General features: G+C 60.7%; 88 protein-coding genes, 1 tRNA gene and 2 pseudogenes (2 of these 91 running past the window's edge). 47 read left to right on the top strand and 44 right to left on the bottom strand.

All coding sequences use genetic code 11. The annotated features are described in order from the left end of the window. Positions 1–1,044, top strand: the 3' portion of a protein-coding gene (locus tag IPM06_04595) for an alpha/beta fold hydrolase (protein ID MBK8769694.1). 75 nt of this gene lie to the left of the window's left edge; the window shows 1,044 of its 1,119 coding nt (coding positions 76–1,119); the start codon falls outside the window, past its left edge; the stop codon is at positions 1,042–1,044. Here the strand turns inward: IPM06_04595 and IPM06_04590 are convergent. Together IPM06_04590 and IPM06_04585 are read right to left on the bottom strand one after the other, a co-directional pair. Continuing rightward, a complete protein-coding gene (locus IPM06_04590; protein ID MBK8769693.1) occupies positions 1,030–2,166 on the bottom strand; it encodes a class I SAM-dependent RNA methyltransferase in 1,137 nt (378 codons plus the stop codon). The genes IPM06_04595 and IPM06_04590 overlap by 15 nt on opposite strands. A gap of 21 nt (positions 2,167–2,187) precedes the next feature. Further along, positions 2,188–2,772 carry a DUF4126 domain-containing protein gene (locus IPM06_04585; protein ID MBK8769692.1) on the bottom strand — a complete coding sequence of 195 codons (585 nt, stop codon included), beginning with the start codon at positions 2,770–2,772 and terminating at the stop codon, positions 2,188–2,190. A gap of 175 nt (positions 2,773–2,947) precedes the next feature. Here IPM06_04585 and IPM06_04580 point away from each other — a divergent pair, with 175 nt between their 5' ends. The 3 genes from IPM06_04580 (at position 2,948) to IPM06_04570 (ending at position 5,587) form a co-directional block, all read left to right on the top strand. Continuing rightward, positions 2,948–4,168 (top strand): FAD-dependent oxidoreductase, encoded by a 1,221-nt coding sequence (locus IPM06_04580; protein ID MBK8769691.1) that lies wholly within the window; start codon positions 2,948–2,950, stop codon positions 4,166–4,168. A 34-nt stretch (positions 4,169–4,202) separates the two neighbouring features. Continuing rightward, positions 4,203–5,192: an inositol 2-dehydrogenase gene (gene iolG, locus IPM06_04575; protein ID MBK8769690.1), complete on the top strand. Its 990-nt coding sequence runs from the start codon at positions 4,203–4,205 to the stop codon at positions 5,190–5,192. Between the two features lie 318 nt (positions 5,193–5,510). After that, a tRNA-Met gene (locus IPM06_04570) sits at positions 5,511–5,587 on the top strand. Positions 5,588–6,058: 471 nt separating this feature from the next. Here the strand turns inward: IPM06_04570 and IPM06_04565 are convergent. The 6 genes from IPM06_04565 to IPM06_04540 form a co-directional block, all read right to left on the bottom strand. Further along, the gene (locus IPM06_04565) at positions 6,059–7,576 is read right to left on the bottom strand and encodes an SAVED domain-containing protein (GenBank protein ID MBK8769689.1); all 1,518 of its coding nucleotides are present in this window, start codon (positions 7,574–7,576) and stop codon (positions 6,059–6,061) included. Positions 7,577–7,588: 12 nt separating this feature from the next. After that, positions 7,589–8,491 carry a nucleotidyltransferase gene (locus IPM06_04560; GenBank protein MBK8769688.1) on the bottom strand — a complete coding sequence of 301 codons (903 nt, stop codon included), beginning with the start codon at positions 8,489–8,491 and terminating at the stop codon, positions 7,589–7,591. Beyond that, positions 8,491–8,988, bottom strand: coding sequence for an HORMA domain containing protein (locus IPM06_04555; GenBank protein ID MBK8769687.1), 498 nt, complete (start codon positions 8,986–8,988; stop codon positions 8,491–8,493). Before IPM06_04555 ends, IPM06_04560 begins: the two co-directional genes overlap by 1 nt. Then, on the bottom strand, positions 8,985–9,461 hold the full coding sequence (locus IPM06_04550; protein ID MBK8769686.1) for a hypothetical protein: 477 nt from the start codon (positions 9,459–9,461) through the stop codon (positions 8,985–8,987). Before IPM06_04550 ends, IPM06_04555 begins: the two co-directional genes overlap by 4 nt. Further along, complete coding sequence (locus tag IPM06_04545) at positions 9,461–10,375, bottom strand: ATP-binding protein (protein MBK8769685.1); 915 nt, start codon at positions 10,373–10,375, stop codon at positions 9,461–9,463. Before IPM06_04545 ends, IPM06_04550 begins: the two co-directional genes overlap by 1 nt. 70 nt (positions 10,376–10,445) lie before the next feature. Continuing rightward, entirely contained in the window at positions 10,446–10,685 is a 240-nt protein-coding gene (locus tag IPM06_04540) for a DUF2188 domain-containing protein (GenBank protein MBK8769684.1), read from the bottom strand. Between the two features lie 129 nt (positions 10,686–10,814). Here IPM06_04540 and IPM06_04535 point away from each other — a divergent pair, with 129 nt between their 5' ends. Together IPM06_04535 and IPM06_04530 are read left to right on the top strand one after the other, a co-directional pair. After that, the gene (locus tag IPM06_04535; protein ID MBK8769683.1) at positions 10,815–11,132 is read left to right on the top strand and encodes a helix-turn-helix transcriptional regulator; all 318 of its coding nucleotides are present in this window, start codon (positions 10,815–10,817) and stop codon (positions 11,130–11,132) included. Then, entirely contained in the window at positions 11,129–12,031 is a 903-nt protein-coding gene (locus tag IPM06_04530; protein ID MBK8769682.1) for an ImmA/IrrE family metallo-endopeptidase, read from the top strand. Before IPM06_04535 ends, IPM06_04530 begins: the two co-directional genes overlap by 4 nt. Positions 12,032–12,243: 212 nt before the next feature. On the opposite strand, the gene IPM06_04525 is transcribed toward IPM06_04530, so the two are convergent. Continuing rightward, entirely contained in the window at positions 12,244–12,438 is a 195-nt protein-coding gene (locus IPM06_04525; GenBank protein MBK8769681.1) for a helix-turn-helix transcriptional regulator, read from the bottom strand. Positions 12,439–12,567: 129 nt separating this feature from the next. On the opposite strand from IPM06_04525, the gene IPM06_04520 reads away from it, so the two are divergent. After that, positions 12,568–12,978: a hypothetical protein gene (locus IPM06_04520; GenBank protein ID MBK8769680.1), complete on the top strand. Its 411-nt coding sequence runs from the start codon at positions 12,568–12,570 to the stop codon at positions 12,976–12,978. On the opposite strand, the gene IPM06_04515 is transcribed toward IPM06_04520, so the two are convergent. The 13 genes from IPM06_04515 to IPM06_04455 form a co-directional block, all read right to left on the bottom strand. Then, positions 12,975–13,280, bottom strand: a complete 306-nt coding sequence (locus IPM06_04515; protein MBK8769679.1) for a DUF736 domain-containing protein — start codon at positions 13,278–13,280, stop codon at positions 12,975–12,977. The two genes, IPM06_04520 and IPM06_04515, sit on opposite strands and share 4 nt — an antisense overlap. After that, positions 13,277–13,573 (bottom strand): DUF2274 domain-containing protein, encoded by a 297-nt coding sequence (locus tag IPM06_04510; protein MBK8769678.1) that lies wholly within the window; start codon positions 13,571–13,573, stop codon positions 13,277–13,279. Before IPM06_04510 ends, IPM06_04515 begins: the two co-directional genes overlap by 4 nt. Before the next feature lie 3 nt (positions 13,574–13,576). Next, positions 13,577–14,806, bottom strand: coding sequence for a TrbI/VirB10 family protein (locus IPM06_04505; protein MBK8769677.1), 1,230 nt, complete (start codon positions 14,804–14,806; stop codon positions 13,577–13,579). Next, a complete protein-coding gene (gene trbG / locus IPM06_04500; GenBank protein ID MBK8769676.1) occupies positions 14,806–15,816 on the bottom strand; it encodes a P-type conjugative transfer protein TrbG in 1,011 nt (336 codons plus the stop codon). The genes IPM06_04505 and trbG overlap by 1 nt, the downstream gene beginning before the upstream one ends. Further along, positions 15,813–16,532 (bottom strand): conjugal transfer protein TrbF, encoded by a 720-nt coding sequence (locus IPM06_04495; GenBank protein MBK8769675.1) that lies wholly within the window; start codon positions 16,530–16,532, stop codon positions 15,813–15,815. Before IPM06_04495 ends, trbG begins: the two co-directional genes overlap by 4 nt. Before the next feature lie 19 nt (positions 16,533–16,551). Beyond that, positions 16,552–17,835: a P-type conjugative transfer protein TrbL gene (gene trbL / locus IPM06_04490; protein ID MBK8769674.1), complete on the bottom strand. Its 1,284-nt coding sequence runs from the start codon at positions 17,833–17,835 to the stop codon at positions 16,552–16,554. 93 nt (positions 17,836–17,928) lie between these two features. Next, positions 17,929–18,666, bottom strand: a complete 738-nt coding sequence (gene trbJ / locus IPM06_04485) for a P-type conjugative transfer protein TrbJ (GenBank protein MBK8769673.1) — start codon at positions 18,664–18,666, stop codon at positions 17,929–17,931. After that, positions 18,663–21,152: a conjugal transfer protein TrbE gene (locus IPM06_04480; protein ID MBK8769672.1), complete on the bottom strand. Its 2,490-nt coding sequence runs from the start codon at positions 21,150–21,152 to the stop codon at positions 18,663–18,665. Before IPM06_04480 ends, trbJ begins: the two co-directional genes overlap by 4 nt. Continuing rightward, positions 21,146–21,412, bottom strand: a complete 267-nt coding sequence (locus IPM06_04475) for a VirB3 family type IV secretion system protein (GenBank protein MBK8769671.1) — start codon at positions 21,410–21,412, stop codon at positions 21,146–21,148. Before IPM06_04475 ends, IPM06_04480 begins: the two co-directional genes overlap by 7 nt. A gap of 12 nt (positions 21,413–21,424) precedes the next feature. After that, a complete protein-coding gene (locus IPM06_04470) occupies positions 21,425–21,751 on the bottom strand; it encodes a TrbC/VIRB2 family protein (protein ID MBK8769670.1) in 327 nt (108 codons plus the stop codon). Next, positions 21,748–22,698 carry a P-type conjugative transfer ATPase TrbB gene (trbB, locus tag IPM06_04465; protein MBK8769669.1) on the bottom strand — a complete coding sequence of 317 codons (951 nt, stop codon included), beginning with the start codon at positions 22,696–22,698 and terminating at the stop codon, positions 21,748–21,750. The genes IPM06_04470 and trbB overlap by 4 nt, the downstream gene beginning before the upstream one ends. A 46-nt stretch (positions 22,699–22,744) precedes the next feature. Beyond that, on the bottom strand, positions 22,745–23,359 hold the full coding sequence (locus IPM06_04460; GenBank protein MBK8769668.1) for a hypothetical protein: 615 nt from the start codon (positions 23,357–23,359) through the stop codon (positions 22,745–22,747). 4 nt (positions 23,360–23,363) lie between these two features. Then, positions 23,364–25,385 (bottom strand): conjugal transfer protein TraG, encoded by a 2,022-nt coding sequence (locus tag IPM06_04455; GenBank protein ID MBK8769667.1) that lies wholly within the window; start codon positions 25,383–25,385, stop codon positions 23,364–23,366. Between the two features lie 170 nt (positions 25,386–25,555). Here IPM06_04455 and IPM06_04450 point away from each other — a divergent pair, with 170 nt between their 5' ends. Continuing rightward, positions 25,556–26,776 (top strand): DUF2235 domain-containing protein, encoded by a 1,221-nt coding sequence (locus tag IPM06_04450; GenBank protein ID MBK8769666.1) that lies wholly within the window; start codon positions 25,556–25,558, stop codon positions 26,774–26,776. Between the two features lie 145 nt (positions 26,777–26,921). On the opposite strand, the gene IPM06_04445 is transcribed toward IPM06_04450, so the two are convergent. Then, a complete protein-coding gene (locus tag IPM06_04445) occupies positions 26,922–27,827 on the bottom strand; it encodes a hypothetical protein (GenBank protein MBK8769665.1) in 906 nt (301 codons plus the stop codon). Positions 27,828–28,887: 1,060 nt separating this feature from the next. On the opposite strand from IPM06_04445, the gene IPM06_04440 reads away from it, so the two are divergent. The 7 genes from IPM06_04440 (at position 28,888) to IPM06_04410 (ending at position 35,450) form a co-directional block, all read left to right on the top strand. Beyond that, positions 28,888–29,145, top strand: a complete 258-nt coding sequence (locus IPM06_04440; GenBank protein MBK8769664.1) for a hypothetical protein — start codon at positions 28,888–28,890, stop codon at positions 29,143–29,145. Then, positions 29,129–29,554 (top strand): hypothetical protein, encoded by a 426-nt coding sequence (locus IPM06_04435; protein MBK8769663.1) that lies wholly within the window; start codon positions 29,129–29,131, stop codon positions 29,552–29,554. Before IPM06_04440 ends, IPM06_04435 begins: the two co-directional genes overlap by 17 nt. Next, on the top strand, positions 29,538–30,368 hold the full coding sequence (locus IPM06_04430) for a hypothetical protein (protein MBK8769662.1): 831 nt from the start codon (positions 29,538–29,540) through the stop codon (positions 30,366–30,368). Before IPM06_04435 ends, IPM06_04430 begins: the two co-directional genes overlap by 17 nt. After that, entirely contained in the window at positions 30,352–31,182 is an 831-nt protein-coding gene (locus tag IPM06_04425) for a hypothetical protein (GenBank protein ID MBK8769661.1), read from the top strand. Before IPM06_04430 ends, IPM06_04425 begins: the two co-directional genes overlap by 17 nt. Continuing rightward, on the top strand, positions 31,067–31,999 hold the full coding sequence (locus tag IPM06_04420; GenBank protein ID MBK8769660.1) for a hypothetical protein: 933 nt from the start codon (positions 31,067–31,069) through the stop codon (positions 31,997–31,999). Before IPM06_04425 ends, IPM06_04420 begins: the two co-directional genes overlap by 116 nt. A gap of 117 nt (positions 32,000–32,116) precedes the next feature. After that, positions 32,117–32,407, top strand: a complete 291-nt coding sequence (locus tag IPM06_04415) for a hypothetical protein (protein ID MBK8769659.1) — start codon at positions 32,117–32,119, stop codon at positions 32,405–32,407. After that, entirely contained in the window at positions 32,391–35,450 is a 3,060-nt protein-coding gene (locus tag IPM06_04410; protein MBK8769658.1) for a type I secretion C-terminal target domain-containing protein, read from the top strand. Before IPM06_04415 ends, IPM06_04410 begins: the two co-directional genes overlap by 17 nt. 16 nt (positions 35,451–35,466) lie before the next feature. Here the strand turns inward: IPM06_04410 and IPM06_04405 are convergent, their stop codons facing one another. Then, complete coding sequence (locus tag IPM06_04405; GenBank protein ID MBK8769657.1) at positions 35,467–36,411, bottom strand: transglutaminase-like cysteine peptidase; 945 nt, start codon at positions 36,409–36,411, stop codon at positions 35,467–35,469. A 25-nt stretch (positions 36,412–36,436) separates the two neighbouring features. Next, positions 36,437–37,771, bottom strand: a complete 1,335-nt coding sequence (locus IPM06_04400) for an HlyD family type I secretion periplasmic adaptor subunit (GenBank protein MBK8769656.1) — start codon at positions 37,769–37,771, stop codon at positions 36,437–36,439. A gap of 126 nt (positions 37,772–37,897) precedes the next feature. Between IPM06_04400 and IPM06_04395 the strand changes: the two genes are divergently transcribed. Further along, positions 37,898–38,443 (top strand): hypothetical protein, encoded by a 546-nt coding sequence (locus tag IPM06_04395; protein MBK8769655.1) that lies wholly within the window; start codon positions 37,898–37,900, stop codon positions 38,441–38,443. Positions 38,444–38,642: 199 nt separating this feature from the next. Here IPM06_04395 and IPM06_04390 read toward each other — a convergent pair whose 3' ends face one another. The 4 genes from IPM06_04390 to IPM06_04375 form a co-directional block, all read right to left on the bottom strand. Then, positions 38,643–39,953, bottom strand: a complete 1,311-nt coding sequence (locus tag IPM06_04390) for a DUF892 family protein (protein MBK8769654.1) — start codon at positions 39,951–39,953, stop codon at positions 38,643–38,645. Between the two features lie 64 nt (positions 39,954–40,017). Continuing rightward, a complete protein-coding gene (locus IPM06_04385; GenBank protein MBK8769653.1) occupies positions 40,018–41,667 on the bottom strand; it encodes a family 1 glycosylhydrolase in 1,650 nt (549 codons plus the stop codon). Continuing rightward, positions 41,667–44,012, bottom strand: a complete 2,346-nt coding sequence (gene glf, locus IPM06_04380; protein ID MBK8769652.1) for a UDP-galactopyranose mutase — start codon at positions 44,010–44,012, stop codon at positions 41,667–41,669. Before glf ends, IPM06_04385 begins: the two co-directional genes overlap by 1 nt. Before the next feature lie 192 nt (positions 44,013–44,204). Beyond that, complete coding sequence (locus IPM06_04375; GenBank protein ID MBK8769651.1) at positions 44,205–45,152, bottom strand: hypothetical protein; 948 nt, start codon at positions 45,150–45,152, stop codon at positions 44,205–44,207. A gap of 701 nt (positions 45,153–45,853) precedes the next feature. Here IPM06_04375 and IPM06_04370 point away from each other — a divergent pair. Both IPM06_04370 and IPM06_04365 read left to right on the top strand, forming a co-directional pair. Continuing rightward, positions 45,854–46,279: pseudogene (locus tag IPM06_04370) on the top strand (tyrosine-type recombinase/integrase). 28 nt (positions 46,280–46,307) lie between these two features. Next, the gene (locus tag IPM06_04365) at positions 46,308–46,631 is read left to right on the top strand and encodes a hypothetical protein (protein ID MBK8769650.1); all 324 of its coding nucleotides are present in this window, start codon (positions 46,308–46,310) and stop codon (positions 46,629–46,631) included. Positions 46,632–46,788: 157 nt separating this feature from the next. Here the strand turns inward: IPM06_04365 and IPM06_04360 are convergent, their stop codons facing one another. Together IPM06_04360 and IPM06_04355 are read right to left on the bottom strand one after the other, a co-directional pair. Further along, complete coding sequence (locus IPM06_04360) at positions 46,789–47,145, bottom strand: cupin domain-containing protein (protein MBK8769649.1); 357 nt, start codon at positions 47,143–47,145, stop codon at positions 46,789–46,791. 118 nt (positions 47,146–47,263) lie between these two features. After that, positions 47,264–48,343, bottom strand: coding sequence for an aldo/keto reductase (locus IPM06_04355; GenBank protein MBK8769648.1), 1,080 nt, complete (start codon positions 48,341–48,343; stop codon positions 47,264–47,266). Positions 48,344–48,751: 408 nt separating this feature from the next. On the opposite strand from IPM06_04355, the gene IPM06_04350 reads away from it, so the two are divergent. The 3 genes from IPM06_04350 to IPM06_04340 all read left to right on the top strand — a co-directional run bounded on the left by IPM06_04350 (position 48,752) and on the right by IPM06_04340 (position 51,913). Next, the gene (locus IPM06_04350; protein ID MBK8769647.1) at positions 48,752–49,828 is read left to right on the top strand and encodes a Gfo/Idh/MocA family oxidoreductase; all 1,077 of its coding nucleotides are present in this window, start codon (positions 48,752–48,754) and stop codon (positions 49,826–49,828) included. Positions 49,829–49,865: 37 nt separating this feature from the next. Next, positions 49,866–50,867, top strand: a complete 1,002-nt coding sequence (locus tag IPM06_04345) for a Gfo/Idh/MocA family oxidoreductase (GenBank protein ID MBK8769646.1) — start codon at positions 49,866–49,868, stop codon at positions 50,865–50,867. Between the two features lie 167 nt (positions 50,868–51,034). Then, positions 51,035–51,913: a TIM barrel protein gene (locus tag IPM06_04340; protein MBK8769645.1), complete on the top strand. Its 879-nt coding sequence runs from the start codon at positions 51,035–51,037 to the stop codon at positions 51,911–51,913. Between the two features lie 138 nt (positions 51,914–52,051). On the opposite strand, the gene IPM06_04335 is transcribed toward IPM06_04340, so the two are convergent. Together IPM06_04335 and IPM06_04330 are read right to left on the bottom strand one after the other, a co-directional pair. Continuing rightward, positions 52,052–53,023: a hydroxyacid dehydrogenase gene (locus tag IPM06_04335; protein ID MBK8769644.1), complete on the bottom strand. Its 972-nt coding sequence runs from the start codon at positions 53,021–53,023 to the stop codon at positions 52,052–52,054. Positions 53,024–53,025: 2 nt separating this feature from the next. Then, positions 53,026–54,462 (bottom strand): NAD-dependent succinate-semialdehyde dehydrogenase, encoded by a 1,437-nt coding sequence (locus tag IPM06_04330; GenBank protein MBK8769643.1) that lies wholly within the window; start codon positions 54,460–54,462, stop codon positions 53,026–53,028. A 73-nt stretch (positions 54,463–54,535) separates the two neighbouring features. Here IPM06_04330 and IPM06_04325 point away from each other — a divergent pair, with 73 nt between their 5' ends. The 3 genes from IPM06_04325 to IPM06_04315 all read left to right on the top strand — a co-directional run bounded on the left by IPM06_04325 (position 54,536) and on the right by IPM06_04315 (position 58,553). Next, entirely contained in the window at positions 54,536–55,483 is a 948-nt protein-coding gene (locus IPM06_04325) for a MurR/RpiR family transcriptional regulator (GenBank protein MBK8769642.1), read from the top strand. A gap of 79 nt (positions 55,484–55,562) precedes the next feature. Next, positions 55,563–57,413 carry a 3D-(3,5/4)-trihydroxycyclohexane-1,2-dione acylhydrolase (decyclizing) gene (gene iolD, locus IPM06_04320; protein MBK8769641.1) on the top strand — a complete coding sequence of 617 codons (1,851 nt, stop codon included), beginning with the start codon at positions 55,563–55,565 and terminating at the stop codon, positions 57,411–57,413. Positions 57,414–57,434: 21 nt separating this feature from the next. Continuing rightward, complete coding sequence (locus tag IPM06_04315; GenBank protein ID MBK8769640.1) at positions 57,435–58,553, top strand: Gfo/Idh/MocA family oxidoreductase; 1,119 nt, start codon at positions 57,435–57,437, stop codon at positions 58,551–58,553. 183 nt (positions 58,554–58,736) lie between these two features. Here IPM06_04315 and IPM06_04310 read toward each other — a convergent pair whose 3' ends face one another. Next, entirely contained in the window at positions 58,737–59,402 is a 666-nt protein-coding gene (locus tag IPM06_04310) for a class II aldolase/adducin family protein (GenBank protein MBK8769639.1), read from the bottom strand. A gap of 30 nt (positions 59,403–59,432) precedes the next feature. Next, complete coding sequence (locus IPM06_04305; protein MBK8769638.1) at positions 59,433–60,386, bottom strand: DeoR/GlpR transcriptional regulator; 954 nt, start codon at positions 60,384–60,386, stop codon at positions 59,433–59,435. Here IPM06_04305 and IPM06_04300 point away from each other — a divergent pair. From IPM06_04300 to IPM06_04285, 4 genes are read left to right on the top strand one after another with little or no spacing between them, the layout of a single operon-like run. Then, entirely contained in the window at positions 60,373–61,533 is a 1,161-nt protein-coding gene (locus tag IPM06_04300; protein ID MBK8769637.1) for an extracellular solute-binding protein, read from the top strand. The two genes, IPM06_04305 and IPM06_04300, sit on opposite strands and share 14 nt — an antisense overlap. A 21-nt stretch (positions 61,534–61,554) precedes the next feature. Next, complete coding sequence (locus tag IPM06_04295) at positions 61,555–62,688, top strand: ABC transporter ATP-binding protein (GenBank protein ID MBK8769636.1); 1,134 nt, start codon at positions 61,555–61,557, stop codon at positions 62,686–62,688. Positions 62,689–62,728: 40 nt separating this feature from the next. Further along, entirely contained in the window at positions 62,729–63,577 is an 849-nt protein-coding gene (locus IPM06_04290) for an ABC transporter permease (GenBank protein ID MBK8769635.1), read from the top strand. Next, positions 63,574–64,395: a hypothetical protein gene (locus IPM06_04285; GenBank protein ID MBK8769634.1), complete on the top strand. Its 822-nt coding sequence runs from the start codon at positions 63,574–63,576 to the stop codon at positions 64,393–64,395. The genes IPM06_04290 and IPM06_04285 overlap by 4 nt, the downstream gene beginning before the upstream one ends. Positions 64,396–64,401: 6 nt before the next feature. On the opposite strand, the gene IPM06_04280 is transcribed toward IPM06_04285, so the two are convergent. From IPM06_04280 to IPM06_04270, 3 genes are read right to left on the bottom strand one after another with little or no spacing between them, the layout of a single operon-like run. Further along, positions 64,402–65,862, bottom strand: a complete 1,461-nt coding sequence (locus IPM06_04280; GenBank protein ID MBK8769633.1) for a hypothetical protein — start codon at positions 65,860–65,862, stop codon at positions 64,402–64,404. A gap of 49 nt (positions 65,863–65,911) precedes the next feature. Then, positions 65,912–66,595 carry a hypothetical protein gene (locus IPM06_04275; protein MBK8769632.1) on the bottom strand — a complete coding sequence of 228 codons (684 nt, stop codon included), beginning with the start codon at positions 66,593–66,595 and terminating at the stop codon, positions 65,912–65,914. Positions 66,596–66,605: 10 nt separating this feature from the next. Next, on the bottom strand, positions 66,606–67,943 hold the full coding sequence (locus tag IPM06_04270; GenBank protein MBK8769631.1) for a sn-glycerol-1-phosphate dehydrogenase: 1,338 nt from the start codon (positions 67,941–67,943) through the stop codon (positions 66,606–66,608). 146 nt (positions 67,944–68,089) lie between these two features. Here IPM06_04270 and IPM06_04265 point away from each other — a divergent pair, with 146 nt between their 5' ends. From IPM06_04265 to IPM06_04230, 8 genes and pseudogenes are all read left to right on the top strand, one after another. Then, on the top strand, positions 68,090–68,881 hold the full coding sequence (locus IPM06_04265; GenBank protein MBK8769630.1) for a DeoR/GlpR transcriptional regulator: 792 nt from the start codon (positions 68,090–68,092) through the stop codon (positions 68,879–68,881). A 337-nt stretch (positions 68,882–69,218) separates the two neighbouring features. Then, positions 69,219–70,223, top strand: a complete 1,005-nt coding sequence (locus tag IPM06_04260) for an ABC transporter substrate-binding protein (protein ID MBK8769629.1) — start codon at positions 69,219–69,221, stop codon at positions 70,221–70,223. A 65-nt stretch (positions 70,224–70,288) separates the two neighbouring features. Next, positions 70,289–71,134, top strand: coding sequence for an ABC transporter permease subunit (locus IPM06_04255; GenBank protein MBK8769628.1), 846 nt, complete (start codon positions 70,289–70,291; stop codon positions 71,132–71,134). After that, positions 71,124–71,918: an ABC transporter permease subunit gene (locus tag IPM06_04250; protein MBK8769627.1), complete on the top strand. Its 795-nt coding sequence runs from the start codon at positions 71,124–71,126 to the stop codon at positions 71,916–71,918. The genes IPM06_04255 and IPM06_04250 overlap by 11 nt, the downstream gene beginning before the upstream one ends. Next, the gene (locus IPM06_04245) at positions 71,915–72,937 is read left to right on the top strand and encodes an ABC transporter ATP-binding protein (protein MBK8769626.1); all 1,023 of its coding nucleotides are present in this window, start codon (positions 71,915–71,917) and stop codon (positions 72,935–72,937) included. Before IPM06_04250 ends, IPM06_04245 begins: the two co-directional genes overlap by 4 nt. Then, entirely contained in the window at positions 72,934–74,493 is a 1,560-nt protein-coding gene (locus IPM06_04240) for an alkaline phosphatase family protein (protein MBK8769625.1), read from the top strand. The genes IPM06_04245 and IPM06_04240 overlap by 4 nt, the downstream gene beginning before the upstream one ends. A gap of 185 nt (positions 74,494–74,678) precedes the next feature. Next, positions 74,679–74,916, top strand: a pseudogene (locus IPM06_04235) (Rieske family ferredoxin). A gap of 2 nt (positions 74,917–74,918) precedes the next feature. Beyond that, complete coding sequence (locus IPM06_04230; protein MBK8769624.1) at positions 74,919–75,698, top strand: TIM barrel protein; 780 nt, start codon at positions 74,919–74,921, stop codon at positions 75,696–75,698. A gap of 21 nt (positions 75,699–75,719) precedes the next feature. Here the strand turns inward: IPM06_04230 and IPM06_04225 are convergent, their stop codons facing one another. The 3 genes from IPM06_04225 to IPM06_04215 all read right to left on the bottom strand — a co-directional run bounded on the left by IPM06_04225 (position 75,720) and on the right by IPM06_04215 (position 79,412). After that, entirely contained in the window at positions 75,720–76,511 is a 792-nt protein-coding gene (locus tag IPM06_04225; GenBank protein MBK8769623.1) for a TIM barrel protein, read from the bottom strand. Between the two features lie 128 nt (positions 76,512–76,639). Continuing rightward, positions 76,640–77,491, bottom strand: coding sequence for a YihY/virulence factor BrkB family protein (locus IPM06_04220; protein ID MBK8769622.1), 852 nt, complete (start codon positions 77,489–77,491; stop codon positions 76,640–76,642). A gap of 154 nt (positions 77,492–77,645) precedes the next feature. After that, positions 77,646–79,412 carry an AI-2E family transporter gene (locus IPM06_04215; GenBank protein MBK8769621.1) on the bottom strand — a complete coding sequence of 589 codons (1,767 nt, stop codon included), beginning with the start codon at positions 79,410–79,412 and terminating at the stop codon, positions 77,646–77,648. Between the two features lie 366 nt (positions 79,413–79,778). On the opposite strand from IPM06_04215, the gene IPM06_04210 reads away from it, so the two are divergent. From IPM06_04210 to IPM06_04190, 5 genes are all read left to right on the top strand, one after another. Continuing rightward, positions 79,779–80,657 (top strand): extensin family protein, encoded by an 879-nt coding sequence (locus IPM06_04210; protein MBK8769620.1) that lies wholly within the window; start codon positions 79,779–79,781, stop codon positions 80,655–80,657. A 79-nt stretch (positions 80,658–80,736) separates the two neighbouring features. Next, the gene (locus IPM06_04205; GenBank protein MBK8769619.1) at positions 80,737–82,323 is read left to right on the top strand and encodes a CHASE3 domain-containing protein; all 1,587 of its coding nucleotides are present in this window, start codon (positions 80,737–80,739) and stop codon (positions 82,321–82,323) included. Positions 82,324–82,352: 29 nt separating this feature from the next. Next, positions 82,353–82,763 (top strand): response regulator, encoded by a 411-nt coding sequence (locus IPM06_04200; GenBank protein ID MBK8769618.1) that lies wholly within the window; start codon positions 82,353–82,355, stop codon positions 82,761–82,763. Positions 82,764–82,770: 7 nt separating this feature from the next. Continuing rightward, entirely contained in the window at positions 82,771–83,817 is a 1,047-nt protein-coding gene (locus tag IPM06_04195) for a response regulator (GenBank protein ID MBK8769617.1), read from the top strand. A gap of 46 nt (positions 83,818–83,863) precedes the next feature. Further along, positions 83,864–84,967, top strand: coding sequence for a sugar ABC transporter substrate-binding protein (locus tag IPM06_04190; protein ID MBK8769616.1), 1,104 nt, complete (start codon positions 83,864–83,866; stop codon positions 84,965–84,967). 30 nt (positions 84,968–84,997) lie between these two features. Here the strand turns inward: IPM06_04190 and IPM06_04185 are convergent, their stop codons facing one another. After that, on the bottom strand, positions 84,998–85,642 hold the full coding sequence (locus IPM06_04185; protein ID MBK8769615.1) for a helix-turn-helix domain-containing protein: 645 nt from the start codon (positions 85,640–85,642) through the stop codon (positions 84,998–85,000). Between the two features lie 146 nt (positions 85,643–85,788). On the opposite strand from IPM06_04185, the gene IPM06_04180 reads away from it, so the two are divergent. The 5 genes from IPM06_04180 (at position 85,789) to IPM06_04160 (ending at position 92,106) form a co-directional block, all read left to right on the top strand. Beyond that, complete coding sequence (locus tag IPM06_04180) at positions 85,789–87,294, top strand: aldehyde dehydrogenase (GenBank protein MBK8769614.1); 1,506 nt, start codon at positions 85,789–85,791, stop codon at positions 87,292–87,294. Positions 87,295–87,332: 38 nt separating this feature from the next. Beyond that, positions 87,333–89,783 carry a GcvT family protein gene (locus IPM06_04175; protein ID MBK8769613.1) on the top strand — a complete coding sequence of 817 codons (2,451 nt, stop codon included), beginning with the start codon at positions 87,333–87,335 and terminating at the stop codon, positions 89,781–89,783. 50 nt (positions 89,784–89,833) lie between these two features. Beyond that, on the top strand, positions 89,834–89,992 hold the full coding sequence (locus IPM06_04170) for a hypothetical protein (protein MBK8769612.1): 159 nt from the start codon (positions 89,834–89,836) through the stop codon (positions 89,990–89,992). Continuing rightward, a complete protein-coding gene (locus IPM06_04165) occupies positions 89,989–91,398 on the top strand; it encodes a cytosine permease (protein ID MBK8769611.1) in 1,410 nt (469 codons plus the stop codon). Before IPM06_04170 ends, IPM06_04165 begins: the two co-directional genes overlap by 4 nt. 132 nt (positions 91,399–91,530) lie before the next feature. Further along, positions 91,531–92,106, top strand: coding sequence for a pyridoxamine 5'-phosphate oxidase family protein (locus tag IPM06_04160; GenBank protein MBK8769610.1), 576 nt, complete (start codon positions 91,531–91,533; stop codon positions 92,104–92,106). Between the two features lie 161 nt (positions 92,107–92,267). Here the strand turns inward: IPM06_04160 and IPM06_04155 are convergent, their stop codons facing one another. Next, positions 92,268–92,618, bottom strand: coding sequence for a hypothetical protein (locus IPM06_04155; GenBank protein ID MBK8769609.1), 351 nt, complete (start codon positions 92,616–92,618; stop codon positions 92,268–92,270). A 259-nt stretch (positions 92,619–92,877) separates the two neighbouring features. Between IPM06_04155 and IPM06_04150 the strand changes: the two genes are divergently transcribed. Continuing rightward, positions 92,878–94,656 (top strand): SLC13 family permease, encoded by a 1,779-nt coding sequence (locus IPM06_04150; protein ID MBK8769608.1) that lies wholly within the window; start codon positions 92,878–92,880, stop codon positions 94,654–94,656. 13 nt (positions 94,657–94,669) lie between these two features. Here IPM06_04150 and IPM06_04145 read toward each other — a convergent pair whose 3' ends face one another. Then, on the bottom strand, positions 94,670–95,948 hold the 3' portion of the coding sequence (locus IPM06_04145) for a sulfatase-like hydrolase/transferase (GenBank protein ID MBK8769607.1). It continues 398 nt past the right edge of the window; the window shows 1,279 of its 1,677 coding nt (coding positions 399–1,677); the start codon falls outside the window, past its right edge; it ends in the stop codon at positions 94,670–94,672.

The raw sequence follows: 95,948 nt of genomic DNA, 5'->3' as shown, positions 1-95,948 counted from the left end.
TTGCTGAAATCCGAGATTTTCACATTGCCTCCCCTCTACCGGGCCCGGGCGTGGCGTATCCTCTATAGCACGCGCGACTATGCGGGGCGGCCGCTGGTGAGTTCCGGCATGGTGGTGATTTCCACCGTGCCGCAGAAGCAGGCGGGGCCGCGCAAGATCGTGGCCTGGGCGCACCCGACGACGGGAACGCAGCGGGCCTGCGCGCCGACACTCACGCCGCTGCCGCACAAGACCATCCTCGGCGTCAATGAGTTCGTCAGTCTCGGCTATGCCGTGGTGGCGACGGATTATCCGGGTCTCGGTACGCCGGGTCCCACAGGCTACCTCGTCGGAAAGGGACAGGCCTATGCGCTGCTCGATGCGGTGAAAGCGATGCAGCAACTGCCCAACACCGGCACGGGCCGGGACGTGATGCTGTGGGGCTATTCTCAGGGTGGGCATGCGGCGCTGTTTGCTTCGCTTCTGGCTGAGCGGTACGCACCGGCCTTCAACATCAAGGGCGTGGCGACGATTGCACCGCCGACGGATTTGCGGCGGCTCCTCCTCGCCAATATCGGATCAGTCGAGGGCCGCGTGCTGGCGGCTTTCACGCTGCAGTCCTGGGCGGTGAAATACGGGCTGTCGCTTCGCACCATCGCCGATGGCAATTCGCTGTCGGCAGTGCTGGCCATCAATGGATTGTGCATCGACACGGTGTCAGGGCAGGTGGGCGTGCTGAAGGCACAGAAAAAACTCGGCAAGCAGTTCCTGCTCTATGATCCGGGGACGGTGAAGGGATGGAGTTCCGCACTCAGCGACAACAGCCTGACCGTGTTGAGTACCGGCACGCCCGCCCTCATCATCCAGGGCGACCGCGATGACATCGTGCGGCCGCAGGTGACGATCGATACCTTCCGCGCCAGTTGCCGCGCAGGCGCCAAGGTCAAATATGTATCGCTGGCCGGCCGCGGCCACACCACGGCGCCGCAGTTCGGCGTTGCCACCGCCGTCTCGTGGATTGCCGACCGCTTCGCAGGACTGCCCGCGCCGTCATCCTGCCGCTGACGGCGCTTCCGGAAGGGTGGCGGTCTTCCACAGGTGAACGCGCAAGCCGCCATGCAGGACGGTGATTGGCTTGCCGCGAAAGGGAAGACCGGTGGCACGCGCCAGTGTGGCGTCAGTTGTGAAAAGGCCGACACGCCAGCCGCCGAAGCGTTCGCGCAGCACGCGGCCCAGCGTTGCATAGAGATCGAGGAGCGGGGCCTTGTCGCCGATGCGCAATCCATAGGGTGGATTGATCATCACCAGTCCGGGCGGACCATCGGGGCGCATCACCTCGCTCACGGGCCTGCAGGTGAAGGATGTGACATCGGCCACGCCGGCGCGGGCGGCATTTTCGGCGGACGCACGGACGGCGCCGGCATCACGGTCGGAGCCGGTGAAGCGCGGGGGTTCACCGCTGTGAAGGAGCGGACTATCCTTCAATGACTGGAAGCGCGCGGCATCGAAAGTGGCGAGGTGCTCGAAGGCGAAGGCGCGATTGCGCCCGGGCTTCAATCCCAGTGCCCATTCCGCGGCCTCGATGACAAAGGTCCCCGAGCCGCACATGGGATCAAGCACGGGTTCGCGGCCTGCGTATCCGCATTCCCGCAACAGCAGTGCGGCCATGGTTTCGCGCAGCGGCGCCTTGGCCATGGCCTGCTTCGAGCCGCGTTTGTGCAGCAGCCCGCCCGACGTGTCGATGCTGATCGTGCACAGGTCCTTTTCGATCCGCGCCTTCACCACGATCACCGCATCTTCCGTGATGGGCGCGCCGCCTTCCTCCGCGATGGCGGTGGCGATGCGCTGGGCGGCGGCGCCGCTGTGATAGATCTTCGACTTGCGGCAGGTGGCCTCAACCGCGACGGGGACGCCGCGGCGCAAGACGGTCTTCCACGGAAAGGCGCGGGCGCGCTTGTCCAGTTGCGCGAGATGGGCGGCGTGGAAGCTGCCGATGCGGGCGAGCACACGGCTTGCCCCGCGCAGTTCCAGATTGGCGCGCCAGACATCAGGCCATGTGCCGGAAACGGTGACGCCGCCGGTTTCGCGCGAGACAGCGGAAAAGCCCGCGGCGCGGGCCTCTGCTTCAAGGGCCTGTTCGAGGCCGGGGATGGCCACAAGAAAGATGGGGAAGGGTTCGGCGGTCATCAGATGAATGGCATCCGGGCATCAGACCGGAGCGCTGGCCTTTCGCTTGCGGCGGCGCAGGATGATGCGCCAGGCGATGACGATGAAAACGAGGGCCGCGATGGCGGCCAGCACGGGAGCAAGCATCGCCAGCACCGTCATGACGATCGCACCGATGATTTCGCCCGTGGCCAGCACATGATTGCCCAATCCCCCCGTGAGGACGGTGGAGCCGCCACGCAGGATGGTGGTGGCGCCCTGGGTTGCCGCAGCAGCGCCGCCGCCCGCGATGATGGCGAGCGTCCATTTCATCATGGGCGGAAAGTCCGACATGACGGCGGCCGAAATGGCGATGCCGGCGCCCACCGCTGTCGGGCCTGCCAATCCATCCAGCAGGTTGTCGAGCACGGGAACATAATAGGCGATGATCTCGGTTACCGCCGCCACGGCGAACATCAGGAGTGCCGGCGTCGAGGCGACCCAGCTGAAATCCTGCGAGACGGGCAGATAGCCCGCCTTCACGGCGAGGCCCATCAGGAGCAGGGGCAGGAATACACGGAAGCCAGCCGCCGCCGCCAGCCCCACGCCGAGCGCCACGGGAAGCACATATGCCAGAAGATCGGTCATCGGCCCTTCATAGCAAAGCCTTTCCGAAGCCGGGAGAAGAAAGCCGCGCTTGACGAGCGTGTGGAATTTATGTTCTATAAGAATATTATCAAGAACAATAATTCCATCTCCCGTGGTCTGACCGGGTGAGGGAAGACGTTGAACTCGGTTTTGCTTTGGCTGATAGAACCCGCGCATGAACACCATTTCCAGAATCGTCATCATCGGTGCCGGCATGGCCGGCGCCCGGGCTGTCATCAATTTGCGCGCCAACAACTATGAGGGCGCCGTCACGCTGGTCGGCGATGAAGCGCTGATGCCCTACGACAGGCCACCCTTGTCCAAGGCTTCCATCCTCGCCGATGCCGACCCTGAACCGGTGTGGCTGCTGGACGAGGGCATCGCCCAATCCCTGAAGGCCGACGTCATCAAGGGTGTCGCTGCCACGGCGATCGACCGCGCGGCGAAGCAGGTGACGCTGAGCGACGGGCGCCGCCTTCCCTACGACAAGCTGCTCATCGCCACGGGGGCGAAGCCACGCCGCCTGCCCATTCCAGGCGGTGAGCACGCGCTACTGTTGCGGAACCAGGAAGACATGATCCTGCTGCGGCAGCGCTTCAGGCCGGGCAAGTCGGTTGTCATCATCGGTGGCGGATTCATCGGGCTGGAGCTTGCCTCGTCGGCGGCGAAGAAGGGGTGCAGCGTGACGCTGATCGAAGCGCAGCCGCGCATTCTGATGCGCGGCGTGCCGGAGCCTGTGGCCAGGATCGTTCACGACCGCCATGTGGCCGCGGGTGTGACCATGTTGACGGGAACGGGAATCGCGCATCTCACCGCCGATGCCGTGCATCTGGCAGATGGCCGCGTGCTGCCCGCCGACACGATCATCGCGGGCATCGGTGCGGCACCCGAGGTGACGCTGGCCAAGGAGGCGGGGCTTGTCATCGACAACGGCATCGCCTGCGATGCGCAGATGCAGACCTCCGATCCCGATATCTATGCGGCGGGTGATTGCGCGTCTTTCATTCACGGCAAGTACGGCAACCGCCGCATCCGCCTCGAGGCCTGGCGTTCGGCCCAGGACCAGGCGGCGACGGCGGCGGAAAACATGCTGGGTGGAGCCAAGCAGAATGTGGCTGTGCCATGGTTCTGGTCCGACCAGTATGAACTCGGCTTGCAGATTGCCGGCATGGCCGATGGCGCAACCGAGACCGTGGCGCGGCAGACCACACCCGACGCGCTGGTGCTATTTCACCTTGCGGCCGACGGCACGCTGCTGGGCGCAAGTGGCATTGGCCCCGGCAATGCCATTTCGCGCGACATCAAGATGGCCGAGATGATGATGGCCAAGGGCGTGAAGCCGCCCAAAGACGTGCTGGCGGATCCCGCGCAGCCCCTCAAATCGCTCATTCGCTAGTTCCAACCCACACAGAGAACGGAGACATTCAAAGATGATCAGATTTGGCGTGATCGGCGCAGGCCGCATCGGCAAGGTGCATTCGGCCACCATCGCCGCGAACCCCAAGGCCAAGCTGGCCTTCATCGCTGACGCGATGCCCAAGGCCGCCGAGGAGCTTGCCGCCAAGCACGGCGCCAAGGTTGCCAGCGTCGACGAGATCATGAAGTCGAAGGACGTGGATGCCGTGCTCATCGGTTCTCCCACCGGATTCCATGCCGAGCAGATCCAGGCCGCGTCCAGCGCCGGCAAGGCCATCATGTGCGAGAAGCCGGTGTCGCTGTCGGTCGAGATGATCCATCAGACGCTGAAGGTGGTGGAGAAGAACAAGTCCACGCTGATGATCGGCTTCAACCGCCGCTTCGATCCGAACTTCGCCGAACTTGAGCGCCGCATCCGCGCCGGTGCCGTGGGTGATGTGGAAATGGTGACAGTGATCAGCCGCGATCCTTCGCCGCCGCCCGCCGAATACGTGAAAGGTTCGGGCGGCTTGTTCCGCGATATGATGATCCACGACTTCGACATGGCGCGCTTCCTCATGGGCGAGGAGTTCGTCGTGGTGAACGCATTGGGCTCGGCTCTCGTCGACAAGGCGATCGGCGAGGCCGGCGATGTTGATACCGCAGCGGTGCAGATGCAGACCAAGTCCGGCCGCATCGCCGTCATCACCAACTCGCGCCGCGCCACCTATGGCTACGACCAGCGCATGGAAGTGCACGGCTCGAAGGGCATGCTCTCGGCACGCAACATCCACAACACCACGGTGGAACTGCACAACGGGCAGGGCACGCAGGCCGACCCGATCCAGAACTTCTTCCTGGAGCGCTACGTCCAGGCCTACGCCAACGAACTCAACACCTTCATCGGCGCAGTGGAAAGCGGCAACCGCGATCCGCGCCCCAGCGGCTTCGATGGCCTGCAGGCGCAGATCCTCGCGGATGCGGCCACGGAAAGCTGGAAGACGGGCAAGCCCGTCAAGGTGTAAGCGGCGCGCTTCACGCCACGCGCAAAATCAATGGGGAGCTTCCGTTGCCGGAGGCTCCCCATCACAAACTGGCGACCCGGGTACGCAGTACCTTATCCCGGATCCTCCGGACACTTCCCCGCTCAGGGTTACGCATGTCGTGGAGCCAGAGTAATCCGGCGCGGGTTTCGAAAGGGTTTCCAAAACAAAGTTTTGTATGAACAAGTGGTTATGGCCCTGTGCGGAAGCGGCTCAACCCGGCAAAAATAGTCTGACAAAGGGGTTGCTTTGGGCCCGCCAGACGCATAGATACGCCTCACCGCGCGTAAGCGTCTTTGACGCGGGATGGAGCAGCCCGGTAGCTCGTCAGGCTCATAACCTGAAGGTCGTCAGTTCAAATCTGGCTCCCGCAACCAAATAAAAGCCCGCTGTCTCAATGAGATAGCGGGCTTTCCTTTTTCCGGCATCAACGCAGAAAGCCGCTCTGGGTTACACCTGGGTTACAAGCGAAAAAGAAATTGCGGGAAGTTTCGACTTTGGTCTCGGGTTTAGCGCCAAAAGCTCACGTTCAGGCCTTTCGTGACGCATTTGCGTACACATTCATTGCTGCGAAAGTGAGCGCGGTACGAACTCCCAGGAAATGCTTGACGCAACGATTGTTGGCCTCGTCGCGCTGTCTCGTATTGCGGTTGGTAATGGCGTTATCTTCAATGCCGCGAAGTGGCAACAACTGAGCGACTAACGCATTTCCACCTCGCTAGAATCTACGAACGCCCTAATCGCTGTGCTCGACCTCCCATTCCCGCGCGTTGCTGAGGGTGAGGATGGCGGCACGCAACTGCCAAAAATTATGCCCCTCTCTCTTGGCGGCCCATCACCTTCTTCCTTCAATCGACGATGAAAGACGGATGGTAAGACTTGTTGCCGCCCCGGTCAAAATCGAATTCATAGACAATGCAGGGCGCAATGCTCTGGTGATGCTGCCCAAGATAGAAGAGAAGCGTGTTGGGCACCGCCGCGAAGATATGAACCACGGTATCGGGATCAGCCTCTTTCTCCTGTCGCAGCACGGTGGCGATCTGCTCGGCAAGCGCCGCGGCATGCGCACCTCCCGTAACCTTCTGGTGGCCCGTCCCATCCGGCAGTGAGAAGCTCTGGAGCCTGCCGGCCTCCGGGACGGCGCGCGCCACATACTGGCGGAGCTGCGCCTCTGTGGGCTGCGCGACGCTGATCGCAACGGCGATCGCGGAGCCGGCGTCGATCTCATGCCGGGCGACCGTAAACGTCGCCCCGGCGCTGCCATCATCAGGCCGCCAGACGCGCGCGCCGACGCGGCCCTTCTGCACAAGCTCAACGGCGACGGCGGACTTAACGTCGAGGACAGCCCCCGAAAGAAACGCAATGGAAGCATGCGCGTCCAGGATCAGACGCAAACGCGGCGACTTGCGCGCCGCCTCGCGCAGGAACGCCTCGACACGCGGACGAATGTCACGCTGCCATTCGCGCCCCTCCTGAAGGTAGCGCTGCCGGAAATCATCGGTGAGCAGGAGCGTGTTTTCAGACGAGGCGCCCGCTATGTCGGCAGCTGGCCCCAGGAAGCTCCGGATCGCGACCGGCAGAAAATCTTCCGCCTCCACGCGTTTGGCGATCAGACCTTCCTCACGGCAGATGCGCAGCAAAGTCTCGCGGGTCAGGGTATTGAGCTGCCGTATCTTCAGCTGGCGAGCCAGCTCGTCATAGCGGAAATCGGAATTGCTGGCGTTGAACGCCATGACGCCGACAACCTGCGCCTTGAAGTTGATCTGCGACCGCAGCTCATCGAGGGTGCGATGCCCCTCGATGATGCGAAAGCCGCCGAGTACGGCGCGCAGTTCATCATCGCTTCCCAGTCCCAGATGTTCGCGCCAGAGCCGACGGACCTTGCCCATGCGGCTGCGGTCGGTCGTTGTCCCGTCGAACAGCTTCTCCAGCATCAGCGTACGATCATTGCCGGAGACGAGATCGGCCAGCGGATCGCCGTCCTTGATGCGGTATGTGGTGACGAACGAGAAGTGGGCCGTCTGGTCAGCGGGCACCTTCGCCCGCGCGTCCTTCAGCCTCTGCAGGATCGATACGGTCTGCGCGCCGATAAACTCGGGCCTGACGAAATCCTCATAGCCGAACCGCCCGCCTGTCTCGGTGTGCCACTTGATCTGATGGTACTCCGCGTGGACGCGGTCAGGTCCGGAACGCGCGACCGGCGGATCATAGCGCACGACAACATCATCGAACGCTTTCGGGCCGTTCGCCTCGAACGTCACCTCGACGACGCAGGACGTGTTGTCGAGAAGATTGAGCGCGTTCTCCCAGAACACGCGAGACTGATAGTTGTCGCCGTGCCAGCGCGCCGTGACGGCGTCAGCCATGAGAGTCCTCCGTCATGACAGCGGGAACTTCTTCCCGAACAAGGCGCGCCACGCAGCGAGGGCCTCGCCGTTGCGGCCCTGACGGGCGTGATTGATGGCAACAGACGCCTCGCGGCTCGCCGCCATCAGCAGGTCGCAGGCGCGCTGCTTGCGGGCGTTGTCCATGCCGTCGCTGATAGGCGGCCCGAGCCCCGCCGGGTCCGGCCACGTGTCGAAGATGCGGTCGGCAAGCGTGGCGAACAGGGCCTGTAGTTCGTAGTCAAACCGGCCCTGCCATCCGCCGTGAAGGCATTCAAGCGCCATGACCTCGATCAGGAAGGACGGCTTCACCGGCTTGTCAGCGCCGTGTTTGGGGTTGTTGTTCCAGTATTTGACCATGCGGACGAGGCCCTTCCACTCATTGGAGAAGGCCTGATGGGCGGCAGTCGCCTTGTCGGCATGGATCTTCGGGTTGGTCTTGATCCACTTGCCGGTGTCGGTGTCCGGAATCTCATAGTCGTCGCCGGCGGCGAAGGCCGGAACGACATCGACGCTGAGGACGCGGTAGTCGGTGTTGTCGTCGGCGTCGACTACGACGCCGAAATCGACATTCACCGATCGGCTCTGCTTGCGCACCGCGTCCTTGCCGTACTTCTCAACAAGCGCGTCGTAAAAATCCTTGATGACCACGGACGGCGCCTTGTTGCGGTAGTGGCGCTCCGACTCTTTCAGGACGAAGAAGATGTCGATGTCCTTGAGCGGCTTGGTCTTGGTATGGCGTTTGTAGGAGCCGGTGAGGAAGCTGTTGTCGATCGCGAACTTGGTGTCGAGATAATCGCGGACCTCGTTCTGGCGCGCCGACGCGTTCGCCTGCTCCTTGTCGTTGAGCTCAAGGCGGCTCTTGAATTTCCGGAACGCCTCATCCGTCGTTAGCATCAGCTCTTCCTCCAGTAGGCGGCGCTCCCGCCGAGGCCGTAGTGCTCGATGGTCGAGCCGAGGCTGTGCCGGACGAATCCATCAGTGGAGCGGCCCGCAACCGGGCCCCATCCGGGGACATCAGGCCGCCCCGGCTTGTTCTTGAGCAGGATGTCGTAGGTCGCGTCCGCAGGCGCTACGCCGGCCTTGCGGATCGCGTATTTGAGCTGCTCGGTATCTGTCCAGAAGCTGCCGTCGCCCGACCAGCCATAGACGATGTCGATATCCCAGCGGACGATGAGGACATTGGTGCGCGGATCGAATACCTCGAGAAAAACATGCTCGAGGTCGCCGGTGCCGAGCCACGTCTTGATGGCCCGCATGTTCGATTCCCAGTCATTGGCGAACTTCGCCGGATCGAGCCCGCTCAGGCGGATGATATCCTTGAAGCTCTTGAGGATGTTGTCCGCGAGATAAGTGACGGAGTGCGTGTAGGTATTGACGGCGACGTTGGTCATGAGCCGAGGAATCCTTTCGGATCGAGGGTGAGGGTCGAGGCTGCCGCCTTCTCCGCGCCGCCCGCGTCTTTGACCGTCTCATCAATGTCGCGGGCGGTGATCCGCGTGCTGTGCTTTTTGAGAGCGGCCTGGACCCATGCGAGGTCATCGGCCAGACACGGCAGCGAGACGCGCCAGTCGCCCTTAAGAGGATCATAGCCGAGCGCCGCCTCGTTCTCGCCGCTGCCGTCGATGGCGTCCTCGTCATAGAGGCAGTAGATGCGGGTGCGCGGACCGTCGCAGGTGACGGTTATCGCAGAGTCCTTCGGCGCCTGATCGGCGATCACGCTGGCGGCGACGCCGCCGACGGCGAGAAGCTCGCTCCGCGCGGTACCGGCAACGCCCCTGGTCAGCAGGTCGACGATGGCGGTCCAGGAATCGAGGGCATCGCGATTGGGGGTGCTCCGGAAGGTGCGGCTGGCGACAGTGCTCATTAGTCGTTTCCTCCCGCCGTGCGGCTTTCCTTGGCGGCCTTCGCGGCGGCGAGGATGTTGTCGATCGTCACCTGCGCCGGGTTCATCGCCGTCTGCGGACTGCTGGCGATGGCGTTGGCGACCATCTTCCTGATCGCCCGCCCGTCAAGGCCGACGCAGGCCTTCGCGCATTGCGCAAACTGGGGCGCAGCCGCGAGCTTGCCGATTGCCGGATAGGTCCGGGCGAGGCCCGTAAGGCAGTCCTGCAAAATCCGCGCGCAAGCCGCCGCGTCCGGCAGCGGCACCTGAACTACGAGATCGCAGCGCGATGTGAAGGCGCTGTCGACCGCCTGCGGGAAATTGCTGGTCGCAACAAACAGGAGGTTGGGATGCGTCTCCGCGAGAATGTCGAGCTGCACCAGAACCGCATCAGTGGCGCGGTGGATGTCGACGGGATTGGCTTCCAGGCTCATCTTGGAGCGGTCGGCGGCGAGGGTTTCAACTTCGTCCAGCAGCACGATGGTCGGCCCGGCGGCGGCGGCCTCGGCGATGGCCTGCGAGAAAAGGTCCGAAACCGCGCGCTGCGTCTTGCCCATCGCCGAGCTGGTGAGGGTGTGCGGCTCAACTTCCAGAAGCCTGAACTTGCCGCCCGCGAACGACTCGGCGGTGCGGTGTGCAAGCCCCCGGGCGAGCGAGGTCTTGCCGGTGCCCGGCGGACCGACGAGCAGGATGACGCCATGCAACGGGATCACGCTGCGATCGACCTTGCCGCGCATCGTAAAATTGAGAACGGCCTGCGAGAGCAGCCGGCGCTTGAGGTCCTCATCAAGAATGATCGAGTCCCAGAGCGTGCCGAGTGCCGGGTCCGGCAGCTGGCGGCTGCGCTGGATACCTTTAGGAAGATCGGCAAGGTCGCTGATCGGCATGTGCTTCATCGCAGTTTCGCTTTCCGGCGCGGCGCGCCCATCGGAACAAGGCCGCGCGCGATGCGCGGCCTCTCTTTGTTCAGCCCTGGGGCGGGTTGGGGTCCCGGCCATGGCTGTCGCTCTGGGCGATCCGACCATCCCGGTTGTGGATGCGGAGCTCGGTCTCCTGGCTGCGGCTGACCTGCCGACCATGGTCTATCGCCGCCTGCTTAGTATCGAAATGGCCTGACGCCCGGTCTGCACCGCCTCGTCTGACGTCCCAGCCTCCGCCCTTGTGCGGGACTACATGATGTGTGTTAGGGCCTTTTTTGGCTACCATATTTTGATTTCCTTTTGCTTTAAGATCATCTAAAATACGTCTATTCCGAACAATATGGACTCAAAAAATGCGCGTTGTCAAGCATCTAAAGTAGTGCTACTCAGAACAACAACAAAAAGGAGGTCTCCCGTGCCGACGCCGCTTGGCGAGAAAATCCGCACCCTGAGGAAAGCCAAGGGCTTCACCCTCGACAAACTGGCCGAACTGGCCGAGTCCAGCAAAAGCTACATATGGGAATTAGAGAATAAGGACCCGCCGCGGCCCTCAGCCGACAAGATCGCGAAAATCGCGATCGCCCTCGATGTCACGCCCGACTATCTGATTACCGATCAGGTTCAGGTCGAGGATGCGACGGACACCGCCTTCTTTCGCAAATACCAGAGCATGGCCGCGCCAACGAAGGAGAAGATCCGGCGGATGCTAGACCTCATCGGTGACGATGAATGACGGTGACGTTTACGCCCGAACGCTGGGCCTTCGAAATCACGCATGTGCTGAACGCCGCCTTTGGGGCTGACCGGTTCCCGATCGACATTTCGATGATCGCCCGCGAGTATTCAAAGCAGCGCTATCCTCACGACCCGATCGTCAGCGTCCAAGGTGACGATCTTCCGACCTTCGACGGCGCGCTCTTCAAGGCGCGCGAAGGCCGCAAGGGATGGGGGATCATCTACAATAACGCGATAACGTCCAAGGGGCGGATCAACTTCACACTGGCGCATGAATTCGGGCACTACCTGCTCCACCGCGTCGCCTACCCGAACGGGTTTCAGTGCGGGCAGCAGCAGATCGTGCGCTGGGATTCCGAGTACGGCCAGGTCGAGCACCAGGCAAATGTCTTTGCGGCAAACTTCCTGATGCCGCTCGACGATTTCCGGCGGCAGGTTCCCGACAACGCCAAGGTGGATATCGATATCCTGCGGGCCTCCGCAGAGCGCTACAAAGTCTCGCTGATCGCTGCCGCACTTCGCTGGCTCAGCTACACGCGCAAGCGGGCCATTCTTGTTGTTTCCCGCGACGGCTACATTCTCTGGGCGCGCTCGAGCGACCCGGCCTGGCGAACCGGCGCATTCTTCAAAACCTCGGCGGGACCGATCGAAATCCCGACTTCGTCCCTGCCGCTCAATCCCCATCTTCTCACCGATGGCCGCGGCAGCCTCGAGCATGACCGTGGCGTCTGGCTGCGTGAGTCGGTGCGCGAGACGACGATCTTTGCCGAGCACTATGACTTTTCGATCTCATTGCTGATGCTGGAGGACAGCGCGCCCGTCTACTACGGCGAGGCAGAAGCAGAACCTGATACCTATGACCGCTTCGTCCCGCCGGCGCGCCGTCGAGAGTGGTAACGTTCCAGCTTTCCAATTCGGGGCCACGACCATCGGGAACTGTATGGTCAACATGACTTGACACTATCTTGCACTTCACAAATCACGTGTTGCACTTCGTAGGAAGGATAAGAGGCGCACCACTCACGGATCACTGGCTATTGGCGGAACGACAGCGCTTGCTCGCCCCATCATTCGAATGGATGCGCCCAATAGCAGAAATGAATGCAACACTATCTAGACACACCAAAAATCGTCTTCATTGCCTTCTCTGGACTGAACCGCAAAATGTTGGCAATCGTAACGAACTCCACTACGTCAACTCTGCGCTGGCCACTTTCCAACCGAGCCACGAAGGACTGGTATTCGCCGAGTTTCCTTGCCAACTCGGTCTGAGTCAGACCAGCGGCTACTCGCTTGGCGATGATGATTCGACCAATGCTTTGTGTTGAGGAGATTGTAGCGTCTTTCCCAATTTGCCCGCCGTGATTTAGTGGGCAATTGAGATAATCTGAATTCCAGATTATCTTAAAAGTAGATAATTGGGAGTCACCTACGTGATCTCAGACTCGTTCGTGTCCGCCGATCACTTTCACCTCGAATTGGTCAGGACCCTAACGGACGACCAAAGTCAGGGCATCAATCTACGCCTAGTGAACGAAGAAGGGGTGGCGATCATGACTTTTGCGCTGCCGGTAGACATTGTCCGCGCATTGACTGTCAGCGAAGATGAATGCCTGCTTGCAATGTCACTGCGTGGCAGTATCACCGTTTATGGTGGCGACTACCAACCGCGTCGACTCTTAGAGATCGATTTAGATGAGCTGATCGAACAGAACCTTGCTCCCGAAATGCTCGAAGACGAACCCAATCTGAAAGCCCAGCTGCAGGAACTCCGACGCAAACTGATGGAATCTCTGGCCCTGGTTGAGAGAACACTGGCCGGTTTGGCCAAGCCAGAAACCTAACCCTTCCTCCGCCACACCAGCGTCAACTTGCCATTGTCCTCGAACATGGCGCAGCGCATGGGTTCGTGGAAACTCGGATCATCAATAATCGCACTAAGATAGTCGCGCGGTTCTGCCTCATGGGTCTTGGCCTTCCAGGCGGCACCCACTTCCTGCATCCCGAACAGCACCTTGAAGTCTGGCCCCTCCTCGTTCGGCTTGTTGTCGATGGCGACCAATCTGAACTTGGCGTGAATTGTCAGAGTCCGGATTGACCCGACATAGCCATCGGTGTCTGGCACAAAATGTCCAATGACGGTCATGGCGCGTCTCCTTCTTCGCTTGCTGTGCCGTTCCTTCTGGCTCGCGGGCGCTTGGGCGGCAGCGGCAAGGCCATGGGTTCCGTATCCAGATCCTTCCGTGCCTTCCTGAAAGCCGCATCACCCTTCAGGAAACTGTCCAGCATGAAGGGCACGAGTTCCGCCACAGGCTCCTCGGCCCCGTAGGTCCGAGCATAAAGCCTCGCATAGTCATCAAGCGCTTTTTTGAGGTCGGGCGTGAGCGTGATGGTGAGTTTGGAGGGAATGCGATCGGGCAATGCTTGCAGCTTCAGCATGGCTCACCTCACATTGGGTTTGGGATAGGGATCAAGCACCAGATCCTTGTGAACGATGATGCGAAGTGGCCAGCCGGGTCGCACGGTGATGGTTGGCTGCACATCGAGCTGGCGCTGCACGAGGGATTGTCCGGCCCTGTCGGTGTTCTGGGCGGCGGATTGCTGGAGTGCTGCCACCAGATCGTCGTTGCTATTCCCCACTGACAGTTCCGTGCCGACACCCAAGAGTGTGGCAAGGGCAATGCCCTTCAGGAGCTGCCAGGTGTGATAATCGACTTTGTCTTCGAGACCCGCATAGCCGCCCTCATCAGTGGCGGGGAGATTGTCGATGACAATGGACGAGCCGTCCGGCCGGATCAGTCTTTGCCAGACGACAAGCGCGCGTTTCTGGCCGAAGGCGACGACACTGTCATACTTGCCGATGATCTTGGTGCCTTGCGGGATCAGAAGATGGCGGCCAGTCACCGTGTCATAGACCTGTTCTGTCACCTGGCCGATGACGAAACCCGGCAGATCAGAGTTCAAGCCGGTGATGAGGCTTGCGGGGATTATTGAGCCCGCCATCAATGTGTAAGGCGACACTGGCTTCTGCAGGGTGTGAGGATTGAGTGCGTCGCCGTCAGGCTTGCCGTTCAGGAAGGCGAGCTTCTTGTCTTGAGCCGTCTGGGGGACCTGCGGTGCCGGTTGTCCTGTCGCGTCATTCGGATTGGGCAACATCGTGAAGGGCGATGGCTGCTGCGCTTCACCTTGTTGGCCTGCTTCCGGTTCACCTGTCTTCCGGACGGTGGCGACGGAATAAAACAGCTTGGACTCTCGCCCCTGCTGGGCCAGCCGGGCCAGCCGGATACGATCGGCCCGGGCAATGTCAGCCTCTGGGTCGGGCTGAAAGGGTTTGTCAGCAATCGGCAGTTCCGGCGGCGCTTTGGTGTCGACCTTGTGCATGGCGTCACCAATGTCGCCCGGCAAAGGTGGTCCGAGCTTGGGGATGGCATCATAGGAAGATGGCAGGCCTGCCAGGCCTTCGGCTGTGAGCTTCCGGTCAGTGTTGTAGAGCTCCTGCGGTTCCTTCCCGCCCCGAAAGTCCGGCGGATCAAGGGCCACCAGCACCGCGCCAAACAGAACCAGCGACAGAACAGCTGTTCCGGCCATCAGGACCTTGCGGTTGATACGGCGCACGGGCTTTGGCCTGACTCTGAGCTCAATGTCTTCCGGCGGACGTGACTGCTCTGCCATCACTTGTCTCCCCGTGCCGAGAAGAGGTAACGGCGCCTGGGTTGCACGGCGTCAGTGCGGATAATGCGAATAACACTTTGCGGCTTGGTGCCGAGGCGCAGCTCGGCAGAAGCAAAGAGCCGGTCAACGATATAGGTGTTGCCCTTGACCCGGTAGTTGACCAATGCGGGTTTACCGCCCGAGCTCTGCACAAAGAGCGGTGGCGCTTCGCCCTGCGGCAGCGAGCTGGGGAACTGGATATAGACCTTTGCACCATCATCGAAAACGCGGGCGGGGGCAAAGTCACCGCGTCCTACAATCCGGTAGTGGAAGTTGAGATTGTCGAAGGTCTGGGCGTCATCGATGGAAATGCCATCTGCCCCCGTGAGCCCCTCATTCTTCTTCCGGATGGCAATGAGATCATCAGCAGGATAGGACCAGGAGAGAGACGACATTGAGGTCATCTCGGTCGATTGCAGCTCCAGATGATAGGTGCGCCGCTCCGTGGTGATCACCATGTTGGTGGAGAGATCGGCAGCAATGGGCTTGGCCAGAATGTGAACCTGAGCCAATGCTCCTTCGCCACTGGTTGTGTCACCGACAATCCAGCGCACCGTGTCACCGGTCGAGACCGAGACCAGTTTTTCACCCGGCTGCAGGGCGATGTCGCTCACTTGATTGACTGAGGCATAAAGCCGGTAGAGGGCGCCTGCTGAATAGGGATAGACCTGGATGGCGTTGACATAGCCGGCCTTGGTGGGTTCCTTGGTGGCTTGCGCATTGGCGTCATCAACCCGCATCAAGGGATCATCGATCTCTTCGACGGCGTCTCCCTTCTTCTTTCCCGGCAGCTTCTTCAATTGGCCGGGGAGCGGCAGGACTTTTGGCGTCTCAACCACCTTTACCGGGGCTTCCGGTTCGCCAATGACCTTGGCCTCAACAAAAGGTTCATCGGCGAAGCTGTTGAGTTTGGCCTGCGAGGTGCAGGCAGCGAGTGCAAACATAGAAACACTGAGAACGAGAACCTTCATTGGGAACCTCCTGGGGCTTTGGGGGGATTTGGGGGATCGAGTTCGCGCGACCAATTGATGGCGTTGACATAGATGCCGAGCGGATTGGCCTTGAGGGTCGCGGCGTCGCGGGGTGGCTTCACGATGATGGTCAGGACACCCGTGAAACTCTCCGTCGCCGCAAGCGAGCCATTCTCAAAGGCCTTCTCCCGCCACCTCAGCTGAAACGAGGTCGGCGAGGCCCGCACCACAGAGGTGATCTCGATGGACACTGACCTGCGGCCAATCTTGGCAAAGGGATCATTGTCGCGGGCATAATCGTTGAGGGTCAGGGCGGCCCGGTCGGTGGCATAGTCATAGGCCTTGAGCCAGTTCTGCTTCACCACCACCGGATCAATGGAAATCCCCCGCACATGTTCGATGAAACGCGCAAGTTCCGCCGCGATCTGCGCGTCACTGGGTTCATAGCGTTCGACGGCGGGTGCAACGGCCCGGATCTCACCACCCCGCTCGACTTCGACCACATAGGGTGTGACTCGAGATGTGGTGCTCATCACCGCTATCTGCGCCGCAAGCCCACCCGTCATGATCAAGCAGCCGAAAGCCATCAGGCGCCAGTTGCGCGCCTGGACACGGGCACTGCCCAGGCGTTCGTCCCAAACCTGGGCCGCTTTCTGATAGGGTGTGACGGGAATCTCGGACTCGCCGTAGTGCAACGATGATCGTCTGAAGCGCATGGATAAGACCTTTCGGAGATTAGCTGTCGGGATTGAGATCGGGGCCTTCGCTCGCCGAACCGCGATCGCCCTCGCGGATCGACTGGCTGGCCACGGTCCCGGCACGGGTCATCTGTTCACGGCGGCGTAGGCGACGCGCCCAATCAGGCTCGGCGGACGAGGGCGAACTGCCACGACCTGAGCTCCCAGCTCCAGAAGCTGCTGCACTTCCGCCTGCTGCCTTGAGGCCGTAAGCCGAACCCTCGCGATAGGCATCGCGCATGGGCGCTGACGCCTTTGAGGCTGCATCCTTGAGGGGCTGGCCCACAGTGGCATTGAGTGCGCCGCCGACCCCACCAGCCTTGAAGCCTGCCTGCGCTGCACCGGACAGAGATGCTGCCGAGGTGACGGCACGGCCTGCACCAGCGGCGGCACCCCGCGCCAGAAGACCTGCCCCTGCGGCTCCTGCCACACCAGCGGCCGCAAGACCTGCCGCAGTGCCAACGGCGGCCCCGGCGCCCAGTTGAGGCGCGCCTGAAATCAATCCCGCTGCGATGCCGGGCGCAAAGATGGCCAATCCAAAGACAGCAATAGCTGCCAGGATATGGGCTGCCGCCTGTTCCAGCGTGATATCGCCTGTAGGTGCAGCGGTGAGCGTGCCAAACAGCGTGGAGCCAATGCCCACCACGATGGCGAGGACCATGAGCTTGATGCCGGAGGTCATGACATTGCCGAGCACCCGTTCGGCAAGAAATGACGTCTTCCCAAACAGCGCAAAGGGCACGAGGATGAAGCCCGCCAGTGTGGTGAGCTTGAACTCCAGGATGGTGATGAAGAGTTGAACTGACAGGATAAAGAACGCCAATAGCACAATGATCCAGGCGAGCAGCAGCACGGTGATAGTGACGACATTGTCAAAGAACGAGGTGAAGCCCATCAGGCTTCCGGCCTGATCGAGCAGCGGCTGCGAGGCGGTGAAGCCCGTGCCGGCGACAAAACCGGGGCGCATCAGGTCAGTCGCTGTGAGCGTTGAGCCCGACGCCTTCAACCCCAGACTGGCAAAGCTGTTGAAGATGACCGACGACAGGCTTGCAAAATTATTCAGGAGAAAAGCAAAGAAGCCGACATAGAGGATCTTGCGGATCAACTGCGCAACGACATTGTCTTCATGAGACAGTGACCAGAACAGACCAGCCAGGATGATATCGATCGCCACCAGCGTCGAGGTCAGGAAACTGACATCGGGGCTCAGGATGCCAAAACCTGAGTCAATATAGGTGACGAAGGTTTGGGTGAATGTGTCGATGATATTGAGATCGTCCATGGGCGGTCACTTCGTTTGAAAACAAGGGGTCTCGATCCCCGGACGGATGGGTCCGTCCGAGACTGTTGCTGTGATGCCGTGAAGTCTGTCCGGTTACGGCGTGTAGGCGACGCCGTCCCCGACAAAGCTCTGGAAGCGCAGCCGTGACTCTTCCTGTGATGACAAAGCCCGCGCCCGGTCCAGGGCCTGGGCTCGTTGATCGGCCGCCATCAGGTTCTGCAATTGCAGCTGCTGCTTGATACCAAGGCCCAAGAGCTCGTTCCCCGCCTGCTGGACCTGCAAACTGCCAACGGCACTTCCAGACTTGGACAAGAGATCAGACAGGGTATTGCCGTCTTCCGTGGTATTCTCGACCACCTTGGCTTCGAGACTCATGCTGCGCTTGAAAGCGGATAGGGTCTCATCCCAGCGGGATTTGGCCTGCTTCAGGGACTGGTCATTGGTAAAGGCTGACGCATACTCATCCGGAAACAGGTCCTTGATCTTGGACTCGGTCGCCTTCACATCCATGGCAATGCCATTGGCCTCGTCGAGTAATGACTTGATCTCTCCCATGGAGTCCTTGAGATCGCCGGCGACAGATGAACCTAGTTGTTCGAGATTGAGGTCCATCTTCATCAACATCTGGGCCTCGTTGGTGAGCTGCTTCACCTGGTTCTCGATCTCGGTGAGTGACCTAATCGCGGTCAGCAGATTCTGCTTATAGTTCCACGGATCGAAAACGGTGAGGGCTTGCGCGGGCCGCGTTGCAATGGTCGTTGCGACGAGACCCGTCGCCACCATCACACTGGCAGCCAGAGCAAGATGGATTTTGGATGATCGTGTGGTCATGAGGTTACTCCTGTGGCGATGGTTGGGGATTGCGCCGTCCCGTGGTCCGGATGGGTATGGCCAGTTTGACCTGTCGCTCTGGCAATGAGATCGGCCTCGTGGGCAAAGCCCTTGGCCCTGAGAAAGGCGATGACGAAGTCGACCTCGTCATGCACCTTCTGGAGTTGGTCCATGAGACGCTGGTCTTCCGGCCGAGAGGCACCACAGATGGCCAATGCCAGAGGACCAAGATTGAGCTCAAACAGGCGGTTGCCCCGTGCCGTCTGGGCGTAATAGTCCTGCTTCGGTGTGGCCCGGGAAATGATCTCGATCTGCCTGCTATTCAATCCGAAGCGCTCGTAGATCTCCCTGATCTGCGTCTCGATGGCGCGATCATTGGGCAGGAAGATGCGGGTTGGGCAGCTCTCGATGATGGCAGGTGCAATGGTGCTGGAGGCGATGTCGGACAAGGATTGCGTGGCAAAAACCACGGCAACATTCTTCTTGCGCAAGGTCTTGAGCCAATCACGAATGCGGGACGCAAAGAGCGGCGAATCCAGAAACAGCCAGGCTTCGTCCAGAATGAGCAGCGTTGGCCTGCCATCGAAGTGGGATTCAAGGCGATGGAAGAGATATGTGAGGACCGGCAACACCAGTCCCTTGGTCTCCATCAAGCCTTCCAGCTCGAAATGCATGACACTGGCAAAACTGAAGCGGTCCTCCTTGCCGTCCAGCAAGGATCCCCACGGTCCCTCCAACGCGTAGGGCTGCAACGCCTGCCGCAACCTGTTGGATTGCAACAGCAGCGAAAGCCCCGTGAGGGTGCGCTCTGGCTTCGGCGCTGACGCCAGATTGGTGAGCGCTGCCCAGACCTCATCCTTGACGGCCGGATCGGTGGCAACACCTTCATGGGACAGCAATGAGAGAACCCAATCCCTGCCAAAGGCCCGCGCTACCGGATCGTCGATGTCCGCCAGTGGCTGAAATGCGATGCCACCGCCAATGGAGAGATCGAGCGCTGTGCCACCCATCATTAAGGCGGCAGCGCGGGCTGACCGGCCCTTGTCGAAGATGAAGACCTGGCCCCTGTCATAGCGCCGGAACTGCAAGGCGAGCATGGCAAGCAACACCGACTTGCCCGCACCCGTAGGTCCGACAATGGTGGTGTGACCCACGTCGCCGACATGCAAATTCACGCGGAAAGGCGTGGACCCTCTTGTTGCTGCATGCAGCAGGGGCGGCTCGTTGAGGTGCTCATTCCAATGCGGCCCCGCCCAGACACTGGAGATCGGCATGATGTGAGCCAGGTTCAGCGTGTGAACGATCGGCTGCCGCACATTGGCATAGAGATGCCCCGGCAATGATCCGAGCCAGGCCTCGACGGCGTTGAAACTTTCGGTAATGCAGACAAAGCCGCGTGTGTTGATGACACGCTCGATCTGCCGCAGCGCTTCACCAGCCTCGACTGACGTCGGTGCAGTGACACTGACCGTTGTCGTCACATACCCGAAGGCGACATCACCTGATCCCAAATCCTCCAATGCCTCATTGGTCTCAGCTGCTTTTGAGGCCGCATCGGTGTCAAGCAGCACGGTCTCCTGATTGAACAGCACTTCACGCAGGATCGCTGCAACCGACTTACGTTTTGCGAACCATTGCCGGCGCTTGCGGGTGAGAAGTGTCTGGGCCTCGGTACGGTCAAGCGCAATCCAGCGGGTGACCCAGGTGTAAGCCAAGGCGAGATCGTTCAACGCATCGAGGAGCCCTGGCGTTGTCGTCCCCGGCAAGCCGAGGATCGTGAGCGTCCTGAGATGCTGGTCCCCCAGCTTCGGCGCCATGCCGGCCGTGAAGCTCGTATCCGCCAGCAGTGCATCGAGATAGGCTGGGACGGCGGTAACTGAAACAACATGATCCTTGCTTGAAACACGTCCGTGCAGATGTGTCAGCGTCTCTTCATCATCAAGAAACCTGATCTCGGGCAGGATGGTCGCCAGGAGATCAAGCGCGCGCTCCGTCTCCGCCTTGAAGTGATCCTGCCATTCGAATCCCCGCGCTTCCGACGCAAGTGTCTCATCATCACCGCGTTCAACCAGATAGCTACCGGCCTTGTCCTGCCTCTCAGCGGGCGGCAACCAGCACAGGGCTAATGTGTAGTTGCTCTCAAAGTGCCCCGCTTCCGCTTCGAAGCTCTTGCGCCGTTCCTCATCGACCAGCAGCGAAATCGGATCAGGAAACTCCGACAGCGGATAGGTGGACGCCTCTTTGCGGGCCGCCTCGAAGAACAAGGCCCAGCCGGAACCGAAGCGCTTCAAGACATTGTTGATGCGCGCCGTCACGGAAATGAGTTCCGCTTCCGTGGCGCTTTCGAGATCAGGACCGCGATAGTGCGCGAGCCTCAGAAAACTGCCATCCTTGTTGAGGATGATACCCGGCCCCACCAGGAAGCCCCAAGGCAGGTAATCGGAGAGCAGTTTGGGCTTCTTGGCATACTCGGTGAGGTTCAGCATGCGAGAAACCCCTTGTGCCTTGCGTGCCGAGAAATTACCTCGGCAAACTGCACATCTTTGCGCGCCGCCGCGGCCGCAACGGCATGGCCCACCACCCAGACCAGAAGCCCGACGATCCAGAGTCTGAGACCCAATCCAAGGGCAGCAGCGAGTGTACCGTTGAGGATGGCAAACCCGCGCGGTGCGCCACCCAAGAGGATAGGATCAGTCAGGGACCTGTAGAGGGGGACTTGAAAGCCGGGGAGATGGGCGTTCGACATGTTGATCAATCCTCAGACGAGTGCGCCGCCACCAAAGGAGAAGAAGGCGAGGAAGAAGGAGGTGGCGGCAAAGGCGATGGAAAGGCCGAAGATGATTTGGATCAGCCGGCGAAAACCGCCTGATGTGTCGCCGAACGCCAGCGATAGACCGGTGATGATAATGATGATGACCGCAACGATGCGGGCGACCGGTCCCTCGATGGACTCCAGCACCTGTGTCAGCGGCGCTTCCCAGGGCATGCCGGATCCCGCTGCATGCGCGACCTGTACCTGAAACAGCAAGGCGCCAAGGCTTGAACTTGCAAGCATTGCAGCCGAAAGCAAACGTGGTGACCTCATGACAGACTCCTGTTGGTTGTGAGGGAATTGGCGTGCGAGAAAATGGGCGTGAGTTCATAGTCGCCATCAGGGGTCAGGCCCTCGACCTTCGCGACTTCCGTGACCTTGCGCGATGCGCCGCGCCCTTCCAGAAACACCAGAAGATCGATGGCCTCAGCGATAAGACGGCGTGGGATCGTGACGACGCATTCCTGCACCAGCTGCTCGATGCGGTAGAGGGCACCCCGTGCTGAATTGGCATGAACGGTGGCAAGCCCGCCGGGATGACCGGTGTTCCAGGCCTTCAACATATCGAGGGCTTCGGCGCCTCTCACCTCGCCGACGATGATGCGGTCGGGCCTGAGTCGCATGGTGGAGCGCACAAGATCGGCGAGCGACACAAGCCCTGGCTTGGTGCGCAGCGTTACGCAGTCTTCCGCGGTGCAATTGAGCTCGCGGGTGTCTTCCAGAATGACGACGCGGTCCAGAGTGGCTGCAACTTCCGCCAGTAATGCGTTGACCAGTGTAGTTTTGCCGGAACTGGTGCCGCCCACCACGATGACATTGGCCTTCGAAAGAACGGCCTGTTTGAGGTAGGTCGCCACCTGCGGTGGCATGATGGATTGTTCCACATAGTCGGAAAGACGATGCACGCGCTTGGCGGGTTTGCGTATCGAGAAACATGGTGCCGGTGCGACCGGTGGGATCAAGCCCTCGAAGCGTTCACCGGAATCGGGAAGTTCGGCACTGACAATCGGCGAACGGTCATGCACTTCCAGCCGGATATGGCTTGCCACCAATCGGATGATGCGCTCGACTTCCGACCATTGCAGGATCGTGCCTGTGTCGGAACGGCCGGTGTCCAGCCGGTCGATCCACAACCTGCCGTCGGGATTGACCATGACTTCGACGACCTGAGGGTCGGCAAGAGCATCTGCAATCGCCATTCCAAACGCGGTCCTCAACATGGTCCTGCGGCGGGACAGCGCTTCTTCACTGAAGGAGGTGATCGTCTTATCCACGGCGCACTCCTTCGTTTTGAGACGAAGCGCCCGGCACCGCATCCGGTTGGGAGGACGCAGAACTCCTTTGCGATGCCGGGGCTTCTCCCCGACGGCTGTGTCCCGCAGGCACCGCCGAAGCTGATTTGGAAGAACTCTCGAAAGTGGGATCGTCGAAATCCCGGAGCAAAAGATCGGGATCGTGAGTGACAACCTTGTCCATCACCTCGCCAACCAGTGTCTGTGATCCGGCGATACGCTTGCCAAGTTGCGCGATGAAGGCCTCGAAGCGCTGATGGCTCTTGGCGCGCGCGGCCTCCTGGTCCGATTTCGGCAGGGGCGGCGTCACCGTCAAGAAATAGCGGATAAACAGGCCAATGCTTTCCAATGCCACCTGATGGTGGTGATCGAGCAAGTCGATCTTGCGGGTCATGCGATCCATGCGGCGCTGCAACCCGCCATCACGCAAGGAATCCCGCTCGGGATTGAGGAGTTGCTGAAGCGCGCGCTCGGTAAGCTGCGACTTGTTCTTCGACGGATCCTTACAGGCGAGCGTCAATTGGTCTGCGACGAAGCGCGACACGTTGACGGTGATCTTGATTTTGGATGAGTTGCGGCGCTTCTGCATGATCCTATCTTTCGAACACTGGCAGGGCGTCATCGCCATCGGCCCGTTCGACGCCATAGGCGCGAGCCGCAGCGGATCGGGACAGTGGATCGGTGTTGGCCGTCGCCTGCTCGAAATCGTCATCGAGCACTTTGATGTCATTATCTGGTTCGACACTTGTGGATGTGGCGGCGACCTCATCGCTCCAGGGCTCGCGCTTGAGGCCGCCTTGATCACCTCCTTCACCATGCAACTGGGCAAACCATGGCTTCTCCAGCCGTGTATCTTCGGAGCGGACTTGTCCTTGCCAGTCGTGAGGCGATTGCGGCGGACGATCCGCATAGTCACCTTCAGCTAAGACAGGGGGCGGCAACACGCGACCCTTGAAATTGTCGTCTTCGAAATAACGGAGCTTCTTGGCCTTGATCGGCTGCAGACCAGAAACCAGAACCAGCGCCTCATCGGTAGGCAGCTGCATGACCTCGCCGGGTGTGAGCAAGGGCCTTGCTGTCTCTTGACGGCTCACCATCACATGGGCAAGCCAAGGGGCAAGCCGGTGACCCGCATAGTTCTTCTGGGCACGCAGTTCGGTGGCTGTCCCTAGTGAATCTGAAATCCGCTTGGCCGTGCGCTCGTCGTTTGCTGCAAAGGCAATGCGGACGTGCGCGTTGTCGAGAATGGAATTGTTCTCACCATAGGCCTTGATGATCTGGTTGAGGGATTGGGCAATGAGATAGGCACGGATGCCGTAGCCCGCCATGAAGGCCAGCGCCGTCTCAAAGAAGTCCAGCCGCCCAAGTGCCGGGAACTCGTCCAGCATCAGCAGTAGCTTGCTGCGTGGTTGGCGTTTCTGGCCTTCCAGCGACTCCGTAAGCCGGCGGCCGATCTGGTTGAGGATCAGACGAACCAGAGGTTTGGTGCGGGAAAGGTCAGCTGGCGGTATGACGAGGTAAAGCGAAATCGGCTTCCTCGCTTCCATCAGATCGGCAATGCGCCAGTCGCAAGCGCCGGTGTTCCGGGCCACGACCGGGTCACGATACAGTCCCAGAAAACTCATAGCGGTAGAGAGAACGCCGGAACGCTCATTCTCCGACTTGTTCAACAGCTCACAGGCGACGGATGCGACAACCGGATGCACCCGCGGCGCCTTGTCGGTGCCGAGATGATTGGTCGACATCATCACGCGCAGGGTGCGCTCGATGGACCGGGATGGATCAGACATAAATGACGCCACCCGCGCCAGGGTCTTTTCGCCTTCGGCATAGAGGACGTGCAGGATCACGCCGACCAGCAGGGCGTGACTGGTCTTCTCCCAATGGTTCCGGCGTTCCAGTGCGCCTTCGGGATCGACCAGAATGTCAGCAATGTTCTGAACGTCGCGGACTTCCCATTCGCCTTTCCGCACTTCCAACAAAGGATTGTAGCGGGCGCTTCTGGGATCAGCCGGATTGAACAACAGGCAGTGCGAGAACTTCGACCGGAAGCCAGCCGTCAGCTGCCAGTTCTCACCCTTGATATCGTGGATGACGGCAGAGTGCGGCCATGTGAGCAAGGTCGGGATGACAAGCCCCACGCCTTTGCCAGATCGGGTCGGCGCGAAAGCCAGCACATGTTCCGGGCCATCATGGCGGAGATAGGTCTCACCCAGCTTCCCCAGGAACACACCATTGCCGGAGAACAGGCGGGCGCGCTTCAGGTCTTCGGCGCTGGCCCATTTGGCTGAACCATAGGTCGTGACATTGCGAGTCTGACGCGCGCGCCAGAGCGAACCAGCAATGGCGACGAGTGTGCCGGCGATACCGCTGCCGCCCGCAAATAGGCCTGCTGTGCGAAACACCTCTGGCGCGTAGGGTTCGTAAGCGTACCACCACTCGAACAAACGCCACGGCGCATAGAGCGGATACCCAAGAACTTTGGTGAGTGGCGTGCCCAGTCCCGGCTGGTTGCCGAGCATCGCTGCCGTCCATTGCGTCGAGGCCCACAGGCCACCCCCCACAATCGAGACAACAAGGCATCCCTGCCCGACAAGTATCTTGGTCGGCGTCATTCTGCTTCCGCTTGGATTGCAGTCCGGAACCACTCCGGAATGTGACCCAAGCATCGTCGCGAATGTGCGATTTGCTCAATTGGGAAAGGCGGGAAATCGGGGGAAACTCACCGTTGCGCGCTTACCCTCAAAGTCTAACATCGTCTTCAGATTCGAAGGGGAGCGCTGAAATGAAAAAGCTAGTGGTCTGTTGCGACGGAACTGGAAACGAAATCGGCGAGAACATCTCCAATGTGTTGAAGTTCTACAGAACGCTCAAGAAGTCTGACAGCTCCTCGTCGAGGCAAGTTGTTTTCTATCATCCCGGGGTGGGGACTCTCGCGCGCCCAAATCCTTGGACCAAACTCTGGCAAGATACCAAGACAGTTTTAGGACTGGCGACGGGGTATGGTCTCGATGACAGTGTTTTGGCAGGATATGAATTTCTGATAGAAAACTATGAAGAGGACGATGACATCTACATCGTTGGTTTCAGTCGCGGTGCGCACACGGCGCGCGTTCTTGCGGCGCTCATTCACAAGATTGGCGTGCTGTTTCCACAGCAGATGAATCTAGCCGGTTCAGCACTTACTGCCTACAAGCAATCTATTGAGCGCGAAGACGAACTGGTGCAGACCAAGGATGACCGGGCAGCCCAGTTCGCGAGGATAGCATCAACCCGCTGGCCTACCATCCGTTTCCTTGGCGTCTGGGACACAGTCGCGAGCATCATCGTACCAAGACCTGACCGCTTCTATACCTTCAGCCTTCAAACGCTTCCCTATACGCGTAAGAACCCTAGCGTACAGGTGTTTCGGCAAGCAGCATCTCTTGACGAACGTCGCAGGATGTTCCGCTTGGAACCTTGGTTGCCAAACCAGATTTTCATGAAAAACCGCTTCAGCAAGATCAACAACTCGGAGCCGCAAGACGCGAAACAAGTGTGGTTCCCAGGAGTTCACGCGGATGTTGGAGGAGGCTATGCCGAAGCTGAGAGTGGACTTTCGAAGTTTCCGCTTCTTTGGATGATTGACGAGGCAAAGGGACATGAACTTGAATTCAACACCCAATCGATCAACCAGCTCGTATGGGGTCACAAGCGCAAGGGCAGTCCGTTTGACTATGTGAAACCTGATCCAGCTGCAAAACCACATAAATCTCTTCGCGGAGGCTGGCGATTGATTGAGTACATTCCCAAGAAGATCAAATACCGTGAATGGCTTGCAAGAAGCAGCTGGTTTGGATTCTACTTTCCTCGTGGTGAACCACGCCCAGTAGAGCAAGCGGCAACAGTTCATGAATCCGTTCTGAAACACAAAGGTGTGTCACCCGATTATGCTCCACCCAACCTGCCGCCCGATTTTGTCGTAGAGAAGCTAGCAGAACAGCCCATTGAGCGAACCACGGAGTAAGCTGTCACTTCAATACGCCCTAAGCAGCCTTCACTTGCAGCTTAAGGTCGGTCCTAAATTGAATTCTGTGGACCGGTATAAATCGCAATAGTGACTCGTCCCGAAGGGAACAAATCTCGGCTAACGTAGTGGCTTGCAAACTCCACTAGGCGCGGCAGACGATAGACCCGGCTACTCCAGCATCCGCGCAGTCGGAAAAAAAGGATTGAAGCAGCCAGTAAAGCTGAACGAACGAAGCTGGTGGTGTTTGGCCCGCTTGCGCGGCAGCCAGAGTCTCGGCGACAGCCTGCTTGCTAAGGGATGAAGTCACAATAATCGCCCGCCTAAGAACTTCGGGTGCGGTGCGGGTGGCACCAAGCTTATTGACAAGGTTTTGAGCGTCACCGCGAACGATGCGAGCGATCTGCGTGACATGATTGTGGTTAGCGTACATCGTTGACCAACCAACCAACTTCGCCTGCATACGTTCGGCTGGGAAACTCATATTTCCGAGGTTCTTGACCGCCTGACTGACCGAAACATGAAATGGACTCGCTCCCAAGGAAAGCGCTCCGTGCTTGCCATGATAGAAACTGACTTGAACAAGCCCGTTGTCCGTTTTTACTCCAATGAAATCGGCCCATTCATCTCCAAGGTCGTCGCAAACGAGAATGGTGTCGTTGGCACCGATATGCCCAACGATAGCGCCGAAAGTCGAGTTGTCGTCGAAGGCGGTGTGCGCCACGCTAAATTGCCCTTTCTCGCTTGTGACATGGTCAAGCGCGCCGCTCACGTGAAGATGTTGGAGAAAGACTGCTCCGCCATCGACAAGTGTTTCGTCGCGGAACAACGTCCCGCCGATATATGCGAGCCGTATGTCATCAAACAAGACGAGGAAGGCGTCGCTTTCATCCAGAAAATAGCGGAGCGGCCGCCGATCGGGATCCTCGCCGAGGGGATGAGTGGTATCCTCGATTTCGATGCCATCGCAGGCCGCGAGATCGAGTGAACGAAGGGCAATTCTGTCTTTGTTTAGACTGATGCTCGCAGCTTTGTCATCGGATTGGACAATGAATGCTTGGCGCAATCGATCGTCGCCCCTAAGTTCGAACGGCTGATCAAGCGTGGAAATAAGCGCCTGGAGTTCCACTTCGGGTAGTTGAACTGTATCGTCGCCAACCCTGACAATACGGAGCGACGGGTCTTCTCCCGTAACTGCCTCAAGTAGGGCAGTGGTATCAAAGGCCAAAGTAAGCGGCTGTGAATCCCGCAACGCATCAGCCAAAGCTATCGGGCGCGCGAACGTCCGTATGAAAGCGGAAACTGCTGCGTTATCACCTGTTAGATCATCGATCACGCTCTTGGCAAAGTCGACGAGATCAAGATACCTAACCTTATCAGACCGCACAGATATCCGGCCGGTGCTTGGCGTCGCGGTAGACTGTACGCCATCCACAATGACCGAGTAGGCCTGTGGCGCATACCTGCGACTCCCGGCCGGACCAACGACATTAGCTAGGTCTGCTGCCTCCAGCGTTTTGCTGCGCATTGCGAACCGCGATACAGACATATTACGCATGCGCATCTTGTGAAAAATGGCATCCTGTTTGGCGATTGCCGACTCGACCCGGGCTGCGGGTATTTGTGCCAAATAGGTGGACTTGAATTTGCTGGGAAGACTCAGCCTCGATCCGAAGATGGCGACGTGGCGTCCATATTCTACCAGCAGCAGATACCCACAGAGACGCTCCCTGACGTTCGAGGTCGAGTTTAGAAATGCAGGGGTGCTGTCGTAAAGGAAAGAAAGGGCGGACCACCGTGCGTTACCAACAGCCTCGCGCACATGTCGAAAAATGGCGTTGCTCGCCGTTGGCTGAGCCGCACGTAGTTCAGTAAAAAGATCACCGATGGCTTTGTCCGAAAGTTTCCGCGCAATTGAATAAAAAGAAGCTGACTTCGCCACTATTAAGTCGTCAATCACAGTCTGCCCCCGACCCGAATGCTCGACCAAGAGTCAAGCAACAAAGTTATCAATTGACCAATACTGAAAACATATGCTGCCAAGAATTTCGGATTTGTTGCCACACCCGGAAGTTCCTTACTGTCTAGCAGAATAAAATGACATACTCCAGATGACGATATTCGAGGCTGGGGATGCGGGCAACGTCGGCACGGCGATCAACGGGAGCTATGGCATCCTGACGCTCAATGCCAACGGGACGTACAGCTACACGCTCTATACGGCGGCGCAGAACCTGGCGGCCTACAACGCCGTGCAGGCGCGGGACACGGAGGATGCGCCGCTGACGGAGACGGTCAACTACACGGCCTCGGACGGGACGGCGACGGCCTCGTCGAGCCCTGACGCTGTCGGTGTTCGGGACGAATGATGCGCCTGTTGCGAACGCGGACACGAACTGGGTGAAGGAAGACACGAACCTGACGGCGAGCGGCAATGTGCTGACGGATGCGGCCCATGCGGGCGCGCCGTCGGGGAGCTTTGCCGATGTGGCGGACACGGATGTGGACGTCGAGGGCCTGACGGTGACGGCGGTGAACGGGGATGCGGGCAACGTCGGCACGGCGATCAACGGGAGCTATGGCATCCTGACGCTCAATGCCAACGGGACGTACAGCTACACGCTCTATACGGCGGCGCAGAACCTGGCGGCCTACAACGCCGTGCAGGCGCGGGACACGGAGGGATGCGCCGCTGACGGAGACGTTCAACTACACGGCCTCGGACGGGACGGCGACGGCCTCGTCGAGCCTGACGCTGTCGGTGTTCGGGACGAATGATGCGCCTGTTGCGAACGCGGACACGAACTGGGTGAAGGAAGACACGAACCTGACGGCGAGCGGCAATGTGCTGACGGATGCGGCCCATGCGGGCGCGCCGTCGGGGAGCTTTGCCGATGTGGCGGACACGGATGTGGACGTCGAGGGCCTGACGGTGACGGCGGTGAACGGGGATGCGGGCAACGTCGGCACGGCGATCAACGGGAGCTATGGCATCCTGACGCTCAATGCCAACGGGACGTACAGCTACACGCTCTATACGGCGGCGCAGAACCTGGCGGCCTACAACGCCGTGCAGGCGCGGGACACGGAGGATGCGCCGCTGACGGAGACGTTCAACTACACGGCCTCGGACGGGACGGCGACGGCCTCGTCGAGCCTGACGCTGTCGGTGTTCGGGACGAATGATGCGCCTGTTGCGAACGCGGACACGAACTGGGTGAAGGAAGACACGAACCTGACGGCGAGCGGCAATGTGCTGACGGATGCGGCCCATGCGGGCGCGCCGTCGGGGAGCTTTGCCGATGTGGCGGACACGGATGTGGACGTCGAGGGCCTGACGGTGACGGCGGTGAACGGGGATGCGGGCAACGTCGGCACGGCGATCAACGGGAGCTATGGCATCCTGACGCTCAATGCCAACGGGACGTACAGCTACACGCTCTATACGGCGGCGCAGAACCTGGCGGCCTACAACGCCGTGCAGGCGCGGGACACGGAGGATGCGCCGCTGACGGAGACGTTCAACTACGGCCTCGGACGGGACGGCGACGGCCTCGTCGAGCCTGACGCTGTCGGTGTTCGGGACGAATGATGCGCCTGTTGCGAACGCGGACACGAACTGGGTGAAGGAAGACACGAACCTGACGGCGAGCGGCAATGTGCTGACGGATGCGGCCCATGCGGGCGCGCCGTCGGGGAGCTTTGCCGATGTGGCGGACACGGATGTGGACGTCGAGGGCCTGACGGTGACGGCGGTGAACGGGGATGCGGGCAACGTCGGCACGGCGATCAACGGGAGCTATGGCATCCTGACGCTCAATGCCAACGGGACGTACAGCTACACGCTCTATACGGCGGCGCAGAACCTGGCGGCCTACAACGCCGTGCAGGCGCGGGACACGGAGGATGCGCCGCTGACGGAGACGTTCAACTACACGGCCTCGGACGGGACGGCGACGGCCTCGTCGAGCCTGACGCTGTCGGTGTTCGGGACGAATGATGCGCCTGTTGCGAACGCGGACACGAACTGGGTGAAGGAAGACACGAACCTGACGGCGAGCGGCAATGTGACGGATGCGGCCCATGCGGGCGCGCCGTCGGGGAGCTTTGCCGATGTGGCGGACACGGATGTGGACGTCGAGGGCCTGACGGTGACGGCGGTGAACGGGGGATGCGGGCAACGTCGGCACGGCGATCAACGGGAGCTATGGCATCCTGACGCTCAATGCCAACGGGACGTACAGCTACACGCTCTATACGGCGGCGCAGAACCTGGCGGCCTACAACGCCGTGCAGGCGCGGGACACGGAGGATGCGCCGCTGACGGAGACGTTCAACTACACGGCCTCGGACGGGACGGCGACGGCCTCGTCGAGCCTGACGCTGTCGGTGTTCGGGACGAATGATGCGCCTGTTGCGAACGCGGACACGAACTGGGTGAAGGAAGACACGAACCTGACGGCGAGCGGCAATGTGCTGACGGATGCGGCCCATGCGGGCGCGCCGTCGGGGAGCTTTGCCGATGTGGCGGACACGGATGTGGACGTCGAGGGCCTGACGGTGACGGCGGTGAACGGGGATGCGGGCAACGTCGGCACGGCGATCAACGGGAGCTTTGGCATCCTGACGCTCAATGCCAACGGGACGTACAGCTACACGCTCTATACGGCGGCGCAGAACCTGGCGGCCTACAACGCCGTGCAGGCGCGGGACACGGAGGATGCGCCGCTGACGGAGACGTTCAACTACACGGCCTCGGACGGGACGGCGACGGCCTCGTCGAGCCTGACGCTGTCGGTGTTCGGGACGAATGATGCGCCTGTTGCGAACGCGGACACGAACTGGGTGAAGGAAGACACGAACCTGACGGCGAGCGGCAATGTGCTGACGGATGCGGCCCATGCGGGCGCGCCGTCGGGGAGCTTTGCCGATGTGGCGGACACGGATGTGGACGTCGAGGGCCTGACGGTGACGGCGGTGAACGGGGATGCGGGCAACGTCGGCACGGCGATCAACGGGAGCTATGGCATCCTGACGCTCAATGCCAACGGGACGTACAGCTACACGCTCCTATACGGCGGCGCAGAACCTGGCGGCCTACAACGCCGTGCAGGCGCGGGACACGGAGGATGCGCCGCTGACGGAGACGTTCAACTACACGGCCTCGGACGGGACGGCGACGGCCTCGTCGAGCCTGACGCTGTCGGTGTTCGGGACGAATGATGCGCCTGTTGCGAACGCGGACACGAACTGGGTGAAGGAAGACACGAACCTGACGGCGAGCGGCAATGGCTGACGGATGCGGCCCATGCGGGCGCGCCGTCGGGGAGCTTTGCCGATGTGGCGGACACGGATGTGGACGTCGAGGGCCTGACGGTGACGGCGGTGAACGGGGATGCGGGCAACGTCGGCACGGCGATCAACGGGAGCTATGGCATCCTGACGCTCAATGCCAACGGGACGTACAGCTACACGCTCTATACGGCGGCGCAGAACCTGGCGGCCTACAACGCCGTGCAGGCGCGGGACACGGAGGGATGCGCCGCTGACGGAGACGTTCAACTACACGGCCTCGGACGGGACGGCGACGGCCTCGTCGAGCCTGACGCTGTCGGTGTTCGGGACGAATGATGCGCCTGTTGCGAACGCGGACACGAACTGGGTGAAGGAAGACACGAACCTGACGGCGAGCGGCAATGTGCTGACGGATGCGGCCCATGCGGGCGCGCCGTCGGGGAGCTTTGCCGATGTGGCGGACACGGATGTGGACGTCGAGGGCCTGACGGTGACGGCGGTGAACGGGGATGCGGGCAACGTCGGCACGGCGATCAACGGGAGCTATGGCATCCTGACGCTCAATGCCAACGGGACGTACAGCTACACGCTCTATACGGCGGCGCAGAACCCGGCGGCCTACAACGCCGTGCAGGCGCGGGACACGGAGGATGCGCCGCTGACGGAGACGTTCAACTACACGGCCTCGGACGGGACGGCGACGGCCTCGTCGAGCCTGACGCTGTCGGTGTTCGGGACGAATGATGCGCCTGTTGCGAACGCGGACACGAACTGGGTGAAGGAAGACACGAACCTGACGGCGAGCGGCAATGTGCTGACGGATGCGGCCCATGCGGGCGCGCCGTCGGGGAGCTTTGCCGATGTGGCGGACACGGATGTGGACGTCGAGGGCCTGACGGTGACGGCGGTGAACGGGGATGCGGGCAACGTCGGCACGGCGATCAACGGGAGCTATGGCATCCTGACGCTCAATGCCAACGGGACGTACAGCTACACGCTCTATACGGCGGCGCAGAACCTGGCGGCCTACAACGCCGTGCAGGCGCGGGACACGGAGGATGCGCCGCTGACGGAGACGTTCAACTACACGGCCTCGGACGGGACGGCGACGGCCTCGTCGAGCCTGACGCTGTCGGTGTTCGGGACGAATGATGCGCCGACGGTCGGAGTCGCTTCGGGCATCGTGTCCGAGGAGGGCCTGGCGTCTGCAAACGCTGACGGGGTTGGCAGTGCCGACACCACCAATTCGAAGACATTCAGTGGTTCATTCACGTCCGGGGACGTGGACGGCGAGCCAGTGAGTTTTGCCTTCACGGGTGGTCCTGCCGGACTGACCAGCAATGCAGTTCCGATTACCTGGACGGTAACGGCGACCAGCATCACAGGCGCTGCAGGAAGCGTTCCGATTTTGACTGCAACCCTGACAGCGGCAGGAGCCTACACAGTCACGCTGAATGGACCGATCGATCATCCGAACCCGCTGCTTGAGGACAACCTGAACCTCGTCTTCAATGTCTCCGCTACAGATGGGACGGCCACGGTGCCGACCACCCTCACGGTAACGGTAGAGGACGACAGCGGAATTGCTCTGGTGCCGGAAGATGCGGCGTTGAAGAACGGCGCATCCAACACCAACCTCACTTTTGATCTCGATACAGACCTGTCCGTTGCCAACAACTATGGCGCGGACGGAGCAGGCAAGGTGCAATTCGCGAGTTATCTGGAGACCCAGTCTTCCGGCTTGACATCGAACGGGACCCCCATCGTTTACGATGTGTCATCGAATGGGCTGATCTTGACGGCCACGGCCGGTGTCGGCGGCCCCGGCGTGTTCGTGGTTACTCTTGATCCCTCCAGTGGCACCTACGTCATCGACATGAACGGCACGGTGGACAGCAAGACCAGTGTCAACTTCAGTTCGGGCCAATACAACTTTGAAGGCGGCAATCTTGGATGGACCGGTTTTGTGCCCCTCAATGAAGATCTGTCGAGCGGAACTGTGATTGATAACAACAGTTCGGACCTCCTGATTACCCCGGAGGTTGGCGGTGTCCATGATGGGCGCATCAATACAACGGCAACTGCCGGTGGCGTATCCAACGGTGCCGTGTCAGGCGGAAACAATATTGGTGGTACGCCAGGTGGAGTTGTTGAAACACTCCGCGTGGATTTTGTGACTGACTTGCGTGGATCTCCGCCCTCTGCGAGCTACGGCACAGCTGCGAACCGGAACCATATTTTTGACGGCCACTATGATGTCAATGGCTCTACCGCCGTCTTCGTTTCAATCCAGGCAGCTTCCGTGGTCAAGATTCAGGCTTTCGATGACACGAACGATACGCCTTCCATCAACGATATCGAAGTTGTGGGTGACGGTGCACCGGATCCGCTGACTGGAATTGTCATCGCCTACAACGGGGCGGAACAGTTCATCAACCTCACGGCGCCCTTGGCACCATCCTACTCGGTTGGTGGCCAGACCTTCACCGTGGTGTTGAATGGAGATGGTTCCGCCAATGTGGGAGGTGTCGTCAACAATACGTTGATCGGAACCTACACCGCTGGAACCGGTTACAGCAGCATTGAATATTCCTATGTCTCGGGGTCGGAATTCCAGGTCGGCCAGTTTGGTGCCTCTGTGCCCACGACTGCGCCCGTCAGCGTTCATCTGCCGATCGAATTGGTGGATGCCGATGGCGACAGCGTGACGTCCACTGTTGATTTCACGTTGGTGAGCCCGACATCAAACCTGCTGGATTATTCCGCCAGTGTGACGGCCATCACAGGTGCGGCGGGCACGGCGACCGCAGCCAACCCCCACATCATCGGTTCCAGTCTGAATGACGTCCTGACCGGCGATGCCGCCGACAACATGCTTTTGGGTGGGGCGGGCAATGATAGCTTGTCTGGAAATGCTGGAAACGATTCACTTATCGGAGGTCTGGGAACGGACACGCTCACGGGTGGCGCGGGAGGTGACTATTTCCACAGCGGCGCTGGCGCGGATACCTTGCATCTCAATGCCAATGACGCAAACCTGACCGGAGCTTCGGGTGGTGATACAGCGCGTGATGTCGTCTATTTTGATGAGACGGCATTCCTCGGTGTCGATACGATCAATGACTTCGTCTTGGGTGCGACTGGTGCCAGTGATGTCATTGATCTTTCGGACCTCTTCACCGTCGACACGGCTGGGGGCCAGTCACTGTCAAACTATGCGCAAGTCACGGCTGGCGGGCAGTTGCAGGTCGACGTTGATGGCACGGTTGGTGGCACAAGCTGGACAACCATTGCGAATATTTCCGGCGCGTCGACAGGCCAGGTCAGCATTCTCTTCGACGACACTACCCACACGACCGACCAGAACGGCGTCGCCTGACCGGCCTGCGGGTTCGTCAGACGGGCAGACGAGACAGGAGCCAGTGGAGCGGCGGCCAGATGGACGCGAGTTTCCGGGCAATGGGCCGGGCTGGATTGGCGTCGGGTTCGCGCGCAGCGATGCTGACCGGCACGAAGGCCGGTTTCGTGATTGCAGCCTGCAAGGTTGATTGAGGCGGCGTGGCCGCAGCCAGGACGGGAGCAGGAGCTTGCGCCGCTGCTGCAGTCTCTGTCGTTTCGCCCAGTTCCTCCGCCGTCGCCACCAGGGCAGCTGGTTCGGTGTGGGTCTTCAGGTTCTGTGTCGGAATGTTGATCCAGCGTCCGCCCGCGTTGATGGAATAGATCGGTGCGTAGCGGGCGATGCTGTCGTGGCGCAGCACGCGGGAGTCCTGGTTATCGAGAATGAAGGTTCCGCTCGCCAGCCGCACGGACAACACGGCATGACCGATGCCTTTGCGGAGATCCTTGACGACGACGATGCGCAATTCGTCATCCCTGAAGCCAAGCTCACGCAAGGATACGTACTTGAGCAACGCGTAGTCTTCGCAATCGCCACGGCCCTTGAGGGACTCGGCTGGTGTTGCCCAATAATCCGCCTTGCGGAAGGCGGCGCGGTCGTCCGTGTAGGCAATGGCCGCATTTGCGAAACGGTTGACCTGTATGAGCTTGGCCTTGGGCGAAAGTCCACGCCAGGCCGCAAGGCCCGCTCGCCATGCACGAAGCGAGGAGGGGCAGCTGCCGCCGGCCTCGTCGCAGGTGCGGTAGATCTTCGTTTCATGGACGATGCGCGACTGGACGGATTTCCAGCTCCCGAGTCCAGCGGTGGCATTGGTGGCAAACTCCAGCGACTGAAACACGCCGGTGGGGCCAAGGGCGACGACTGGCGCGGGCTGAAGAAAAACCGCCTTCGCTGCGTGGGCGGGATTGGTGATGAGAAAGGGAATGGCGGCGACCGCGGCCATGAGCAGGCCTGCGGCGGAAAATGAACTACCGTTCGCGCAGCGCTTCCTGGCGCGCCTTGTTGATGGGCTTGAGCAGGTAATCCAGTACACTCTTCTTCCCCGTCAGAATGTCGACTGATGCGACCATGCCGGGGATGATAGGGAGTTCATCTGAGCCCGCTTTTAAGCGGTTCTGTAAAGTTTTAATGGTCACGAGGTAGAAACTCTCGCGCAGCTGTTCATCGTAAACAGAGTCTGCAGAAATCAATTCAACTTCGCCATCGAGGCCACCGTAGATGGAGAAGTCATAGGCCGTTAACTTTACCACGGCGGGCTGGTTGGGGTGCACGAAGGCAATGTCGGCGGGGCGAATGCGTGCCTCCACCCGCAACGAATCTTCGAGTGGCACGAGTTCCATGATGGTCTGCCCTGCCTGGACGACGCCGCCGACGGTGTTGGCATTGACCTTGTTGACGATACCATCCACGGGAGACTTGATGTCGGCCCGCGCGACGCGATCCTTGGCGCCTTTCTGGGTCTGGGTCGCGACCTGCAGTTCTGCCTCCACGGAAGAGAGTTCACTGCGGGCTTCCTCCCGGAAGTGCTGCTTCTGTTCGGCAACCTGCGCTTCCGCCTCGCGTATGGCGGCCTCCAGCTTCGGCAGTGTCTCTTTCAGCACGGCCATCTGGCCCTGGGCGTCGGTGATTTCACGTTGCAGACGGATGATGTCGGTCTTCGGCACGATGCCACGGTCAGCCAGCGGCTTCTTCAAGCCCATTTCCTGCTTGGCCAGCGCCAACACTTCACGCGCCCGGTCTGCCGATGCCTTTGATTCCTTCAGTTCAAGCGACCGCTGCTGGACGCGCTCGTCAAGCACCGTGAGCTGCGATTGAAGACTCTTGTGGCGCTCGTCGTACAACAGCGTCTCATTGCGGATCAGTTCCGCTGCCGTCTCGGAAAGTTCCGCGGGGAATTGCGGCGGCTCCATGGGATCGCCTTCCGCCTCATGCCGCAGCCGCGCCGCCTTGGCGGTGAGTGCGAGGATCTTCGCTGCCACTTCGCCGAGGTTTGACGAGAAGCCGGTGTCATCAATGCGGATCAGCACCTGGCCACGAGTGACTTTCTGTCCAGGCCTTACCAGGAGTTCCTTGACCAGCCCGCCTTCCAGGCTCTGCACAAGCTGTGTCTTGCTGGATGCGATCACCCGGCCTTCACCGCGCGTGACTTCATCGAGTCTGGCGAGAGCCGCCCACACGACAAAGCCCACCATCGCCAGCACGGCAGTGAGCAGCATGACGATGGCCGGGAGGGGCGTCCGCTCGCGATAGGCGGCGTCATATTCGGATGCCAGTTCGAGATCAGGCTTGGAACGAAAGAACATCAGCGCCGCCGGAAGTTAACCTTGTTTGCAATCAGTGCACTCTTACTGCCCTCCTTGCCATACCGCAATTTGAGGAAAAATTGAAAAAGTCCGGGATTTACGGTATATTTCCCGCGGGAGACCAGTATGGATGCCTGGAAGGGCAATTGGGTTCGTGGGCGTTTGGGGGCATGTCTTGCGCTCGGGCTTGTCACTTGCCTGGGTGGCTGCGCCAGCCAACGCTCGCTCCTCGAAAATGCCTCGGTCATGCCGGGCAATGGCGCCCCCTTGACGGCACCGCCCTCGGATGCGCTGGCAAAGGCAGATCCGTCGGTGGCGCCCAACCAGGACGATGATGACGGCGGCGCAACACCCGGTGTGCCAACACTGAACGATATCAGCGCCATGGGCCCCCAATTCGACATCGGCAAGTACGCCGCCGATGTTGATGCGGAACGGCAAGCTTCTCCCGCCGGAAATGTGCCCTTGTGGAGCGGGAAGTTCACGCCCGAAGGGGTGGACATTGTGAACGCGGGAGGAGTCCTCTGTTCTGCTCCCGGACAGCGGTCGCCACAAGTTGTCGCCTGCAGCGACGGACGCCTCGGTACATTCAGCTATCCGCACGGTGACATGAACGGGCAGTTGTCTTTCGGTGCAGACCTTCAGATCGTGCGGCTTGACCGCGCACCATAAGACACCCGTGCCTCGCCCGCAGCGGGAAGACGTCCACGTCCACTGCTCTCCACCCTTGCCGGTTCAATCAATGCGGCCTGGCCAGACTCCGCAATAAAAGGCAGTCATCGCTGATCGGTGTGCTCCGCCCAGCCCGGGTTGCAGGATTCCTGAAAATCCTGTCCAGCAAATGGAAGATCACACTCTCAGTGCGACGCCGTCACACCACCGCAGCGGGCCGTCCGAGCACGGAACTCAGTGGTCGCCCAATTTGATCCAACAACATGTCGCTGTTCTGTTCCTCTGCCAGTGACATCTGCAGCAGGCGGCTCACCTCCGGCATACGGAGCTGGAATGCAAGGTTGCGGGCGGTGATGTAGCTTGCGATCTCGTAGTGCTCGACCTTGTGGGCAGCGGCGATGAGTCCGAGATCGGCAAGATAGGGATCCTTCTTCTTTCCCTCGTCCATGATCTCCTCGCCTTCCTCGATCAGGCCCATCATGCCCTTGCAAGGCTTCAAGCGGGCAACTCCGGCGTCGAGCATGCCGAGCACCTCGTTCAGCCGTTCCACCTGGTCCTGGGTTTCGGTGAGGTGCATCTCGAAGGCCTCGCGCAACTGGAGTGACTGTGCAGCCCGCGCCATCTTGGGCAGGGCCTTCACCAGCTGCTTCTCGGCATGCAGAAGATCGCGCAGATGCTCCACCAGTGTTTCCCGGATGGCTTCTGCGCTCGCCGGCAAAGAGTTCTCGTAGATGATGTCACCAGCCACTTCGCCATCGGCGGCTGTTTCTGCGCCGGGTTGTGAGGTTCCATTTGCACTCCCGTTGGACTTCAGCGCGGGAGACTCCACATATTCCCACTCGCCGCCCTGGTTCCAGGGCCCGCGCGTGTCGATCTCTCCCATGTCGCCCATCCCTGAACTGTCGTTGAAGTACTGGTTCACGACACCGGCACTCGGCGCGATGCGGCCGATCGAGAATGCTGGCTTTTCCATGCTCTCAAGGGCTGCGGCGAAGGCCTTCATATGGGTGATTTCGCGAGTCATCAGGAACTGCAAGGCATCCTTGCTACCCGCATCGTCGCAGAAGTTGATGAGGCGTTCATAGACGATCTTGGCACGTGCCTCGGCGGCGATGTTGCTGCGCAAGTCAACGTCGAGCTCACCGGTGATCTTGAGATAATCGGCCGTCCAGGCATTGCCCATGGAATTGTGGAGATTGACGCCGCCACCGCCGGCAATGGCGATGAGAGGGTCCGCCTCGGCAGCATCGCGCAGGTTTTTCATCGGCAAAAGATGGAGTCTGGCGAGCGTGCCCACCACCTCAAGATGGCTGAGTTCTTCGGTGCCGATATCCATCAGAAGGTCCTTGCGGGAGGCGTCATCGCAATTCAGGCCCTGAATCGAGTATTGCATGGCCGCGGCGAGTTCGCCGTTGGCACCGCCGAACTGTTCGAGCAGCATGTTGCCGAAGCGCGGATCGGGTGCATCAACCCGCACCGTGTACATGAGTTTCTTGACGTGGTGATACATGACTGAGTCCTTCCAGAATACCGACTCAAGGTCTGCGCCGACCCAAAGGTTCCCAAGTTCCGGGCTAGTATGCTTCTCCGGTCTGCTGTGCGCGGCTCAGTGCCTTGTTCCAGTTCCCTTCCTCCGGCAGTTTGGAAATGAACAGGTGATCGACGGACCGGTCGATGATCTCGTCAAGCATCGCGTGGATAATGAAATCCCGGGATGGTTGCTTCAGGCGAATGCAAGTGCCATCCGGGAATGTGCAGATGACAGTGGTCTGATCCCTGTTCTGGCGATCCGTTTCGGCCGAGACGACAGCCCAGGCCCGCGCGTGAAGAAAGAGACCCTCGATGTCTTCATGTTTTCCGGCACCGAGCGTGCGCAGGCGGCGGCTGGCGCAGCAGTCCGCAATTTCGTCAGTCAGGGGCGAACGTCCCAACAGCACAAGCGGCCGTGCCGTCTGCAGGATGGCGGTATCTCCGTGCCACCAGCCCGCACCGTCCAGCACTGGATGATCAAAGCGGCCATGACGCGCAAGGTCAGAGATGGCCCGTGCAACGATGGTGGGGCGCGGAGGTGTGGATCGTATATCGAAGGCTCCGCATTCGTAGTGCCCGTCGCGGCGCGTCATCAGCGAGTTCCAGTCCCGCGACCCGAAGAGGGACCAGGATGTGACGGCGCGAACATCGGCGCCCAGCGCACGCGCCGCCTGAGCATCCTTCCAGCCATCGATCAGCCAGCGCAGGTGTTCGTCCCGCGAACAACCGTTGTGGAGTTCGGTGATTGCGATGGGGATCCGGTAACGATTCCAGATCTCCAGCAGACGTTGGGACAGGCCGCGCCGCTTCTGCGGAAGATCGGAGCGCACCGCGGCAATGTCGACATAGCTTTGCCTGCCATTCCCGCCCACCGGCTCGTTCGGGTGGCGAACAAGCCGATGATCCAGCACGCGGTCGCTGGTGAGATAGTAGTCGATCCCGATAATGTCGGGGGGGCAGGGATGCGCCACCAGGTCTGCAAGACGGGCAGCGGGCACCCCGGCATCCAGCAGACGCTGGTGGAAGGCATGTTCCGGTGTGACACGGCCGGTGAGGAGGTCGATGCAGAGCCAGCGCCGCTCGTTCTCGTAGTCCGCCTGGTCCTGCAGTTCGGGCGTGGCCGAGATACGGCCGAAATCCTCTGTCTGCACCAATTTGGCATGAGGATTGACGTTGCGGATCGCCCGCATGGCGAGGGCAACGCCCCGGCATTCGTTCACGGTGATGCGGAGACAGGCCGTTTCATCCCGTTCATGCGGATGCCAGTGACCGTAGAGACCACAAAAGCGGGCGGTCGTCAGAGGCTCATTTACCGGTGTATAGCTCGAAATCCAGGGATACCGGTGCGCGACGGTACCCGCAAAAGCCGCGAGTTTCTCCGGGAACTGCGGATCGAGGAGATCCGTCCATGCCGGCCCCGCACCGTGATGCAGCAGGGTTGCGATGGGTGAGACCCCTTCCTCGCGCAGCTGCGCCAGGCGCTCATCGGTCCAGCGCCAGTCAGGACGGCCACGGCGCGCCTCGATCAGTTCCCACAACACGGGATAACGTACTGTCCTGAGGCCAAGGCCGGCCAAAAGGCGGATGTCGTCCGGGCGGCGGAGATGACCCGTTTCGCGTAACTGGTTGCGCGTCGAGCGACCGACGCGTACCACGCTGCATTCGATACCGCCCCAGATCTGCAGGGGCAGCATTACCCGGCAGCTTCCGTCTGCATCGACTTCTGCCTTGCGCCGCGTGGCGGCATGGCGTCCTGGATGCGGCGGAATGTGGCAAGCGCCTGCCCGGCGACCTGGTCCATGTTGTAGTAACGGTAGGTGGCAAGACGCCCCACGAACCAGACATTGGGCGTGGCCGCGGCCAGTGCTTCATAGCGCTTGTACAGCGCCTCGTTTTCCGGGCGAGGGACGGGATAGTAGGGATCACCTTCATCCGTGGGATACTCATAGGAAATGCTGGTCCGGTTCGATGTTTGCCCGGTCAGGTGTTTGTACTCGGTGATCCGCGTGTAATCCTCGGTCTGCGGGTAGTTCACCACGGCCACAGGCTGGAACCATGGCTGATCAAGTGTCTTGTGCTCGAAGCGGAGCGAACGGTAAGGCAACTTGCCCAGCCGGAACTCGAAGTATTCGTCGATCGGCCCGGTGTAGATCAGGTGCTCGTAGTGCACTTTCTCGCGGATGTCGCGGAAGTCGGCCTGCAACATGACATCGATCTTGGGATGAGCCAGCATGCGCTCGAACATCCGGGTGTAGCCGAGCAGCGGCATGGCCTGGAACGTGTCGGTGAAATAGCGGTCGTCCCTGCTGGTCCGCGTCGGCACGCGGGCCGTGACCGATTTGTTCAGTTGGGAAGGGTCAACACCCCACTGCTTGCGCGTATAGCCGCGAAAGAACTTTTCGTAGAGTTCACGCCCGATCGTGCTGACGACGACATCCTCCGAGGTTTTCACCTCAGGCACGTTTTCGCGCCGCTCAAGGAAGAATTGTTCCAGTTCCTCCGAAGTGAGGTTCAGGTCATAGAGCTTGTTGATGGTATCGAGGTTGATCGGCATGGGTAGCAGCTTGCCATCCACCCGCGAAAGCACCCGGTGCTCGTAGGGCCGCCATTTTGTGAAGTGCGAGAGATAGTCTACAATTTGCGGTGCATTGGTGTGAAAGATGTGCGGGCCGTAGCGGTGCACGAGGATGCCCGCTTCGTCATGCCGGTCATAGGCATTGCCGCCGATGTGATTTCGACGGTCTACCAGCAGAACGGTTTCCCCCCGTTCGTTGGCGATGCGTTCGGCAAGAACGCTGCCCGCAAAGCCTGCGCCCACGATCAGCCAGTCATACTTGTTGCGGGAGCGGCGGGCGGGAGTCCTGACCACCCGTTCGGATGTCGGCTTCTTTTTCAGATGCTTCACCATATCACTCCACGTCTGATCCCATGACATGGTCGCAAGAAAGCTGTCGGCTGCCACACGCAGTTGCTCTTTTGGCGCCTCAAGGGCGTCACGAAGCGCACCCGCCATGCCGTCCCGGTCGGCGATGCGGACGAGCCCGCGGTTGCCGTAAGTTCTGACCACATCAACAATGGGTGTGGACACAACCGGAAGGCCTGCAGAAAGGAACTCCGGAGTTTTGGTCGGACTGATGAACCGCGTCGCTTCGTTGATGGCGAAGGGCATCCAGCCCACATCCCAGTGCCGCAAATAGGCCGGCAGTTCCGCATAGGGCTTTGAGCCAAGCCAGTGGATGTTGTCCCTCTGCGGCAAGCTTCCGGGATCGATCTTCACCACGGGTCCGATCATCAGGAACTGCACATCGGGCATTGCTTCAGCCATCCTGTCGACAAGAGCGGTGTCGAGGCGCTCGTCGATCACGCCGAAGTAGCCGACGCGGGGATGGGGAATATGGCGCTGGTCTTCCGGGTCCGTGCCGGGCTGCCGCGCCTTGCCGAAGTGGCCGGCGTCGATGCTGCTCGGGAACGGATGAATGGAACTGTGCAGGCGCCGTTTCGCCTCATAGATGCTCAGGCCACCTGTGAAAACGGTATCGGCCTTCAGCATCAGCAGGCGCTCCATCTGCGCCATCACGCTGGGTGCATTCTTGAAGGCGGAGAGTTCGTCCATGCAGTCATAGATGCAGACGTCGCTCTCGATGTGGTCGGTGAAGGACAACGCCATGGGAGTGTAGTACCAGAGTACAAGTTCGTCATAGGAGCGCGAGCCGAGCGTGCGGTCGACAAGACGGCGCAGCATGTCAGTCACCTGCTGCGGGCTCGATCCTTCCGGCAATACCGGTGTCAGCACCTGGAGAGACGGCAGGGGATGCGTGACGCGGAGGGTGGGAAGGCGTGTCTGTTCGAACACCGGCTCTTCGAAGAACACAACATCATGCGTACGCGCCGCACGTGTCAGGAGATGCTGCGGTCTCTGGAAGACGAAGTTCCACCTGAGATGTGAGAGGCAGAGGAGCAGCCGCCCATTCGATGTTTTTGCTGCCGGAACGGGGGCCGGGAGCGGGGTGGAAATCGTCTGGGGTGACCGGCTTAGCATGTACGAAGGATCCTCTCCAAGAAAAGGCACTCACCAGCGTTCTTCGGACCTTGATCCGGATATGCCTGGCCCATGCGAAGGGCCAAGGCAGGGATGAAGTGAAGAACACGCGGGACTGCGTGATGGAGAGATAACGTCGGGCAGCCAGTAGCGTTCCCTCCGCGCTACAGTTCAATGCGGCGCGGGGTGCGTTCAGGCTGCACTTGCCACCGGATGTGGCGCTGTTTGCGAGAGTAGAGGCTGTGCAAGGTTGAATGTGGCAATGCCATAGCGCCAGAGATTGTTCGTGGCGCACAGGCGGCTCTGATAGAAGAGCGTGAGTTCCTCGCCCGTGATGAGCGCTGTGGAGTGGCCATTCTCGCCTGCTGCACCAGGATCCAGCACCGGACCAAGAGAGCGATAGGGACCCTCTGTGCTATCTGCGAGGGCAAAAAACACGCGCTGACGGTTGCCGCGCTGCCCTTCCGGAAGAAAGCAGGTGGCATTGAGAAGGATGCGGCCGTCGGGAAGCTGGAGCAGCTGTGCTCCCTCGATGCCCCACTCGTAGTCTGGATGCTCGCGGGCATTGTGATGGGGCACATCGGCGTGGTCGAGAATTTTGCCCACCCGCTTCCAGGGTCCGAACCACGAGTCGGAAATGCTATGAGCGAGATAGATGTCGGGCTGCGGCACCTTCGCGAAGGGCGGCATGCCGGAATAGACGAGATAGCGCTTGCCGTCGATGATGGCGGGATGAGGGTCGTAGATGCCGTCTTCGCCCGTGCCCGGAAGAGCGATGAGGGCAGGGTGCTGCACCTCCCAGGAAAATCCATCGCGGGAGATCGCATGTTCGCAACGTCCGCCAGACTTCATGAACTCGGTCTGCACGAACATGTGGAACACGCCGTCCTCGAAGATCACGCCTGGAGCCGCCACGCCCGAGCCCTCAACCGCAAGCGAAACCGGCTCGTGTTCGGTCCATGGACCATAGAGGTCTGGCGCTGTGGCATGGAGAATGCTCCACTTTTCCTGCTTCACGTTTCCACTGGAACCGAAGACGTGCCAGATTTCTCCGTCGAAGACCGGACAGGGGTCCTTCAGATCTTCCGTGTTCTTGGGCTGGAAAAGCGGAAACTGGTTGGCACTGAAGAGAAGTGACATGAATGGGTCAGTCTTTGTGCATGGGAGATTGTGCCGATCGACGGCCAAATAGGGAAGCGAACCGGGATTCGCCATTGATTTCGCGATGAATTGACAGAAAAGCGCAGCGCCATCCCGCCACATGATGATGGGAGTTGAGTGGCAAGAAGAATCTCATCTTTGGACTGATTGAGGGTGCAAGCGATTTCAATGCACGGTTACCTGGCGGGAAATTTTCGCGGAAGCGGTTTGCACCTGTTCTCTTCTCCGCTCGGAGGGACAACCGGCTCTATCGCCAGGAAGGTGTTGGGGTCCGGAAGCGCAAAGGCCGCAAGCGAACTATCAGCGCCAGGTCCCCGCTGCTTGTGGGGGCCAGAACAAACGCCAGGTGGTCCCTCGGCCTCGTGCATGTCCAGATGGCCAATGGCAGGCGGTTCAGAGTTCTGAACATCGACGATGACATCACCCGGGAGTGTCTGGCAGCCATTCCGGACACCTCTCTCCGGCGCGACGAACTCGCGCGCATTTTGCGCAGCATCCATGCCGTCCAGAAAGATGTTGAATACGAGATCGGGGCACCAACGACGCCGCGCTGGACGCCTTCATCGCCGCCGAAACCGAGATCGATGCCATGCTGGCGAGGCTGGTGGCGCACAGCGCCGATCACTTCGGATACAGCCCCCGAGGAGTTGACTTGGGGCCATGTCGGTACACTGGACCACTTCCTCCACATCCGCCAGCGCGCCGACGCCTACAACCAGATTGGCGAGCGGAAATCGCGGGCAGGGTTCCGCGACATCCCGGCAGGGCCGATGGTGCTGAACGCCCTGCGTCGCTGGAAACTGCGCTGCCCGAAAAGCGAACTGGGTCTGGTGTTCCCCGTGCCGCAGGACGGCATCCTGCAGCACACCCGCACGCAGGACCGGTTCCGCAAGCTGTGGGAAAAGGTCGAGGTGACCATGCGGTAGCACGACCTGCGCCACTTCGCCGTGTCGCTCTGGATCGAGCAGGGCTTCTCGATCAAGGAGGTGATGACCTTCGCAGGCCATTCCTCCATCCAGATGACCATGGAACGCTACGGTCACCTGTTCCCCTCGCCGGATCACCAAAAGGCCATGGCCATGGTCGAGGCGAAGCTGCTAGGTTGACGAAGCAACTTGTTTCGGAGATCTGCGATTGAACAGTGATGTCCTTGTCGCGCTTATTGGAAGCGTCACAACTGTCTTGGTTGCCAGCGGCGGCTGGTGGTTTGCTTGGATGCTTCACCGTGACTCGAAAACACGAGAGCGCCAAGAGAAACGCCTTGAGAAGCTTCAAGAGGAAGTAATTTCCAGAATCGTGCATGAGCAGAAGGCAAACGAGTGGATCGCCGAACTGACCAAAGGAACTGCCCGTGGCGTGATGCTTGAGCTTCGTAAAAGGGTTGAAGACGAGATTGGGCGACGCCCGCAAATGACCCTCCGCGAAGCCTCCGAGAGCAAGCAGACCAGTCCGCGTTGATTCCATCTGGTTACGGCTGTTCCGTGCGACACGACGCCGACGTTGCGGGCCTGAAATCAACTAACAATCCGAAATCACGAGGTTATTCCGGGTCCACGGGTAGCTCTCATAACCTGAAGGCGGCAGGTTCAAATCTGGCTTTCTTGCCGGCAGCCGATTACTGATCGGATGTGCCGGGCGAAGCCAGGAAATCGGCTCGAATTGGTGTGAAGCTATCAATCAGCCGGCCCTTTGAGAGGGCTTTCACGCCGTGGGTCAGGCCGGAAGGAACGATGTAGACATCACCTTCGGTGAGCGAGGCCGTGTGACCGTCAATCGTCACCTGAAAGCTCCCTTCCGCGATATAACTAGACTGGACGTGGGGATGTGAGTGCAACCAACCCTCGCCGCCGGCTTCAAATGCAAACTCAACCACCATCAGTTGCTCGGTGTATGCAATAACACGGCGCTTGTTGCCCTCAGGAGTATCGACCCACTTGCCATCAGTGGCGCGTACAAAGAACGTATCTACCATCTTCTTTCGCCTCCCTCGTTCGCCGCCCCACTCATGTGATGGCGGCACGAAACATTGTGGCCGCCGGCGCACCGAGCACCCGTTTGGCAACATATGACAATTGCACGATCTCCGTTGCTCAAGTTCTCGGCACGGTGAGGTCGCGCCCCAGATACGGCTTCAGCAACGTGAGATCAGCGTCGCCAGCGCGATCACTGGCGGTGTAGGCCTGATGCCAATAGGGATAAAGCAAAGTGGGTTCGCTCACCTTGTTCAACCGGGCCACGTCTTCCGCTGCAAGTGTCAACGTCGCGGCCTTCAGATTGGACTCGATTTGTTGTGTGGTGCGCCCGCCCATGATGATGGAAGCGACCATGGGCCGGTTGAGCAGCCACGCGAGTGCCACCTGGGAGGCCGTCGTATTGCTGCGGGCTGCGACTTCGTTGAGCGCATCCACAATGTCCCACAGCCTATTCCAGTCATGAATGGGTGGCTCGCGGAAGCCAACGGCGTGCCGGCCCGTATCTGGTTTGGAATTGCGGGTGTATTTGCCGGAGAGCCATCCCCCGGACAGGGGCGACCAGACAAGCAAGGATACTCCTTGGTCAAGTCCGAGCGGGATCAATTCATATTCTGCCTCGCGGGCCAGCAGTGAATAGTGGATTTGCTGACAGACGAAGCGCTGCCGATGCGAGGCGTCAGAAATGGCCAGTGCCTTCATCAGGTGCCAGGCAGAATAGTTGGAGCAACCAATGTAACGGACCTTGCCGTGGCGTACCAATGTATCAAGCGCTTCGATGGTTTCTTCCAATGGCGTCTGGCCGTCCCACTCGTGCACCTGATAAATGTCAATTACATCGGTGCGCAGGCGCTTGAGCGAGTTCTCTGCCTCACGAACAATATGGTGGCGGCTGAGGCCGCGATCATTCGGGCCATCGCCTGCCGGAAATCTCACCTTGCTCGAAATCAGCAAGCGGTTGCGGCGGCCCGTAGACAGTACCTCTCCGATCAGGGTTTCAGACATGCCTGCCGCGTAGACATTCGCCGTATCGATCAGGTTGACGCCATGATCAAGACTGACGTCGACCTGTCGTTCAACGTCTGCCACGCCGACTCTTCCCCAGACCTTGCCCCACTCGCCCTCCGCACCGAAGTTCGCGGAGCCCAATGCGAGGACGGAGACCTTGAGGCCGGAACGGCCGAGAATGCGATACTCCATCTATTGCTCCTGTCTGGATTGTCACTATTCGAAATTTCCGGTGTGCCGAAGTGCCAAAAAGCAACCTTGGCGCGCGATCCTTTTGCCCGATCTTCCTGCAATCAGACGATTATGCGTGTCCCTTTGCAAGCTTGAAACAGCTGGGGCTTGAATTGCTTGCCTTGGAATACCCACGCCGCATCACACCTTGGCGGGTGACTATTCGGGTTGAAGTGGACCACGTGGGAAGCGGCCAGCCGCGTTCTATTGTTTTGGCTTCCGCCCCCCTCAACCCCACGCTCGCGGGGTGGGGCGTGCAGCGGGGTGCCGTACAGCAGGTGCAAATTCTTGCAGACGCTGCTACCTCAAGCTGGCAGACGGGGCGGCCTGTGAGGGGCGACGGATATTGCAGCGAATGGGGATCTTCGGATGAGCAAAGTACGTTTCGCCGTCATTGGCGCAGGGTGGATTTCGCAGGAGGCATTTCTGCCTGCGGTGAGCCAAACGGGAAACGCCGAGGTCACGGCCATCGTGAGCGGTGATGCTGGCAAGGCAGCCAAACTTGCGGCGTTCCATGGAGTGCCCTCCGTTTACGACTACAGCGAATTTGATGTGATGGCAAAGAGCGGCGCGGTGGATGCCGTCTACATTGCCACGCCAAACTCCAGCCATTGTGAATATGCGGTCAGGGCGGCACGGCACGGTCTCCATTGTCTGGTTGAAAAGCCGCTGGCGACAACGGCAGCCGACTCCGAGGCGATGGTTGACGCCGCCCGGAAGGCCGGTGTCTACCTGGTGACGGCCTACCGACTGCACACTGACCCCGCCACCATCAAGGCGATTGAATTGGTGCGGCACGGCGCAATCGGAGAAGTTCGGCATTTTTCCAGCGTGTTCTCGTTCCAGCTTGCGGCCGGAAATCACCGCTTGCAGTCGGCGCATTGGGGCGGTCCGTTGCAGGACTTGGGCGTCTATTGCCTGAATGCGGCCCGGCATGTCTTCGGGGCAAATCCCCTGCGCGTCTCGGCGATGTCCAGTTTCGGCAATGGTGATCCACGTTTCGGGGATGTCGAGGAGGGGCTCACCGTTGCGCTAGAATTTCCGGGGGGCCGCCTTGCGCAGTTCTATGTGGGCTTTGGCACGGATGCCATGGACATGTATCAGATCCTCGGGACAAAGGGTTCCATCACGCTGTGGAATGGATACCGCTTTGAGATGGCCCGCCGCCTCGTGGTGCAACGGAACGATGCCACGGAAACCACGAACTTCGAGAAAACCGAGAACTTCAGCGGCATGATCGCCTATTTTGCAGATTGCATCCGGGAGAAGCGCCAGCCGCGGGCAGATGGGACGGAGGGACTGTGTGACATGCAGGTCATGCTCGCCATCGAAGCGGCCGCAAAGTCGGGCCACCGCGAGGATGTTCCTCCGCTGCCGGATTTCAAGAGCTACGATGCCAGCATGATCCGCAGCTTCCCGCCTGCCGTCAGGAAGCTGCTGGTGTGATTGCCGGCGGAAACATTTTGTTGGAGGCACGGAAATCATGGTTGTTCGCGTTGGCGTGATTGGCGCTGGTATCATGGGTGCGGATCACGTGAGGATCCTGGCCACCCTTGTCCCTTCGGCACAGGTGATCTGGGTGTGCGACGCAAATGCGGAACGTGCACGAAGCGTTGCCGACACCTATGGCATTGAAAATGCCACCACCCGCCCGGGAGATGTCATCTCCGACGTCCGGGTGGATGCCGTTCTGATTGCGAGCCCGGACGAGACGCATGCGCCACTGACACTGGATTGTCTCAAGGCCCGGAAGCATACGCTTTGTGAAAAGCCGCTTTCGCAGAAATCCGCGGAGTGTTTCGACGTTGTGGATGCTGAAGCCAAGCTGGAGAAACGGCTGGTGCAAGTGGGTTTCATGCGGCGGTTTGATCCCGGCTACGTCGAGATGAAATCCATTCTGGACAGCGGCAGCATCGGCCAGGTGGTGATGATGCACAACTTTCATCGCAACGTCTCCGCGCCTTCCAACTTCACCGGACCGATGGCCTTGACGAGTTCGGCTCCCCATGACGTTGATATCGCGCGTCACATGATCCGGGCGGAATTCACGTCGATCAGGGTGTATCAGCCTGAGTCCAGCCCGGCGCGCTCTGCGGCCATGCCGGTGTTTTGCGTTGCACGTACCTCATCAGGGCAGTTGGTTACGATCGATGTGAACAATGATGCGCGCTATGGCTATGACGTTCGGGCCGAGGTCATTGGCAACGATGGCTCGATCTGGCTGAAGCCGCCAGCCCACACCGAGTTGAATGTGAAACTGAGGTCGCAGTCAGGCTATCCTGCCGATTGGCGCCCGCGGTTTGCGGACGCCTATCGGGAGCAGAACATAGCCTGGATCCGTTCGATAGGGGATGACAAGCCGTGCGGTGCGGCATCCTGGGATGGCCTTGCGGCATCCCTGGTGGCTGAACGCGGCGTCGAGTCGCTTGTCTCCGGCAGAGAGGTCGAGATCAATCTGCCGGGGAAGCCGAAGCTGTTTTCATAGTGCGCAGAAATCGAACGTCAGCCGAAGAGCGCCGGCGGGCCAGGGGGGGTTGGCATGCCGGCGATTGGGGCAATACAACGCCGGGCTTTCATCGGCGGCTTCCCAATTCAGTGGTCTGGCGCGCTCTGTGCTTTCAATATTGAAAATGGACCTTTCAGCAACGATGATTGCAGCTGCACGTTCTGTCCCGGGAGCGGACGGCCTGGTGTGCGACAGGGGAGCACGCGATGGCGATTGAATTTTCAATGAACCGGACTTGCGCGCCGCAGCTGTCCTTTCCGGCATTCATTGGGCTGGTTTCGGCGGCAGGTATCGGCGCCGTTGAAATCCGCAACGACATTCCCCGGCAAGAGTTCATGGATGGAACACCGGCCGAAGCCGTCCGGTCACAGTTGGACGCGGCCGGCATTCGTATTGCTTCGGTCAACGCCCTGCAGCGCTTCAACGACTGGAACCCGGACCGTGAGGCCGAAGCCAGGACATTGATGACCTACGCCGCAAAACTCGGTGCGCCGGGTGCTGTCCTGTGTCCCGTGCACAATCCGGACCATGGGTGGACGGAAGGGCAGAGCGAAAGGAATCTGCGGCATGGATTGAAGATGCTCCGGCCCATCCTGCAGGACCTCGGCGTCAAGGGTTATGTCGAACCGCTCGGCATGCGGGGCTCGACCATGAAGCTGCAAGTCATGGCCGTGGAGGCAGTCACGGATATCGATGGATGGGACGTGTACGAACTTTGCTTTGATACCTTCCAGTTCTTCCGCTGTGGCGACACAAAGCTCTTCCCGGACCGCATCGGCCTTGCGCATATGTCCGGGATCACGCGCCCGGACCTGGCGCCGGGGGAATTGGCCGAGCCCGACCGCGGACTCGTCGATGCGGTGGACCGCGTCGACAACATTGGTCAGCTCAAGGTGCTTGCGCGCGCTGGTTATAATGGCTTCGTTTCCATGGAGCCCTTCAGCCCGCTGGTCCAGCAGTCACCCGGCCTGCTTGCGCAGTTGAAGGAAAGTCTTGCCCGCGTGAGACAGGCATTGAGCGGCTGACGGCAATGGCAGACCTCGACACGAACCGCCCAGGTGGGTGAATTGATCAAGCAGCCCAGGGCTGACGGCAACGGCATCTTCTGATCGGCCACGAGGGGCGCCGCCACGCGCAGCGCCCGTTCGCGTCGATTGAAGACCTCAGGAAATCTTGCTCAGCGATTGTTCGTTCACGACGAGGGCAGGGTTCAGTCGGCCGTCAAAGCAATCGAGGATGTTCTGCGCGGCGGCGATGGACATGCGTCTCGCGCATTCCTCGGTAAGCCCCGCATTGTGCGGGCTGATGGTGACAAAGGGATTGCTCAGGAGCGGGTGATCAGGGGAGGGCGGCTCCTGCATGAGAACATCCAGCGCCGCGGCGCGCAGCCGCCGGTTGCGCAAGGCCTTGTCCAGCGCCAGTTCATCGACAACGCCGCCCCGCGCCGCGTTCACGACAATTGCGCCCGGCTTCATGTTCGACAGTTCAGCAGCACCAAGCACCGGGCCCTTTCCGCCTGGCATGTGAACGCTGACATAGTCGGCCAGGGCAAGCGCCTCATCGAGGGTGCCGGCGGGCCTCACGTCGAGAGATTTCATGCTCTCGGCGGTGACGTAGGGATCGAAGGCAAAAACGGTCATGCCGAAGGCCTTGCCCAGTTCCGCAACCCGGCGGCCAATGCGGCCGAATCCCAGGACGAGCAGGGTCTTGCCGTCCAGTTCGACCGCGTCAAAACGATTTCGTTCGTTCCAGTGGCCCGTGGTGGATGCGATGTGGTGCGCAACGGTGCGGCGGGCCGCGGCCAGCATGAGCATCAACGTATGCTCCGCCACGGCCCGGGAGTTCACATCACCGACGATGGCAAGGGCAATGCCACGCGCGTTGAGTGCAGCCACGTCGACTGCATCATAGCCGACGCCATGGCGGGAGACGATCTGCAGCCGGGGCGCAAGGGCGATCTCGTGGACCGTCATGGGCTGGGTGCGAATGAGGATGGCATCTGCCGTGGACAGAAAGGGACGATAGGACTCCGTCGTCACCGCTTCGACAAGATCGACGGTGATACCGGCCCGCGCCCGCAGCAATGCCAGACCTGCCTCATGCACCTTGCCAGCCACCAGGACATGTTTGTTCATGGTCACACCGACATCTGTGCGAGTTTGACGTTGAGATAGTCATGGATGCCCTCGCCGCCGCCTTCGCGGCCCATGCCGGAGGCCTTGATGCCGCCAAAGGGTGCTTCGGCTGCCGCGAGGGCGAAGCTGTTGATGCCCACCATCCCCGCCTCAAGCTGCGCCACCGTTTCGCGCATGCGCCGGGGATCGCGGGTGAAGGCGTAAGCCGACAGACCGAGTTCGGTGGCGTTGGCGCGGGCATAGACCTCTTCGTCGGTGCTGAAGGATGTGATAGCGGCGATGGGCCCGAAGTTTTCCTCGGCCAGCGCCAAAGCATCATCGGGCAAGTCTGCGATCACGGTGGGGGCGTAAAAGAAACCCTTGTTCTTGTCCGAAGGGCGCTCACCACCGGCCACAACGCGACCCCCGCGCTTGCGTGCGTCAGCGACGATAGCGTCGATCGCGGCGATGCGGCGGGCGTTGATCAGGGGCCCCATCTGCGTTGTGTCATCAAGTCCATGGCCGAGTTTCAGCGCCTTTGCCCGCGCGGCGAATCCGTCGACGAATTTTCCGTAGATCGAGGCATGCACATAGAAGCGATCACCGGTGACGCAGACTTGTCCGGCGTTGGCGAATTTCACTGGGACGCAGATGTCCAGTGTGGCCTCAAGATTGGCATCATCGAAGACGATGACCGGCGCATTGCCGCCCAATTCCATGGTGGCGCGCTTGAACGTGCCAGCAGCGTCACGGAGCATTTGCTGTCCGACCTGGGAGGAGCCGGTGAGGGAGACCTTGCGCACCACCGGTGACTTCATCAGGACATCGTAGGTGGTTGACGTCGGCCCGACCACGAGACTGATGACCCCCGCAGGAACGCCCGCCTGACGGAGGCAATCCACCAGGATGGCTGCGGTGCCAGGCGTTTCCCGCGAGGGGCGGACGATGATGCTGCATCCCGCGGCCAGAGCGGGGGCGACCTTGCGGGCGATGAGGACGGCGGGGAAGTTCCAGGCCGTGAAGGCGGCAACGACGCCTACCGGCTCGTGATGCACTTCCAGGCGGCCGCCGGGCGCGCGGCTCTCGGTGATGCGGCCATGGATGCGGCGGGCTTCCTCGGCATACCAGCGGAACTGGTCAATGGAGAGCTGCCATTCACGGCGCGACTGGGCCAGCGGCTTGCCGGCTTCGAGGGTGATCCGACGAGCGGCTTCCTCTGTCCGCGCCACCATCACATCGGCGCACTTGTGGAGAATGTCGGCCCGCGTCCAGGCGGGAGTTGCGCGCCATGTGCGGAAGGCGGCTGCGGCGGCGGCAATCGCTTCCTCTGTATCGGCAATGGACGCGCTGGCGAGCACATCCAGCGTCTCTTCCGTTGCGGGATCGACGATGGTGATTTGCTCGCCGTTCCGGCCCCTGCGCCATGCACCGTTGATGAACTGCGCCAATGCCATATCCATGCGACTTCCCGCCTCTTCAAGATTTTGCAATTTTTGTTGCAAAGTCGACTTCGTTGCAACATAATTTTTGGTGATGGGCAGGAAGGCGAATACTGGCGGGGCTGCGCCCGGCAATTATGAGGGCGTGGTCAACCTGATCACGGCCCGCTACGACTCGCTCTCCAGCGGCTTCCAGCAGGTCGCCCGGTTCTTCACGCAGAATCCCAATGTGATTGCGCTGGAATCGATCAGCGCCATTGCGGCCAAGAGTGCGGTTCACCCCTCCACACTGGTGCGCTTTGCGCAGCATCTGGGCTATGCGGGATTCAAGGACCTGCAGGCGGTGTTCCAGATGCGGCTGGCCACGGCTGCGCCCGGATTCAGGGAGCGCATTTCTGTTCTGGAAGACGAGATTTCACGCAACACCTCGCACGGCAATGTCGGTTTCCTGCGCAGCATGGTGGTGCGCGACAGTGCGGCCTTGCAAGGATTGCTGGAAGCGGTGCCAGAGCGCAGCCTGCGGCGCGCCGCCGAACTGTGCGCGCGCGCCCATTGCATCTATGTGGCGGGTCAGTTGCGCTCGGAGCCCATTGCCATCCTGATGCGCTATCTCATGACCATGCTGCAGCGGAAGGTGATTCTGATGGATTCCGCCGGAGGGCTGGCGCAGGAGATCGCCATGACCATGGGGCGCGATGATGTCCTGGTGGCCATCGCCTTCCGTCACTACGCCAAGGAAGTGGTGGCAATTGCCGATCACGCCGCCAAGACCAAAGTGCCACTTCTGGCCATTACCGACAGCCCGTTGTCACCGCTGGCCAAATCCGCCGAAGTGCTGTTCACCATTCCGGAAGACGAGTACATGTTCTCGCGCTCGCTTGCCGCGCCCATGTGTCTCGTCCAGACGATTGCAACCGCCACGGCGGCATTGCTGCATGCCCGCAAGCCCGATGATGTCCGTATTCCGAGCGTGACGGGAATTGCCCAGGATGCCTCAGCCCGGTTTCCTGCGGCCGAGGAGAAGCGGAGGGTGCGCAAATGATGCCGCAGCACAGGCCTGCTTGCCGCCTCTTTCACCTTGCCATATTGATTTCCACAAACCCCAAGACTGTGCGGGAGAGATGCTGATGTCCACACTCCGACTGACCATGGCCCAGGCGCTGGTGCGCTATCTGATCAACCAGTTCACCATCGTGGAGGGCAAGGAGGTGCCGCTTTTCCCCGGCATGTTCGGCATCTTCGGGCACGGCAACGTCACCTGTCTCTCCGAGGCGCTGGAAGCGGTGAAGGACGTGTTCCCAACCTGGCGTGGGCAGAACGAACAATCGATGGCATTGGCTGCCATCGGCTTCGCCAAAGCCAAGCGCCGCAGGCAGATCATGGTGGCGACCTCCTCCATCGGGCCCGGTGCCCTCAACATGGTGACGGCAGCGGGTGTTGCCCATTCCAACCGCCTGCCCATCCTCATCCTTTCGGGCGATACCTTCGTCAACCGCCGCCCTGATCCGGTGATGCAGCAGGTCGAGCACTTCAACAATCCCACCATCAACGTGAACGATGCCTTCAAGGCCGTGACGCGGTACTGGGACCGCATCGTGCATCCCGAACAGATCATCTCGTCGCTTCCGCAGGCTGTCGCTGTGATGCTGGACCCGGCTGACTGCGGACCGGCCTTCATTGCCCTGCCGCAGGACATTCAGGAAGTGGCGTGGGATTACCCCGCCAAGTTCTTCGAGAAGACGGTGCATGACGTGCCGCGCGCCCGCCCCGACAAGAAACGGGTGGCGGAAGCCATCCGTCTGCTCAAGGCTGCAAAGCGCCCGCTTATCATTGCCGGAGGCGGCACGCGCTATTCGGGCGCCGAGGAGCTGGTGGCGCAGTTCGCTGTCGATCACGGCGTTCCCATCACCGAGACCATCGCCGGAAAATCGACGGTGCCGCATGATCATCCCGCCTATGCCGGTCCCATCGGCATCGTGGGCTCGACGTCGGCCAACGCGCTTGCGGCGGATGCCGATGTGATCGTCGCCATCGGGACGCGGCTCATGGACTTCACCACGGGGTCCTGGACGCTGTTCCACCAGGACTCCAAGTTCATTTCCATCAACACGGCACGCTGGGATGCCACAAAGCATCGCGCGCTGGCCGTGGTTGGCGATGCAAAGGAAACAGTGGAAGAGCTGGCGACAGCCCTGAAGGGCTGGAAAGTCGATGCCGCGTGGACCAAGAAGGCCAAATCTCTCATGGCGGAGTGGAACACGGCGCTGGATGGCTACCAGAAGCCCACCAACGCGCCTGTGCCGACATACGCGCAAGTGGTTGGCGTGGTGAACAAGAAGGCCGAGCCGCGCGACTACATGCTCACGGCCGCCGGCGGCTTGCCCGGCGAGACCATGAAAAACTGGCGCTGCAAGACCACGAATTCCTACGACCTGGAGTTCGGCTTCTCCTGCATGGGTTATGAGATTGCGGGCGGCTGGGGCGCCAAGATGGCGGACCCGACGCGCGATGTCATCGTCATGGTGGGCGACGGTTCCTACCTGCTGATGAACTCCGACATCTATTCATCGGTGCTGACCGGCCACAAGCTCATCGTCATCGTCTGTGACAATGGCGGCTATGCGGTGATCAGCCGGCTGCAGCAGTTCAAGGGAACCCCCGGCTTCAACAACCTGTTGAAGGATTGCAAGACGGCGATCGAGCCCTTCAGCGTGGATTTTGTGAAACACGCGGAATCGATGGGCGCCTATGCCCGCAAGGTGAACAGCCTTGCCGAACTGGAGCAGGCCATGGACTGGGCCAAAGGCAATGACCGGACGACGGTGATCTCCATTGTCTCGGACGCTTACACGTGGACGCCGGGCGATGCCCTGTGGGACGTGGGCGTGCCGCAGGTGTCGTCGCGCGATGCGGTGAATGACAGCGCCAAATACCAGGCTGACGTGCGCTCGAAGCAGCGCGTCGGCGTCTAACCGCAACCTGCAGAGAGTATGATGAAAGAGATCGGCATTGGATTGATCGGAACCGGCTTCATGGGCAAGGCCCATGCCATTGCCTATCGCACTGCCCTGTCGGCCTTTCCGGACATCCCCACGCCTCGGCTGGTTGCCGTGGCGGATGTGAATGGGGACGCCGCAAAAAAGGCTGCGCATCAATACGGTTTCGAAACCGCGACGGGAGACTGGAAGCAGCTGATCGCGAACCCGGCGGTGCAGGTTGTCTCGATCACCACGCCCAATTCCATGCACAAGGAGATGGCGCTCGCGGCCATCGCCGCGGGCAAGCACGTACATTGCGAAAAGCCCCTGTCGCCCACGTTGGCGGAGTCCTTCGAAATGGTGAAGTCCGCCGAGGCGAAAGGTGTGTGCACGCAGGTGGGCTTCAACTACATCAAGAATCCGCTGCTCAAGCTGGCGCGGCAGATGGTGGAGGCTGGCGAACTTGGCGAGATCACGGGCTTCCGCGGCATTCACGCGGAAGACTACATGCATGATCCGCAAAGCCCATGGACGTGGCGGATCGATCCGTCGGGCGGGCCTGGTGTGATCGCGGATCTTGGTTCGCACATCATCGGCATGGCGCGCTTCCTGCTGGGCGACATTGCCGAGGTGAGCGCCGATGTGCGCACGGTCATCAAGCAGCGTCCGGTGGCGCGGGGCGCCAAGGAGACGAAGCCTGTCGAAGTCGACGATGTGGCGCGCCTTCTCGTGCAGTTCGGGCGTGGCTGTGGCGGCACCATCGAGGCGAACTGGATTCAGACCGGCCGCAAGATGCAACTGGGCTTCGAGCTCACGGGCGAGAAGGGAAGTCTCGTGTTCACGCAGGAACGCCTCAACGAATTGCTCTATTACAGAGCAGGTGGCGACGCGCGTCACGTGGGGTTCACGCGGATCGAGGCCGGCCCGCAGCATGAACCCTATGGCGGCTTCTGCGTGGCAGGCGGCCACCAGCTGGGCTTCAACGACCTCAAGACCATCGAGATGGCCGAATTCCTCGGCGGCATTGCCAGGGGAAAGAGCGCAGGTCCCGATTTTCGCGAGGCCTATGAGATCCAGAAGGTCGTGGACGCGGCCATCGCCTCGTCGAAGCAGCGGAACTGGATCAAGGTCTGATGCTTTCATCCGGCCCCGCCGAGAGCGGCCCGATGTGTCGGCCGGAGGAGCAAACAACAGACTTGTGCAACTCCTGAATTCCGATTGAAGCGCCATCCCTTCCGGGGGGGCGCTTGCGGTGTCAGCCAGTCCAATCAATGCTGCGAAGCTGCCCGCCGGATGCCGTTCGCTGCGGCCTGCTTCTCAGCAACAGCTTGGATTGCGTTTTTCGCTTCCTTGACCGTAGCTCTTGAAGCGCTCCATGACGTTGGCGATTTCCGCGTCCGGCAGCACGTGAGGGACGCCGACCTGCAATGCGCGCCAGTATTGCGCGGCCAGAGCCTCGACTTCGACGGCCAGCCATGCCGCGCGCCTCAGATTGGGTCCGATACAGACCATACCGTGATTGGCCAAAAGGCAGGCCAGGCGGTCTTTCAGGGCGTCCACGATGTAGTCTGCCAGTTCCTGCGTCCCCCACGTGACGTAGGGCACGCAGGGAACTGTCGGGCCATTCACGGCGGCGATCATATAATGGACTGCCGGAATTTCGCGCCGCAGGATCGACATCGTGGTGCAGAACATCGAATGGAGATGAATCGTGCAGCCGACTTCCGGTTTCTTCTCCATGATGTCGCGGTGAAAGCGCCATTCGGTTGACGGTTTGCGTGGGCCGGAGTGGGTGGCGTCGATCTTCATGAAGACGATGTCGTCGGGCTGCATCTCGGCGTAGGGCACGCCCGAGGGCGTGATCAGGAATCCGCCGTCGACGCGAACACTGATGTTGCCGGACGTGCCCTGGTTGATGCCCTTGTCGTTCATGAAGTTGCACGTTGCGATAATCTCGCGACGGATGGTTTCATCGTCTTTCATGGCGTTCTCCAAATTGCGGGGAAGGGGTGGCTATTGTGATTTTGGATTTGCGACCAGAACATCGACAGCGAGGGGCGACAGCACTTCAGCCATCTCCCTGTTCGGTTCCTTGTCAGTGACGAGGTAGTGCGCCTTGTCGAGTGTTTCGACGCGCACCGGGGCGTAACGCCCAAACTTCTGGTGGTCGGCGAGTACGATGACCGTCTGGGCTGAGTGGACCATCAGGTTGTGAAGCTCGGCCTCTTCACGGCTGAAGTCCATGATGCACCCGTTTGGAGCGATAGCGCCCGCACCCACCAGCACGAAATCCGCGAAATAGTTTGAAAGCATCTGTGTTGCGTCGCGCCCGAGACACGCCTGGTTCTGGGATTGGATCTCGCCGCCCAACAAGTGAATGCGGTTCCTGTTGCGGCCTGAAAGTTTGAGGGCGCTGGCGATGCAATTGGTGAAGACCGTCAGCGATTGGCGGCCCTGCAGGGCATCGGCGGCGCTCTGCACGGTTGTTCCGCTGGCCAGAATGACAGAAGCGCCATCGGGGATCATGGTTGCGGCGAGGAGGCCAATGGCGCGCTTGCCTCCGACGTTGGTGGTCTGGCGGACGGCCATTTCCGGCTCGGTGCTTTCAAGCGAAATCGCGCCGCCATGAGTCTTCCGCAGCTTCCGTTGTTCAGCAAGCATCAGCAAATCCCGCCGGATCGTTTCCCGAGAGACATTCAGGCTTCGCTGGATGTCTGTGATCGAGATCGAACGGTGAGATTGGACCAACGAAAGAATCTGCTTCTGACGCTCTTCTGCAAGCACGGCGACGGCTCTCCCGCCCTGTCCGTTGCGGCAGGGCATTTGTGATATTTTGCACTTTATAGCATTATCTTGCAATTGGTAGCAATATTGTTGTATGTCTTTTGAACTGAAAAAGAAGAATTCAACACAGGGAAGGAGCTGAGACATGCCCAAGGCACTGAAAGGACGCTTGAATTCACTCAATCGCCGTCACCTCCTCACGACCGGGGCGGCAACACTCGGCGCTGTCGCCGCCGGACCTTTTGCGCCGTTCATCGGGCGTGCGCGGGCGGCCACGCCCACCTTGCGGCTCCTCATGTGGCAGCCCTATGCCATCAAGGAAATCGTCGACGAATTCGAGAAAACCACAGGTGCCAAGTTCGCACCCACTTTCTTCGATGGCAATTCCGAAGCCTTCAACAAGCTCAAGGTCGGCGGCACCAAAGACTTCGACATGGTGATGGCCGACGGCTTCTGGCCCCGCCTTTATTTCCGCCAGGGACTTACGAAGGCGGTGGACTATTCAAAGATTCCCAACATGAGCGGTGTCTTCCCCGATTTCCTGCCAAGCAGTTTCAAGCTGCTGGCTGATGAGGAGGGCAAGAACAATGTTGCGGCACCCAATTGCTGGGGCGGCTACGGCATCACCGTCAACACGAGTGCCATCGCGCCCGAAGACGTGGGCTCGATCGATCTGCTCCTGAACAGCAAGTACGGCGGCCACTTCGCCACAAACTCACGGTTTGAAGAAAACATCGCGCTGATGGGGATCCTCGCTGCGACGCGGCTGGGGACGAAGGACCAGCCCAGGCCCGACGGGAAACCGTTCAACCCCTACCAGCTCACCGATACCGAACTGGATGAGACGAAGCGGCTCCTCATCGAGCAGAAGAAGCTGTTGCTGACGCGCTACCAGGATTACGATTCACTCGACCGCCTGATGCGCGCAAACTCCGTGTGGGCTGCGCCGGAATTCGCCGAAACCTACCGCCACCTCACCGTGCTGAAGCGCGATGGAAAACTCCCGTTCGAGGTCCAGCACGTGCTGAAGCCGAAGGAGGGCGGCCTCGGTTGGGTCGATACGTGGATGATCAGTTCCGAAGCGGATCCGGAGCGTACCGACCTTGCCCATGCCTGGATCAACCTGTTCCTTCAAAAAGAGAACTATGCAAGGGTCGTGCGTTCCACCGGTTATGGAGGAGTGGTCGATGTGCGGTCCATCCTTACGCCCGACGAATCCGAACTCTACTTCCAGAGCAGAAGCGCCGAGGCAAGCCAGCTCCATATGTTTGACCAGCCCTCTTCCCCCGAGAAATGGGAGAGGATCTGGTCGGACGTTGAAGCATCCTGATCCTGCTGCGCACGTGGCAGCATGAGGGGCCTGGACCAGACCGCAGGAGATGTGAGGCAGGCGGCGCCGCCCGCCTCGCTTTCTCTCAATGGCATCAGCAAGCACTTCGGACCAGTGCGTGCCGTGGATGGGATTGAACTTTCCGTAAGGCAGGACGAGTTTCTTTCGCTTCTGGGGCCCAGCGGTTCCGGGAAGACGACGTTGCTCCGCATCATTGCCGGGCTGGAGTTGCCGGACCGCGGCGCGGTGATGGTGGGCGGAACGGATGTCACACGCCTGCCGCCCTATCGCCGCAGGATCGGCATGGTGTTCCAGAACTTCCTGCTCTTCCCCCACAAGACGGTAGCGGAAAACATCATCTTCCCGCTGCGCATGCAACACATCGGAAAGGTGGAGTGCGGAGAGCGGCTGGCGTGGGCACTGGGTCTCTTGAAGTTGAAAGGACTCGAGGAACGTTATCCCAGCCAGCTTTCGGGCGGGCAACAGCAACGCGTTTCCCTGGCCCGCGGACTGATCTCACGGCCCACGCTGCTCCTGCTGGATGAACCGCTGGCCAATCTCGACCGGGAACTCCGCGCCGAGATGGAAGTTGAAATCCGCCGCTACCAGAAGGAACTGGCCATCCCCTTCATCTATGTCACCCACAATCAGGAAGAAGCCTTGACGATGAGCGACAGGATCGCCGTCATGCGCAATGGCGTCTTTGAACAGGTGGCGCCGCGGGTCGAAGTCTACCAGCGGCCCGCCACGTCCTTCGTCGCCTCCTTCGTGGGACAATCAAACCACCTGCCTGCAACCGTGACGGAGGCGCGTGGCGACATGCTGGTGATCGACTGGCATGGTCACAAGCTCACCGTTCCGGGGAAGGGCTCCTTCAACAGGGGTGATGCGGTGCGTTATTCAATCAAGTATGAAGACGTCAAAGTGACAGGCCAGCGCAAGGCGGCTCCGGACCGAAAAAGCCAGAACATGATCGCTGGCAAGTTGCGCGACATCATCTTCAAGGGTCAGACCGCCAATTTCATTCTCGAGCTTGATAATGGCTGCGAACTGGTGGCCAGCGGGTCACTGAGAGAGACCGACGCGAGGATCGGGCAAAGCGTCATCGCCGAATGGCCCCAGGGGGCCGGGATATGTTTCCGTGACAACGGCTGACATCCCGCTGGTGCGGCAAAGGGCGGGTTCAGGGCCGAGGATCCCCCCAGCGGTGTTGCTTGTTGCGCCGGGCGTGGTCTTCATCATCTGTACGTTGTTGCTGCCGCTTCTCGCGGTCGTGGTCTTCAGCTTCTGGAAGACCGAAAGCTACGAACTCTTCATGGACTGGAACCTCGACAACTACAGGGTTCTTTTCCGCGAGCCCGCCTATCGGGTCTTTCTGTTGCGGTCGATTGCAGGTGCTGCCGTCACCTCGTTTGTTTGCCTCGTCTACGCGTGGCCTGTCGCCTATTTCATTGCCCGCCACGGCGGACGCTATCGTCTGCTGTTGGTCTTGCTGCTCGCAGCCCCGTTCTTCACCGGCGTCATTCTGCGCATTGCGGCACTTCAGGGCATCCTGGGTCCGGGTGGCCTGATCAACATGGGACTGGGCATGATCGGTCTCGATCCCATCCAGGCGCTGATGTACACGCCGGTTGCCGCAACTCTGGGGCACGTCTATCTCTTCATGCCCTTCATGGTGACAGCCGTCTATCTGTCGCTGGTCAATTTCGATTTTGCCCTTCTTGAGACCGCAAAGATCAACGGAGCAGGGCCGGTCCGCGCCTTCATCGAAGTCACCTGGCCCTTGAACTGGATCGGCACCGCCATCGGGCTGATCCTCGTCTTCATCCCTTGCCTCGCCTCCGCCGTGACGCCGCGTTTCCTGGGCGGCCCCCGCTCGACTTCCTTCGGCATGAGCCTCGGTCAGCAGTTCGGTGAAACCGGAACATGGGCTTTGGGGTCCGCCATGAGTGTGGTGCTCTTCATCGCGTCATGTGCCGTGGTCGTGCTCATGGGATTCAGTGTCAATCCGCGCCGCAGCGGTTTCACGGGATCAAGACAATGACGGAGAACGTGTTCGAGCGGGGCGAGTTGCGCAAATGGGTGATGATGGCGGCGCTCTGCCTCCTGTATGTATTCCTCTATTCGCCGATCGCCTATGTCGTCTATGCGTCCTTCTCGGTGGACATCGTCTGGCCATTTCCGCCCGATTTCACCCTCCAAGCCTATCTCAACGTCTTCGACAATTCACTCTACAGGGATGCCTTTCTCAACAGTCTCAAGATCGGCATAGGCAGCGGAATCCTCTCCACAACAATTGCGACAGCCGCGGTCATTGGCCTGCTCCGCTATCCCACGCGCATGCGCACGGCGTTGTTCATCGTCTTTCTGTCTCCGCTGTTTGTGGCGGAACTTCTCATTGGCATTTCATCGCTCGCCTTCAACGCGCGGGTCCTGGGTCTTTCGGGCAATATCATGTCGGCCATCGCGGCCAATGCCGTCGAGGGGGTGGCATTTTCCTTTCTCATCATTCTCTCGCAACTCGTGCGTTACGACTGGCAAATGGATGATGCCGCCATGGTGTTCGGGGCGCGGCCGCTGCGCTGCTTCTGGGAAGTCACCCTGCCTACCATCTGGCCCAGCATCTTCGGAGCATTTCTCATCAGCTTCATTCTTGCGTTCAACAATCTGGAAATCTCATTCTACAATCTTGGTGCCATTCCCACGCTTCCATCGGTTGCCTGGGGATCATTGCGTTTCGGTCTTGGGCCAGAGCTTTTTGCCATCGCTGCAATGACGAACGCACTCGTCTTTGCGGTCTTCGCCGCCATGTATGTTCTGATTCGCACCGGTATCGTGAAGTTCGGCTATCGCGGCACGTGAGGGCGATCAGCAGCCCGACGCCATGCTTTTCAGGTGTGAGTACAGGGAAAGGTAGTTGCGGTGCGCATCGCGATAGGCCTGCGCAAGCGCGGGCGTTGGCATGATCCAAGCGGTGTCCTTGTTGAGGAGTGGCTCTGCGGCGCTGATGGATGGCAATTCTCCAGCCGAAACAGCTGCGAGAATCGCGGCCCCGAGAGGTGAGGCATCCTTCACGTTACAGATTTGCACGGGCAACTGTGCCACGTCTGCCCTGATCTGGGCCCAGAGTTTGCTCGATGCGCCACCGCCCGCAAGCCTGATGCTGTCGAAGCTGATCCCCATGCCAGCAAGGCGAAGCTGCACGTCGTGCATGGCGAAGGCCGTACCCTCCAGCACCGCTCTCGCCAGATGGGCAGCTCCGTGATGGGCGCGGAGATTGTGGAAGCAGGCATGGACATCAGCATTCCATTCTGGCGCCATGGCTCCCGTGAGTGCGGGCACGAAAACCACGCCGCCTGCGCCCGGCGGCACGGAGGCAGCAAGTTCGTTCAATTCATTCACTCCGTTGAGCCTGAGCAGTTTGAGGAGCCATGAGATTGCCCCACCGCTCAACCAACCCGGGTTCTCGATGAAAAAATGTCCACCCGTGAAGCTGTGCGTCTCCACCAGCCGCTGATCGTCCACGACTTGCACGGGATGCAGCGCGCCAACCACCTCTCCTGTTCCGATCTGGCAAAGCATTACACCGGGGGACAGCAATCCGGCACCGATGGCATTGGTGAAATCATCTCCGGTTCCGACGGCAACCTTCACTCCACGATGCAGCCCGGTGAGGCGTGCGCCATTTTCGCTGAGGCGCCCCGCGCAATCTTCCATGCTGCGGAGGGCGGGAAGGTGCGCTCGATCCGCACCGAAGGCTGAGAGAAGATCGTCGGCCCAATCCTTTTCCGCGAGGTCGTACAGCATCGTGGTCGAGGCGAGTGCACGGTCCATCACGGCCACACCGGTCAGATGCTGGACGACAAAGCTCACCGGCTGGTGGAAGCAGGCCGTTCTTCGGACAACCTCGGGCATCTTGTCGCGCAGCCAGGCGATTTTCGGCGCCATGTGCGTTGCATCGCGGATGATGCCGCAACGCTGAAGAATGACATCTTCCGGAATGAGGTCTGCTTCCTTCGTGGCCCTCCGGTCCATCCAGGTCATGCAGGGATGGAGCGCCGTGCAGGATGTGTCCACAGGCACACAACCATCGAGTTGCCCACCAACGCCCATCGCCATGATGCTGTTGGCGGAAACACCGGCCTCTGCCAGGGCGGCAGCGATTGCGGGCTTGAGCGCATCCAGCCATGTCTGCGGATCCTGCTCTACCACATTGTCCGGCCCTGCAGCAAAACTCAGGGGGACGCTGCCTTGGCCGCGGGGCGCGAATGAGCGGTCGACAACAAGTGCCTTTACGGATTGGCTTCCGATATCGACACCGAGGAACATGTGACACCGCTCTCTGTTCACGGGACTTGCGGCAGCCCGGCATTCTGTATCAGGCCACCATGACTTTTTTGCAATCGGCGATCACGGCTTCAAGCTGTGTGGTGATGGATCCCGCATTCGCCACATAGGTGCCATCGAAGACTGCAGATCCAATGGTGAAGGCATCGGCACCGGCCCGTGCAATATCCGAGATGCGGGAGAGGGAGTTGATTGATCCCGCCACGATAAGGGAGCCTTTGCCCAGCCCGGCGCGGGCCGCCTTGACCAGTTCGATGGGGTCCGACTCTGTTGCACGGTAGGCGAGAATGTCGCAACCCGCGCAGCCCCGATCCATGAAACTGCGGCAATGGTTGGTGATGTCGGCAGGCTTGCCGCCAAGTTTCGTCGGGTGCCCCTGCGGAAATCCGGGGAAAGGAAAGTAAGACGTTGCTGATCCCTTTGTGATCTTCATGATCTCATCCACATCGGTACCGCCGAGCAGGCGGTCGACTCCCAGGTCCACGGCCGTCTTGGCTGAGCGGAGCGCATCGTCCGGTGAGGTGGAGACAACTTCCATATATGCGATGGCACCGTCAGCACGAATGCGCCCGGCGAGCTTCGCAAGCGTTTCCCTGTCGACGCCGACATCCTTGAAACCCACATGTTTCAATCCGGCCGGCCTGATCTCGTCGTAGAGGCGCAGGCAATCCGTGATCGTCCTGTCCTGCCGGGTGAGCATGAAGATGAAGTCCATCGGTAACTCCCTAGAGTGTGGGGATGAGTTGCGAAAGCCGCTTGGCGCCGGCGGCCAGATCAAGCACGGTGAAGCGATTGCGGATTTCACGACAGTTGTTCAACGCGGTTTCGTAATCGTTGCGGCTGAGGTGAATCTCTTCCGGCGTGACGGGCGCGCCTGCGGCGATCAGGACTTTCTTGAGATAGTCAGGAGGGAGCATGACCTGTTCCAGACGCGCGCTGATGCTCGGCCAGTCCTTTTTCACAATGCTGTTCAGTTCCTCGGCCTTCTCCGCCGTGATCTGCTTCTTCGACAATTCTTTCCAGCATGACTTTCCCAGGGCCTCGCCATAGCGTTTCACCAAATCAGCTTCGGTTGTTGCGTCGGGGGAAAGGCTGGGTGGAGCATCGAGCATGCGGGATTGCAGCCGGGCCATCGAGAGGGTGGTCACGCCGACCTGTTCACCGTGATAGACGAGCGGCCGGGTGGGCTTTTCGAACATGTCGAGGTAGTGGCTGACAAGATGTTCGCTCTGGCTGGCGGGCTGGCTGTGGCCCACAATGGCGGTTCCGAATCCCGCCAGGACCAATGTCCGGACAAGCCTTGTCATGACCGTGAGGTCGCCCGCGAGCAGCCCGGCGGCATTGTCGAAAAGCGGTGCTTCGTCCTCGGCCAGCAGGACGAAGGGCAGGGTTCGGTATTCCGTGCCGAACAGCAGATGCGACAAGAGCCAGTCGGCCTGTGCGGTGCAGCGGCAAAGGCTGTCCCCGAGGCCCGCGCGGATGAGGCGCGCCGGCGCGGCGGCGAGGACCTGGAGGTCGAAGAACACGCCCTGCGGCACTTGAGCCGGAAGCGACAACTTGTGCCCGTGCACGGTGATTGCTGCGTTGTAGGAGGTGTAGCCGTTCATCGAAGGCGCCGTGGCGAAAACAGCGTAGGGCTTGCCATCGAGCGCAGAGGCATACTTGCAAAGGTCGTTGATGGTGCCGGAACCCACTGCGACGAGAGCGTCGGCGGATGCAGTCTGTTTGCGCAGGACGTCCACGGTTGCGTCGTCCGGGTGAGGATGACCGGGGAGGATGATGCTGTCGACGGCATTGCTGCCTGCAAGGCTGCTTTCCACGCGCTTGCCGAGTACCGCGTGGGTGTTGGCATCGCTCACCACGGCGAGGCGCTGGCCCATCGACAGGGCGCGGAGCAACTCACCCTCGTGGCCAGCAAGTGACTTTTCAATCACCAGGCTGCGTGTCCCGACACCCAAGGGCTTGCCTGACTCAGGATCGGGGAAAACTCCGGCGAGGAGGGCTTCGATCATGCGGTCACCGGTCATGAGCGCCTCCGGAATGACGTGAGGAACAGCCGGCATGACGAGAAACCCCTCGATGTGGGAAACACGGTGGGATTGACTGGATTGAACAGTTTTGGGAAGGCTATGAGCATCACCAGACCAAGAATTGACCGATCAGTCATTCTTTTGTCACCAAATGACCAAGTGGTCAATGAGGATTCGCAATGAAACCCGCCTATCGACACCGCCGGATTGTCGAACTCGTTCACGCGCAAAGCCGGGTCACAGTCGATCAACTAGCCGATCTGCTGGAGGCCTCCCATGAGACTGTGCGGCGCGATCTGAGCGTGCTGTCGGAGCAGGGCTTGCTCCGGAAAATCCATGGCGGTGCAACAGCCATGCAGATGCCACAGGCGGTGAGGGAAAGCCCGCTTGCCGAAAGGCGTGCCAATGCCCGCGAAGAGAAGAAACGGATTGCCGCGGCTGCCGCCGCGCTCTTCAACCCCGGTGACAGCATCCTGATCAACTGTGGCACGACCACAATCTATTTTGCCGAACAGCTGGCCCGCCGTGGGCCGTTCACCGTCATCACCAATTCCACGCTGGTGGCCCATGAAATCTGGGGTTCGGAGCAGCGGGGGCCAATCCACCTCCTGGGGGGTACGTACTTCGGCGAGGCCTACGAACTTCTGGGTCCGCAGGTTGTTGAGCAGATCAAGCAGGTGGCCGCGGACCATGCCGTGATTGGTGTCAGCGGCGTCGGCCAGACCGGAGCGATGATGGATTTCAATGCGGACGAAGCCTACGTCTCCCGCGCCATGATTGAATCAGCTCGCCACGTGACGGTCGTGGCTGATTCATCGAAGCTGCAACGCAACGCTCTCTTTCAGGTCTGTGGCGTAGAAAAGATTGACCGGCTCGTCACGGACCGCGCACCCGATGCCGTGCTCGAAAGTGCCTTGCGCGTGGCGGGAGTCGAAATCATCGTGGCTGATCCGGCCGTCACATCGACATGACCGTGTCATGACACGTCCACAGAAAAGACCATATGGTCATTTTTGCCGTTGACACTTTGACCGAATAGTCATTCTATGCTCTCGTCCATGGTGAAAGGCACCGTGGGGGCCTCCCTGGCCTCTGCGGTGAGCATTCCACCCGGATGACGGGCTGAAGTGGCGGGCCATTCCTCCGGTCCGGGTATCCACGTTGCTGCTTCTCCCGCCATCTCGGGCCGCGTGCTGGTGTTTCACCACCGTCGAAGATCACGCTTTGCGCACTGAACGGCCAACCCAGGAGCTTACGATGAACATGAACCGCAGAACCTTCAGCACGGGCCTCGCACTTTCCGCCCTGATGCTGTCCGCGCCCACAGCCTTTGCCGAAACACTTGAAGAGATCGAAGCTGCCGCCCGCAAGGAGGGGACGATCGTGAGTCTTGGCCTTCCTGATGACTGGGCAAACTGGGGTGGCCAGTGGAAGGACATCATGGCCAACTATGGCGTCACGCACACCGACACCGACATGAGCAGCGCCGAGGAACTGGCCAAGTTCGAGGCGGAGAAGGCGAATGCAAGTGCGGATATCGGTGAAATCGGACTGGAATTCGGGCCGATCGCGAAGCGCAAGGGCACCAGTGCACCCTACAAGCCCACCAACTGGGACAAGATCCCCGCGTGGGCCCGCGACGACGACGGCCACTGGATGCTGGGTTACACCGGCACCATCGCCTTCATCGTCAGCAAGAAGGTGGAGAATCCACCAAAGGCGTTCTCTGATCTGGTGAATGGAACCTACAAGGTGGCCGTGGGCGACGTGGGAAAGGCAGCCCAGTCGAATGCGCTCGTTCTCGCAGCGGCCATCGCGGGGGGCGGTGGTGAGGAGAACCTGCAACCCGCTCTCGACATTTTCTCCAAGCTCGCCGAACAACAGCGGTTGCTCACGATCGGAGCCAACCCCGGCAACATGGAAAAGGGCGAGATCGAAGTCGGCATCGTGTGGGATTTCAATGCCCTCAACTATCGCAATCTCGTGGGCAAGGACAAGTTTGATGTCTGGATTCCGTCGGACGGCTCCGTCACCTCCGGATACACGACAATCCTCAATGCCTATTCCGCCCGTCCCAACATCGCCAAGGTCGTGCGCGAATATATCTTCACCGAGGCAGGCCAGCTCAATTTTGCAAAGGGCTTCGCGCGGCCGATCCTGATCGACTCGATCACGGTCCCGCAGGAGCTGAAGGACAATGTTCTGCCGACGGAGCAATATGCCAAGGCAAGACCGGTGAACGCCGAACTCTGGATGGAGTCAGCCAAGAAACTTGGCAAGCAGTGGCAGGAACAAGTCCTGTCCAAGATGTGATCGCCCTGTAAACCATGGGGCCGTCCCAAGACCGGGGCGGCCCTGATTTCATCAGGGACCCGTTCATGATACCTGCAGGAAACCGCACAAAGATCCTGGCCTTCCTCTGTGTGACGCCGTTCCTTCTCGTCGTCTTCATGTTCGAGGTCGCGCCGCTCCTGGCGGTGACAACGAACAGCCTGTTCGCTTCGGATGTCATTTCGGCCTCCAACTACACCGAGATTCTCTCCAGCCGCTTCTATCTCGGCGCCTTCAAGGTGAGCTACCTTATCTCGGCCGCGACGGCCCTTATCGGCATCGTCGTGGCCTTGCCCATCTGTGTGCTGCTGAAACGAATGCCGGGCCGCGTTCAGCAACTGATTTCGATCTGTGCCAACATCGGCGCCAACTTCACCGGATTTCCGCTGGCCTTTGCCTTCGTGATCCTGCTGGGGATCAGCGGCTCCTTCACTCTCCTCTTCGCGCGGATGGGCATTCTGCAGGGCTTCAACATCTATGGCACGACCGGCCTTGTCATCGTGTATTCCTATTTCCAGATCCTCTTCGCCATATTGCTGCTGCTTCCGGGGCTGGGTGCCCTGACAACGGAAATCAGGGAAGCCGCCTTCCTCATGGGGGCCAGCACGTGGTCCTTCTGGCGGCGCATCGGATTGCCAATCCTCGCGCCAAGCCTGATCAGCGCCTATCTCCTCTTGTTTGCAAACGCCATGGGAACCTATGCCACGGCCTGGGCGCTCGTTGGTGGCAGCGCCAACGTCGTCACCATTCGCATTGGCGAACTGACTGCGGGCGATGTGTTCTCTGATCCCAACCTTGCGGATGCGCTGGCCATGCTGCTGGTGATCAGCCTCATCATCCCGATCCTCGCGGACCAGTTCCTCCTCAAGCCGCGGCAGCACCATGATGCGTGAGCGCGGCTGGCAGGATTGGGTACTGATCGCACTGGTGGCGGCGTTCCAGTTGCTCCCGATCCTCGCTGTGGCGCTCAATGCCTTTGCCACCGACTGGGCGGGCACGGTTCTGCCGGAGGGATTGACGCTTGATCACCTGCGGACGATCACATCAGACCCGCGGTTCATACAGTCCATCTACAACTCGCTTCTGGTGAGTGTTGGTTCGCTGATCCTCACGCCGCTGATCGTTGTGCCCGCGGTGCTGATTGCGCATTGCTACTTTCCTGTGCTTGACCGCTGGATGGCCGTGCTTGTCATCCTGCCATTCGCGGTGCCCGGCATCGTGCTTGCACTCGGGCTGCTCAGAATCTATTCCGGCAACTACGGGATCGTCCTCACAGGAACCCCATGGGTTCTCATCTTCGGCTATATGCCCGTTGCAGCACCCCTCTACTACGTCCCCATCAAGAACAATCTGCGATCACTCAGGCTGACCGAGCTTTTCGAAGCGGGCCGTTTGCTTGGAGCCACGGACTTCTCGATTTTCACACGCGTCGTCGTGCCTTGCATAAAGCAGGGTCTCATCATCGGCCTAGTCATGAATTTCACGCTTGCGATCAGTGATTTCGTCTACGCAAATCTGCTCGTCGGCGGCCACTTCCCGACATTGCAGATCTTCATGGGCGTGCTGAACGGCGGCAGCGGCCGCAAGCTGAGCGTTCTCATTACCACCTATTTTCTCGTCATCTTTGCCTCAACGGCCATCGTCGTGTGGGCGGCGTCACGGAGGAATGATCAGTGAGCTATGTTGAGGTGCGCGCTCTCTCAAAGGCATATGACGGAAACTCCGTCTTCAAGAACATCGATCTCGATGTGGAACAGGGGCAAATCTGCGTCCTGGTGGGCCCGTCCGGATGCGGCAAGACCACGCTTCTGCGGGGCATCGCCGGACTCACGCTGCCAGACAGCGGCGTGATCCGCATCGATGGGCGTGATGTGACGCGCACCGTGCCCAAGGACAGGGGCGTGGGCATGGTCTTCCAGCACTATGCGCTTTTCCCCAACATGACGGTGGAGCAAAACCTGTCGTTCGGATTGGAGCAACAGAAACTGCCGAAGGGCGAGGTCAGAAAGAAGGTGGACTCCATGATCCACCTCATGGGCCTTGAGGCCCGTGCCAAGGCGAGGCCCGCAACACTTTCGGGCGGGCAAAAGCAGCGGGTGGCTCTTGCACGCGCCTTGATCACTGAACCGAAGCTGTTGCTGCTCGATGAGCCACTTTCCGCGTTGGACGCCCAGATCCGCAAGCGCCTGCGCGAGGAACTGAAACGCCTGCAACATCAGGTCGGGTTCACCGCCATCTTCGTCACCCACGATCAGGAGGAAGCTCTCATGCTCGGTGACGTGGTGGCCATCATGCAGAACGGGCGTTTTGTGCAAGTGGGAACACCCGCCGAAATCTACAACAGTCCGGCAGGACTTGAAGTTGCGTCCTTCATTGGAGACTTCAATCTCCTGGAGCCGGCACAGGTCAAAGCGCTCTTCAAAACCACAACGGATGCCACATGGGCCATCAGGCCGGAGTCTGTGGTGATTGCGCCAGCCTCCAAAGGCAAGCCGCCCAGGGACGGGACGCTGCAACTCTCGGGAACCGTGTCGTCGGTGCAGGTGCTTGTCGCCATTCTCCGGTACTATATCCTGAGCAATGGCATCATGCTGAAGGTTGATGTGCTGAACACACCCGAAGCCCAGAAATTTCGCGTGGGGGACGACGTCGTCCTGCAGATCGCACCCCGCTCCGTGAGCGAGATGAGAAAATGAGAACACATCCGACCAAGCCAAACGTCTTGTTGATCTGTGCTGACCAGTGGCGGGGCGATTGCATTGGTGCGCTGGGCCACCCGAATGTCCGCACGCCAAACCTCGATGCACTGATGACCCGGTCCGTGACCTTCACCCGGCATTTCGGACAGTGCACGCCATGTGGGCCGTCACGCACCAGCCTGCTGACCGGCATGTACCTGATGAACCATCGCTCAGGGCGAAACGGAACGCCGTTGGATGCGCGTCACACCAACCTCGCCCTTGAGGCCCGCAAACTCGGCTATGAGCCCGCTCTGTTCGGGTATACCGATACGACACCCGATCCGCGTCCGCTCCATCCCAATGATCCGTCGCTGACCGCATATGATGAGGGTGTGCTACCGGGATTTTCAACGCCGCTTCATTTGCCGGAAGACATGGGGAAGTGGGTTTCGCACCTCAAAGCATTGGGCTACGATATTCCGCATGGACGCGATGATGTCTTCAGGCCGCGCCCAGGTTTCGACAAGCCGGCGGACAGGGGGTTCCGCTTCATTCCGCCAGTGTTCAAGGCTGAACACAGTGAGACTGCGTTCCTCACGGACGAATTTCTGAAGTGGCTGCTCGTGCGCGAAACCAAGCCCTGGTTTGCCCACTTCGTCTTCTTCCGTCCACACCCGCCCATCATTGCACCGGAGCCCTACAACGCGGCGGTACATCCGAAGGACGTGGAATTCCCATTCCGCAAGGCAAGCCCTTCAGCGGAAGGAGACCAGCATCCGCTTCTCGCCCATGAAATCAACAATGTGGCGCGCCCCAATTCCTATGACGAACACAACCCCATGAACCTCGTCGAGGCCAGCGATCTTGAAATCCGGCAGATGAAGGCAACCTATTTCGGCTTGATCGAGGAGATGGATCACCATCTCGGTCGGATCATCCGGCACCTCAGCGACACAGAACAACTGGACCGGACCTTGATCATCGTCACCAGTGATCACGCCGAGATGCTTGGTGATCACTACATCTGGGGCAAGGAAATCTATTTCGACGGATCGTTTCATTTGCCCCTCGTCATCTTTGATCCATCGAAGGCCGCCGATGCGACACGGGGCGCACGTGTCGGGACATTCACCGAAGCCATCGACGTGATGCCGACCATTCTCGCGTGGCTCGGTGCCGAGAAGCCGCGCAGTGCCGATGGCCATTCGCTCCTGCCGTTCCTGCACGGAAAGCCGGCAGAGCAATGGCGTGATGCGGTGTTCTTTGAACATGACTTCCGCAATGTCCGCAGTCAGCGCGTGGAGCGTGCCCTCGGCATCACGTCCGACGAATGTTCATATGCCGCAGTCAGGGACGACAAATACAAGTATGTTCACTTCACGTCCCTGCCTCCGCTCTTGTTCGACATCGCAGACGATCCTCATGAAATGAACAATCTTGCGGGCCGCAATGATTTCGCATCGGTGGAGCTGGCTTATGCGCAGAAGCTCTTGAGTTGGCGCCTGCTCAATCAGGAGCGCATCCTCACAAACATGCATGTGGGCGAAGGGGGATTGTACGTCCACGCGTGACCGCCGGAATCGCGTGGCTGGAGAGTTTGCCGCCACAATTCAGGTGCATTGGCGAAGGGTTGCCCGCGCCGGTGGCGCGTTCCCACGATGGGGAGTTGGAATCACAGATTGAAAACGATATGGCTGGCGATGACGGTCATCCGCCGCAGGGTGCATGGCTGAACGCAGGCGGGGATGGAATTCTGATGACGAAATGGGTTGATGCTTGTGCAGTCTCTGACGTGGATGCGGAAGATGTGATCCGCTTCGGCAATGGGGCCGCACCTTTGTCCACTGCCGTTCACCGCATGACACCATCGAATGTCCCGGGCACCAGGGCCGATTCAACCACAAGCGGGTGACGCGCCCGGTGCAATTGTCTGCAACAACTTCAACAGCTGCGCGGTCCGGATCGAGAACGGCCGCGTGATGATCGGAACCTGAACATGACCTCTCCATTCCAACTTGCGGCCTGTGCTGAAATGCTCTGGCGGGACAAGCCGATTGACTGGCGGGCCAGCCGGCTGAAAGACCTGGGCTTCGGCGTGGGGCTTTGGAACTGGCCGGCCCATGATCTCGCCAAGCTGGAAAAGACCGGTGCCACCTTCACCATCATCAACGGCTATCTGCAGGGCCGGCTTGCCGATGCCGAAGGTGCGGAGATGCTGCTCAAGTCTGCCCGTGAGACGGCGCAAGTGGGCAAGCGACTGGGCGTGCACCGGCTCAACCTGCATGGCACGGGTCTGGGCGACGGCGGCATTCCCATTGCGCAGACGGACGTGGTGACGGGTGCCATGTGGCTCACGGCGCGCGATACGCTGAACCGGATCTGCGACATGGCCGAGGCGGAAGGTGTGACCTTCACACTGGAAAACCTCAACCTGCTGGATCATCCGGGTTGCCCGTTCGGCGCCACGGCGGATGTGCTGGCGCTGGTATCGTCGGTGAACCGGCCGCAGCTTCGTATCAATCTCGATCTTTATCACACGCAAATCGGCGAAGGCGACCTGGTGCGCTGGTGCGAGAAGTGCCTGCCCTGGATCGGCGAAGTGCAGGTGGCCGACAACCCCGGCCGTTGTGAGCCCGGCACGGGCGAGATCAACTACCGGGGCGTAGCGCTGGCATTGAAGAAAATGGGCTATCGCGGTCCGGTGGGGCTTGAGTCATTCGCGGCAGGTGATGCTGAAGTTGCATTGGCCGCTTTCCGGGATGCCTTCACCGTCTAGGGCGCCGAGGGGCCACGCCTTTCACACATTTGCGGCAACGAAATCCATGCTCGCCTTCAGGGCGGCGGCGTGATCGGCGAGGTTCTGCACCTCGGCGGAGAAGGGTTCGAAGCTGAAGGAGCCTTTGTAGCCGGCGGCGATCAGGGTCCTGATCTGGGCGATGTTGCCCAGCCTGTCACCTTCATCCACCAGCACGCGGTGGGCATCCAGCATGTCGTTCACCGCGACCTTCAAGTCACTGACGCCAGAGATGTGAACGAGTCCCGTCCATTCGGGATAGAACTGCGTCTCACCGCCGAGGTGATGATGGAAGGTGTCGTGCACCAGCTTGTAGACATCTTCGCCGCCGGCGTCGGTGATGGCGGAAATGGCTTCGGCCTTGGTGCGCACGGAGGAGAAGTGGAAGCCGAGCGGTTCCACGAGGCCGGTGAGGCCATGGTCCATGAGGATGGGGCGGATGGCCTTCAGGCCCGCGACGAGGCTTTCACGCGGCACGGCCCTGCCCTCGTTGAGCGGGCACATGACGAGGGCCTTCGCGCCGCACTTGGCCGCAAAGGCCGCAAGTTCCGCCGTCTTTCCGGCCATGTTCGCGGACCAGACATTGAAGGGATAGAGGGCGTTGATTGTGATGATCTTCACGCCCGCTTTGTCTGCGGCGGCGCGCACCGCCTCAGGCGGCGTGCCATCGGCAATGGCAACGCCCTTCATGTCGTTGCGGATTTCGACTTCGGTGCAGCCGAGCGACTTCGCCATGGCGAAGAATTCCGCCAGTGACTGGCGCGGTGAGATGATGTGATTCAGGGCAAAGCGCATGAATGATCCTCGGGCACGTGATGGGCGGATGGGCAATGATCGAGCCGGACTTTGACTGGACAGCAATACAGGCATCGACCGTGAGATTGGCCATATTACCGTCGACGGCCGAGATCGCCAAGGTGCCGCTAGCTTCGCGTGCGCCTGCGCGAGCCAAAGCGTTCCGCATAGAGCCAGGTGAATTCGGCGCCCAGCAGGAAGATCTGCGCGGAGTAGTAGACCCACAGGATGATCGCGATCAGCGAACCCGCTGCGCCAAATCCCGACGTCACACCTGTCTTGCCGATGTAGAGACCGATCAGCAGCTTGCCGATGTTGAACAGGAGCGCCGTAAAGCCAGCGCCAACGATCACATCGCTCCAGGCGACCGAGACACGCGGCAGCAATTTGAAGAGCAGCGCAAAGAGCGCCGTGATGATCAGGAAACTCACGGCAAAGTTGATGACCTGCCACATCAGTTCGACGGTATCGGACGGAGTGAACACCAGTGTCTGCAGGGATGAGACCAGCGCACTGACAGCGAGCGACACCAGGAGCAGGAAAGCCACGGCCAGCAGGATTCCGAAGGTGAGCACGCGCCGGCGCAGCATGTTCCAAAGTCCTGATTCCTGTGCGCGTGCCGGCGCCTTCCAGATGCGGTCCATGGCACCCTGCAATTCGGCAAAGACGCCGGTTGCGCCCAGGATGGTGAAGAACAGGCCGGTCAATGTTGCCAGCACGCCTTCTTCAGGCCGGCTTGCACTTTGCACAAGGCCCTGCAATGCAGTGGCGCCATCGTCACCAACAAGGCTCCGTGCCTCGCCAAAGATGCGGTTTGCTGCCGCTTCCGCGCCGAAAAAGAAGCCCGCGATGGCGAGGACAATGATCAGCAAGGGGGCAATGGAGAAGATGGTGTAGTAGGCGATAGCCGCACCCATGCTGGCTGCACCGTCCGCATTCCATTTCAACGCGGCGTCCCTCAACAGCGTCCACAAGCCCATCAGGCCCACGGATGAGGGGCCGTGGCTGGCGGTGCGAACGCGTCTGGTGTTCTTCCTCGGTTGCTGCGCCATGTTTCTGCTGCGGGCCTGATTGCCTGTCGTGACAACGTGTTTTCCCGGCCTCCGTTCCACAACCCGGGCCGGACGTTTTGGATCATGCGGCCGCGGCGGACACTTCTGCCTGTGCGCGCGGCAGCATGGAGGGAGCCTGAGAGGCGAGGACCGCTTCCGTCTCGCCTGCCGTCTCGCGCCAGGCGATGTTCAGGAATTTCGCCTCGCCGATGCGGGGCGCAAGGCGGCGGGACATGTAGCGTTGCTGTGACGCCGTGAGCGGTGACAGGCCGATCAACCCGACGATCGACGCCTTGTCGTCCTGATCGACGGTGATTCCCGGAAGAAGTACGTCCTGTGACAGCATGCGATGGGGAATGTGTTTCAGGTTGAGCAGCGCGGAGAAAGCGAGGGTCGCGGCGAAGTTGATAGGGCCGTGCGCGGGGATCAGGATGACGGGCGCGTCCTTCCGGTCATAGTCGCCTTCCTCTGACCAGACCTCGTCCAGCGTGTCGGAGAGTGTCTTGGCGATTTCGGTGGCCTTCTCCTTGGAGATCCTGCCGCGCCTGACATCCTCGTCCGCAAGCGCGAGTGCGGGAACGACGACGGCTTCAAGGAACTCCACCAGCTTGCCCTGCTGCTGATAGCTGTCCGCGGCCTCCGCAGCTTCGACGCTGTCACCATTGAGGAGGCGCTGATAGAGGGCGTGATCGGGGCTCAGCACGGGTTCGCTGCCGAACAGCACATCGAGGAATTTCATCGATTCAATGTTGCGGCCAAGAACATGCAAGCCAATCGTGATCGGCGTTGCGAGAATGAGTCCGACCGGTCCCCAGAGCATGGCCCAGAAGGCTGCCGAGACAACAATGGCGGTTGAAGACACGCCCGTCATCCGGCCCAGGAAGACAGGTTCGAGAATGTGGCCGGCAGTCACCTCTGCCGCAATCACGATTCCTGCAACGAGGAACGGCAGGGTCCAGCCATCGCCCACGGCAAGCGCAATGATGATGGGGAAGATGGAGGCGATGAGGGTACCGACGTAGGGTACAAAGCGCAGAAGCGTCGTGAGTATGCCCCACAAGGGTGCGCCGGGAATGCCAAGCAGCAGCAGGGCCGTGCCGATGAAGGTGCCCACACCGGTGTTGATGGCCAACTGTCCGAGAAAGAGGCGGCTGAGCCTCTTGCCGCCTTCGTCGAGAGCCGCCGTCGTGCGGTGAAGGTCGCGCGTGCCCGCAAGTCCGATCAGCCTGTCACGCAGGTCTTCGCGATTGAAGAGAATGAAGGACAGCATGAGGACGACAATCACCACCTGCACGATGGGATGGACCACCATGGACACGACCGTGATGATAGGACCAAGCGGCCCGAACCGCGTCTCCGTCACCTCAACGGGAATGGGCGTGCGGTTCTCGGCCGCGCTGGGCAAGACGCTTGCATCGTTCTTTTCCAGTTCCACCTGCAGGCCCTTGATCACGAGGGCAGCCTTTTCCAGCGCCACGCCCTTGCTGGTGAAAATCTTGATCGAACGCGCCTTCTCCCGCAGGCTCGCTTCATAGCGGGGCAAATCGGCAGCGAGGTTTGTCAACGTCCGCCCTACGAACAGGGTGACTGCTCCGCTCACGACCATCAGCAGAGCAACCACCAGGATAATGGAGACCGACCTCGGAAGGCCGGTCCGCATGCCCAGGCGGATGAGCGGCGTGAGGAGAATGGCGAGAAGCACTGCAATCGCAATGGGGATCAGGACATCCCGTGCGAAGTAGAGGATCGTGCACAACACCACGAAGGTGGCGAGCCGGTAAAACAGCATTTCGCTGGCGCTGCCCTCATCAAGGCTTTTCCGCAACACGGTGACTGGTAGCGGCTTCATTCCCCTGCACTTTCCCCTGGCCCCTTTTCATCATGAATGGGCCGAATCGGCTGAACGCATGGCAGGGCCATCTGTTCCGGGGACCTTGAGGAATAGTTTTGGTCGAGCGGGGATGGAACCTTTGGATGCGCCGGGCATTACCGGCGCATGCTGCGGGTGTGGGAATCATATCACTACAAGTTGTGCGCAGGCGGCCTCGCCTTGATGCTAGCTCAGGCGGGGCTTGCGCATGCCTCACCCATCACCGATCTGACCCGGGCGATGCAACGGATCGACCGGCAGATTTGCGCGCGTCTCAAGGATGCGAAATGCGGACACCGCGCTCAGCGTCCCGCGGCAATCAGGAAACGTGCGCATGTGGGGAGAGTGAAGCCCGTCAAGGTTGCCGAGCCCAAGGTGTCCAGTGCTGGAGTAACCGAGGCCTCGCCCGTCCTTCCCCGTCTGAAGCCGTCCCGGATTGCACCGACAGAAAGCGTGGATGTGTCCCCGGTGATTCCGAGGCTGAAACCTGCGGAAATTCTCGCGCACGATCAGGTGGCTGTCACACCCGTTGCACCAGCGGCACAGGTGAGCCCGCCGCCCGTTGTCAAGCTGAAGCCTGAGCGCAAGGTGGCCATGGCGCCTTCACCGGTCCAGCCTCCGGCAGACCTCTCGCTTGCAAATCCGATGCCTGATGGCACCTTGTCGGGAGAACGTTGCATGGCCCACCTCCAGGAGATGAACGTCCGCTTCTCGCCTGCAGCCACGCTCGTGTCGTCCGGTGTCTGTTCGGTGTTCGAGCCGGTCACGCTCACGTCCATGACGGTTTCCGGCAGAGAGGTGAAGTTTCCGGACAAGCCACTGCTCACATGCGGATTTGCGGCGCGCCTGGCCTCGTGGATTGCGGAGCAGGCTGCACCATCTGTGAAGGTGGCAACGGGGTCTTCGCTGACATCGCTGGGCACTGGTCCCGGCTATCAATGCCGCGGGCGGAACGGCGACAGCAGTGCCAAGCTGAGCGAACATGCCTTCGGCAATGCCGTGGACATCGAGTATCTCGGGCTGTCGGATGGCCGCAAGGTTCATGTTGAAACCACCGCACTTTCGACTGCGATGGATTCCACACTGCTGAACACGTTGCGCGGAGAGGGCTGCACCTATTTCACCACGGTGCTCGGGCCCGGCACGAATGCCGCCCATGCCCATCACTTCCACTTCGATCTTGAACGGCGCGGCAAGAAGGGAAATCACAAACTTTGTCAGTAAAGACTTACCACGAGGACCAACGTGCGATCGAGATGCAGAATGTTCTGCAACACTCGCCCTTCGATGTGTCCACGCCTGCATGCTGCGCGCCATTGCCTCGGGACGTCAGAACGGCGTGATGGCAGCCTTTGGTCTTGGGAAACTCGGGACGGCCTTGCGGTCTGTGACAACCGCGCCGGGGGCCACCCCATCATCCACCATCGCACCCGCGACGGCGATCCTGTTCTTTGTGGGCCTGAGCGCACTGCTGGTCATCGTCGGCACGACGACGTGGCTGAGCAAACGGTCTGAATCCCAATTCACCGAGATCGCGCGCATCCGCGATTTCCGAAGTGCGATTCTGGAGTTGCGCGCCGCCGTTCAAGCGGCGGAGACGAGTCAGCGTGGTTATCTTCTCACAGAAAACGAAATTTATCTCTCGCCCTTCGGTCTGGAGAAGAACAAAGCCAACCGGAACCTCGGCCTGCTGGTGAAATACATTCCCGCTGCCACGCAACAGGACAAATCGCTGTCCCGCCTGCGGAGTGTCATCCAGCAGAAATTTGCGGAGATGGAAGAGACAATCACACTGAAGCGTGCGCACAGGGATACTGACGTTGCACTCCTGCTCAAGACCAACAAGGGCAAACGCCTCACCGATGAATCCAATATCTATTATGCCGGGTTGGCTGCCTACGCCGACCAGCTGCTGTTCCGGGTATCGGAAGAGCAGGGCCGGAATTTCACGCTGCTGCAGGTGGTGTCGTTCGTTGGCGGCATCATCATCGTTTTCGTGACCGCCACCGCGGCCATGTTCAGTTCACGTTATACGCGCGCGATTTCCAGATCGCGGGACGAGGTGAACCGGCTCAACTCGAGCCTCGAAATACGCGTTCGGGAACGCACGGCGCATCTGGCGCAGTTGAACGAAGAGGTCCGCCGCTTCGCCTATATCGTGACACACGACTTGCGCGCACCCCTCGTCAACATCATGGGCTTCACACGGGAAATCGAAGAAAGTGTCGGTGCCATCCGGCCGGTCCTAGAATCCACGCCGCAAACGGAAGGCGAACTGGAGAGGGCCACCGCGTCTTTGAACCGCGACATTCCCGAGGCGATTTCCTTCATCCAGAGTTCAACTCAGAAGATGGACGCCTTGATCAATGCCATCCTGAAGTTGTCACGCGAGGGACAGCGCAAACTGAACGTGGAGCCGATCGATCTTCTCTCGGGATCACAAAAGGCAATTGCCGCGCTTCAGCACCGGATCAACGAATGCGGCGGACAGGTGCGCTTCGACCTGAAGGTGAAGACCATTGTGACCGACCGCATTTCATTCGAGCAGATCATCGGAAACCTGCTGGATAATGCCGTCAAATACCGATCTAAGGAGCGTGTTCTGGAAATCCGCATTGCCAGCCGTCCCGTGGGGTATGACCGGGTGGCGATCGAAATTTCGGACAATGGCCGGGGCATTGCTGCCGAGGACCGGGAACGCGTCTTTGAGTTGTTCCGCCGCTCGGGCGCGCTGGATCAGGCGGGCGAAGGCATTGGCCTTGCGCATGTGCGCGCGCTGGTGCGGAACCTCGGTGGGGAGATCACGCTTGCGTCGCAGTTCGGCCAAGGTACAACATTCACAATTGAAATGCCCGTAACGCACAGACAGGCGGAGGTTTTCACGCAATGAACAGAAACACCGCCCCCGTTGCCATCGTGATGATCGAGGATGACGAAGGTCATTCGCGGCTGATCGAAAAGAATATCCGCAGGGCTGGAGTCAACAATGAGATCATGGGGTTTTTCACCGGCGGGGACGCTATGGAATTCCTGTTCAAGGGCGGCAAGGATGGTGCGGCCCACGCCAACCGGCAATTGCTGGTTCTGCTGGATCTCAATCTTCCCGATACGTCAGGGATCACCATCCTCGAACGCATCAAGAGCGATCCGCATCTGAAGCGGACACCCGTCATCATTCTCACGACGACGGATGATCAGGAGGAGATCAAGCGCTGCTACGATCTCGGCGCCAATGCCTATGTGACGAAGCCCCTGAACTACGAAGGATTTGCCAAGGCCATCCAGCAACTGGGGCTGTTCATCTCCATCGTCAAGATTCCCGAGAGTTGATGGCACGCTGATGTCGATCCGGATTCTCTATGTCGATGATGATGCCGCGCTGGTTCGCCTGGTCGAACGCTTCTTCAACCGGCACGGCTTCACCATCGTACACGCCAGCGCCATCGATCACGCGACGGAGCTCCTGGCGAAGGAACCCATCAACGTGATCGCGCTCGATCATCACCTGCCGGAAGGTGACGGGTTGCAGTTCATGGCCCGCATCGCGACGTTGCCTGACATGCCGCCGGTCGTCTACGTGACGGGCTCGTCGGACATGAATGTGGCCGTTGCTGCACTGAAGGCGGGTGCGACAGACTTTGTGCCGAAGAGCATCGGCAATGATTTTCTTGAACTGCTCAAGGCGGCGGTGGAACAGGCACTCGAGAAGGCCCGGCTCAAGAGTGAAAAGGAAGCGGCAGAGCGTGAAGTCCGCGCGGCGCGAGACAGGGCGGAAATGATGGTGCGGGAAGTCAATCACCGGGTCGCGAACAGCCTGGCGCTGGTCAGCGCCATGGTCAATTTGCAGCTCAGCGCCATCACCGACGAGGCGGGACGGAACGCGCTCACGGAGATGCAGAACCGTCTCTTCGCGGTCTCCATGATCCACAAGCGTCTCTACACATCACAGTCAGTGGGTACCGTCGAACTGCATGACTACGTATCGGGACTACTGGATCACTTGCGCGCCACGATGGGCGGCCAGGGGCGGGGTGAACTCCGTGCCGAGTTGGAACCGCTGTTGTGCGCAACCGACTACGCCATCAACCTTGGAGTCATCGTCACCGAATGGGTGACGAACGCCTACAAATACGCCTATCCCCAGGGCGGAGGTGCCATCCGAGTGTCATTGCGGTCGCTTCCCGACGAGCGCGGCGAGTTGATTGTCGAAGATGACGGGATCGGATTCGATACGGAGAATCCCATGAAGGGAACAGGCCTTGGTACACGCCTGGTGCGGGCCATGGCACAATCCATGGATGGGCACATCGACCAGATTTCCCGCGATCATGGTGCGGCTCTCCGCCTGACCTTTTTACTGAGGCGCCCGTCACCGCATGGATGAAAACCGCAGCAACGCCGGAATTCGCTTCGCCTTCGCCGCAGCAGTGATGGGCGCGGCGGTGACTTGTGTGGCCGTCCTGCCCGCGCACGCAGATGACGCGCCTGCGGGCGTCGTCACAGCCGTGAAGCTGCCTCCCTTCGAAAACGGAGCGCCACCTTGCACCGCACCGCACGGGCTGTCCCGGTCTCTCGTATTTTTGCAGGACAATTCGCGGGAGTTCATGCAGGGCGCCGCGGCGGGTCTGAAACTTGCCGCCGCAGACCGCAATCTCTCCTTCTCCATTCGCCTTGCAAACAATGATCCCGCGCGCATGGCCGCGGATGTGGACAGCCTCATCGCGGAGAAGGTGGGGGGAGCGGTGGTGGCGCCCATTGATTCCGCGGGCCTGGCGCCGCACCTGATCGATTTCATGCGGGGTGGCAGCTATGTCGGCGCCATCGTGCCACCGCCCGCCACCACGATCCTCAACGCGCCCCAGTACAAGACGGGCCAGGTGCTTGCCAGGGTTGCGGCGGACTACATTGCGCAACACTACAAGAGCGGCGCCAACGTCGTCTTGCTGACGCATGATTCCAACCAGTTCCTCGCTGCGCGTTTTGATGCCATGCGCGACCTGCTGGGCGCATTGCCCACCGTCAACATCATCGCTGATATCTCGCCCGAAACGGTCGACAAGGAAGGCGGCTACGCTACGATGAAGCTCATCCTCATGGCGAACCCGCGCGTTGATGTGGTGCTCGGCGCCGATACGGTGGTGCTCGGCGCCTTGAAAGCATTGCGTGAAGCCGGCATGGCGCGCAGCGACCAGTTTCTGGGCGGCATCGATGGCGAGCCGGAAGCGGTCGCCGAAATCAAATCCGGATCAGGTCCCTACAAGGCCACGATCAGCCTGAACTCACCGGTCTTTGCCTATGCCATGGGCCAGCAGGCGGCGGACTGGCTGGAGGGCAAGCGCATTCCCCAGGCGATGGACGTGCTGCCCGTCGCCCTCAGCAAGGACACGGTTGCCGATTTTGAAAAGGATATGGCCGATCCGCGCTCGGTTTACGAAGACCGGGAGCGCCGCAGCCGGTATCTGCAAATGTACGGCAGCATCTGCTACGACACGCGCGACACCTTCCTGAATTTTCCCTGGTCCTCGGAACGCTGAGTCAGCCCTTCGGTTGGCTGCCTGCTCCGCCTAGATCATTGCCGGTGTGCAGGCACAGATGACCACGGCAGTGGTCTTGCCGATGTTGGTGAGGCGGTAGGGCTGACGGCCGATGAGCTGATACCCGCCGCCGGCGGTGATCCGGTTCTTCTTGCCGTCCACCTCCACTTCAACAACACCACTCACCACCACGGCCGCCGTCTCGCCATCATGGGCCAGCGGCTCGTTGCCCGTGCCCGCGCCGGGCTTGTAGCGTTCAATGAAGACCTGCAATTTCTTGTCACGCCGTTCGCTGCCCAGCACGCGAAGGTCGGCGGCACCGCGCGTCACAACGGCCAGATCGCCCGCCTGATAGAAGAGCACATTCTGCTGCGACACCGGCAGCGCGAAGAAATCGGCAATCGAGATCGGGATGGCGGAGAGAATGCGATGCAACGAGGCGAGCGACGGGGCGTGGGCTTCCTGTTCGATCAGCGAGACGGTGGCATTGGTGACGCCCGCCTGCTTGGCCAACTGGCGCTGCGTGAGGCCCGCCGCCTCGCGGACAGCCCGCAGGCGCGCGCCCACCGCGAGATTGCTGGCGCGGTCACGGGAGGGGGAATGTGCCTTCTTCTTCGGCTTCGCCTTCTTCGCGACAGTGCTGCGCCGCTTTGCGGCTGACGTCGTCCCGGTCAATCCCGTCACTCCCAAATCATTGCCATCAATAGGGTGTTGCGGCGCAACGTCAACCCTGGCCTGCTGATCTCCGGCATGTCTTGCCGTGTTAAATATATTGTGCCATGTTCTAAAAAAATTGAACACCACAAAAACGGGGATACGCCATGACGACGCTCCAGGAATTCAAGCGCCTTGCCGGCAAGTTGTTCATCGATGGCAGCTTCCGGCAGAGCAAGGCCACGGCCATGTTCGATATCGTGGAGCCTGCGACCGAGGACGTGATCGGCCAGGTCGCGGATGCCACGGATGAAGAGGTGGATGAGGCGATCGAGATCGCCGCCCGGGCCCGCAAGACCTGGAACGCCAATGACGCACGCAGCCGCGCCGTCATCCTGCACGACATCGCAGCGGTGATCCGCCGCGACAAGGCGCTCTATGCCGAGTACCTGACGCGCGAGGAGGGCAAGCCCTTCAAGGAATCTGTCGATGAAGTGTCGTGGTGCGCCACGGCCATCGACTATTATGCCGAACTGGCCCGCCACGAGCAGGGCCGCATCGCGGGCAGCACCGTGCCGGGGCAATTTCATTTCAGCATCAAGGAGCCGCTGGGTACGATCGTCATCATCCTGCCGTTCAACTATCCGCTGGTGCTGCTGTGCTGGGAAGCCGCGGCGGCACTGGCCGCCGGCAATGCCGTCATCGTCAAGCCGCATGAGCAGACGAGTGTGACCACGCTCAAATTCATGGAGCTGTTCAAGGGTCTTCCCAATGGTCTGCTGCAGGTGGTCACGGGCGGTGCGCGCGTGGGCCAGCGGCTGATTTCCAGCCACAACACCCATGGCGTCGCCTACACCGGTTCGGTGAGCGTGGGGCAGGCGGTGGCCCGCACCTGTGCAGAGAGTTTCAAGCCGTGCCTCATCGAGGCATCGGGCAATGATCCGTTCATCGTGATGCCGTCGGCCCCCATGGAGCAGGCGGTGCGCGGGGCCGCCTTTGCGGCGTATCTCAACTGCGGCCAGGTTTGCACGTCGGCGGAGCGCTTCTACGTCCACCAGGACATCTATGACGAATTCGCCCGCCGACTTGCCGACGAGGCGAAGAAGCTGCGGGTGGGAAATGGTCTTGATTTCGTTGACATGGGACCCATGGCGACGCGCAAGCAGCGCGACCGCTTCGAGGGCATGATGGCGAAGGCGCGCCAGCAGGGCGCAAAGGTTGCTGCCGGTGGCGGACGGCCTGCGGGCCTCAATCGCGGCTGGTTCGTGGAGCCGACGGTTCTCACCGACGTGACGCCCGACATGGAAATCCTGAACGACGAGCCCTTCGGCCCCGTTGCACCCTTGTGCCGCGTGAAGGATTTCGACGAGGCGATCACGCTCGCCAACCGCTCGCGCTTCGGGTTGGGCGGGAATATCTATACGCTCGACAGCAACGAGATCTTCCGTTCGGTGCGCGAGGTGCAGTCGGGCATCCTCTGGATCAATGCGCCGCTCCTGGACAATGATGCCCTGCCTTTCGGTGGACGCAAGCTCTCCGGCACGGGCCGCCAGCTTGGGCCGGAAGGCCTGTCGCAATTCCAGAACACCAAGTTCGTGATGATTGATCCGAAGGCAGAGAACCAGGATTTCTGGTGGTTCCCCTACGCCAAAGAGGAAAGCTACAAGGGCTGAAGGTCGGGGAAGACAGGCATGGCGGGGAGAAGACAGTGGTGAACACGGACATTCCATCACGGGCGGACGTCGTCATCGTGGGCGGTGGCGTGGCGGGCGCATCGATTGCCTATCACCTCACCAAGATCGGCATCACGGATGTCGTGCTGTGCGAGCGCAAGCAACTCACCTGCGGCACCACATGGCATGCGGCGGGCCTGGTGACGCAGCTGCGTGCCACGCGCCGCATGACGGAACTCGCCAAATACACGGGTGAACTTTTCGGCACGCTGGAGGAGGAAACGGGGCAGGCCACGGGTTTCAAGCGCAATGGCTCGCTTCGCGTGGCCAATACGCCGGCACGTTATGAGGAACTGGCGCGCGGTGCCTCCATGGGACGGAATTTCGGGCTGCCGGTGGAGCCCGTGTCGCCCGGTGAAATCAAGGAGCGCTGGTCGCCGATCAGCACTGAGGGGATCGTCGGCGGATTCTGGTTCCCGCATGATGGCCAGGTGAACCCCGCTGATGTGACCATGGCCTATGCCAAGGGCGCCCGCACCCGGGGTGCCCGCATCCTCGAACATACGGCCGTCACGAAGATCATCGTGGAACAGGGCCGGGCTGCCGGTGTGATGACCGACAAGGGCGAAATCCGCGCCAAGAAGGTCGTGATCTGCGGCGGCATGTGGTCGCGCGATCTCGCCGCCAAGGCAGGCGTGGCGCTGCCGCTCCATGCGGCTGAACATTTCTATATCGTGACGGAGCCCGTGGACGGCTTGCCGCGCAACCTGCCGGTGCTGTTCCTCGGCGATGAGTGGACCTACTACAAGGAAGATGCCGGCAAGTTGCTCGTCGGCTTTTTCGAGCCCAACGCCAAGCCGTGGGGACAGGCGGGGATACCCGAGAGCTTCTCTTTCGATGCGCTTCCGGAAGATGTGGAGCACATCGCGCCCTATCTGGAACAGGCGACACGCCGTGTGCCCGTGCTGCAGAAGACGGGCGTGCAACTGTTCTTCAACGGTCCCGAGAGTTTCACGCCCGACGACCGCTACCTGCTCGGCGAAACGCCGGAGGTGCGCGGGCTGTTCTGCGCCACGGGCTTCAACTCCATCGGAATTCTCTCGTCAGGCGGCGTGGGCAAGGCGCTTGCAGACTGGATACGCGATGAGCACCCGCCCATGGAACTCATGGATGTGGATGTCCGCCGCATGCAGAGCTTCCAGGTCAACCGCAAGTACCTCGAAGAGCGGACAACGGAAACGCTGGGCCTGCTGTTCGACATGCATTGGCCGTCGCGGCAGTTCGTGACGGCGCGCGGCGTGCGGCGCAGCCCCTTCCATGACCGGCTCCTCGCCATGGGCGCATGGATGACCGAGGCTGCAGGCTGGGAACGTCCCGGATTCTTCGGCGCGGCAGGCACGTCGCCGGACGTCACCTATTCCTACGGCAAGCCGAGCTGGTTCGACAACGTGTGCGCCGAATGCCGCAACACGGCCGAGAACGTGACGCTGTTCGATCACAGCTGCTTCATCAAATACCAGATGGATGGCCGGGACGCGCTCCGTGTTCTCAACACTGTGTGCGCGAACAACATCGACGTGCCGGTGGGCAAGGTTGTCTACACGCAGTGGCTCAACGGCAAGGGCGGCATCGAGGCCGACGTGACGGTCACGCGGCTGTCGGAAACATCGTTCCTCATCGTGACGATTGCCGTGTCGCAGCGCCGCGACCTGGCCTGGCTCACGCGCGCCATTCCCGATGATGCCCACGCCTTCGTGCGCGACGTCACCTCGGCCCTGCCCATGCTGGCACTGATGGGGCCAAAGGCCCGTGCACTCCTCTCGAAGATTTCGCCCGCCGATTTCTCCGATGCGGCATTTCCGTTCGGCACATCGCAGGAGATTGACCTTGGCTATGCCCGTGTGCGGGCATCTCGGCTGACCTTCGTGGGCGAACAGGGTTTCGAGATCTACATGCCCACGGAATTTGCCGCCCACGTGTTCGACAGCATTGTGGAGGCCGGCACGGCATTCGGGCTTGGAATGGGCGGGTTCTTCGCCATCAATTCGCTCCGCATGGAGAAGGGCTATCGTCACTGGGGCCATGATATCGGCGAAGAGGACACGCCCTACCATGCCGGCCTCGGCTTCGCCGTGGCGCTCAACAAGGCCCATGGCTTCATCGGCCGCGATGCGCTGGTGAAACAGAAGTCCGAGGGCCCAGTCACGCGCCGCATGGTTCAGTTGCGGCTCGCCGGAGCGGATGCTCCGATGATGTATCACAACGAGCCCATCCTCAGGGATGGCGTGATCGTCGGGTCCGTCACGACCGGCGCTTGGGGTCACCGCATCAATGCCTCGCTGGGCCTTGGCTATGTGGGCCACGATGCTGGCGTGACGGAGGTCTGGCTCGGAAGTGGTGCCTGGGAGGTGGAGATCGCGTGGAAGCGCTATCCCGTGCAGGTGCAATTGAAGCCCTGGTACGACCCGGCGGGCGACAGGATCAAATAGCAACAACCGGACAAAAGAACCGGACAACATGAAAGCGATGGAGGAAAGACATGGCCGAGAAACTCAATCCGGAACTTGAGCGAAGGCTCAAGGCGCTGGAAAATCCCGCCGAGCAGGGGGGAGACTACGATTCCACAAGCTGGTTCTGGCTCCTGTTCCTCGGAGTCGTGCTGCCCGTCATCGTGCTGATCTGGGGGTGGCAACTATGAGCAGCTCCACACATCACCACCTTGAAGGCGTGCTCGAGGCCGACAAGAATGCCTGGCCGCTTCTGAAAAGCGAACGTACCTGGGGTAGCTGGAAGCTCGGCATCTCGCTGATGACCGCCGCTGCCGCCACATGGTGCTACATCATCGGCGAATACGTCGGCTACTACCTCAACTTCGACAAGGGCTTTGCGGCCCTGTTCGCGGGCAGCATGATTGGCATGCTGATCGTGGCGCTGGCCGCGGGGCCAATCTGCCTGCGCTTTGGCGTCGATTCGATTGCCTCGACAAAACCGTCCTTTGGCTCGCGCGGCTGGATCATTCCCGCCGCCATGCAGCAGATTTCCATCATCGGGTGGAACTCCCTGCTGCTCATCTTCTTCGCCAAGTCCACGACACAGCTTCTGTTGGCGCTGGGCGTGATCGCCGACACGGGCAGCAAGCTGCTCGTTCCGGCAACGATCCTGCTGGCCTGTTCGCTGGTCTTCACCATCCTGCTGAAGGGCTCGGGCGGTGTGGACCGTGTCTCGAAGATTCTCGTGGCGCACGTGGTCGTCGGTTTCTGGATGCTGTACGTGATCCTCAGCCAGCGCTGGGGCGATCTCACGGCCGCCGTGCCGGCCTATGCCTCGACCAGTCCGCTGTGGAACTACACGACGGGCGTCGAGATCGGCATCGTCTCGCTGCTGTCATGGTGGCCCTATCTCGGCGCCATGATCCGCATGGCCCCCAATGGCCGCACGGCTGCTGCACCGATCATGATCGGCATGGGCGCACCCGTGCCGCTGCTCAGCCTCATCGGCATCGCGGGCATCTTGGTGCTCCAGGTTTCCGATCCGGCGGAATGGCTGCGCACCATCGGTGGACCGACCTACGGCATCGTGGCGCTGGTCTTCGTGGCGGCTGCGAACCTTGGAACGGCCGTGGCAGGCGTCTATGCCTCGGCGATCGGCCTCCGGCATTTCCCGGCCTTCGAGAACATGTCGTGGACGACGCTGCTGCTGATGGCAATCGGCCCTGTGGTGCTCGTTGGCCTCATCATCCCGGAACTGTTCTTTGCCAACTTCGGCACATTCCTGGCCTTCATCGGTCTTGCCTTTGCGCCGCTCTGTGGCATCCAGATCACGGACTACTACCTGCTGCGCAAGCGCCGTATCAGCATCCGGAGCATCTTCTCGAACGGAGATCATTCCGGCTACTGGTTCTCGGGCGGCTTCAACATTGCTGCCATTGTGGCGATGATCGCCGGTTGCGGCACCTACCGCTACCTGCTGAACCCCATCACCTACGAAAGCCACGCGCCCTATGAATACGTGACGGCGTCGCTTCCGGCGGCGATTGTTGCGGGGCTCGTCTATGCGCTGGTAACGGTGTTGTTCAACAAGCCCAAGGCCATGGGCGGTTACTGAACCTGACTGTGCCCGGGCTTCCCGCAACCGAAGCCCGGGCACTTCCCCTGCCATGGCGGGAACTCTCCCGGCGTGCATGCGTTACCCGCCTCGACTGCGCAAATTGCAGTCTCGCATCAGGGAGCATCACGCGTGGCCACATCAACAAGCACCAGCGAACGCCAGAACCACATGTGGGAGATTGCCCGCAAAATGGATTTCTGCATGTTCGTGACCATGGACTCCCGGAAGCCCTGGGCCCGTCCCATGTCGACCATCGTCCGTCACGAAGAGGGCAAGATCTTCATGCTGACGGACAGGAAGTCCGTGAAGGACGACCAGATCAAGTCAAATTCCTCCGTGGTGCTCGCTTACGCAAACAAGCCGACATTCCTCACCGTGCGGGGCAAGGCGCGGCTGCTGACGGATCGCGGAACCGTGCGCAATCTGTGGAGCCCGGGCGCGCAGGCCTTCTGGCCCAAAGGTCCGGAGGACAAGAATATCGTCGCCATCGAGGTGACGCCAGAGCAGGCGGAATATTGGGAAGGCGACAACGCGCTCGTTTCTTCGGCAAAGTTCGCCTGGGCCATTGTCACCCGGAAGGTGGCAGAGCCGGGCGAGAGCACCAAGCTCCGGCTTGCGCCGTCGCGGGGCAAACGTGTGTCGCGCACCTCATCAACGCGTGCGAAGACGGCGGCCAAGAAACCTGCCAAGGCGAAGCGGCGCTGAAGTCCATTCTACTCTGAAAACACCCGCACCATCGAAAGGTGGCGCGGGTGTTTTCGTGTCGTGATACCGGACATGCAGTCCAAAATGACTTCGCCATCCTGCGCGCAGTTGGAGGACTGGTGCGCAGGATGGCGATGACGCCGGCAATCCGGAACGGGACGTTACGGATTGGCGGGCGGCGTGGTGGCCGGAGGCGTGGCAGGAGCCGTGTCGCCTCCCGTCGTGGCGGGCGGTTCAGCCGGAGTTGCAGGCTGCTCAGTGCCCGTCGTGGCCGGAGGCGTGGTGGCCGGAGGCGTCGTCGCATCGGGCGTCGTGGTGGTCGTGGAATTTTCCTGCGTCACTGCAGGTGTGGTCGGCGTGGAGCCGTCGCGGTTGAGCATGATCAGGCCAATCACGATGGCCACCAGCACGGCGGCGATGATGGCGATGGTGCCGCTGCTGCTGTAGTTCGATACGTTGTTCCTGACGGTTGAGCGGTCAGTCGGTCCACTGTTCGGATCATTCATAGTCATCACTTGTCTCCTCGTTGTGCGCAGGAAAATTTTTGCAACCTTCTGCCCCACGCCAATGGAAATGCTGCCGCAGGGGTAGTGGTTCCCGTGGGTGGATGAAATTTACGTGCTGCCGCTGTTGTCCTGAGACAGCTTTTGCGGGAGGAACCCCGTGACGGGGTCAGGAGTTCCCTGCGGACGACGGTTTTTGCGGGGTGCCCGGGTGCCAATTCAATCTGAGCGACGTATCGGCGCTGTCCTCACAACCGGGAAGAGGTGAATGAGCAGCGTCACGTCTGAGCAACTCCTGGCGCTAGGGCTGGTCGCCGGGATGATGGCCATGTTTGTGTGGGGCCGGATCCGCTACGATCTTGTCGCCGTCTGCACCCTGCTTCTCGCCGTCGTGCTGGGCGTTGTGCCTGCCAAAGAGATGTTCTCCGGCTTCAGCGATGACATCACCATCATCGTGGGCAGTGCGCTGGTTGTCAGTGCGGCGATTTCGCGAAGCGGCATCATTGATTTTGCCGCGCGGCGCTATCTCCCCGCAACCCTCAATGTCCGCATGCAGCTGATCGTGCTCATCGTCACCGTGGCGGTGCTGTCGGCCTTCGTGAAAAACATTGGTGCTCTCGCCATCATGCTGCCGATTGCGCTGCAGTTCGCGCGCCGCTCCAACGTGCCACCGTCCGTGTTTCTCATGCCCATGTCCTTTGCATCGCTGCTGGGAGGGTTGATCACCCTTGTCGGCACGTCACCGAACATCGTCGTTTCGCGTGTGCGCGAGGAACTGACCGGGCAACCCTTTGCCATGTTCGACTATGCCCCCATCGGCATACTCCTCACGATCGCCGGCCTCGGATTCATGGCGGCGTTTTCCTGGCTGGTGCCGCAGCGCGTGCGGGTGAATCTCTCGGCCGAGGATGCGATGGACATCAGGGATTATCTGGTGGAGGCAAAGGTGCCAGCGAAGGCCTCCGCGGAGGGCATGACCATTGCGAGGCTTCTCAGCCTGGCAGGCGAGGACGTGACCATCATCTCCATCCTGCGCGCTGGCTCCCTGCAGATCAGACCGCTACCAGATGCCACCCTGGCTGCAGGCGATGTTGTGTTGATCGAAGGGCCAGCCGACCTCGTCGACCGGCTGGTGGTCGATGCCGGGCTCGACCTGACTGGCCAGCGTGAGCTGGCGCCTGACGGCGAAACCGGAACCGTCATCAGCATGGAAACGGTGATCACTGAAGACTCGCGGCTTGTCGGCGCCAGCGCCGAAACCTTGCGGCTCTTTCATAATCATGGCGTGAACCTGCTCGCAGTGAGCCGCCGCAACCAACGTCTCAGCCAGAAACTCGGCACCGTGCGATTCCGGCCCGGAGACATTCTGCTGTTGCAGGGCCAGGAGACGGGACTGGTGACGCTCATGCGCGACATGGGGCTGCTGCCGCTGGCCGAGCGGAAGGTGCTGCTCGGCAGCGTGCGTCATGCCGTGGTACCGGTTGCCATCCTTGTGGCCGCCATGGCAGCCACCTCGACGGGGTTTGTGCCCGTCGCCACCGCCTTTTTTGCTGCAGCGACGGCAATGGCCATGTTTGGCGTGCTGCCGTTGCGCGATCTCTATCACTCGGTGGAGGCGCCGATCCTGATGATGCTGGCCGCGCTCATTCCCGTCAGCCAGTCGCTCCAGGCCACAGGCACAACGGACCTTCTGGCAAGCGGCTTGTCGCGCGCGGGTGAGGGTTTGCCGATCCATGGGGCCATCGCGCTGGTGATGGTGGCGGCCATGGCGGTGACGCCGTTCCTCAACAATGCCGCCACCGTACTTGTGGTGGCTCCCATTGCCGCCAAATTCGCGGAAGGGCTGGGCTACCGGCCCGAAGCTTTTCTCATGGCGGTGGCCATTGGTGCGGGATGCGATTTCCTCACGCCCATCGGACACCAGTGCAATACGCTCGTCATGGGTCCGGGTGGATACCGCTTCACAGATTACATGCGGCTTGGCCTGCCGCTCTCTCTGTTGGTGATCATCTTGGCCGTGCCTGCGCTGGCGCTGATCTGGGCGTGACGGGTGAGGCGGCTCAGCCGGCCGTCTTTGAAAAGAGCTGATGCTGGATGATGGCTTCGGAGGGAGCTGCACCTCCTGCCCCGTTCCCGGCGCAGGCGTTCACCATATGGCGCAGATAGGTGTCTGCCAACGGGATCTTGAGCCAATCCGTGAGCAGAGGCGCCACACAGTAGAGAGGCTTGTCCTGCAGGCGGGAGCGCAATTCTGCGACGTCGTCACTGTTGCTGGTTGCGAGAAAGGGCACCTGATGCAGGCGGGGGTCTGTCTCGGATTTCATGCCGAGCTTCCACTGGTGCGTGCGCGTGCCCGGCAGGTGATCGCCAAAGACAAACAGCACATAGGGCTTGCCGCGCGCTCTGAGTTGTTCATTGAAGGCAACAACGGCATCGGCGGCACCGGAGAGCCGTTCATGATAATCGGTCATGCCGGGATGACGTTCGCCGCTGATCGCGTCGCGCGCCTTGTCTTCAGCATAGGGACCGTGAGTCTGCACGGTGACGATGAAGTGGAACTGTGGTGCGGTGCTGTCGATATGTTTCGCCACCGCTGCAAACAAACCGGCATCGGTGGGCCAGCCGTTCTTCTGTTTCTGCAGCGCCATCGTTTCCATGCTGTCGAAGCTCGCGAAGCCAAGGAGGGGATAGACCTGGTCGCGCAGCCAGAAGCGCCGTTCGAAGTTGTGATAGGCGTGGGCCTCGTAACCGAAGGCGTGCAGCAGGCGCGGCAAGCTGCGGGTATGCTCACTGAAATACTGCACGAAGTGCTGATAGGGAATGATCCCGGACATGAAGCTGTGGGCGGGAATGCCTGTCAGAACTTCAAATTCCGCATTGGGCGTGGTGCCGCCATAGACGGGCGAAATGGCCGTGCCTTCAGTGAAGCCAGCAGCGACAAGCTTGTCGATGGGGCTTTGCGCGTCGGACGGATCGCGCCACCAGGCTTCGCCCAGCACCACAAAGACGTCAGGCAGGGGCGCCGTGCGGGCTGGCGGCGGAGGTGGTACATCGAGAGCCGCCATGGCGGCGCGCACTTCTGCATCGGTGAAGGTCTTCAGGCGCAGGCCCGCCGTGGAGAAATAGAGATGGGTGGCGAGGCCGTTCATGCGTTCGCTCTCGGCCTGGCTGAAGGTGAGGTTCTCGACCCCGATCCAGTAGGAGTTGTCATGGATCCACTTGACCACGGGTTCCAGCCGGTAGGTGGAGAGCAGTCCCGCGCAGACGAGAGCAAGGGGCAGGCTCCACAGGCGGACGCGGATGCTGCGCAGCGCGTAGACCACGGCCGGAATGACGAGT

The sequence above is a fragment of the Hyphomicrobiales bacterium genome, from assembly GCA_016710435.1.
Classification (GTDB): domain Bacteria; phylum Pseudomonadota; class Alphaproteobacteria; order Rhizobiales; family Aestuariivirgaceae; genus Aestuariivirga.
The sequence above is the reverse complement of the archived record's forward strand: the minus strand, read 5'-3'. Positions and strand labels throughout refer to the sequence as shown.

Bases quoted from the DNA above. Each gene is read 5' to 3' on its own strand.
- IPM06_04255 (MBK8769628.1), top strand. From the start codon at position 70,289: ATGATACCTGCAGGAAACCGCACAAAGATCCTGGCCTTCCTCTGTGTG.
- IPM06_04515 (MBK8769679.1), bottom strand. From the start codon at position 13,280: ATGACCGTCATTGGACATTTTGTGCCAGACACCGATGGCTATGTCGGG.
- IPM06_04325 (MBK8769642.1), top strand. From the start codon at position 54,536: ATGGGCAGGAAGGCGAATACTGGCGGGGCTGCGCCCGGCAATTATGAG.
- IPM06_04165 (MBK8769611.1), top strand. From the start codon at position 89,989: ATGAGCAGCTCCACACATCACCACCTTGAAGGCGTGCTCGAGGCCGAC.
- IPM06_04360 (MBK8769649.1), bottom strand. From the start codon at position 47,145: ATGGTAGATACGTTCTTTGTACGCGCCACTGATGGCAAGTGGGTCGAT.
- IPM06_04270 (MBK8769631.1), bottom strand. From the start codon at position 67,943: ATGCCGGCTGTTCCTCACGTCATTCCGGAGGCGCTCATGACCGGTGAC.
- IPM06_04475 (MBK8769671.1), bottom strand. From the start codon at position 21,412: ATGTCGAACGCCCATCTCCCCGGCTTTCAAGTCCCCCTCTACAGGTCC.
- IPM06_04225 (MBK8769623.1), bottom strand. From the start codon at position 76,511: ATGCGCTTTGCCCTGAATCACATCATCTCACCGCGCCAGTCACTGGCG.
- IPM06_04375 (MBK8769651.1), bottom strand. From the start codon at position 45,152: ATGTCACTTCTCTTCAGTGCCAACCAGTTTCCGCTTTTCCAGCCCAAG.
- IPM06_04385 (MBK8769653.1), bottom strand. From the start codon at position 41,667: ATGCTGCCCCTGCAGATCTGGGGCGGTATCGAATGCAGCGTGGTACGC.
- IPM06_04545 (MBK8769685.1), bottom strand. From the start codon at position 10,375: ATGAAGCACATGCCGATCAGCGACCTTGCCGATCTTCCTAAAGGTATC.
- IPM06_04280 (MBK8769633.1), bottom strand. From the start codon at position 65,862: ATGTTCCTCGGTGTCGATATCGGAAGCCAATCCGTAAAGGCACTTGTT.
- IPM06_04560 (MBK8769688.1), bottom strand. From the start codon at position 8,491: ATGCTAACGACGGATGAGGCGTTCCGGAAATTCAAGAGCCGCCTTGAG.
- trbJ (MBK8769673.1), bottom strand. From the start codon at position 18,666: ATGACCACACGATCATCCAAAATCCATCTTGCTCTGGCTGCCAGTGTG.
- IPM06_04250 (MBK8769627.1), top strand. From the start codon at position 71,124: ATGATGCGTGAGCGCGGCTGGCAGGATTGGGTACTGATCGCACTGGTG.
- IPM06_04470 (MBK8769670.1), bottom strand. From the start codon at position 21,751: ATGAGGTCACCACGTTTGCTTTCGGCTGCAATGCTTGCAAGTTCAAGC.
- IPM06_04275 (MBK8769632.1), bottom strand. From the start codon at position 66,595: ATGGACTTCATCTTCATGCTCACCCGGCAGGACAGGACGATCACGGAT.
- IPM06_04190 (MBK8769616.1), top strand. From the start codon at position 83,864: ATGGGCGCGGCGGTGACTTGTGTGGCCGTCCTGCCCGCGCACGCAGAT.
- IPM06_04590 (MBK8769693.1), bottom strand. From the start codon at position 2,166: ATGACCGCCGAACCCTTCCCCATCTTTCTTGTGGCCATCCCCGGCCTC.
- IPM06_04310 (MBK8769639.1), bottom strand. From the start codon at position 59,402: ATGAAAGACGATGAAACCATCCGTCGCGAGATTATCGCAACGTGCAAC.
- IPM06_04350 (MBK8769647.1), top strand. From the start codon at position 48,752: ATGAGCAAAGTACGTTTCGCCGTCATTGGCGCAGGGTGGATTTCGCAG.
- IPM06_04540 (MBK8769684.1), bottom strand. From the start codon at position 10,685: ATGGTAGCCAAAAAAGGCCCTAACACACATCATGTAGTCCCGCACAAG.
- IPM06_04455 (MBK8769667.1), bottom strand. From the start codon at position 25,385: ATGACGCCGACCAAGATACTTGTCGGGCAGGGATGCCTTGTTGTCTCG.
- IPM06_04495 (MBK8769675.1), bottom strand. From the start codon at position 16,532: ATGCGCTTCAGACGATCATCGTTGCACTACGGCGAGTCCGAGATTCCC.
- glf (MBK8769652.1), bottom strand. From the start codon at position 44,012: ATGCTAAGCCGGTCACCCCAGACGATTTCCACCCCGCTCCCGGCCCCC.
- IPM06_04550 (MBK8769686.1), bottom strand. From the start codon at position 9,461: ATGAGCACTGTCGCCAGCCGCACCTTCCGGAGCACCCCCAATCGCGAT.
- IPM06_04505 (MBK8769677.1), bottom strand. From the start codon at position 14,806: ATGGCAGAGCAGTCACGTCCGCCGGAAGACATTGAGCTCAGAGTCAGG.
- IPM06_04170 (MBK8769612.1), top strand. From the start codon at position 89,834: ATGGCCGAGAAACTCAATCCGGAACTTGAGCGAAGGCTCAAGGCGCTG.
- IPM06_04585 (MBK8769692.1), bottom strand. From the start codon at position 2,772: ATGACCGATCTTCTGGCATATGTGCTTCCCGTGGCGCTCGGCGTGGGG.
- IPM06_04295 (MBK8769636.1), top strand. From the start codon at position 61,555: ATGAGGGGCCTGGACCAGACCGCAGGAGATGTGAGGCAGGCGGCGCCG.
- trbB (MBK8769669.1), bottom strand. From the start codon at position 22,698: ATGTTGAGGACCGCGTTTGGAATGGCGATTGCAGATGCTCTTGCCGAC.
- IPM06_04480 (MBK8769672.1), bottom strand. From the start codon at position 21,152: ATGCTGAACCTCACCGAGTATGCCAAGAAGCCCAAACTGCTCTCCGAT.
- IPM06_04330 (MBK8769643.1), bottom strand. From the start codon at position 54,462: ATGGATATGGCATTGGCGCAGTTCATCAACGGTGCATGGCGCAGGGGC.
- IPM06_04220 (MBK8769622.1), bottom strand. From the start codon at position 77,491: ATGGGCTTGTGGACGCTGTTGAGGGACGCCGCGTTGAAATGGAATGCG.
- IPM06_04285 (MBK8769634.1), top strand. From the start codon at position 63,574: ATGACGGAGAACGTGTTCGAGCGGGGCGAGTTGCGCAAATGGGTGATG.
- IPM06_04355 (MBK8769648.1), bottom strand. From the start codon at position 48,343: ATGGAGTATCGCATTCTCGGCCGTTCCGGCCTCAAGGTCTCCGTCCTC.
- iolG (MBK8769690.1), top strand. From the start codon at position 4,203: ATGATCAGATTTGGCGTGATCGGCGCAGGCCGCATCGGCAAGGTGCAT.
- IPM06_04155 (MBK8769609.1), bottom strand. From the start codon at position 92,618: ATGACTATGAATGATCCGAACAGTGGACCGACTGACCGCTCAACCGTC.
- IPM06_04265 (MBK8769630.1), top strand. From the start codon at position 68,090: ATGAAACCCGCCTATCGACACCGCCGGATTGTCGAACTCGTTCACGCG.
- IPM06_04395 (MBK8769655.1), top strand. From the start codon at position 37,898: ATGGATGCCTGGAAGGGCAATTGGGTTCGTGGGCGTTTGGGGGCATGT.
- IPM06_04450 (MBK8769666.1), top strand. From the start codon at position 25,556: ATGAAAAAGCTAGTGGTCTGTTGCGACGGAACTGGAAACGAAATCGGC.
- IPM06_04205 (MBK8769619.1), top strand. From the start codon at position 80,737: ATGCTGCGCGCCATTGCCTCGGGACGTCAGAACGGCGTGATGGCAGCC.
- IPM06_04260 (MBK8769629.1), top strand. From the start codon at position 69,219: ATGCTGTCCGCGCCCACAGCCTTTGCCGAAACACTTGAAGAGATCGAA.
- trbL (MBK8769674.1), bottom strand. From the start codon at position 17,835: ATGGACGATCTCAATATCATCGACACATTCACCCAAACCTTCGTCACC.
- IPM06_04150 (MBK8769608.1), top strand. From the start codon at position 92,878: ATGAGCAGCGTCACGTCTGAGCAACTCCTGGCGCTAGGGCTGGTCGCC.
- IPM06_04460 (MBK8769668.1), bottom strand. From the start codon at position 23,359: ATGCAGAAGCGCCGCAACTCATCCAAAATCAAGATCACCGTCAACGTG.
- IPM06_04510 (MBK8769678.1), bottom strand. From the start codon at position 13,573: ATGCTGAAGCTGCAAGCATTGCCCGATCGCATTCCCTCCAAACTCACC.
- IPM06_04555 (MBK8769687.1), bottom strand. From the start codon at position 8,988: ATGACCAACGTCGCCGTCAATACCTACACGCACTCCGTCACTTATCTC.
- IPM06_04335 (MBK8769644.1), bottom strand. From the start codon at position 53,023: ATGAACAAACATGTCCTGGTGGCTGGCAAGGTGCATGAGGCAGGTCTG.
- IPM06_04440 (MBK8769664.1), top strand. From the start codon at position 28,888: ATGACGATATTCGAGGCTGGGGATGCGGGCAACGTCGGCACGGCGATC.
- IPM06_04200 (MBK8769618.1), top strand. From the start codon at position 82,353: ATGATCGAGGATGACGAAGGTCATTCGCGGCTGATCGAAAAGAATATC.
- IPM06_04230 (MBK8769624.1), top strand. From the start codon at position 74,919: ATGACCTCTCCATTCCAACTTGCGGCCTGTGCTGAAATGCTCTGGCGG.
- IPM06_04565 (MBK8769689.1), bottom strand. From the start codon at position 7,576: ATGGCTGACGCCGTCACGGCGCGCTGGCACGGCGACAACTATCAGTCT.
- IPM06_04345 (MBK8769646.1), top strand. From the start codon at position 49,866: ATGGTTGTTCGCGTTGGCGTGATTGGCGCTGGTATCATGGGTGCGGAT.
- IPM06_04215 (MBK8769621.1), bottom strand. From the start codon at position 79,412: ATGAAGCCGCTACCAGTCACCGTGTTGCGGAAAAGCCTTGATGAGGGC.
- IPM06_04180 (MBK8769614.1), top strand. From the start codon at position 85,789: ATGACGACGCTCCAGGAATTCAAGCGCCTTGCCGGCAAGTTGTTCATC.
- IPM06_04315 (MBK8769640.1), top strand. From the start codon at position 57,435: ATGAAAGAGATCGGCATTGGATTGATCGGAACCGGCTTCATGGGCAAG.
- IPM06_04530 (MBK8769682.1), top strand. From the start codon at position 11,129: ATGACGGTGACGTTTACGCCCGAACGCTGGGCCTTCGAAATCACGCAT.
- IPM06_04240 (MBK8769625.1), top strand. From the start codon at position 72,934: ATGAGAACACATCCGACCAAGCCAAACGTCTTGTTGATCTGTGCTGAC.
- IPM06_04390 (MBK8769654.1), bottom strand. From the start codon at position 39,953: ATGTATCACCACGTCAAGAAACTCATGTACACGGTGCGGGTTGATGCA.
- IPM06_04405 (MBK8769657.1), bottom strand. From the start codon at position 36,411: ATGGCCGCGGTCGCCGCCATTCCCTTTCTCATCACCAATCCCGCCCAC.
- iolD (MBK8769641.1), top strand. From the start codon at position 55,563: ATGCTGATGTCCACACTCCGACTGACCATGGCCCAGGCGCTGGTGCGC.
- trbG (MBK8769676.1), bottom strand. From the start codon at position 15,816: ATGAAGGTTCTCGTTCTCAGTGTTTCTATGTTTGCACTCGCTGCCTGC.
- IPM06_04580 (MBK8769691.1), top strand. From the start codon at position 2,948: ATGAACACCATTTCCAGAATCGTCATCATCGGTGCCGGCATGGCCGGC.
- IPM06_04400 (MBK8769656.1), bottom strand. From the start codon at position 37,771: ATGTTCTTTCGTTCCAAGCCTGATCTCGAACTGGCATCCGAATATGAC.